Source organism: Paenibacillus ilasis (genome assembly GCF_043195395.1).
Taxonomy (GTDB): Bacteria; Bacillota; Bacilli; order Paenibacillales; family Paenibacillaceae; genus Paenibacillus_AQ; species Paenibacillus_AQ lautus.
The window spans coordinates 3733799-3847914 of record NZ_JBHDJG010000001.1 but is presented as its reverse complement, the minus strand read 5'-3'; the positions used below and the strand labels follow the sequence as shown (position 1 = coordinate 3847914).

Annotated in this window: 130 protein-coding genes, 1 riboswitch and 1 other annotated feature (2 of these 132 running past the window's edge); of the genes, 120 read left to right on the top strand and 10 right to left on the bottom strand. The window is 49.7% G+C overall.

The features are described from left to right. Nucleotides 1–300, bottom strand: partial view of a hypothetical protein gene (locus ACETK5_RS17435; RefSeq protein WP_100536226.1) — the 5' portion only. It extends 33 nt beyond the left edge of the window; the window shows 300 of its 333 coding nt (coding positions 1–300); it begins with the start codon at nt 298–300; the stop codon falls past the left edge of the window. 6 nt (nt 301–306) lie between these two features. After that, on the bottom strand, nt 307–1299 hold the full coding sequence (locus ACETK5_RS17430) for a DUF1385 domain-containing protein (RefSeq protein ID WP_100536227.1): 993 nt from the start codon (nt 1297–1299) through the stop codon (nt 307–309). Nucleotides 1300–1462: 163 nt separating this feature from the next. On the opposite strand from ACETK5_RS17430, the gene ACETK5_RS17425 reads away from it, so the two are divergent. The 31 genes from ACETK5_RS17425 to spo0A all read left to right on the top strand — a co-directional run bounded on the left by ACETK5_RS17425 (nt 1463) and on the right by spo0A (nt 27832). Continuing rightward, a complete protein-coding gene (locus ACETK5_RS17425; RefSeq protein ID WP_326112228.1) occupies nt 1463–1960 on the top strand; it encodes a YqhR family membrane protein in 498 nt (165 codons plus the stop codon). 77 nt (nt 1961–2037) lie between these two features. After that, nucleotides 2038–2484, top strand: a complete 447-nt coding sequence (gene aroQ / locus ACETK5_RS17420; protein WP_394056938.1) for a type II 3-dehydroquinate dehydratase — start codon at nt 2038–2040, stop codon at nt 2482–2484. Between the two features lie 150 nt (nt 2485–2634). Beyond that, entirely contained in the window at nt 2635–3705 is a 1071-nt protein-coding gene (locus tag ACETK5_RS17415; protein WP_394056936.1) for a M24 family metallopeptidase, read from the top strand. Between the two features lie 91 nt (nt 3706–3796). Further along, nucleotides 3797–4354, top strand: a complete 558-nt coding sequence (gene efp / locus ACETK5_RS17410) for an elongation factor P (RefSeq protein ID WP_076320870.1) — start codon at nt 3797–3799, stop codon at nt 4352–4354. A 238-nt stretch (nt 4355–4592) separates the two neighbouring features. Then, nucleotides 4593–5846 carry an aspartate kinase gene (locus tag ACETK5_RS17405; RefSeq protein WP_100536230.1) on the top strand — a complete coding sequence of 418 codons (1254 nt, stop codon included), beginning with the start codon at nt 4593–4595 and terminating at the stop codon, nt 5844–5846. Nucleotides 5847–6049: 203 nt separating this feature from the next. Continuing rightward, nucleotides 6050–6316 (top strand): YqhV family protein, encoded by a 267-nt coding sequence (locus ACETK5_RS17400; protein ID WP_071223843.1) that lies wholly within the window; start codon nt 6050–6052, stop codon nt 6314–6316. Between the two features lie 99 nt (nt 6317–6415). Further along, nucleotides 6416–7414 carry a stage III sporulation protein AA gene (gene spoIIIAA, locus ACETK5_RS17395; RefSeq protein ID WP_100536231.1) on the top strand — a complete coding sequence of 333 codons (999 nt, stop codon included), beginning with the start codon at nt 6416–6418 and terminating at the stop codon, nt 7412–7414. Further along, entirely contained in the window at nt 7407–7925 is a 519-nt protein-coding gene (spoIIIAB, locus tag ACETK5_RS17390; protein ID WP_100536232.1) for a stage III sporulation protein SpoIIIAB, read from the top strand. Before spoIIIAA ends, spoIIIAB begins: the two co-directional genes overlap by 8 nt. A 16-nt stretch (nt 7926–7941) precedes the next feature. Beyond that, nucleotides 7942–8145: a stage III sporulation protein AC gene (gene spoIIIAC / locus ACETK5_RS17385; protein WP_007129715.1), complete on the top strand. Its 204-nt coding sequence runs from the start codon at nt 7942–7944 to the stop codon at nt 8143–8145. A gap of 10 nt (nt 8146–8155) precedes the next feature. Then, nucleotides 8156–8545, top strand: a complete 390-nt coding sequence (gene spoIIIAD / locus ACETK5_RS17380) for a stage III sporulation protein AD (protein ID WP_071223846.1) — start codon at nt 8156–8158, stop codon at nt 8543–8545. Nucleotides 8546–8560: 15 nt separating this feature from the next. Further along, nucleotides 8561–9769, top strand: a complete 1209-nt coding sequence (gene spoIIIAE / locus ACETK5_RS17375; RefSeq protein WP_394056932.1) for a stage III sporulation protein AE — start codon at nt 8561–8563, stop codon at nt 9767–9769. A 42-nt stretch (nt 9770–9811) separates the two neighbouring features. Next, the gene (spoIIIAF, locus tag ACETK5_RS17370) at nt 9812–10534 is read left to right on the top strand and encodes a stage III sporulation protein AF (RefSeq protein ID WP_394056930.1); all 723 of its coding nucleotides are present in this window, start codon (nt 9812–9814) and stop codon (nt 10532–10534) included. Between the two features lie 14 nt (nt 10535–10548). After that, the gene (gene spoIIIAG, locus ACETK5_RS17365) at nt 10549–11193 is read left to right on the top strand and encodes a stage III sporulation protein AG (RefSeq protein ID WP_207797445.1); all 645 of its coding nucleotides are present in this window, start codon (nt 10549–10551) and stop codon (nt 11191–11193) included. 65 nt (nt 11194–11258) lie between these two features. After that, the gene (locus ACETK5_RS17360) at nt 11259–12131 is read left to right on the top strand and encodes a SpoIIIAH-like family protein (protein WP_394056928.1); all 873 of its coding nucleotides are present in this window, start codon (nt 11259–11261) and stop codon (nt 12129–12131) included. A 169-nt stretch (nt 12132–12300) separates the two neighbouring features. Then, nucleotides 12301–12804, top strand: a complete 504-nt coding sequence (gene accB, locus ACETK5_RS17355; protein ID WP_326117859.1) for an acetyl-CoA carboxylase biotin carboxyl carrier protein — start codon at nt 12301–12303, stop codon at nt 12802–12804. Nucleotides 12805–12858: 54 nt separating this feature from the next. After that, on the top strand, nt 12859–14202 hold the full coding sequence (gene accC / locus ACETK5_RS17350; RefSeq protein WP_100536238.1) for an acetyl-CoA carboxylase biotin carboxylase subunit: 1344 nt from the start codon (nt 12859–12861) through the stop codon (nt 14200–14202). 118 nt (nt 14203–14320) lie between these two features. Continuing rightward, a complete protein-coding gene (locus ACETK5_RS17345) occupies nt 14321–14734 on the top strand; it encodes an Asp23/Gls24 family envelope stress response protein (RefSeq protein WP_009591235.1) in 414 nt (137 codons plus the stop codon). A gap of 71 nt (nt 14735–14805) precedes the next feature. Then, a complete protein-coding gene (gene amaP / locus ACETK5_RS17340) occupies nt 14806–15345 on the top strand; it encodes an alkaline shock response membrane anchor protein AmaP (protein ID WP_394056925.1) in 540 nt (179 codons plus the stop codon). A gap of 15 nt (nt 15346–15360) precedes the next feature. Then, nucleotides 15361–15594, top strand: coding sequence for a DUF2273 domain-containing protein (locus ACETK5_RS17335; RefSeq protein WP_006209372.1), 234 nt, complete (start codon nt 15361–15363; stop codon nt 15592–15594). Nucleotides 15595–15770: 176 nt separating this feature from the next. Further along, nucleotides 15771–16229, top strand: a complete 459-nt coding sequence (nusB, locus tag ACETK5_RS17330; RefSeq protein ID WP_100536240.1) for a transcription antitermination factor NusB — start codon at nt 15771–15773, stop codon at nt 16227–16229. A gap of 61 nt (nt 16230–16290) precedes the next feature. Continuing rightward, the gene (gene folD, locus ACETK5_RS17325; RefSeq protein WP_100536241.1) at nt 16291–17151 is read left to right on the top strand and encodes a bifunctional methylenetetrahydrofolate dehydrogenase/methenyltetrahydrofolate cyclohydrolase FolD; all 861 of its coding nucleotides are present in this window, start codon (nt 16291–16293) and stop codon (nt 17149–17151) included. A 1-nt stretch (nt 17152) separates the two neighbouring features. Further along, a complete protein-coding gene (xseA, locus tag ACETK5_RS17320) occupies nt 17153–18523 on the top strand; it encodes an exodeoxyribonuclease VII large subunit (protein WP_394056923.1) in 1371 nt (456 codons plus the stop codon). Continuing rightward, complete coding sequence (gene xseB, locus ACETK5_RS17315; protein WP_394056921.1) at nt 18513–18773, top strand: exodeoxyribonuclease VII small subunit; 261 nt, start codon at nt 18513–18515, stop codon at nt 18771–18773. Before xseA ends, xseB begins: the two co-directional genes overlap by 11 nt. Next, nucleotides 18748–19671: a polyprenyl synthetase family protein gene (locus tag ACETK5_RS17310; protein WP_207797494.1), complete on the top strand. Its 924-nt coding sequence runs from the start codon at nt 18748–18750 to the stop codon at nt 19669–19671. The genes xseB and ACETK5_RS17310 overlap by 26 nt, the downstream gene beginning before the upstream one ends. A gap of 109 nt (nt 19672–19780) precedes the next feature. Continuing rightward, a complete protein-coding gene (gene dxs / locus ACETK5_RS17305; protein ID WP_100536243.1) occupies nt 19781–21688 on the top strand; it encodes a 1-deoxy-D-xylulose-5-phosphate synthase in 1908 nt (635 codons plus the stop codon). A gap of 20 nt (nt 21689–21708) precedes the next feature. After that, nucleotides 21709–22581 carry a TlyA family RNA methyltransferase gene (locus ACETK5_RS17300; protein WP_394056918.1) on the top strand — a complete coding sequence of 291 codons (873 nt, stop codon included), beginning with the start codon at nt 21709–21711 and terminating at the stop codon, nt 22579–22581. Nucleotides 22582–22649: 68 nt separating this feature from the next. Then, nucleotides 22650–23141, top strand: a complete 492-nt coding sequence (locus tag ACETK5_RS17295; protein ID WP_326112222.1) for a hypothetical protein — start codon at nt 22650–22652, stop codon at nt 23139–23141. Between the two features lie 17 nt (nt 23142–23158). After that, nucleotides 23159–23608 (top strand): transcriptional regulator AhrC/ArgR, encoded by a 450-nt coding sequence (ahrC, locus tag ACETK5_RS17290; RefSeq protein ID WP_394056916.1) that lies wholly within the window; start codon nt 23159–23161, stop codon nt 23606–23608. 50 nt (nt 23609–23658) lie between these two features. Further along, complete coding sequence (gene recN, locus ACETK5_RS17285) at nt 23659–25398, top strand: DNA repair protein RecN (protein WP_326112219.1); 1740 nt, start codon at nt 23659–23661, stop codon at nt 25396–25398. A 100-nt stretch (nt 25399–25498) separates the two neighbouring features. Further along, a complete protein-coding gene (gene spoIVB / locus ACETK5_RS17280) occupies nt 25499–26833 on the top strand; it encodes a SpoIVB peptidase (RefSeq protein ID WP_100536248.1) in 1335 nt (444 codons plus the stop codon). A gap of 195 nt (nt 26834–27028) precedes the next feature. Next, nucleotides 27029–27832, top strand: coding sequence for a sporulation transcription factor Spo0A (gene spo0A, locus ACETK5_RS17275; protein WP_100536249.1), 804 nt, complete (start codon nt 27029–27031; stop codon nt 27830–27832). Between the two features lie 240 nt (nt 27833–28072). Here the strand turns inward: spo0A and ACETK5_RS17270 are convergent, their stop codons facing one another. Continuing rightward, nucleotides 28073–28975: an ArsR/SmtB family transcription factor gene (locus tag ACETK5_RS17270; protein ID WP_100536250.1), complete on the bottom strand. Its 903-nt coding sequence runs from the start codon at nt 28973–28975 to the stop codon at nt 28073–28075. 284 nt (nt 28976–29259) lie between these two features. Here ACETK5_RS17270 and ACETK5_RS17265 point away from each other — a divergent pair, with 284 nt between their 5' ends. The 6 genes from ACETK5_RS17265 (at nt 29260) to ACETK5_RS17240 (ending at nt 34890) form a co-directional block, all read left to right on the top strand. Next, the gene (locus ACETK5_RS17265) at nt 29260–30501 is read left to right on the top strand and encodes an extracellular solute-binding protein (RefSeq protein WP_100536251.1); all 1242 of its coding nucleotides are present in this window, start codon (nt 29260–29262) and stop codon (nt 30499–30501) included. 83 nt (nt 30502–30584) lie between these two features. Further along, nucleotides 30585–31460 (top strand): carbohydrate ABC transporter permease, encoded by an 876-nt coding sequence (locus ACETK5_RS17260; RefSeq protein WP_394056914.1) that lies wholly within the window; start codon nt 30585–30587, stop codon nt 31458–31460. A 54-nt stretch (nt 31461–31514) separates the two neighbouring features. Beyond that, complete coding sequence (locus ACETK5_RS17255) at nt 31515–32426, top strand: carbohydrate ABC transporter permease (protein ID WP_394056912.1); 912 nt, start codon at nt 31515–31517, stop codon at nt 32424–32426. Nucleotides 32427–32505: 79 nt separating this feature from the next. Further along, nucleotides 32506–33480 (top strand): glycoside hydrolase family 43 protein, encoded by a 975-nt coding sequence (locus ACETK5_RS17250; RefSeq protein ID WP_100536253.1) that lies wholly within the window; start codon nt 32506–32508, stop codon nt 33478–33480. 245 nt (nt 33481–33725) lie between these two features. After that, nucleotides 33726–34613, top strand: coding sequence for an NAD-dependent epimerase/dehydratase family protein (locus ACETK5_RS17245; protein ID WP_100536254.1), 888 nt, complete (start codon nt 33726–33728; stop codon nt 34611–34613). A gap of 64 nt (nt 34614–34677) precedes the next feature. Then, nucleotides 34678–34890 (top strand): hypothetical protein, encoded by a 213-nt coding sequence (locus tag ACETK5_RS17240; RefSeq protein WP_100536255.1) that lies wholly within the window; start codon nt 34678–34680, stop codon nt 34888–34890. Between the two features lie 112 nt (nt 34891–35002). Here ACETK5_RS17240 and ACETK5_RS17235 read toward each other — a convergent pair whose 3' ends face one another. Continuing rightward, nucleotides 35003–35308: a DUF2627 domain-containing protein gene (locus ACETK5_RS17235; protein ID WP_394056909.1), complete on the bottom strand. Its 306-nt coding sequence runs from the start codon at nt 35306–35308 to the stop codon at nt 35003–35005. A 157-nt stretch (nt 35309–35465) separates the two neighbouring features. Between ACETK5_RS17235 and lpdA the strand changes: the two genes are divergently transcribed. The 5 genes from lpdA (at nt 35466) to lipB (ending at nt 41311) form a co-directional block, all read left to right on the top strand. Continuing rightward, entirely contained in the window at nt 35466–36887 is a 1422-nt protein-coding gene (gene lpdA, locus ACETK5_RS17230) for a dihydrolipoyl dehydrogenase (RefSeq protein ID WP_394056907.1), read from the top strand. 178 nt (nt 36888–37065) lie between these two features. Then, nucleotides 37066–38094: a thiamine pyrophosphate-dependent dehydrogenase E1 component subunit alpha gene (locus ACETK5_RS17225; protein WP_394056905.1), complete on the top strand. Its 1029-nt coding sequence runs from the start codon at nt 37066–37068 to the stop codon at nt 38092–38094. Between the two features lie 3 nt (nt 38095–38097). Beyond that, nucleotides 38098–39084 (top strand): alpha-ketoacid dehydrogenase subunit beta, encoded by a 987-nt coding sequence (locus tag ACETK5_RS17220; RefSeq protein ID WP_394056903.1) that lies wholly within the window; start codon nt 38098–38100, stop codon nt 39082–39084. 17 nt (nt 39085–39101) lie between these two features. After that, nucleotides 39102–40508: a dihydrolipoamide acetyltransferase family protein gene (locus ACETK5_RS17215; protein ID WP_394056902.1), complete on the top strand. Its 1407-nt coding sequence runs from the start codon at nt 39102–39104 to the stop codon at nt 40506–40508. Nucleotides 40509–40630: 122 nt separating this feature from the next. Continuing rightward, a complete protein-coding gene (gene lipB, locus ACETK5_RS17210) occupies nt 40631–41311 on the top strand; it encodes a lipoyl(octanoyl) transferase LipB (protein ID WP_394056900.1) in 681 nt (226 codons plus the stop codon). 26 nt (nt 41312–41337) lie between these two features. Here the strand turns inward: lipB and prli42 are convergent, their stop codons facing one another. Beyond that, nucleotides 41338–41439 (bottom strand): stressosome-associated protein Prli42, encoded by a 102-nt coding sequence (prli42, locus tag ACETK5_RS17205; RefSeq protein WP_015734477.1) that lies wholly within the window; start codon nt 41437–41439, stop codon nt 41338–41340. Nucleotides 41440–41553: 114 nt separating this feature from the next. On the opposite strand from prli42, the gene ACETK5_RS17200 reads away from it, so the two are divergent. Then, complete coding sequence (locus ACETK5_RS17200) at nt 41554–42684, top strand: tripeptidase T (RefSeq protein WP_394056898.1); 1131 nt, start codon at nt 41554–41556, stop codon at nt 42682–42684. 79 nt (nt 42685–42763) lie between these two features. On the opposite strand, the gene ACETK5_RS17195 is transcribed toward ACETK5_RS17200, so the two are convergent. Continuing rightward, complete coding sequence (locus tag ACETK5_RS17195; protein ID WP_394056896.1) at nt 42764–43975, bottom strand: tetratricopeptide repeat protein; 1212 nt, start codon at nt 43973–43975, stop codon at nt 42764–42766. A 93-nt stretch (nt 43976–44068) separates the two neighbouring features. Beyond that, on the bottom strand, nt 44069–44227 hold the full coding sequence (mciZ, locus tag ACETK5_RS17190; RefSeq protein ID WP_127594187.1) for a Z-ring formation inhibitor MciZ: 159 nt from the start codon (nt 44225–44227) through the stop codon (nt 44069–44071). 94 nt (nt 44228–44321) lie between these two features. Between mciZ and ACETK5_RS17185 the strand changes: the two genes are divergently transcribed. From ACETK5_RS17185 to ACETK5_RS17110, 16 genes are all read left to right on the top strand, one after another. Then, nucleotides 44322–44903, top strand: coding sequence for an NUDIX hydrolase (locus ACETK5_RS17185; RefSeq protein ID WP_326112208.1), 582 nt, complete (start codon nt 44322–44324; stop codon nt 44901–44903). Between the two features lies 1 nt (nt 44904). Then, nucleotides 44905–46122: an endonuclease Q family protein gene (locus ACETK5_RS17180; protein ID WP_394056894.1), complete on the top strand. Its 1218-nt coding sequence runs from the start codon at nt 44905–44907 to the stop codon at nt 46120–46122. A gap of 86 nt (nt 46123–46208) precedes the next feature. Beyond that, the gene (spoIIM, locus tag ACETK5_RS17175) at nt 46209–46832 is read left to right on the top strand and encodes a stage II sporulation protein M (protein WP_100536267.1); all 624 of its coding nucleotides are present in this window, start codon (nt 46209–46211) and stop codon (nt 46830–46832) included. Nucleotides 46833–46941: 109 nt separating this feature from the next. Next, nucleotides 46942–47403 (top strand): ferric iron uptake transcriptional regulator, encoded by a 462-nt coding sequence (gene fur, locus ACETK5_RS17170; protein ID WP_394056893.1) that lies wholly within the window; start codon nt 46942–46944, stop codon nt 47401–47403. Nucleotides 47404–47719: 316 nt separating this feature from the next. Next, on the top strand, nt 47720–47983 hold the full coding sequence (locus ACETK5_RS17165) for a YqzK family protein (protein ID WP_243390617.1): 264 nt from the start codon (nt 47720–47722) through the stop codon (nt 47981–47983). A 42-nt stretch (nt 47984–48025) separates the two neighbouring features. After that, nucleotides 48026–48910, top strand: coding sequence for a site-specific tyrosine recombinase (locus ACETK5_RS17160; RefSeq protein WP_394056891.1), 885 nt, complete (start codon nt 48026–48028; stop codon nt 48908–48910). A gap of 55 nt (nt 48911–48965) precedes the next feature. Further along, nucleotides 48966–49790 (top strand): purine-nucleoside phosphorylase, encoded by an 825-nt coding sequence (locus ACETK5_RS17155; RefSeq protein ID WP_394056890.1) that lies wholly within the window; start codon nt 48966–48968, stop codon nt 49788–49790. A gap of 195 nt (nt 49791–49985) precedes the next feature. Continuing rightward, complete coding sequence (locus tag ACETK5_RS17150) at nt 49986–51179, top strand: D-alanyl-D-alanine carboxypeptidase family protein (RefSeq protein WP_100536271.1); 1194 nt, start codon at nt 49986–49988, stop codon at nt 51177–51179. Between the two features lie 88 nt (nt 51180–51267). Beyond that, the gene (spoIIAA, locus tag ACETK5_RS17145) at nt 51268–51621 is read left to right on the top strand and encodes an anti-sigma F factor antagonist (RefSeq protein WP_076320918.1); all 354 of its coding nucleotides are present in this window, start codon (nt 51268–51270) and stop codon (nt 51619–51621) included. Then, on the top strand, nt 51618–52076 hold the full coding sequence (spoIIAB, locus tag ACETK5_RS17140; RefSeq protein ID WP_100536272.1) for an anti-sigma F factor: 459 nt from the start codon (nt 51618–51620) through the stop codon (nt 52074–52076). Before spoIIAA ends, spoIIAB begins: the two co-directional genes overlap by 4 nt. Before the next feature lie 11 nt (nt 52077–52087). Then, the gene (gene sigF / locus ACETK5_RS17135) at nt 52088–52843 is read left to right on the top strand and encodes an RNA polymerase sporulation sigma factor SigF (protein WP_006209412.1); all 756 of its coding nucleotides are present in this window, start codon (nt 52088–52090) and stop codon (nt 52841–52843) included. 182 nt (nt 52844–53025) lie between these two features. After that, on the top strand, nt 53026–53670 hold the full coding sequence (locus ACETK5_RS17130) for a stage V sporulation protein AA (RefSeq protein WP_326112202.1): 645 nt from the start codon (nt 53026–53028) through the stop codon (nt 53668–53670). Further along, on the top strand, nt 53667–54095 hold the full coding sequence (locus ACETK5_RS17125) for a stage V sporulation protein AB (RefSeq protein ID WP_100536274.1): 429 nt from the start codon (nt 53667–53669) through the stop codon (nt 54093–54095). The genes ACETK5_RS17130 and ACETK5_RS17125 overlap by 4 nt, the downstream gene beginning before the upstream one ends. Nucleotides 54096–54118: 23 nt before the next feature. Further along, entirely contained in the window at nt 54119–55753 is a 1635-nt protein-coding gene (locus ACETK5_RS17120) for a spore germination protein (RefSeq protein ID WP_394056886.1), read from the top strand. A gap of 118 nt (nt 55754–55871) precedes the next feature. Beyond that, nucleotides 55872–57203 (top strand): diaminopimelate decarboxylase, encoded by a 1332-nt coding sequence (lysA, locus tag ACETK5_RS17115; RefSeq protein WP_326097506.1) that lies wholly within the window; start codon nt 55872–55874, stop codon nt 57201–57203. Between the two features lie 207 nt (nt 57204–57410). Beyond that, on the top strand, nt 57411–57842 hold the full coding sequence (locus tag ACETK5_RS17110; RefSeq protein ID WP_009595227.1) for a peptidylprolyl isomerase: 432 nt from the start codon (nt 57411–57413) through the stop codon (nt 57840–57842). Nucleotides 57843–57908: 66 nt separating this feature from the next. Here ACETK5_RS17110 and ACETK5_RS17105 read toward each other — a convergent pair whose 3' ends face one another. Continuing rightward, nucleotides 57909–58310, bottom strand: coding sequence for an acyl-CoA thioesterase (locus ACETK5_RS17105; RefSeq protein WP_326112197.1), 402 nt, complete (start codon nt 58308–58310; stop codon nt 57909–57911). A gap of 202 nt (nt 58311–58512) precedes the next feature. After that, nucleotides 58513–58696, top strand: a riboswitch (FMN riboswitch). A 268-nt stretch (nt 58697–58964) separates the two neighbouring features. Here ACETK5_RS17105 and ribD point away from each other — a divergent pair. The 18 genes from ribD (at nt 58965) to ACETK5_RS17015 (ending at nt 75162) form a co-directional block, all read left to right on the top strand. Next, nucleotides 58965–60065, top strand: a complete 1101-nt coding sequence (gene ribD, locus ACETK5_RS17100; protein WP_394056883.1) for a bifunctional diaminohydroxyphosphoribosylaminopyrimidine deaminase/5-amino-6-(5-phosphoribosylamino)uracil reductase RibD — start codon at nt 58965–58967, stop codon at nt 60063–60065. Nucleotides 60066–60088: 23 nt separating this feature from the next. Further along, nucleotides 60089–60757 (top strand): riboflavin synthase, encoded by a 669-nt coding sequence (gene ribE / locus ACETK5_RS17095; RefSeq protein WP_100536279.1) that lies wholly within the window; start codon nt 60089–60091, stop codon nt 60755–60757. Between the two features lie 45 nt (nt 60758–60802). Next, on the top strand, nt 60803–62041 hold the full coding sequence (locus tag ACETK5_RS17090; RefSeq protein WP_326117876.1) for a bifunctional 3,4-dihydroxy-2-butanone-4-phosphate synthase/GTP cyclohydrolase II: 1239 nt from the start codon (nt 60803–60805) through the stop codon (nt 62039–62041). A gap of 260 nt (nt 62042–62301) precedes the next feature. After that, nucleotides 62302–62769 carry a 6,7-dimethyl-8-ribityllumazine synthase gene (ribH, locus tag ACETK5_RS17085; protein ID WP_006209422.1) on the top strand — a complete coding sequence of 156 codons (468 nt, stop codon included), beginning with the start codon at nt 62302–62304 and terminating at the stop codon, nt 62767–62769. Nucleotides 62770–62835: 66 nt separating this feature from the next. Then, on the top strand, nt 62836–63627 hold the full coding sequence (locus tag ACETK5_RS17080; protein ID WP_127594173.1) for a segregation and condensation protein A: 792 nt from the start codon (nt 62836–62838) through the stop codon (nt 63625–63627). Then, nucleotides 63596–64201 (top strand): SMC-Scp complex subunit ScpB, encoded by a 606-nt coding sequence (gene scpB / locus ACETK5_RS17075; protein WP_100536282.1) that lies wholly within the window; start codon nt 63596–63598, stop codon nt 64199–64201. Before ACETK5_RS17080 ends, scpB begins: the two co-directional genes overlap by 32 nt. A 188-nt stretch (nt 64202–64389) precedes the next feature. Then, nucleotides 64390–65073 carry a DUF2953 domain-containing protein gene (locus ACETK5_RS17070; RefSeq protein ID WP_394056881.1) on the top strand — a complete coding sequence of 228 codons (684 nt, stop codon included), beginning with the start codon at nt 64390–64392 and terminating at the stop codon, nt 65071–65073. Further along, nucleotides 65046–65495 (top strand): GerW family sporulation protein, encoded by a 450-nt coding sequence (gene ytfJ / locus ACETK5_RS17065; protein WP_100536284.1) that lies wholly within the window; start codon nt 65046–65048, stop codon nt 65493–65495. The genes ACETK5_RS17070 and ytfJ overlap by 28 nt, the downstream gene beginning before the upstream one ends. Nucleotides 65496–65651: 156 nt before the next feature. Then, nucleotides 65652–66839, top strand: a complete 1188-nt coding sequence (locus ACETK5_RS17060; RefSeq protein WP_100536285.1) for a D-alanyl-D-alanine carboxypeptidase family protein — start codon at nt 65652–65654, stop codon at nt 66837–66839. A 62-nt stretch (nt 66840–66901) separates the two neighbouring features. Continuing rightward, nucleotides 66902–67534 carry a nucleoside recognition domain-containing protein gene (locus ACETK5_RS17055; RefSeq protein ID WP_394056879.1) on the top strand — a complete coding sequence of 211 codons (633 nt, stop codon included), beginning with the start codon at nt 66902–66904 and terminating at the stop codon, nt 67532–67534. 6 nt (nt 67535–67540) lie between these two features. Then, nucleotides 67541–68074 (top strand): spore maturation protein, encoded by a 534-nt coding sequence (locus tag ACETK5_RS17050; RefSeq protein WP_076320934.1) that lies wholly within the window; start codon nt 67541–67543, stop codon nt 68072–68074. 126 nt (nt 68075–68200) lie between these two features. Further along, on the top strand, nt 68201–68539 hold the full coding sequence (locus tag ACETK5_RS17045) for an N-acetylmuramoyl-L-alanine amidase (RefSeq protein ID WP_100536287.1): 339 nt from the start codon (nt 68201–68203) through the stop codon (nt 68537–68539). A 21-nt stretch (nt 68540–68560) separates the two neighbouring features. Next, the gene (locus tag ACETK5_RS17040; protein ID WP_071223906.1) at nt 68561–69316 is read left to right on the top strand and encodes a pseudouridine synthase; all 756 of its coding nucleotides are present in this window, start codon (nt 68561–68563) and stop codon (nt 69314–69316) included. Between the two features lie 125 nt (nt 69317–69441). Continuing rightward, complete coding sequence (locus tag ACETK5_RS17035) at nt 69442–69969, top strand: redoxin domain-containing protein (RefSeq protein ID WP_394056877.1); 528 nt, start codon at nt 69442–69444, stop codon at nt 69967–69969. Further along, entirely contained in the window at nt 69966–71669 is a 1704-nt protein-coding gene (resB, locus tag ACETK5_RS17030; RefSeq protein ID WP_394056875.1) for a cytochrome c biogenesis protein ResB, read from the top strand. The genes ACETK5_RS17035 and resB overlap by 4 nt, the downstream gene beginning before the upstream one ends. After that, nucleotides 71656–72909 carry a c-type cytochrome biogenesis protein CcsB gene (gene ccsB, locus ACETK5_RS17025; RefSeq protein WP_100536290.1) on the top strand — a complete coding sequence of 418 codons (1254 nt, stop codon included), beginning with the start codon at nt 71656–71658 and terminating at the stop codon, nt 72907–72909. The genes resB and ccsB overlap by 14 nt, the downstream gene beginning before the upstream one ends. Before the next feature lie 101 nt (nt 72910–73010). Further along, nucleotides 73011–73727: a response regulator transcription factor gene (locus ACETK5_RS17020; protein ID WP_009595176.1), complete on the top strand. Its 717-nt coding sequence runs from the start codon at nt 73011–73013 to the stop codon at nt 73725–73727. Between the two features lies 1 nt (nt 73728). Then, entirely contained in the window at nt 73729–75162 is a 1434-nt protein-coding gene (locus tag ACETK5_RS17015; protein WP_394056872.1) for an ATP-binding protein, read from the top strand. 125 nt (nt 75163–75287) lie between these two features. On the opposite strand, the gene serA is transcribed toward ACETK5_RS17015, so the two are convergent. Further along, a complete protein-coding gene (gene serA, locus ACETK5_RS17010) occupies nt 75288–76880 on the bottom strand; it encodes a phosphoglycerate dehydrogenase (RefSeq protein ID WP_127594164.1) in 1593 nt (530 codons plus the stop codon). A gap of 191 nt (nt 76881–77071) precedes the next feature. Continuing rightward, nucleotides 77072–77302 (bottom strand) — a binding site (T-box leader). Between the two features lie 226 nt (nt 77303–77528). Between serA and ACETK5_RS17005 the strand changes: the two genes are divergently transcribed. The 3 genes from ACETK5_RS17005 to ACETK5_RS16995 are packed head-to-tail and all read left to right on the top strand — an operon-like array spanning nt 77529 to nt 79340. Next, on the top strand, nt 77529–78128 hold the full coding sequence (locus tag ACETK5_RS17005; RefSeq protein WP_326097495.1) for a CPBP family intramembrane glutamic endopeptidase: 600 nt from the start codon (nt 77529–77531) through the stop codon (nt 78126–78128). Beyond that, nucleotides 78115–78525 (top strand): hypothetical protein, encoded by a 411-nt coding sequence (locus ACETK5_RS17000; RefSeq protein ID WP_100536294.1) that lies wholly within the window; start codon nt 78115–78117, stop codon nt 78523–78525. The genes ACETK5_RS17005 and ACETK5_RS17000 overlap by 14 nt, the downstream gene beginning before the upstream one ends. Continuing rightward, entirely contained in the window at nt 78522–79340 is an 819-nt protein-coding gene (locus tag ACETK5_RS16995; protein ID WP_394056869.1) for a metallophosphoesterase, read from the top strand. The genes ACETK5_RS17000 and ACETK5_RS16995 overlap by 4 nt, the downstream gene beginning before the upstream one ends. Nucleotides 79341–79392: 52 nt before the next feature. Here ACETK5_RS16995 and ACETK5_RS16990 read toward each other — a convergent pair whose 3' ends face one another. Beyond that, the gene (locus ACETK5_RS16990) at nt 79393–80304 is read right to left on the bottom strand and encodes a polysaccharide deacetylase family protein (protein WP_394056867.1); all 912 of its coding nucleotides are present in this window, start codon (nt 80302–80304) and stop codon (nt 79393–79395) included. A 93-nt stretch (nt 80305–80397) separates the two neighbouring features. Here ACETK5_RS16990 and ACETK5_RS16985 point away from each other — a divergent pair, with 93 nt between their 5' ends. The 40 genes from ACETK5_RS16985 to trpA form a co-directional block, all read left to right on the top strand. Beyond that, nucleotides 80398–80772: a hypothetical protein gene (locus tag ACETK5_RS16985; RefSeq protein ID WP_326112186.1), complete on the top strand. Its 375-nt coding sequence runs from the start codon at nt 80398–80400 to the stop codon at nt 80770–80772. A 202-nt stretch (nt 80773–80974) separates the two neighbouring features. After that, nucleotides 80975–81586, top strand: coding sequence for a genetic competence negative regulator (locus tag ACETK5_RS16980; protein ID WP_071223917.1), 612 nt, complete (start codon nt 80975–80977; stop codon nt 81584–81586). 57 nt (nt 81587–81643) lie between these two features. Continuing rightward, nucleotides 81644–82339 (top strand): glutamic-type intramembrane protease PrsW, encoded by a 696-nt coding sequence (gene prsW / locus ACETK5_RS16975; RefSeq protein ID WP_076320947.1) that lies wholly within the window; start codon nt 81644–81646, stop codon nt 82337–82339. A gap of 73 nt (nt 82340–82412) precedes the next feature. Continuing rightward, the gene (locus ACETK5_RS16970; protein ID WP_009595221.1) at nt 82413–82559 is read left to right on the top strand and encodes a hypothetical protein; all 147 of its coding nucleotides are present in this window, start codon (nt 82413–82415) and stop codon (nt 82557–82559) included. An 89-nt stretch (nt 82560–82648) separates the two neighbouring features. Beyond that, nucleotides 82649–83998 carry a germination protein YpeB gene (gene ypeB / locus ACETK5_RS16965; protein WP_100536299.1) on the top strand — a complete coding sequence of 450 codons (1350 nt, stop codon included), beginning with the start codon at nt 82649–82651 and terminating at the stop codon, nt 83996–83998. A 199-nt stretch (nt 83999–84197) separates the two neighbouring features. Beyond that, nucleotides 84198–84860, top strand: coding sequence for a flagellar brake protein (locus tag ACETK5_RS16960; protein WP_100536300.1), 663 nt, complete (start codon nt 84198–84200; stop codon nt 84858–84860). A gap of 64 nt (nt 84861–84924) precedes the next feature. Then, entirely contained in the window at nt 84925–85212 is a 288-nt protein-coding gene (locus tag ACETK5_RS16955; RefSeq protein WP_100536301.1) for a DUF5359 family protein, read from the top strand. Nucleotides 85213–85388: 176 nt separating this feature from the next. Next, nucleotides 85389–86069: a (d)CMP kinase gene (gene cmk, locus ACETK5_RS16950; RefSeq protein ID WP_100536302.1), complete on the top strand. Its 681-nt coding sequence runs from the start codon at nt 85389–85391 to the stop codon at nt 86067–86069. Nucleotides 86070–86090: 21 nt separating this feature from the next. Beyond that, a complete protein-coding gene (locus ACETK5_RS16945) occupies nt 86091–86681 on the top strand; it encodes a lysophospholipid acyltransferase family protein (protein ID WP_127594155.1) in 591 nt (196 codons plus the stop codon). Nucleotides 86682–86801: 120 nt separating this feature from the next. Then, nucleotides 86802–88019: a 30S ribosomal protein S1 gene (gene rpsA / locus ACETK5_RS16940; RefSeq protein ID WP_100536304.1), complete on the top strand. Its 1218-nt coding sequence runs from the start codon at nt 86802–86804 to the stop codon at nt 88017–88019. Between the two features lie 211 nt (nt 88020–88230). Further along, a complete protein-coding gene (gene der / locus ACETK5_RS16935) occupies nt 88231–89553 on the top strand; it encodes a ribosome biogenesis GTPase Der (RefSeq protein ID WP_071223925.1) in 1323 nt (440 codons plus the stop codon). Between the two features lie 11 nt (nt 89554–89564). After that, nucleotides 89565–90191: a glycerol-3-phosphate 1-O-acyltransferase PlsY gene (gene plsY, locus ACETK5_RS16930; RefSeq protein ID WP_394056863.1), complete on the top strand. Its 627-nt coding sequence runs from the start codon at nt 89565–89567 to the stop codon at nt 90189–90191. Next, nucleotides 90184–91224, top strand: coding sequence for an NAD(P)H-dependent glycerol-3-phosphate dehydrogenase (locus ACETK5_RS16925; protein WP_100536306.1), 1041 nt, complete (start codon nt 90184–90186; stop codon nt 91222–91224). Before plsY ends, ACETK5_RS16925 begins: the two co-directional genes overlap by 8 nt. A gap of 63 nt (nt 91225–91287) precedes the next feature. Further along, complete coding sequence (locus ACETK5_RS16920) at nt 91288–91563, top strand: stage VI sporulation protein F (protein WP_006209456.1); 276 nt, start codon at nt 91288–91290, stop codon at nt 91561–91563. A gap of 142 nt (nt 91564–91705) precedes the next feature. Continuing rightward, nucleotides 91706–91885 carry a DUF2768 family protein gene (locus ACETK5_RS16915; protein WP_071223929.1) on the top strand — a complete coding sequence of 60 codons (180 nt, stop codon included), beginning with the start codon at nt 91706–91708 and terminating at the stop codon, nt 91883–91885. Between the two features lie 42 nt (nt 91886–91927). After that, a complete protein-coding gene (locus tag ACETK5_RS16910; RefSeq protein WP_394056861.1) occupies nt 91928–92518 on the top strand; it encodes a hypothetical protein in 591 nt (196 codons plus the stop codon). Between the two features lie 61 nt (nt 92519–92579). After that, on the top strand, nt 92580–92939 hold the full coding sequence (locus ACETK5_RS16905; protein ID WP_100536308.1) for a 2Fe-2S iron-sulfur cluster-binding protein: 360 nt from the start codon (nt 92580–92582) through the stop codon (nt 92937–92939). Between the two features lie 24 nt (nt 92940–92963). Continuing rightward, a complete protein-coding gene (locus tag ACETK5_RS16900; protein ID WP_394057455.1) occupies nt 92964–93716 on the top strand; it encodes a hypothetical protein in 753 nt (250 codons plus the stop codon). 604 nt (nt 93717–94320) lie between these two features. Beyond that, a complete protein-coding gene (gene spoIVA, locus ACETK5_RS16895) occupies nt 94321–95799 on the top strand; it encodes a stage IV sporulation protein A (protein WP_071223935.1) in 1479 nt (492 codons plus the stop codon). A gap of 259 nt (nt 95800–96058) precedes the next feature. Further along, nucleotides 96059–96331, top strand: a complete 273-nt coding sequence (locus ACETK5_RS16890; protein WP_006209463.1) for an HU family DNA-binding protein — start codon at nt 96059–96061, stop codon at nt 96329–96331. Between the two features lie 84 nt (nt 96332–96415). Next, nucleotides 96416–96640 (top strand): trp RNA-binding attenuation protein MtrB, encoded by a 225-nt coding sequence (gene mtrB / locus ACETK5_RS16885; RefSeq protein ID WP_071223937.1) that lies wholly within the window; start codon nt 96416–96418, stop codon nt 96638–96640. Nucleotides 96641–96814: 174 nt separating this feature from the next. Further along, nucleotides 96815–97387 (top strand): DoxX family membrane protein, encoded by a 573-nt coding sequence (locus ACETK5_RS16880; RefSeq protein ID WP_100536310.1) that lies wholly within the window; start codon nt 96815–96817, stop codon nt 97385–97387. A 128-nt stretch (nt 97388–97515) separates the two neighbouring features. After that, nucleotides 97516–98478: a 1,4-dihydroxy-2-naphthoate polyprenyltransferase gene (locus tag ACETK5_RS16875; RefSeq protein ID WP_394056858.1), complete on the top strand. Its 963-nt coding sequence runs from the start codon at nt 97516–97518 to the stop codon at nt 98476–98478. A 113-nt stretch (nt 98479–98591) separates the two neighbouring features. Then, on the top strand, nt 98592–99134 hold the full coding sequence (locus tag ACETK5_RS16870; protein WP_394056856.1) for a hypothetical protein: 543 nt from the start codon (nt 98592–98594) through the stop codon (nt 99132–99134). A gap of 112 nt (nt 99135–99246) precedes the next feature. Beyond that, nucleotides 99247–100107, top strand: coding sequence for a heptaprenyl diphosphate synthase component 1 (locus ACETK5_RS16865; RefSeq protein WP_394056854.1), 861 nt, complete (start codon nt 99247–99249; stop codon nt 100105–100107). Nucleotides 100108–100143: 36 nt separating this feature from the next. Continuing rightward, nucleotides 100144–100875 (top strand): demethylmenaquinone methyltransferase, encoded by a 732-nt coding sequence (locus tag ACETK5_RS16860; protein ID WP_165789699.1) that lies wholly within the window; start codon nt 100144–100146, stop codon nt 100873–100875. Beyond that, on the top strand, nt 100868–101740 hold the full coding sequence (locus tag ACETK5_RS16855; RefSeq protein WP_100536315.1) for a UbiA-like polyprenyltransferase: 873 nt from the start codon (nt 100868–100870) through the stop codon (nt 101738–101740). Before ACETK5_RS16860 ends, ACETK5_RS16855 begins: the two co-directional genes overlap by 8 nt. Continuing rightward, nucleotides 101740–102342, top strand: coding sequence for a UbiX family flavin prenyltransferase (locus ACETK5_RS16850; protein WP_326097476.1), 603 nt, complete (start codon nt 101740–101742; stop codon nt 102340–102342). The genes ACETK5_RS16855 and ACETK5_RS16850 overlap by 1 nt, the downstream gene beginning before the upstream one ends. Before the next feature lie 188 nt (nt 102343–102530). Beyond that, complete coding sequence (locus tag ACETK5_RS16845) at nt 102531–103505, top strand: polyprenyl synthetase family protein (protein WP_326097475.1); 975 nt, start codon at nt 102531–102533, stop codon at nt 103503–103505. A 111-nt stretch (nt 103506–103616) separates the two neighbouring features. Beyond that, complete coding sequence (gene ndk, locus ACETK5_RS16840) at nt 103617–104060, top strand: nucleoside-diphosphate kinase (RefSeq protein WP_098743022.1); 444 nt, start codon at nt 103617–103619, stop codon at nt 104058–104060. Nucleotides 104061–104100: 40 nt separating this feature from the next. Next, on the top strand, nt 104101–104904 hold the full coding sequence (locus tag ACETK5_RS16835; RefSeq protein WP_100536317.1) for a CheR family methyltransferase: 804 nt from the start codon (nt 104101–104103) through the stop codon (nt 104902–104904). A 168-nt stretch (nt 104905–105072) separates the two neighbouring features. Further along, nucleotides 105073–106242, top strand: a complete 1170-nt coding sequence (gene aroC / locus ACETK5_RS16830; protein ID WP_100536318.1) for a chorismate synthase — start codon at nt 105073–105075, stop codon at nt 106240–106242. 1 nt (nt 106243) lies between these two features. Next, nucleotides 106244–107338, top strand: coding sequence for a 3-dehydroquinate synthase (aroB, locus tag ACETK5_RS16825; RefSeq protein WP_100536319.1), 1095 nt, complete (start codon nt 106244–106246; stop codon nt 107336–107338). Nucleotides 107339–107341: 3 nt separating this feature from the next. Continuing rightward, nucleotides 107342–107716: a chorismate mutase gene (gene aroH / locus ACETK5_RS16820; protein WP_009595253.1), complete on the top strand. Its 375-nt coding sequence runs from the start codon at nt 107342–107344 to the stop codon at nt 107714–107716. A gap of 359 nt (nt 107717–108075) precedes the next feature. Next, the gene (gene trpE, locus ACETK5_RS16815; protein ID WP_326117881.1) at nt 108076–109629 is read left to right on the top strand and encodes an anthranilate synthase component I; all 1554 of its coding nucleotides are present in this window, start codon (nt 108076–108078) and stop codon (nt 109627–109629) included. Nucleotides 109630–109648: 19 nt separating this feature from the next. Continuing rightward, nucleotides 109649–110689 (top strand): anthranilate phosphoribosyltransferase, encoded by a 1041-nt coding sequence (trpD, locus tag ACETK5_RS16810; protein WP_394056849.1) that lies wholly within the window; start codon nt 109649–109651, stop codon nt 110687–110689. Beyond that, nucleotides 110679–111488 carry an indole-3-glycerol phosphate synthase TrpC gene (gene trpC, locus ACETK5_RS16805; protein WP_394056847.1) on the top strand — a complete coding sequence of 270 codons (810 nt, stop codon included), beginning with the start codon at nt 110679–110681 and terminating at the stop codon, nt 111486–111488. The genes trpD and trpC overlap by 11 nt, the downstream gene beginning before the upstream one ends. Before the next feature lie 12 nt (nt 111489–111500). Further along, nucleotides 111501–112175, top strand: coding sequence for a phosphoribosylanthranilate isomerase (locus ACETK5_RS16800; protein WP_100536323.1), 675 nt, complete (start codon nt 111501–111503; stop codon nt 112173–112175). Beyond that, a complete protein-coding gene (gene trpB / locus ACETK5_RS16795) occupies nt 112172–113368 on the top strand; it encodes a tryptophan synthase subunit beta (protein ID WP_394056845.1) in 1197 nt (398 codons plus the stop codon). Before ACETK5_RS16800 ends, trpB begins: the two co-directional genes overlap by 4 nt. Continuing rightward, nucleotides 113365–114116, top strand: partial view of a tryptophan synthase subunit alpha gene (gene trpA, locus ACETK5_RS16790; RefSeq protein WP_394056844.1) — the 5' portion only. 55 nt of this gene lie beyond the right edge of the window; only the first 752 of its 807 coding nucleotides appear in the window; it begins with the start codon at nt 113365–113367; its stop codon lies beyond the right edge, outside the window. The genes trpB and trpA overlap by 4 nt, the downstream gene beginning before the upstream one ends.

Below are 114116 nucleotides of genomic sequence, written 5' to 3'. Positions count from 1 at the left end.
GGTTTTTCCTTTTTGCCCATCGATGACTTGAAACGGGTACTGTTTACGTTTTGCAGTTGGACTGCTTTTCCGTACGGTGCTGTTTTTTGCCGCCAGCTTTGCTGCCGTTCGCTTGGAAGGCTTCACTTTGGGCCGCTTGTTAAAGCGGCGGGGCGGGAACTTGTAGAGCACATACACGACAGCAACAATAATTAGAGGAATCACAATATTCATTCTTGATCCAGGGTCTAACAGGAATACCAGTAGCCCTATGGCGGCTAACGTAATCGCCGTCCAAAAAATGATCGCATGCCTTCTCATGGATTATCACCCTTTCGCGGGATCCAGCACACTTCCTGTCACAGATTGGTGAACTGTAACATTCTCGTATTGAGCATCTAACTCACGCATTCTGTTAAAGGATGCGATGGATACTTCAACTTGATCATCAGTAGGTTCCTTCGTCGTTAGAAGCTGCAGCCACAGACCGGGATACCCGAGGAAACGGAGTACCGGCATGTCTCGCATGGCATTGGTAAGTTTCAGGAACTCAAAGGAAACGCCAAGCACGACCGGAAGAAGCGCGATTCTTTGAATGACCCGTTGCGTCATGGTATCCCATGGCACTACCGAGTAGACGACAACGCCGAGAACGATGGTCAGCATCATGAAGCTGCTGCCGCAGCGATAATGCAGTCGTGTATATTTCTGAACGTTCTTCACCGTCAACTCTTCGCCAGCTTCAAATGCGCTGATGACTTTGTGTTCGGCACCGTGGTACTGGAACAGTCTTTTAATGACAGGTGTCTGGGAGATCGCCCATAAATATACGAGGAGCAGTATTAATTTAATTACGCCTTCAATCAGGTTATGCACAATATAGTGATCAAATGTATCGCCAAAAAAGAAATCCTCTACAAAAACAGGAACGAGTGTAAACAGCAGCTTGCCGAATACAAAAGAGAGCACGCTGACGGCGGCCACACCGATGATCATGCTTAAACTCCAGCCTGAGTCTTCTTTCTCCTTCTGTTTCTCACGTTCTTCCGGCTCCAGGGTATCGTCAGCATATGCATCCGCAGAGTAATTCAAATGTTTGGAACCTTTGATTGTGGAATCTATGAGACTGACGATGCCGCGAAGAAGCGGAATCTTTCGCAGCTTCCGAACCCATGTCTTGTCTTCGCGAGGCACCTCGAGAAACTTGATTTCGTTATTTTTACGCCGCACGGCCGTCACATTCACATGCTTTCCGCCGAACATAACGCCTTCGATCACAGCTTGGCCTCCATAGCTGATCGGGGTTGACTTATCGGACAACCAGTTCACCCTCCCTGACATGTTATTCGTTCTATGAACTATTGTATCGAATTTTGAAAGTAATTTCTAGTTGGATTAGGCGCAGGGGAACCGGAGCATACTACTTTGAGAGAAGAACGGAGCAACAGCAGTACTTCGATGACTTAGAGAGGAGAATGATGAGATGCACGAACATCGATTTCGACAGCAGAACCAGATTACTAATCCATTTTCGTTTGCCTTGGAGCTGGGCTATTATGCGGGTCTGATCTGGGGGGGCGTATTCTGGATATTTTACTGGCTAAAATTCACGAAGGTGCTGCCGGGCTTTTTGCTGGAGCCATTCTTCAAGCATGAGTTCCTCCAGACGGCAGCCGGTCAAATTGCCGGTTGGCTGTCCTTCATCGCGTTTTCCGTCATTGCTTCCCTCATTTATGTCGCCTTGTTCAGGAAGCTGAAGGGCCCATGGCCCGGGATTGCTTACGGAATCATATGGTGGGCGGTGCTGTTCGTCGCGCTCAATCCATGGCTTCGGCTGACGGACCCGGTGAAGAAGCTGTCTTGGGATACAAACATCTCTGAGGTTTGTATTTTTATATTATGGGGACTATTTATCGGTTATACGATTGCGCAGGAATTCACTGACGAGAAACTGCGCGAACCGAAGAAGGTGACGGGCTAGGCAAGAAAAACTTCTCAACCCTATGCCGCCTATGGTAAAATAGCTTTTGGTTATTTGACGAAAAGGTGGGAAGCCCTATGAAATCCATATGGGTGATAAACGGACCGAACTTAAACCTGCTCGGCTTCCGTGAACCGGGCATTTATGGTTCACTCAGCCTGCAGGCGATCGAAGATAATTTGCATAAACAGGCGGATCTCGCCGGTATCGGTATTACCTTCTATCAGTCTAATCATGAGGGTGCTATCATCGACCGTATTCATGAAGCTATTGGACAGGCGGACGGCATACTACTTAACCCGGGAGCATTGACCCACTACAGCTACGCTGTACGTGATGCGATCAGTTCTGCCCGAATTCCGACAGTGGAAGTTCATCTATCGAACATTCATGCCAGGGAGGAATTTCGTCATACCTCCGTCATCGCACCTGTTGCTGTCGGACAAATCGCGGGTTTTGGCGCAGCGAGTTACACACTGGGCTTGTCGGCCCTTTTGCAAGTCCTGAACGACCAAGAAGGATAGCTACTTTGATCAGATATTAGAAAGCTTATAACCGAAAGGCTGCTTTTTGCTATCAGAAGAATTACAGCTAACCTTAACTGGCCCCTTAGAAATGCGTCGAAGATGTTTTTCTTGTGCCGGCTTGGGAAATGGGTGAGAGGAGAGGTTAGAATGAGTAACAAACGAGTGGTTAAACTGCGCGAGAAACTTCAGGCCAAAGGCTTAACGGCTATGCTGGTTGCAAGCCCGATCAACCGCAGATATTTGACAGGCTTTACCGGGTCTGCCGGCTATGTGCTGATCACACGGGATAATGCCTATCTGTTGACGGATTTCCGCTATATGACTCAAGCACCGCAGCAAGCCGTCGGCTTCCAAGTGGTTGAGCATGGACCGAAGGTGATGGAGACGGTCAAGGATTTGCTATCTTCCGAGGGAATTACATCGCTTGGATTTGAACAGGACCACGTTACATACGGCGTATTTTCCACCTATTCGGAACAGCTCGCGCCAATGAGCCTGGTGCCGGTTTCAGGTCTTGTAGAGGATCTGCGTATATTCAAGGATGCGGAAGAATTGAGCATTATGCAGCGGGCTGCCGATTTGGCCGATCAAACGTTCAGCCAGGTGCTGACGATTCTGGCTGCCGGCAAAACGGAGCGGGAAATCGACCTGGAGATGGAAATGTTCATGCGCAAGCATGGCGCAACCTCGTCCTCCTTTGACACGATTGTCGCTTCCGGCGAGCGCTCGGCTCTTCCGCACGGCGTTGCCAGCGAGCGTGTCATTCAAGGGAACGAATTCGTTACGTTTGATTTCGGTGCGCTGCTTGACGGATACTGCTCCGATCTCACGAGAACCTGTGCGCTGGGAAGTCCTGATCCTAAACTGAAGGAGATCTATGATATCGTGCTCGAGGCGCAGCTTCATGCACTGGATCATATTAAACCCGGCATGACAGGACGCGAGGCAGACGCCTTAACTCGTGATATAATTACCCGTTATGGATACGGGGAATATTTTGGTCACAGCACGGGGCATGGATTGGGTATGGAGGTTCACGAATCTCCGAGACTGTCCAAACTGAGTGATGATGTGCTGCAGCCGGGTATGGTTGTAACGGTGGAGCCGGGCATTTACTTGCCTGGGCTTGGCGGTGTCCGTATTGAAGATGATATCGTCATCACGGAATCGGGTATTCATATACTAACAAGCTCGTCCAAAGACTACACTGTGCTTTAAGAGGCTGATCAACAAGGCAGCTTTTTGAACTTGTGCTTTAGGAAGATGATGTACTATATTAATTAGACCGCATCCTTAGGAGGGAATCTTAGTGATTTCAGTTAACGATTTTAAAACAGGCTTGACCGTAGAAGTAGATGGCGATATATTCACCGTTTTGGATTTTCAGCACGTAAAGCCCGGTAAAGGCGCAGCTTTCGTACGTTCCAAATTGAAAAACCTTCGCAATGGCAACACTGTTGAGAAGACGTTCCGTGCAGGTGAAACGATTGGCCGCGCGATCATTGACAATCGTGGTGTGCAGTATCTTTACGCCAGCGGTCAAGAGCATGTATTCATGGATAACGAAACTTACGATCAGTTCAGCTTGACCAGCGAGCAGTTGGAATGGGAGCTGAACTTCCTGAGAGAGAACATGAATGTAAATATCATCAGCTACCAAGGGGAAATCCTTGGGATCAACCTGCCTAACAGCGTTGAGCTGAAAGTTGTTGAAACCGAGCCAGGAATCAAAGGCAACACGGCAACGGGCGCAACGAAGAGTGCGAAAGTGGAGACCGGCCTGAATGTACAAGTACCGCTGTTCATTAATGAAGACGATGTGCTTCTGATCGATACGCGAGAAGGTAAATACATCTCCCGTGCATAGTAGGCTTTAACGGGACCCTTCAACGATTGATGGGGTGCCAATATCTTCTAAACAACGAGACTCCTGTACGTATGTACGGGAGTTTTTTTGCGATGGGCCAAAGCCGGGGCGATGATCCCGAGTTCTTTTTGCCTTGAAGCCCTTGACGGAATGACTCACTTTCGTATTATACTGTTTTAAAGTGAGAAACCACCTGAATGCTGTTACATACTGATATTAGTGGGGAGTGAAAGAAGCATTGTCACTGTACGTCATGAAATTCGGAGGCAGCTCTGTAGGGGATACAGAACGTATGAAACGCGTTGCCAGAAGAATTGTAGAGAAACAAGATGAAGGTCATCAATGTGTAGTCGTGGTGTCTGCTATGGGGGATACGACAGACGATCTAATTGACCAGGCGAAGCTCCTGAACGAGAATCCACCGGCACGGGAAATGGATATGCTGATGACCACGGGAGAGCAGATATCCATGTCGCTGCTATCCATGGCCATTCATGGTCTCGGACGCAAGGCAATGTCTCTTACCGGCTGGCAGGCGGGGTTCCGTACGGAAGCGGTCCATGGTAAAGCCCGCATTACGGATATTAGGCCAGAACGCGTGCATAAAGCGCTTGACGAAGGGAATGTCGTCATTGTAGCGGGATTCCAGGGAATGTCCGAAGACGGAGAGATTACGACGCTTGGACGCGGGGGATCTGATACCACTGCGGTTGCTCTTGCGGCTGCCATTCAAGCGGATGTATGTGAAATATATACGGATGTGGACGGGATTTACTCCACAGATCCGCGGGTTGTCAAATGCGCGCGGAAGTTGAAGGAGATTTCCTATGACGAGATGCTGGAGTTAGCCAATCTGGGTGCAGCTGTTCTTCACCCGCGCGCGGTTGAGTATGCGAAGCATAATCAAGTCAAGCTTGTCGTCAGATCCAGCTTTAATCATAATGAGGGTACGGTTGTTAAGGAGGAAACAAGCATGGAGCAAGGTGTGGTTGTCAGCGGTATTGCATTTGACAAGAATGTGGCGAGAATCAGTATTCTGGGCGTTTCCGATACGCCAGGCGTTTTGGCCCAAGTGTTCGGAGAGCTTGCGAAAGAAGCGATTGATGTTGATATTATCGTACAGAGCGGTGTCCAGAACGGCGAAGCAGACTTTTCCTTTACCGTTTCCTTGGCCGACCGGGAGCGTGCGTTGTCGGTTATTGAACAGATCCGCGGCCAAATTCCGTATCGTGACGTTACCTCGGAAGACCATCTTGTGAAGGTATCGATTGTTGGCGCTGGAATGGTCAGCCACCCGGGTGTGGCGGCACAAATGTTTGATGTGATCTCCCGGCAGGGGGTCAGCATCAAAATGGTCAGCACGTCCGAGATCAAAGTATCCTGCGTCATTGAAGGAACCAATCTGGAAGGTGTGGTACAAGCGCTTCATACCGCATACGGACTGGATACGGATCAGCAGGCTTCCGTTGGCGGGCCGCAGGTTCGTCGATAACCTGCCCTGTATGTAATCATTTTCTGCAATCATATCGATATTAAATAGAGTTAATCCCGGTCTATATCGACCGGGATTTTTTGCGTTGTCCGAAAGATTCAACGTTCGCTTCTATGAAATTAAAAAAATAGAGATAAAACGAGAGTGCCTCGCATATTTTTAAACATCACACATGTAAACAAGGAAGAAGGAGGATATATAGCATGCTGGACAAGTTTGTCGCTAGTATGGCCACGCTTCGGTTTTTCTCCGGCAGTCTCGAGATTGTGGCGGCCATCATCATGCTGCGCCTGAATCAAGTCGATAAAGCGCTGGCTGTGAATTCCGCCCTGGCTTTCATGGGCCCGCTGATCTTGATTCTGACAACAACGATCGGGCTTGTGGGTATGGCGGATAAATTGTCGTGGGGGAAGATCGGCTGGATTTTGTGCGGCGTTTCCTGTCTCTTATACGGCGTTCTAAAAAAATGATAGATTCGCTGCATATTTTTCAGGTACAAGCATACACATGGGATATGAAGTTCTCTTATTAGAAAGATGATCAAAAAGGACAACCTGGGGGAAATTGATATGACATTGAATTGGTTAGACCTGTTTCCCGAGACCGTAAAACGAATGCTGCTGAACCTGTCGAATGAGCTTCTCGATCATGTGGAGGAGGTACGTATCCGGGAGGAACGTCCGCTGGAGATTAATTCGGCGGGCAAGCATCATTTTCTGGACCGGCGAGGCGGGCTTACATTGCGGCCTGATGAAGCGTATAAGCCGACGCGTGAAGATACCCATAGGTTGCTGGATCTAATCAGTAACCATTCCCTCTACACCATGGAAGAGGAACTGCGAAAAGGGTTTATCACGATACCTGGGGGCCATCGGGTCGGGCTCACCGGCCGGACGATCCTCAGCGGTGGTAAGGTTGAACACATTCGGGATATTAGCGGATTTAATGTTCGGATTGCCAAGGAAGTTCAGGGAGCGGCGGATGACATCCTCCCGCACTTACTCGACCGGAAACGGAAAAGGGTGATGCACTCGCTGATCTTATCCCCGCCTCAGCAAGGCAAGACAACGCTGCTCAGGGATCTGGCAAGGCAGATCAGTTACGGCAAGTGGGGGAATTCGGCCGTGCATTGGCCGGGAATGAAGGTAGGCATCATCGACGAACGTTCTGAAATCGCCGGTTGTTTGCGCGGAGTGCCTGGATTCGATGTAGGTCCGCGTACGGATGTGCTGGATGGTTGTCCGAAAGCTGAAGGGATGATGATGATGCTCCGTTCGATGTCCCCGGATGTGTTGATTGTGGACGAGATCGGTCGGCCAGAGGATGCGGAAGCCGTCATTGAAGCCTTGCATGCGGGAATCAGCGTGATTGCAACGGCACATGGCTCGTCCATACAAGATATGCGCGGGCGGCCGGCACTCGCCGGTCTTCTGGAGAACCGGATGTTTGAGATGTATGCCGTTCTTAACAGAACGGGCGACCACAGATCATACAAGCTGTATGACGGAGGTCAGCGAACGCTTCAGACGGCTTCCGTCGGTCCGCCGGGCGGTGATGCCTATGCTTAAACTGGTCGGGGCTGTGCTCGTGCTGGGAGCTGGAACTTTAGCCGGATTTTTTCAGGCCCAGCAATTCGCAGCAAGACCCAGGCAGCTGCGAGAACTTATTCTCGCGCTTCAACGGCTGGAAACGGAGATCAGCTACGGTTTGACGCCGTTACCCGATGCGCTGGAGCGAATTGGCGATTCCCTTCGTGAACCGCTCAGATCATTATTTGCCTCAGCCGCGCTTTACATGAGACCCGACTACGGGTTATCCGCACAGGACAGCATCCGCAAGGCACTGGGCGAGTACTGGAAACGAACATCGATGAAAAATGCCGAGCGTGAGGTGTTGGAGCAGCTAAGCGGCGTTCTTGGCACCAGTGACAGGCAGGACCAGATCAAACATATCGCTCTGGCCGTAGGACAGCTCAAGCATGAAGAAGCAGCGGCAAGGGATGACCAGGTCAAATATGAAAAGATGAGCAAAAGTCTGGGACTGCTCATTGGAGCATTGATCGTCATTTTGATCTTTTAGCGAGGTGCCAAGGGAAATGAACATTGAAGTGAACGCCATCTTCCAGATTGCCGGTATTGGGATCATCATTGCCATGATTCATACCGTCCTGAAACAGATGGGGAAAGAGGATATGGCACATTGGGTAACCCTTATCGGGTTTGTGGTTGTGCTGTTTATGGTCGTCAGACTGCTTGACGATTTGCTCAAGGAAATCAAAAGTATTTTTCTATTCCAGTAGGTGGACTTTTATGGAAATTATCCAGGTGGTAGGACTGGGCATCATCGCTACCGTGCTGATCTTGGTTGTCAAGGAACAGAAGCCGCTTTTTGCCTTTCTTCTCGCTGTGGCGACCTCGCTTCTCATCTTCCTGTTCCTGATCGGGAAGATTGGAAATGTCTTATCCATGCTGGAAGATTTGGCGGAGAACTCCGGTGTCCAGATCATTTATCTGAAGACCGTTCTGAAAATAATCGGAATTGCCTATATTGCGGAGATGGGAGCCCAGATCGTACGAGATGCCGGACAGGAATCGATTGCATCCAAAATAGAACTGGCGGGAAAAGTGCTCATATTGGTGCTCGCTGTACCGATTATCGGGATCATCATTGAGACGGTCCTGAAGCTCCTCCCGGCTTGAAAAAGGTGGGGGGACATGGTTACAGGAGCAATACTTCGAAAGGGCTTGACCGTGTTTCGTCTACTGATCCTGATGTTGTTTATGTCCGGATGGTTCTGCGGAACGATAAGCGCGGCTGCCGCGGCAAATCCGGCCGATGAGTGGGTAGAGCAGCAGACGCAGCAGCTGCCGACAGACCAGGTCGAGAAATACTGGGACCGGCTCATGAAGGATTACGGCGGATTCTTCCCGGATGGAAAGACGCCGTCCCTGATGGATATGCTGCTGCCGGGCGGTGACGGTCTTAGCTTCAAAGGGGTTATGTCCGGTATCGGAAAATATTTGTGGCACGAGGTTCTCTATAATGGCAAGCTGCTGGCAACCATTGTGATGCTGAGCATTATGAGTCTGATCCTTGAGAATCTGCAGACGGCTTTTGAAAAAAGCACCGTGAGTCGGGTTGCCTATACCATCTGTTACATGGTTGTCCTGGTCATTGCCGTTAATAGCTTCAGCATCGCAATTGGATATGCCCGGGATGCCATTACCCAAATGATTGATTTCATGATGGCGATGCTTCCCTTACTCTTTGCACTGATGGCTTCGATGGGAAATGTCGTGACCGTCTCGGTGGCTCATCCGCTGGTCATCTTCATGGTACATACGGTAGGCACGCTGATCAGCACGATTGTGTTTCCGCTTCTGTTCTTCTCGGCTCTGCTGCATCTGGTTAGTTCGCTATCCGAAAAGTATAAGCTGACTCAGCTTGGCAACCTGCTGCGAGGTGTCTCGATGGGTGTTCTGGGCGTGCTCCTTACCGTGTTCCTGGGTGTTATCTCGGTCCAAGGACTTACTAGCTCGGTTACGGACGGCGTAACGATCCGGGCAGCCAAATACGTAACCGGCAATTTCGTTCCGGTAGTCGGCAAGATGTTCGCAGATGCAACGGATACCGTGATCTCGGCCTCATTGCTCGTAAAGAATTCAATCGGGCTGGCGGGGGTCATCATTATTTTGTTCCTATGCGCATTCCCTGCGATCAAGATCTTGACGCTTGCCTTGATATATAACGTCGCGGCAGCCGTTATGCAGCCGCTCGGAGACACTCCGATCGGCACCTGCCTGCAGACGATTGGAAAGACGATGCTGTATGTTTTTGCAGCCTTAGCCGCAGTCAGTATGATGTTCTTCCTGGCCATAACGATTCTGCTCACGGCAGGCAACATTACCGTCATGATGAGGTGAGGCAGAACATAGAAGGCGGCTAATGCTTAGGAGGAATGACGAATGGACTGGCTTGGAGGTTGGTTGAAAAGCGTCATCATGGTGGTTCTCTTTGCAGCCTTCGTTGATTTAATACTGCCCGGCAAGGCGCTTGAACGTTACGCCAGATTAGTCCTGAGCCTGTTGATTCTGCTTACGCTGCTTAGCCCGATTATCACATTGATTACGGATCCCCCCGAGAATCAGCTGGCGATGGAGCTGGAGCGACAGGAGAAGGGTCTGCCGGAAGAGGTTCAGCTGGAGCATATTCTGGCACAGGCCGAGAAGCTGAAGGAAACGCAGCAGAGTCAAAGCCTTCAGTGGGCAGGCAACGAATTAGCCCGGGTGATGAAAGAAGAGATTGTGGCAGAAACGGGGGAAGCGGTTCAGGAGGTCAAGGTGGTGCTGGCTGCCGCTGCCGGACCGGACAAGGGATATGCAGGCGCTACGATACGCTCCGTTGACGTAAAGCTGGTTGGAGGTGAATCGGAAAATGCAGAGGTAGAGAATAGCGATGATAAGCAGCCCATCGGTATAGAGCCTGTGGATTCCGTTCAGGTGAATGTTGAATCCATGCAGTCGGAACAAGATGGGAAGGCTGCGGCGAAAGAGAATGCAGAAGCAGTCAGCAAGGCCGAAGAAGCAAGAGCAGAGCCGGTTCGGGATTACATTAGCCGCCGATGGGATTTGGAGCCGGATCTGATCACGATATATATGCCAGGGCAGGACCAGGATAAAAAGCTGTAGCGGAGGTGAGGATGATGGGAAATTGGTTGAAGCGGTTGGAGCAATGGCTTGGTGGAGGAGCTGGCGGAGCAAGAAAAATGCAAACCTTCAGGTGGTTGATCATTCTTGGTCTGATCGGCGTCGCGATCATGCTGTTCAACTCTTTCGTCAATGTGAAGAAGCTGGATCATGAGAATATCGGTCGCGAGCCGCCGCCGGAGACGGCTGCGGTCTCAACGACCCAAGGCGGGACTTCAACCAGCGGCGGCGGTGAGTTTGAAAGTATCGAGCAGGATTTTGAAATGCGCACCAAAACGATGCTGGAACAGATTGTTGGGGTGGGGTCCGTCGATGTCATGGTGACTGTGGAATCGACAGAAGAACTGGTCGTCCAGCGTGACATGAAAGATACCCAGGAACTGACGGAGGAAACCGATGCTAACGGAGGTAAGCGCCATGTAACAAGTTATCAGCGTGATGGCCAGATTGTCACCTATGAATCCTCCGGGGAAGAAACGCCGATCGTCACCAAGAAGATCAAACCTCAAGTCCGGGGGGTGCTCGTCGTAGCCAAGGGAGCCGAGAATGAAGTTGTAAAGAGTTTGATCGTCGATGCGATCCAGCGAGGCCTCAATGTCCCGTCCTATCGTATATCCGTTGTCCCGCGTAAACAGGAATAACCGCAGCCAATCGAATGATCCGATCATTCGTGCCAAGGTTTTCATTTAAAGGAGGAAACGTTCAAATGAATAACAAAAGACAAACCATATGGTTAGTATCCATGCTTAGTTTAATGGTCATCCTGTCAGCTTACTACTTATTCACCGACGATTCGGGAACGAAAGCGCCGCCGGTTGCCGAGAGCACGCAAGTGGACGGTCAGAAGCCAGGCGCCGGACAAGAAGCAAACGGAACCGCAGGTACGGGCGACGAGCTGGTTGTGAACGAAGTGCTTGAAGAAGGTACTGACGGCGATTCCGGAGCCAATGAGCAAGGAACTGGAACGAGCGATACAGGCGCGGCCGGCACAGAAGATCCTGCAGAAGCAACACAGGGTGAGCAAGGGGATCAAGGAAAAGCCAGCGGCGAAGCAGGCAAAACGGAAGAGCCGGAAGTGAAGGAAGCCCCAGAGGGAGCCGAGAATTCCAAAGACGCTAGCAGCACAGGCAAAGAGGGAACCGAGGAGTCCAAAGACACAAGCAGCGCCACGAACGGTAAGAAATCGGATGAAGAAGTGCTGGAGCAAGTGGCTGCCAATGCATCATCTGCAGAAGCCCAGTTGGAATCCTATAAATTGGACCGCTCACAAAAAAACATGAAATTATACGATGAGTTAATGACAAAAATCGACAATCACGAAAATAAGCCGGAGCAAACAGCTCAAGCTACCGAGCAGCTGAAAGCGGCCGAAGCGAAAGAGGAAGTGATTCTCAGCATCGAGGAAGCGCTGCAGCAGCAATACGGCAACGCCGTTGTGAAGGAAGAGAGCGAGAAGTATAATGTGGTCGTTCTGAGTGAGAAACTCGATGCCAAAGGTGCAGCCGGCATTGTGAGTCTTGTAATGAAGGAATTGAAGGTTTCGCCGGATAAAGTTACCGTTCAATATGTTGCGCCATAAGCTTGTCAGCAGATTTCAACATAAATCACGGTTATACTATAAAACCGAAAGAGTCTAAGGATTGCCTTGGGCTCTTTCTATTTCGCTCGATTGTGATATAATACTCTAAGCTATTGACTGACTGTCCTAAGCAAGGGCTTCCAAGAAAGTGAAGGAGTGAACGTCGATAATGTTTAAATTAAACGAGATCAAGGAACTTATTAAGCTGGTGGATCAAACTTCCGTGCATGAGCTGGAAATTGAGAGCGAAGGTACACGCTTATCCATTAAGAAACCCAACGCAGCCGAGGTTGTTAACAACTATCAGGCAGCGCCGCAAGCGTACATTCCGGCACAGCAAGTGATGACACCACAGATCGCACAGCCGAATACGGCGAATCAAGCACCTGCAGCGGCACCACAGCAGGATTCAGTGGAGGATAGCAACAGCTCATTACATAAAATCGTATCACCGATGGTAGGAACCTTCTATCGTTCCCCATCACCTGAGGCTGGGCCGTTTGTCAGTCCCGGGGACAAGGTGACAGAAAAATCGACGGTCTGCATCATTGAGGCCATGAAACTGATGAATGAACTGGAAGCAGAGATCAAAGGCGAAATCGTAGAGGTTCTCGCGCAGAACGGTCAACTTGTAGAATTCGGGCAGCCTCTGTTTCTGGTGAAACCGGAGTAATATGGAGGGACTCGCCAAGAACGAGAGTCGCAAGAGTCCGAAGGAGGTTACTGCATGACATTTCAAAAAGTGCTTATCGCGAACCGGGGAGAGATTGCCGTTCGTATCATCCGGGCTTGCCGGGAACTCGGCATCGCAACCGTTGCCGTATATTCGGAGCCGGACCGGGAATCCCTGCATGTTCGCCTGGCGGATGAGGCCTATTGCATCGGCCCTACGTTATCGAAAGACAGCTATTTGAATTTCACCAATATCATGAGCGTTGCCACACTGACCGAGTGTGACGCCATTCATCCCGGTTACGGCTTTTTGGCCGAGAACGCGGATTTCGCGGAAATTTGTGAATCCTGCAACATTACCTTTATCGGTCCTTCCGCTGACGCGATCAACCGCATGGGAGATAAGGCTGTTGCGAAGCAGACGATGAAGGATGCAGGTGTTCCGGTTATTCCGGGATCCGACGGATTGGTCGAGGATCTGAACGAAGCCGTTATGCTTGCCCGTGATATCGGATATCCCGTCATTATCAAAGCTACTGCAGGTGGCGGAGGTAAGGGAATTCGGATCGCCGAGGATGAAGAATCGCTGGTTAAACAGATTACAAACGCACAGCAGGAAGCCCAGAAGGCCTTCGGCAATGCAGGCGTATATCTGGAGAAATATCTGACCGGCATGAAGCATGTAGAGATTCAAATTATCGCCGACAAACATGGCAACGCCGTGCATCTCGGGGAGCGTGACTGTTCTGTGCAGCGCCGGAGACAAAAGCTTGTTGAGGAAGCTCCTTGTCCGGTGCTAAGTGAAGAGGTACGCAGCCGGATGGGCGAAGCCGCCGTTCGCGCCGCGAAGGCCGTTAATTATTCCGGTGCAGGTACGCTTGAATTTTTGCTCGGCCAGGACGGTCAGTTCTACTTCATGGAGATGAACACGCGGATTCAGGTGGAGCATCCGGTGACCGAGATGGTGACCGGGGTTGATCTGATTCAGGAAATGATCTCCGTTGCGGAGGGCAACACGCTTTCTTTCACTCAAGAGGAAGTCGTTATTAATGGCTGGTCCATTGAGTGTCGGATTAATGCCGAGAATCCGGACAAGGGCTTTATGCCTGCCCCTGGAACCATTCAGTTCTATTTGCCTCCAGGAGGTCCTGGCGTGCGGGTAGACAGTGCGGCGTATCCAGGTTATACCATTTCGCCTTATTATGATTCGATGATTGCCAAGCTGATTGTATGGGCGCCGACCCGCGATGAAGCCATCGCGAAGATGAAGCGCGCTTTGGGTGAATTCGAGATTGAAGGGATCTATTCAACCATCCCGTTCCATCAGAAACTGATGAACCATCCTACCTTCTTGAAGGGTGACTTCGATATTAAATTTTTGGAAGAAAATGAGATTTGAAACCTTTGGCCAAGTTTGTCATAAACTTGGCCAAATGGTATAGTATGAGTAATAAGAGCGCATGCCTTATGCAGTTCGGGTGCATCCGCTAACTTATTCCGAAAGGTGTGTTGAGACAATGGCGGAAACTTTGCCTACAGAATTTGAACGTACAGATATCGGTGAGATTCAGATTGCACCGGAGGTTATTGAAGTCATCGCTGGACTTGCTACGGTAGAAGTACGTGGGGTTGCAGGGATGAGCGGAGGCTTTGCAGGCGGCATTGCCGAATTGCTCGGACGCAAGAATTTATCCAAGGGTGTCAAAGTGGAAGTTGGACAACGGGAAGCTGCTGTTGACGTATCCGTCATCGTGGAGTATGGCCATCGTCTTCCTGAAGTAGCCGGAGAAATCCAGCGCAACGTGAAACGTTCGATTGAGAATATGACAGGGCTTACGGTGATTGAAGTCAATGTACATATTCATGATGTCCATTTCATGAAATCCGTAGAGAAGACGGAAGAATTGGATCTGGCTCAACGCGTGAAATAGAATAGTTTCAGGCTAGCCCTGGGCAGCGATGTCGAGGGTTTAATCTAATTTTAAGGAGGCTGTGCTGAATCGTGGCCAAAATAATGGACAGACTTTTGCTGTTTATCTACAGCTTAAGTATCGGTGTTATATCCGTAGTTGCCATCCTCCTGTTGAGTGGCGCTGTTCCGTATGAATTAACGAGTGTTCAGGAACAACGCCTTTTCTGGGCTGGAATTATCGTAGCTGCGGTTTTGTTTTTGCTGAGCATCCGTTTCTTCTACATCTCCGTAAGGCGCGATCGCTCGAACCTGAATTCCATCGATCAGCGCACGGAATTTGGTGACATCCAAATCTCGGTGGAGACGATCGAGAATCTATGCCTGAAGGCGGCTTCGCGCGTCCGTGGAGTCAAGGATTTGAAATCCCGGATCAAGGTATCCCAATCGGGTCTTGATATTGCGATTCGCACCGTGGTAGATGGTGAGGAATCCATTCCTACGCTGACAACGGAAGTGCAGAAGCAGGTGCACGACTTTGTTGAAGATACAACAGGAATACCCGTGTCATCCGTATCCGTATATATTGCTAACGTGGTTCAGGCACCAAGCTTCAAGAGCCGCGTGGAATAGAGGTGAGCTTCCCCAATGCCTTGGAAAGAAATATGGGAGAGTCACAGAGGAAGAATTGCCGGGGTGACCGGCGGGCTTGTGTGCGGACTGATTTACTTATTATCCGGTTTTTGGGATATGCTGTTCTTTGCATTAGTGGTATTTATCGGCTATATATTTGGCAAGCGCAAGGATCTGAAGCAGGGCTCCATGTTCCACTTTCAGGAATGGGGACGATGGCTTTCCGAGCGCTGGCGGCCGTTTAAATGAACCCTGTGATATGCTTTCTCCGGAAAAAATGCTGAGGACAGGTGTAGTGCGCCTTTTTTGCGGAGAGAGATATTCACAGGTTTTTTTTTGGCGTTTTAATTGTTGTCAAGTCTTGACGGCAAATGGATCATACTAATTAGAAAAATGGATTCAGCAGGGTCCACAGGAGGAACAAAATGAAAAGACGTGTAGCAAGAGAGATTGTCGTTCAAAGCCTTTACCAGATGGAGATGAACGAAGTCGACAGTGTGGAAGCCGTGTCGATGCTGCTCTCGGAAGCGGCCGAAGAAAATGAGACCGAGCGGGTCATCGGCGACGAAGTTCAAATGAAGGAGTATGTGCTGCAATTGGTCAATGGAACATGGGAATCCAAGGATTCGATTGATGAACTGCTCGCTCATTATTTAAAAGGCTGGCAGGTAAGTCGTCTTTCCCGTGTGGATCGTCAAATCCTGCGTCTGGCTGTATATGAACTGACCTCCCGTGAAGATGTGCCTGGCAAGGTAGCTGTTAATGAAGCGATTGAGTTGTCCAAGCATTTCGGAACCGAGGAGTCAGGGAAATTCGTCAACGGCGTACTGGGCCGGATGATTCAGGAGCTGGATCAAGTCAAGGTGAAGCTGCGTCAGTCTTAATCTGTACGCTAAAGCTTAGCCTGAAACGATATCATTCAATCATAATGGAGGAGAGATTAGGATGACAGCAGCAACGATAATTAGCGGAAAACAGATTTCTGAAGAAATTCGCAAGGGGATTGCGTTAGAAGTAGAACAATTGTCCAAGCAGAATGTCCGTCCTGGTTTGGCTGTTGTACTTGTAGGTGATGATCCGGCTTCGCATGTTTACGTTCGCAACAAGGAGAAAGCATGTCAGGATCTGGGCTTTTATTCCGAGGTGCACCGTCTTTCCGCGGAATCCAGCCAGGAAGAAGTGCTGGCGCTCGTGGACAAGCTCAACGCTCAGGAATCTATTCACGGAATCCTGGTCCAGCTGCCTTTGCCAAAGCACATCCATGAGAAGGCCGTCATTGACGCGATCGCCGTGGAAAAGGACGTGGACGGTTTCCATCCGGTTAATGTGGGTAACCTCGTAATAGGCGATGACAGTCTGCTGCCGTGCACACCTGCCGGCGTGATTGAAATGATCAAGCGGACGGGCATTGAGATTGCAGGCAAGCATGCTGTTGTAATCGGAAGATCCAATATCGTCGGCAAACCGGTATCACTTCTTCTCCAGCGCGAGAACGCCACCGTTACGATGTGTCACTCCAGAACGGGGAATATGGCTGAAATCGCTCGTCAAGCAGACATCCTGGTCGTTGCGATCGGCAGAGCGAATATGATTGATGCCAGTTACGTGAAGCCCGGCGCCGTCGTGATTGATGTCGGCATGAACCGTTTGGAGAACGGGAAGCTTGCCGGCGACGTTGACTTTGAGAGTGTGAAGGAAGTGTCCGGTCCGATTACTCCGGTTCCCGGTGGGGTGGGACCCATGACCATTACCATGCTCATGCAGAATACCTTGATAGCCGCCAAAAGGCTGAATGGGTTGAGCTGATATGAAGTCGGCAGATCCAGGACGAGTATTATCCGTTAAGGATTTAAACCGTTATATCCGCATGAAAATGGAAGGCGACTCCAGGCTCTCCGACGTATGGATCCGCGGTGAAATTTCGAATTTCACCCATCATTCCAGCGGACATATGTACTTTACCTTAAAGGATGAAGGCAGCCGGATTCGTGCGATCATGTTTGCGACTCATAACCAGAGGCTCCCTTTTATACCGAAGGAAGGCTCTCGCGTCATTGCCCGGGGCAATGTGTCAGTGTATGAACGGGATGGTCAGTATCAGTTTTATGCGGTCCAAATGCAGCCTGATGGGATCGGCAGTTTGTACCTTGCTTATGAACAGCTGAAGTCGAAGCTGGAGGAAGAGGGCTTGTTTGCAGCCGAGCGCAAGCGGCCTTTGCCTCGTTATCCCAAGACGATTGGTGTTATAACCTCGCCGACGGGTGCCGCTGTTCGGGATATTATGATCACGATCCGGAGACGGTACCCTCAGGCGAGATCGATACTATATCCTGTGCTGGTTCAAGGCAAAGGGGCTGCTCCTTCGATCGTGAAGGCTATTCGAACGATGAATGACATGGCTGAAGCTGACGTGCTCATCGTTGGGCGCGGCGGCGGATCACTGGAAGAGCTGTGGGCGTTTAACGAGGAGATCGTTGCAAGAGCTATTTATCAATCCGATATTCCCGTCATTTCCGCCGTTGGACACGAAACGGATTTTACGATCGCCGATTTTGTTGCGGATTTACGAGCCGCTACGCCAACGGCAGCCGCGGAACTCGCGGTACCGAGCAGTGCGGAACTAAGGGGGCAGCTTGTTCAAAGACAGCGCCAGCTGAACCAGGGACTACAACAGCGTCTTAAGCGGAGTCGTGAACGTTTACTTTCGCTCCAGCGTTCCCCGGTTCTGGTTCATCCTCGCCGGTATATGCTTCAACATGCCGAACGATTGGACATGCTGTCCCAGCGGCTGCAGGGCAACCTGAAATCCCGGTTATCCCTGGTCCGCCAGCGGCAAAAATCACTGCATCAGGGATTAATCCGGTATAATCCGCGAACCCAAGCGGAGTTCGCCGCGAGAAGAAAAGATCAGGTGAGCCGGCAGTTAATGAATGCGATGCAGTCGATTATGAAATCCAAGATGTCGCAGCTGCAAACCGAAATGAGGCATCTCGATGCGCTCAGCCCGCTGAAAATTATGTCCAGAGGATATAGTCTCGTGTATGACGAGAAAGAGCAAAAGCTTGTCAAATCCATCGAAGATGTCCAGTTAGGCGATTTGGTTAACGTGAGGGTCAGTGATGGACAGCTGCAGTGTCAAGTGTGGGGAATGAAGGAGGATGAAGAAAATGGCGAATGAAACATTAGAGATCAGTTTTGAAGAAGCGATGGCTCAGCTCGAGACGATTGTAGAGCAGTTGGAAGATGGAGACGTGCCGCTGGAAAAAGCGATCGACTTATTTCAACAGGGCATGAAGCTGTCGCAGATGTGCAGCAAAAAGCTGGAGCAGGTTGAGCAAAAAATCGAAATGATCGTGGAAGAAAGCGGAGAACTGAAGCGTAAGCCTTTTGGTGGAACGCTTGATGAGACAGGTGAACTGGGTGAATAACAGACTTCCGATTAAACAATATATGAATGAAATTTGGGACAGACTGGATAGCGAATTAACCAATCTTTTTCCGCCAAGTTGGAAAGTTCCTGAAACCCTTCGCCAGTCCATGTCGTATTCTTTAATGGCAGGCGGCAAGCGAATGCGTCCGCTGCTTGTCATTGCGGCTTGCGAGGCCGGAGGCGGAAATCGTGATGCAGCTCTTCCGGTCGCTTGCGCCGTTGAGATGGTCCATACATATTCCCTTATACACGATGATCTGCCAGCGATGGATGATGATGATTATCGTCGCGGCAAGCCAACGAATCATAAGGTTTTTGGCGAAGCGAGCGCTATTTTGGCCGGTGATGCCTTGCTGACGCATGCCTTTTACAGCGTAATCCAGGCTTCCAGAAAGCATGGGGTTCCGGCTGAACGTGTGCTGTCGATTGTCGAGGATCTTGCGGAGTATGCAGGTCCGCGGGGGATGGTAGGCGGTCAGGTTGCCGATATGGAGGGCGAACAAGGGATAACGACGCTAGAGCAGCTTGAGTATATCCACCTGCACAAGACGAGTGATCTGATCATGTTCTCGCTGATGGCAGGCGGGCATATTGCCGGATGTTCGGAATCCCAAATCGAATCCTTGCGAACCTTCGGGCATCATATCGGCCTTGCTTTTCAGATTCAAGATGATATTCTGGATCTGGTCGGGGATGAGTCCAAGCTTGGGAAGCCGGTACAAAGCGATGTGAAACAGGAAAAAGTAACGTATCCGTTCTTCATCGGTTTGGACGCATCAAGGCGTGAAGTTGAGCGCCTGACAGCAGAAGCCAAGCGGGCCATTTCAGAAGGGAATTTCAATGACCCCTCAAGATTGCTGGAGATCGCAGATTTCTTGATGGCGCGGGATCACTAACCACGCTTTACATGCAAACGGTTTTTTTGTGATATAATGTCTGTTAATGGCTGAATTCATATCAGCTAAAGAAACGTAAACTTAATCAAGGAAAGCGGGGAGATTCTTCGTGCTTCTTCCAAATATCAAACATCCCGAACAACTTAAACATCTATCGGTAGACGAACTCGAGGATTTAGCAGGACAAATCCGTCATTTTCTAATCGAAAAGCTGTCCGTTACCGGTGGCCATCTTGCACCGAATCTGGGAGTGGTTGAACTCACGCTGGCCTTGCACTATTGCTTTGACAGCCCTCGTGACAAGATGATTTTTGACGTGGGCCATCAAGCCTATGTACACAAGATCTTGACCGGACGGATGGATAAATTTGATACGCTCCGTAAATACAAAGGCTTGTGCGGCTTCGTAAAGCGTTCCGAAAGCGAGCATGATGTCTGGGAAGCAGGACACAGCAGCACCTCGCTGTCTGCTGCAATGGGCATGGCGATGGCGCGTGATCTGAAAGGTGACAACAACCGGGTTATCGCCATGATTGGTGACGGTGCCCTTACCGGCGGCATGGCCTTTGAAGCGCTCAACCATATTGGCCACGAGCAGAAAAAGCTGATGGTCATCCTGAATGACAACGAAATGTCAATTGCACCGAATGTGGGTGCCATGCACAATTACTTAAGCAAGATCCGTTCTGATCGTTATTATCTTCGTGCCAAGGACGAAGTGGAAATGCTACTGAAGAAAATTCCTGCCATCGGCGGCAAACTCGCCAAGACGGCAGAGAAGATGAAGGACAGCCTTAAATATATGATGGTTCCCGGCGTTTTATTCGAGGAGCTCGGATTTACCTATCTGGGGCCTGTAGACGGACATGATCTGAACAAACTGATCGATACGTTAAAGCAGGCCGACAATGTGGACGGACCCGTTCTGATTCATGCCGTCACAACCAAAGGCAAGGGATACCGGCCGGCCGAATCCGATTCTCATAAATGGCATGGGATCACGCCGTATAAGATTGAATCCGGTCAAGTGCTTAAAGCGGTAGGAAATCCGATGTACACGGAAGTGTTCGGACAGACTCTGGTTGAGCTGGGGGAACAGGACAAACGGATCGTTGCCGTCACGCCGGCGATGCCGGGAGGCTCCGGTTTGATCCCGTTCAGCAAGAAATTCCCTGACCGTATGATCGATGTGGGGATTGCCGAGCAGCATGCCGCGACCTTATGCGCAGCATTGGCAATGGAAGGCATGAAGCCTGTGTTTGCGGTGTATTCCACGTTTATGCAGCGTGCGTACGACCAAATCGTGCATGATATTTGCCGCCATAACGCCAACGTGATGTTTGCGATTGACCGTGCCGGCTTTGTCGGTGCAGATGGCGAAACCCATCAAGGGGTATATGACGTAGCCTTCATGCGTCATATACCTAATATCGTCATTATGATGCCGAAAGACGAGAACGAGCTTCGTCATATGATGAAAACAGCGCTCGATTATAATGAGGGACCTATTGCTTACCGTTACCCTCGGAACAATGTGCGCGGCGTTCCCATGGACACCGAGCTGGTACCGATTCCTATCGGGACTTGGGAAGTCGTTCGTCCTGGCGAAGGATACGCCATTCTGGCATCGGGTCCTATGGTTCAATTGGCTGAAGAAGCGGCCGAACAGCTCAAGCGGGAAGGCATTACGGTAGAAGTCGTAAATGCCCGTTTCCTTAAACCGCTTGATGGAGGCATGCTGCGGAATCTGGCGGAGACGGGGACGTCGATGCTGGTTCTGGAGGAAGCTTCGCAAGCGGGTAGTCTGGGCAGCGCGGTTCTGGAGTTCTTTGCGGAGCAGGGAATCCATGATGCGGTCGTATCTTTAATGGGGATCGAAGACCGGTTTATCGAGCATGGAAGCATACCGCAGCAGCGTGAAGAAGTAGGGCTGACATTGGAATCGGTTTGTCAGGAGATCCGGAGCCTGAAGAATGCCCGGACAGCCGTACTCGGCAAGAGAAGTTTTATGTCTTAGTAAACCATCAGGAGTATAATATGGATTCATCTCAGAAAGAACGAATTGACATCCTGCTTGTAGAGCAGGGATATTATGAGAGTCGCGAAAAAGCCAAAGCCGCGATTATGGCGGGCCTGGTCTATGCCGGAACCGAGCGAATCGAGAAAGCTGGTATGAAAATTCCAAGGACGTCCGAACTGAAAGTCAAAGGCTCGGTTCATCCCTATGTCAGCCGTGGTGGATTAAAGCTTGAAAAAGCGATTCGTTCATTCGACATCGATATGAAGGGGCGCACGATGCTGGATATCGGCTCTTCAACTGGCGGCTTTACGGATTGCGCGCTCCAGCACGGAGCCAGTTATGTGTATGCGATTGACGTCGGTTATAACCAGCTGGATTGGTCGCTTCGTAACGATGAACGCGTGTGTGTCATGGAGCGGACGAATTTCCGCTATATGACGCCGGACGACTTGAGTGGCCCTCGGCCTGATTTTGCCAGCATTGACGTTTCGTTTATATCCCTTCGCATTATTTTACCGCCTTTGAAGATGCTCCTGGATAAACCGGGCGATGTAGCTGCTCTGATCAAACCTCAATTTGAGGCAGGGCGGGAGAAGGTTGGTAAATCCGGTGTGGTTCGAGATCCAAAGGTGCACAGGGAAGTCTTAACGCAGGTGCTGACGTTTGCGGATGAAATTGGGTTTAAATTAAAAAATCTTACGTTCTCTCCGATTACGGGAGGGGAAGGCAATATCGAATTCCTGGCCCACTGGCGATTAGAGCCAGAGGTTACTGAAAGCTCGGAAGAACCGGCTCAGGAAGATGGACAAGATTCTGTCCATCTGAGTCAATGGATTGATACCGTCGTAACGCAAGCGGCTCATACATTCACAGGAAACTCATCGAAATGATGGGTTTCTTTTGTTGAAAAAGAGGAATTCATGTTCTCATCCGCGAATACAAAATTCGAGGTGAGAGGATGAATGAGCGTTATGATTGGTTATTAATGATATTGCTTGGTGTCGTCATTGCCTTGCTTATCGGTTATAGGCTGAATCGTTGGCTGATGTCGCCATCACCGGATCGACTGCCGGGCATCCCGATAAATGAACACATTCCAGATCACCCAGCCATTGGGATGCTCGAACGAGAAGGATATGACGTGGTTGGGGGCAAAGTAAAAATAAACTTGTCATTTGAAACGGGACAGAGACCCATCTTGAGTCGGTTGTTTATAGATTACGTTGCATCCGATGACAGTGGCGAGCTGTACATGGTGAAGCTGGCACGGGAACGGATGCCGGTCGACTGGACGGGCTCTGGCATTCGCGATCGGTTGATGCCGTTTTTGCTGCTGTATCCCGAATGTGCCGGTCTGCTCTATATCGACGTGAATGAGAAGTCGATTCACCGTTTAAGCATGGATTGGTCGGACGAAGAATGGATTGGTCAAGATGATTACAACAGTTAATACTCAGGAGGCTCTTTATGAAGGGACAACGCCATATTAAAATCAGGGATATTATTACCCACCAGGATATTGAGACACAGGATGAGCTTGTAGACGCATTGCGTTCGGAAGGTTTTCAGGTCACTCAAGCTACGATTTCACGTGATATAAAAGAACTGCTGCTCATTAAGGTGCCTACAGATGATGGGCGATATAAATACTCCATGCCGACGGATCAGCGTTATAACCCTGTGCAGAAGCTCAAAAGAGCGCTTGTCGATAATTTTGTTTACATTGACCGTACCGGTAATCTTGTAGTCATGAAATGCTTGCCCGGGACAGCTAATTCGGTTGCCGTGCTGCTCGATAATATGGAATGGTCCCAGATCATGGGCACCATTTGCGGCGATGACACGATATTGCTGATTTGCCGAACGGAAGATGACGGGGAACATGTCGTTGCCCAAATTAAAAATTTCATTTCGTAATAAACATTGTGATTCATTGGCAGTTTTAAGCAGTAGCGGAGGTGGGAAACATGTTAAACACGCTATCCATTCGGAATCTGGCTGTTGTAGAAAGCGTGGATGTGCATTTTTATCCGGGATTTCACGTACTGACGGGGGAAACCGGAGCAGGTAAGTCCATCATTATTGATGCGCTCGGATTAATTGCTGGCGGCCGCGGTTCGGCTGATCTGATTCGCTACGGATGCGACAAAGCGGAGATTGAAGCTCTGTTTGAGCTGCCTGTGGAGCATCCCGTATGGGAAACACTGAAGAAGCTGGGGGTTGAAGCGGATCCGGAAGAGCATTTATTAATTCGGAGAGAACTGACATCTCAAGGAAAAAGCACGTCGCGTATTAACGGACAACTGCTAAACTTAAGCATGCTGCGTGAAGTTGGAGAAAAGCTCATCAATATCCATGGTCAGCATGAACATCAAAGCTTGCTGCGTTCAGAGCAGCATATGGGTCTTCTGGACACGTACGGGGATAAGGTCATAGGGCCTGCCAAGCAGAAGTATCAAGCGTTGTACGGAGAATTCAGTAAAGTCGAGAGAGAGCTCAAGGACCTGCAGGAGACCAGCCAGAAGGCGTATCAAATGCTGGATATGTATCGGTTTCAGCTGGAGGAGATCGCGGCTGCGGAGTTGAAAACCGGTGAGGACGAGGAATTGTCCGAAGAAAGAACCAAGCTGTCCCACAGCGAGAAGATGATGGATTCCGTTGCCGGAGCATACGACCTATTGTACGGGTCCTCGGGACTGGAATCCGTCAGCCGTGCCCTCTCCCGATTGGAGGATGTGTCCGGGTACGATGAGAAGGGGCTAAAGCCGCTTGTTGAGCAGCTGCAATCCGCTTATTATCAGCTGGAGGATGCGGTATTCCAGCTTAGGGATTATCGCGACAGCATTGAATTCAATCCGGAACGGCTGAATGAAATTGAGCTTCGTTTAGATATGATCTCCGGATTGCGCCGAAAATATGGGGATAATGTAGAGCAAATTCTGGAATACTACGTGAGAATTCAGCAGGAAACCGATATGCTGGAGAATAAGGACGAATTTATTCAAGCGTTGGAACAGCGTCGTGACGAGCTGTTAAGTGTGCTGTTGGTTAGCGCTAAAGAGCTTAGTATTGCCCGCAAGCAGTGTGCGCAAGATTTAGCACGGCAAGTGGAGGGGGAACTGAAGGATCTTCAAATGGAACGCACCTCGCTTGAGGTTCGGATGGAACTGCAGCTGGATCCTAACGGTTACGAATATGAAGGACATAAAGTAAGGTTGACCAGACAAGGTATGGATACGGCCGAATTCCTGATATCCGCCAATCCGGGTGAGCCTCTGCGTCCGCTTGCCAAAATTGCTTCGGGTGGAGAAATGTCCAGAATTATGCTGGCGATGAAGAGTATTTTTGCCCGTCATGATCAAATACCGGTCTTAATCTTTGATGAAGTCGACACAGGTGTCAGTGGAAGGGCTGCCCAATCGATTGCGGAGAAGCTGTTTTTGCTGGCCAAAACCTGTCAGGTGTTCTCCATTACGCACTTGCCGCAGGTCGCTTGCATGGCGGATCATCAGTATTTAATCGAGAAGAAGCTGGAAGCCTCCAGAACGATGACGCAAGTAGAAAACCTGAATGAAGAGGGGCGTGTAAAGGAGCTTGCTCGGATGCTTGGCGGAGTCGAGATCACCGAAAAGACACTTCATCATGCCCAAGAAATGCTCAATCTGGCGGCAGCGCAAAAGGCTTCCAGAAAGGCTTTGGGTCAATGATTGACAGTTATAAATCCTTAAGGGCAGGGTAACTTAAAGGTACGCAATTGGCGACCACCTTTTCGTCAAGCGAAAGAAGAAAAAGGGAGCGTGACAGCCATTGAAGCCCAACCTCAGGAGAAAACTGCTCGGTTTCGTTCTTGCTTTCCTTCTTTGTTTCATTGGAACTGCTGATCCTGTCCAGTCTTTTGCTTCATTGCCTAATGAGCTGAGATTGATTTCCGGTCAGCAGTCCCGTCTTGATGTTGCCATGCCTGTTCAAGCCCTCGCTTCAGTTGATCGCCCGGATGTCCTGCAGCTCAACGGCTCCCGCGAGTCAAAACTTCAAGTATCGCTAAAGCATCCACTGCAGCTGAATCCCCAGCAAAGCGGAAATGCCGAAGTTACCCTGAAATTATTTGGTAAAATTCCTCTGAAGACAGTTCATGTGAAGGTGATCCCCGAACTCAAGGTCATTCCAGGAGGTCAAACCATCGGCGTCAAAGTGAAATCCTCCGGTATACTGGTTGTTGGGCATCATCTGGTACGCGTTCAAAACGGTGCTAAAGTGTCTCCTGGAGAAGCAGCTGGCCTGAGGGTTGGCGATCTGCTTACCAAGATGGATGGAAAGCCGCTTAATGATGTAACAAAGGTCGCTGACATCGTCAAGAAGGCCGGTGAAGCCAACCGGCCCTTGGATATCTCCTTTAAGCGGGGCGGCAAAGAAATGACAACAAAGCTCAGTCCGGCATATGATCAAGAAGATCAAAGCTGGCGCCTTGGTCTGTATATCCGTGATTCTGCAGCAGGTGTAGGAACTTTAACATTCTATGCGCCTCACCAAAAAGTCTACGGAGCTCTGGGCCATGTCATTACCGATATGAATACTCAAACCCCCATTGATGTTGGAAGCGGCCAGATCGTTCAGTCCAACGTTACATCCATTAGCCGAAGTGAAGAAGGCGAGCCGGGAGAAAAACGGGCAACCTTCACAAAAGACGGCAAGATATTGGGCAATGTTGAGCGTAATACTCATTTCGGAATCTTCGGTAAAATGAATAATCTTCCTGAACACGGTTTGTATCAGGAGCCAATACCCGTAGCTTTATCCCATGAGGTTAAGGAAGGTCCCGCAGAAATTTTAACTGTCGTAGAAGGCCAAGAGGTTGAACGTTTTACAGTGGAGATCGTACACGTCTCCAAACAGGATACTCCCGCAACGAAAGGACTTGTACTTCGTATTACCGATCCGAGACTGCTTAAGAAGACAGGCGGAATCGTACAAGGCATGAGCGGCAGTCCAATCGTTCAGGATGGCAAGCTGATAGGAGCAGTAACCCACGTTTTTGTAAATGATCCGAAATCGGGGTATGGATGCTTTATCGAATGGATGCTTCAGGACTCCGGCGTACTACAATCTACAGAATCAACTCCTCAAAATCTTAAGGCAGGTTAATGCCTTGAGATTTTTTGTCGTAAAATAACGAATTAGAGATTAATTTGAAACAAAATATTTAATTATAAATCAACTTCAAAAAAAAATAAAGAAAAATAATTTTCGACAGAAGGAATTTAAATGAGTATGTCGAAAACTTTATACACAAGAAAATGTTCTAAAATAACAACTGATCTGATAAAGGAGGAGCACGAATTGCAAAAGATCGAGGTATTATTGGCAGACGACAACCGTGAGTTTACAAACCTGCTTGGTGAATACATTTCGGATCAACAAGATATGGTGGTATCCGGAATCGCTTATAATGGCGAAGAAGTACTGAGCATGATTGAGGAATCGGGAAAAGTACCGGATGTGCTGATCCTTGACATTATTATGCCTCACTTGGACGGCCTTGGCGTACTTGAACGATTACGCGATATGAATTTGTCTCCGCAGCCGAAAGTGATCATGCTTACGGCATTTGGTCAGGAAAATATTACGCAGCGAGCTGTACAATTGGGCGCTTCCTATTATATTTTGAAGCCGTTTGATATGGAGGTGCTCGCCAGCCGCATTCGTCAACTCGTTGGCTCGTCCGGCAGCATTTCGTCAGGCGCGCCATTTACAAGTATGAAATCCAATGTTGTTCCCATGGGCAAAGGCAAAAATCTGGACGCGAATATCACTTCGATTATCCATGAGATTGGTGTTCCCGCTCATATCAAGGGCTACCAATATTTGCGTGAAGCCATTACCATGGTATACAACAATATCGAAATTCTTGGTGCGATCACGAAAACGTTGTATCCTGCCATCGCTGAGAAATTTAAGACAACGCCTTCCCGAGTGGAACGTGCGATCCGTCACGCTATCGAAGTAGCCTGGACTCGCGGGAATATCGATTCGATCAGCCATCTGTTCGGCTACACCATCAACATCAGCAAATCCAAGCCAACCAACAGCGAGTTCATCGCGATGGTCGCGGATAAGCTGAGAATTGAGCATAAGGTTTCTTGAAAGGGTAAGGACTAAGGAAGGGATTTAGGGGAATGAAAGTTGTGGCACCTAAATGTCTACTTGCGCGGAACATTGAAATCACTCCTTTATTGGTTGCGTCGTCGTAACCAGTGAAGGAGTGATTTTATGTTTGTCATGGACTTTCAACAAAACAAACCAGCCGTTAATGCGGCTGGTTTGTTTTCATTTAGGTTACTAACCCGGTAAATATCCTTCGGTGTTACGTTCCTTCGATTGCCCTCACAAGTAATACATTTTGAACTGGATATCCTGCTCGTGGTTCCCGAACTTCTTGCCGAATAATGTGGCGCCTCCAACGTGCCTTGCATCTTCCTTCACTTCAATTCGAAAGGTCCAGCGATCACAGGTTGCATCCAAATCATCTACGGAGACAGCGGAGAGCGGGTCGCCATCAATATAAGTACCGTGGCTCGTAATTCGTATCGTTTTTAACAGTCCGTATTGGTTGATATTGTGTGGCCACCAAGCAGGCGTATATTTCCCCCTTGTATCCGCAAAATCCCCCGGACTTGTCCACGTGCCGAGTTCAATGCCGTTTAAGGAGAAGGTGATGTCGGAGGGCCAGACATCATTGGAAAAAGGAAACTCCGAGGAAATCTCCAAACTGATTTCGAACTGCTGCAGCTTTTCATCCTTTTGAAGGAAGTTAGCGATGTTGTATTGGATAAAGCCCTCGGTAAACCACAGAATTTCTGCATCCACACGCTTGGGATCCATGAAGTATTTGGGCTCGTCAACCCGCCCGATAAATTCCTTCTCGGTCGCAAGGCCGCAGGTAGGCTTCAGGTCATAATCGGTGTAATGTCCGATCGGCACCGAAGCCTCATACGAAGCAAAGGAATGAAAGATTTTTTTCGGGAAGTTGATTTCGATATGATCCACCTTCAGGATCGAGATTTTCTGCTGTCCCGATTTTCCCGGCACTTTCTCAGTCCGGATAATGCCTGCATCTTCGAGCTTTTTAATATGTTTTGTCACAATCGGACTGCTGATTTGAAGTTCTTGGGCCAAATCTTTGATATTCATTTTGTTTTTCGAGAGCAGCTGAATAATCTTGATTCGAACTTCGCTGGCCAAAGCCTCGTAAACCACAAGCGATGACTTGTCTATTTCCAATTGCATATGACCACTTCTTTCAACAAGTTTTTCATAAACAGTGTTCATTAACTAATATGCATCATAACATATGCTTTATTAACCTGTATATAAATCTTATCATTTAATACAACAATTTTTCAAACTTATAATTAATATAAATGTTAATTAAACTCTAAATTAACAATAAAGATTTATATATATGTTATTGACACCGTTTTCATTACGAGTGTATACTGAACCAAAGTTAATCGTTTTCATGATCCAGGCCAGTGAATGATTAACCAAATGATTAGTAATAGGAGGAGAGTTTGTTGAAGAAAAAAATGGGGGTTTCACTGATACTTGTAATGTTAGCGGTAGCGGTACTAGGGGGATGTGGCAACGGGGACAAGAACACCATCACCTTTTGGACGCCTTTGACGGGTGATGACGGGGCTTACATGGATCAACTTGTGAAGGATTACAACGCCACCAATCCCGAGTATAAAGTGAAGCATGTGATTACCTCGGACATGTATACAAAAATATCTACAGTTCTTAATTCAGGCAAAGGCGTTCCTGATCTGTCCATTATTCACGCGGACCGCGTTCCAAGCTTTGTTAAGCAAGGCGTGTTGGAGCCGATGACGGCAGTCATGCAAGCTCAACCAGAATTGAAAGCGGATAATTATTTGCCGCAGGCCTGGGCAACGGGAAACGTAGAGGGTACCCAATATACGGTACCGCTTGATATACACAGCAATGCGATGTACTACAATAAAAACTTGCTCAAAAAATACAATGTAGAAAGCTTCTTGGATGATGATGTGGTTACCATTGATGAAATTTTGTCGCTGCAAGGCAAGCTGGATGAAGGCGATTACGTTATTAATGACGCTCTATTGGGCTGGGTCGTGTTAGCGCAAATCCAGAACCTGGGCGGCGACATTCAACAAGACGGCAAACCTGCCGTGAATACAGAAGCCATGAAACAAGCGTTTACGGAGATTAAGAAAATATCGGATGCGGGCTTGATGACCCCTTTTGGTGAGGACGGATACCTGATGTTCCAAGCTGGAAACGTTTTATTCTCAACAGACGGCACATGGAGCTCGACGGCACACGCAACAGTGGATGGATTGGACTTTGGCGTAACGAACATTTATTCGACGAGTGCGGACAAGTATACAAACCGAGCCTCTTCGCACTTATTCTCCATGCTGAAGAACGACAAGAGAACGGATGAAAAAGAGCAAGCCATCGGCCAGTTCCTGGAATTCATTCGCCAAAACTCGATTGAGTGGGCAAAAGCGGGACAGATCGTAGCGAGTAAACAAGTCATTGAGAGCCCCGACTACAAAAACTATATACAGTCATTCTTTACCTCCAACGAAAAAGAAGTTGAATCCTTGTACATTTACACTTACGAATACTATCCATACGTAGCGGAGGCTGTAGATACATATGCAGCGGATATCGTACGGGGCAATGTCGATATCGACGAAACCCTGGCGACGATGCAAAAATTTGTAGAGGATAAAATCGCGGAAGGCAACAGTGCCGCAAAGTAAATGACAGCAGAGCATGATTGAAAAAAAGCAAAGTGTCCTTGCTTTCATGACACTTTGCTTTTCCAAAGGAGAAATGAAAGGGTATGAATAAGAAGTCGTTGACGCCTTATTTCTTTGTAGGTCCCCATTTGATACTTTTTATCGTATTTATTCTATTGCCGACCCTATACGGGATTTATGCTTCCTTTACGCAGTGGAATCTGATCAATGACCCTGTATGGGTTGGCTTGGACAACTATAAAACGATTCTGTTTGACACGGAGTCCACCTTTTATACCCAATTTATGAATGGATTAAAAAATACACTGATTTTTGTTGTTCTAAGTGTACCTATATTAATCATCATCCCGTTAATGATTGCCGTATCGCTCGAGCACAAAAAAGTGAAAATGAAAAATGTCATTCAGTCCATTCTCTATATTCCCGGACTCATTTCGATCTCTGCAGCGGCACTGATTTGGTCTTTAATATTCAATAAGCAGCTTGGGATCACGAATAATATCTTCGGCTCCGAAACGGTCTGGGCGGCCAACCAGCCCTATGCCTGGCTGATCATTATTGTCATTACGGTGTGGGGCGGAGTCGGCGGGAACATGATTATCTACCGGGCTTCCATAAGCGGAGTGTCCAAGGATTTGTATGAATCGGCCGAGATGGATGGAGCGGGGCCTGTCCGCAGATTTTCAAGCATTACGCTGCCTTCCATTCGTTTCCCGCTGATCTATACCTTTGTTATGACGACAGCCGGAGCCTTTAACGTATTCGGTCAGCCATTGATGATGACGGACGGAGGACCTAGACAGAGCACAACCGTATTGATGATGTATATCCGGCAGCTGGCCTTTGGTCACGGAGAATCGATTGCGGGCATGGCTTCCGCGATGGCCGTTTTGCTCGGACTGGTCATTCTCGTCATTTCAGCTCTTCAGTATTATGTGATGAACCGAAACGCGTCCTAGCAGCATGTTCAGCTTGCAAACGACGGAAACGATAAAAGGTAGGTGTACTGTGCAATGTCGAACCCGGTAGTACATGAAGTGAACGCGGATTCCAAGCTTGGTCGCTCTGGTCCGAAGAAGGCTTCAACCAACATTAGCGTGTCAAAATATATTGCGTATACATTTCTCATCCTGCTGTGTGTGATATGGGCGATTCCGGTCATATTTGGCATTACCACATCTTTTCGGTCCCAGGCCGAGGTGGTATCCAGCGGGTTCAGTCTGCTGCCTGATAGCTGGATTTTCGATAATTATGTCGCGATCCTGCAAAATACATCGACAGCGCCCATTCTGCGCTGGTTGATGAACTCCGTTTTTATTGCCACGATGCATACGCTGCTCGTGATCGTCGTTATTTCCATTACCGGTTATGGATACTCGCGCATGAACTTTAAAGGAAGGGACACCTTGTTCTTTACCTTGCTTGGGATTTCCTTTTTTCCTGGGGTAGTGAATCTGATCCCGTCTTATAAAATCATTGATGCGCTGGGATGGGTGAATACCTCTTGGGCGATGATCATTCCTGGCTTGGCCGGGATGGGGAACATTTTTTTGGTCCGACAATTCATGATGGGCGTTCCCAAGGATTTGGATGAATCGGCGCGCGTGGATGGAGCGGGAGATTTTAGAATCTATTACTCTATTATTTTACCGCTCATGAAACCTGTATTGATTGTATGCGGCCTGTTTTCATTCACGGGTTCCTGGAATGATTTCCTTTGGCCCGTCATCGTGTATACGGATGTGGAGAAGATGCCGGTCACAGCAGGACTGCTGTTGTTGCAGGACATTTACGGCAATTACCGCATGATCGGACAATTGATGGGTTCTGCGATCCTGGCCATCATTCCGACGCTGCTGTTGTTCCTGTTTGCCCAGAAATATTTTGTGCAGTCGATCAACTTAAACGCAGGCATCAAAGGATAGCAAGAAGATTGGATTCATAGAAGTTAGTAAAAATAGAAAGCTAGCGGAAGTCAAACTATAAGGTATAGGAGTCGTCACCATGACTGAATTATATATAAAAAATCCCCTGATCGAACAGCGGGCAGATCCCTGGATCTATAAACATACCGATGGTTATTATTACTTTACCGGTTCCGTGCCGGAGTACGACCGAATTGAGCTTAGACGCTCGCAAACGATCCAAGGGCTTGCGGATGCCGAAGGAATTACGATCTGGCGCAAGCATGAGTCAGGCCTGATGAGTGCCAACATATGGGCACCCGAGATTCATTATATGGATGGCAAATGGTATGTGTATTACGCCGCTGCCCATACTTCAGAAACGAGGGACGGATTGTTCGATCACCGCATGTTCGTATTGGAGAACGCTTCGGCGAACCCGCTCGAAGGGGAATGGGTGGAGAAGGGGCAAGTGATCACGAAGTGGGAATCTTTCGCCTTGGACGCAACGACGTTCGAGCATAAAGGCAAACGGTACTATGTATGGGCTCAGAAAGATCCGGGCATTCCAGGCAATTCCAATCTGTATATCTCATTGATGGAAAACCCCTGGACCCTGACAGGGGAACAGGTATGCATATCGGTTCCCGAGTACGATTGGGAGAAGATCGGGTATCTTGTGAATGAAGGGGCCGCCGTTCTTAAGCGAAACGGGCGAATATTCATGACCTATTCCGCGAGCGCCACGGACCACAACTATGCGATGGGGCTGCTGACAGCCGATGAAGACAGTGATTTGCTGAATCCGAGCTCCTGGGTCAAGTCGCCTGTACCTGTATTTACGACATCTGAAGCCAATGGCCAATATGGTCCCGGGCACAACAGCTTCACGATTTCCGAGGACGGCTTGCAGGACATTTTGGTATACCATGCAAGAAGTTACAAGGAGATCGTCGGGGATCCACTATATGATCCGAACCGTCATACGCGTGTACAGGTCATCCGATGGAACGAAGACGGAACGCCGAATTTCGGGGTGCCAAGAGCGGATCATGAACCGGTCTCCAAGCCATGATGCCGACTTTGTCATTGGGGTTGTGACCGGAAGGATTAACAAACATCAGACCGACTGAGCTTAACAGCTTGGTCGGTTTTTTACATTCTATGAGGTAAGCAGCAGAATATAAAATAGGAAAAAAGAAGGAGTCTTCGATATGGATGGAGAAAAAGGGACAGATGGTTTTATGAAATGGTTAAGGATGTATAAAGCACAAATCGATTAGCGATATATTCTTATTTCCTGGTAAGGAGGAATTATAAATGGCAAAGATATTAGTATTGGGCGGGACCCGCTTTTTCGGTAAAAGGCTGGTTAACCGGCTGCTGGCTAAAGGCGATGCCGTTACGATTTTGACGCGTGGACATCACCAGGATTCATTCGGGGGTGCCGTTTCGCGGCTTGCCGTGGATCGGAAGGATCCGGAAAGTTTAAAACAGGCAGTGGGAAGCCAGGACTTTGATATCGTGTATGATAATATATGTTATACTCCGGAAGAAGCGGGACAAGCTGCAGACATCTTTGCCGGACGAATTGGACAATACGTGCTGACCTCCACGTTATCGGTATATGATTTTGCGGATCACCCGTTGAGGGAAGAGGACTTTGATCCGTACAGATACCCTGTCATGATGAACGAAAGCAGGGACTACAGCTATAAGGAAGGCAAGCGCCAGGCGGAGGCGGTATTATTCGGTCGCCATAACCTGAACGTTACCGCAGTCCGGTTGCCGATTGTGCTGGGACCGGATGATTACACGCGCAGACTGCATTTTCATATTGAGCATGCAGCGAGCGGCGAAGCTATTGGTTTGCCTGATCCTGACGCACAGATCTCGTTTGTGCATGCCGAGGAAGCGGCAGAGTTTCTGGAATGGGCAGGTCAAGTCCAATGGGAAGGCCCGGTAAATGCTTGCTCCAGCGGAACGATTTCGGTCCGGGAAATGATGAGCCTGATCCAGCAGGAAATTGGTAGGTCGGCACCGCTGCAGTCTTCGGCACCACCTGATCACATGTCCCCGTTCGGAATTCCTGGAGATTGGACGATGGATCATGCCAGAGCGGCAGCTGCCGGCTTTAAATTCTGGGATCTGCACGATTGGATGCCGAAATTGATTGCTGAATTGTCCGCCGATTTGCAGGTTCGCTAGCGGAGTGATTGGATACATCATTTGAAGAAAGACAAGAGGGAAGTGCCCTGAAAGGAAGATCAGCATGAGCGACAAGATGGAAGCATGGAAAGAGCGTATTCGAGAGGTAGAATCCAAAGGAGGCTTATCTCCGGAAGCCCTAACGCTAATCCATGCGATGTATGAAGAGCTGGAAGTTTTGACGAAACAAAATTTTAATCTGAGGAAAACCGCGCTGAAAGCGACGTCCAGAGAAACGAGGATGTCGAGTAAACTGAAGGACGCACTAATGGAATAAACGGCGGAGTCCAGAACATATGATAAACACCGGGGATGGCTCCCCGGTGTTTTTTTTGGAAATATCATAAAGCGGTAAACATACGAAGCATGGGCTTCCTGATATCGCATGATTAGCTTTTAGATGGCGTTCCTGACTTCGGCGCCTGGCGCTTCTTTTTGAATCGGGGTCCAACGTAATTTCGCTTGCGGTCCCGGAACAGAATCCAGCCGCCCAAGAATCCGATACCGATGACAAACAGGGCCAGCCCGCCTAGAAAAGGTAGCCATTCGAAAGCGGGGTTTGCCACGCTGTCATCTCCATGAACGGAAATATATAGAAAAACCGCATCTTTCATCATTAAGAAACCCTTCATTGCCATAAAACCCGGGATAACTAAAATCAAGATGGCAATAAAGCGGGAAATTAACATTTTCATAGAAGATTCCTTCCTGCGACTGATGTAATGAACTACCGTTTATCATACCTTTTTCATAGGGGTATGTCTATTTCGATTATGGATGATGATTTTGTAATCCGAAAAAAAGAGAGTACAATGAAAGTGTATAACTGGACTTATTATGGAGGTGCCGTTTGTGGCTATAACATGTGATGTAGCAATTCTTGGCGGGGGAACCGGTGGATATGTTGCGGCCATCCGTGCAGCCCAGCTTGGTAAAAATGTGGTCATCATCGAGCAGGACAAATTGGGGGGAACCTGCTTGCACCGCGGCTGTATTCCGAGCAAATCTTTGCTTCGGAGTGCCGAATTGTATGCGGAAATGAAGGATAGCGAGAGCTATGGAATCGAGACAGATGGGGTCCGGCTATCGTTTGACAAAGTGCAAAAGCGCAAAGACGGTATCGTCGATAAGCTGCACCAGGGCGTTCAATATTTGATGCGCAAAAATAAAATTACCGTCGTGCAAGGCAAAGGGAGAGTCATCGGCCCGTCCATCTTCTCTCCGCGCAGCGGCGCAGTGGCGGTTGAGCTTCCGGATGGCGAGATGGAAACCGTGGTTCCCACTCATCTGATCATCGCGACCGGCTCGCGTCCGCGTCACTTACCGGGACTTGAGCCTGACGGCATACATATACTGACAAGCGACCATGCGCTTCAGCTGGATGAGCTTCCTGCATCCATCATCATCGTAGGAGGCGGCGTAATCGGCGTGGAATGGGCTTCGATGCTGAATGATTTTGGCGTTCAGGTCACGATTGTGGAAGCTTCGCCACATCTGCTGCCAGCCGAAGACGAGGAGATTGGACGTGAGCTGACAAAGATGCTTACCGCCAGAGGCGTAGAGGTGATCACCAACGTTTCACTTCAAACCGACAGCTGTGAGGTTCGGAATCAAAGCGTGTCCATCACGATCGAGCAAAAGGACGATACAAGAACATTGTCAGCGGACAAGCTGCTCCTTTCTGTCGGCAGAATCGGCAATACTGAAAATATCGGACTTGAAAATACGGACGTTCGGGTTGCGAACGGCGTCATTGTGGTGAATGCCAATATGCAAACAACGGAACCCCATATTTACGCGATCGGCGATTGCATCGGGGGTCTTCAGCTTGCCCATGCGGCAAGCCACGAAGGGATTGCAGCCGTGAACCATCTGGCAGGCGAGAAGGCGGAAGCCTACCGCAGTGAATGGATCCCTCGCTGCATCTATACCCGTCATGAGGTAGCCAGCGTCGGACTGACGGAGAAGCAGGCCAAAGATCGCGGACATGAGATCCGGATCGGAAAATTTCCGTTCTCGGCGATTGGCAAATCGTTGATCCACGGAACGAAAGAGGGGTTCGTGAAGGTCATTGCCGATCAGAAGACGCAAGATATTCTGGGCGTGCATATGATTGGCCCGCATGTAACCGAGCTGATCGGCGAAGCGGCTCTGGCACAAGTACTGGATGCGACTCCATGGGAAGTGGGAGCGGCGGTGCATGCCCATCCATCATTATCCGAAATCATCGGCGAAGCGATGCTTGCGGTGGATGGACGAGCCATCGGTTTGTAGGGATGAGAACATCCTTTTGTGGAATCCCTCATTTCTTTTTGCCGAGAAAGGGATTATAATAACATTAAGCCAAGTCTTAGTACCAGGTTTTAATACTTGATCAAATATGCCTTTAAACTCATGTTACGAGGCCGGTGATCAAGCCTGAAGTCATGGCTCACATAAAGGAGGGATCTCCATGAAAGAACATGAAACGGTTACGGCAAACAACAATAGGCATGAGCAGCTTGGACTGACCGACGGACAAGTGCTAGACATGTACAAATATATGGTGCTGGCACGAAGATTCGACGAGCGCAACCTGCTGCTGCAGCGGGCGGGCAAAATTAACTTTCACGTATCCGGGATCGGGCAGGAGACATGTCAGGTTGCTGCTGCGTTTGCCCTTGACCGGGAGAAGGATTATTTTTTACCCTATTACCGCGACTACGGATTTGTATTGGCAGTGGGCATGACGCCTCGCGAACTGATGCTGTCGGCTTTTGCCAAGGCCGAGGATCCGAACAGCGGCGGACGGCAGATGCCGGGACACTTCGGTAGTAAACGTCTGCGAATTGTGACGGGCTCCAGCCCTGTAACCACACAGCTTCCGCATGCCGTTGGTATCGCGCTGGCGGCCAAGATGCAGAAGAAGGATTTTGTATCGTTTGTTACGTTTGGCGAAGGCTCTAGCAATCAGGGGGATTTTCATGAGGGCTGCAACTTTGCGGGCGTTCACAAGCTCCCTGTTATTATCATGTGCGAGAATAATCAGTATGCCATTTCGGTGCCGCTTCATAAACAGATTAGCGGGAAGGTAAGCGACCGCGCTCTCGGGTATGGATTCCCAGGCATTCGAGTGGACGGCAACGATGCGCTTGAGGTATATGCAGCCGTGAAGGAAGCGCGTGAGCGTGCGATTCGCGGAGAAGGCCCAACACTGATCGAATCCATGATGTACCGTTTGTCTCCGCACTCCACATCGGATAACGATTTGGCGTACCGGACAAAAGAAGAGGTCGAAGAGAACTGGAAGAATGACGGCGTCGCCCGCTTTAAGAATTATTTGGTCGACTGCGGGCTCTGGGACGAAGCACGCGATCAGGATTTGATCGCTCAATTAAACCTGGAGATCAAAGAAGCGACGGAATCTGCAGACTTGGCTCCATTTCCGAAGCCTGAAGATACGCTTCTTCACGTATATGCCGATGATGAAGGGGGCGTGTAAAGAATGGCGGTAATGGAATATATCGATGCAATTCGTCTGGCCATGAAGGAAGAGATGGAGCGTGACGAGTCCGTATTTGTGTTAGGCGAGGACGTAGGCGTCAAAGGCGGCGTGTTTACAACAACCAAGGGGTTGATGGATCAGTTCGGCGAAATGAGGGTGCTTGATACCCCGCTCGCAGAGTCCGCGATTGCCGGTGTGGCAATCGGTGCAGCCATGTATGGCATGAAGCCGATTGCCGAGATGCAATATTCGGACTTTATGTTTCCGGCAACCAATCAGATCATTAGCGAAGCAGCGAAAATCCGGTATCGTTCAAATAACGATTGGAGCTGTCCCGTCGTCATTCGTGCGCCGATCGGCGGCGGCATATTCGGGGGCTTGTATCATTCCCAGTGCCCGGAATCGGTGTTCTTCGGAACGCCGGGATTGAAAATCGTTGCGCCGTACTCGGCCTATGATGCGAAGGGGCTGCTGAAAGCAGCGATACGCGATCCGGATCCGGTCCTGTTTTTTGAGAACAAAAAATGCTACAAGCTGATTACTGGCGATGTGCCGGAAGATGATTACGTTGTACCGATCGGCAAAGCGAATCTGCTGCGCGAAGGATCGGATATTACGGTCATCAGCTACAGCCTGCCGCTGCACTTTGCCATGCAGGCTGCCGAAGAGCTTGAGCAGGAAGAGGGCATCAGCGCGCATGTTCTGGATCTGCGTACCATACAGCCGCTTGATCGGGAAGCGATTATTGAAGCGGCCCGTGCAACGGGTAAAGTGCTGATCGTACATGAGGATAATAAGACCGGCGGCGTCGGCGGGGAAGTATCCGCGATTATTGCGGAGCACTGCCTCTATGATCTGGATGCCCCGATCATGCGCTTGTGCGGTCCGGATGTACCGGCTATGCCAATCAGTCCGCCAATGGAGAAATTCTTCATGCTTAACAAGGACAAAGTCAAAGAATCCATGCGTCAATTGGCGCTTTATTAAGAACAGGGAGTGTGAGCATGTCCGAAAATCAGAAATTGACCGATGTTACGATGCCTCAGCTGGCGGAATCCCTTGTTTCGGCGACCATTGCCAAGTGGCTGAAGAAGCCGGGGGATGTCATCGAGCAGTACGAACCGATCTGTGAAGTCATTACCGACAAAGTCAATGCCGAGATTCCATCCACCTTGGACGGCGTCATGGGAGAGATTCTTGCCCAGGAGGGCCAGACCGTCAATGTTGGCGAGATCATTTGCCGGATCTCTGTGGCTTCAGGACAAGGTACAGATCTTTCGCCACAGCCGGCTGCAAGTGCTCCCGTGAGTCAGCATCAGGGAAGCGGCAGTGAAGAGGGTTCGATGCGTTTCCGGTATTCGCCTGCTGTGCAGACGCTGGCAGCCGAGCATCAGATTGACCTTTCGCGAGTCCAGGGGTCAGGCATAGGGGGCAGAATCACCCGTAAGGACGTACTGGCTTATATTGAAAAGGGAGGAGCAGCCCAAGGCCAAGGCGCTCCTGCCGGAGCAGCGCCGGTCCAAAGCGCCCAAGCGCCGAAAGAAACGGTTCAGCCGAGCGGGGCATCGCCGTTTCAGGGGCTGCAGCATCAGACGCCTGCGGAACCGTCGCCTCCTCTGGGCACAGCGATTCCGAATGTGCGACATTCCGGGCTGCATTTGACGGAATCGCCAAAAATTCCGACCATCGAAGTGGAAGGAATGGAAGGCGGAAGATCGGAATACTTTATTGATGTTACGCCGATGCGTAATGCCATCGCCAGAAACATGCGTCAAAGCGTTACGGAAATTCCGCATGCATGGACGATGATTGAAGTCGACGTGACTAACATTGTGCTGCTGCGTAATCAGCTGAAGGATGAGTTCAAGCGTAAGGAAGGGGTTAATCTGACCTACCTGGCCTTTTTGCTGAAAGCCGTTGTGAACGCAATTAAAGATTATCCGATCATGAATTCGTTCTGGGCCGTGGATAAAATCGTGGTGAAGCGCGATATCAATCTTTCCTTGGCCGTCGGAACAGAGGATTCCGTGCTGACGCCGGTCATCCACCGTGCCGACCAGAAGAATATTGCCGGCTTGGCTAGAGAGATCGAGGAGCTTGCACGCAAGACCCGTGAAGGCAAGCTGAAGTTAGACGACATGCAGGGCGGTACCTTTACGGTTAACAATACGGGATCCTTCGGTTCGATTCTGTCCTATCCGATCATCAACTATCCGCAGGCTGCGATACTGACGTTTGAATCGATTGTTAAAAAGCCTGTGGTCATCAATGACATGATCGCGGTCCGTTCGATGGCAAATCTGTGTTTATCCCTTGATCATCGGATTTTGGACGGGGTAATCTGCGGAAGATTCCTGCAGCGGGTTAAAGATAACCTGGAAGGTTACACCCTGGATACGAAGCTTTATTAATTTTCGTACATGATCTGCGGACTGATTCTTCGGAAGAAGGTTCGCAGACGTTATTCATACCGAAGTCAATCGCAGGAGCATTCATTGGTTAGTGGGAACCCTATGAAAGAAGGCGTTAGCACATGAACAAACCGTTAGATGTATCGTACACGCCGATTGTAGATTATGGCATGGCTTGGGAGCTTCAGAAACAACATGTTTCCGCCATCGATCAGGGAGAGCAGCACGAGCGCTTGATGTTACTTCAACATCCTCCGACCTATACCATGGGGTCACAGCGTCATCCGGAGCACTTGCTCCTGAGCAAAGAGGAATTGGAAAAACAGGGCATCGGCCTGTTTGAAATAGATCGAGGCGGAGACATTACATATCATGGTCCTGGACAGCTTGTCGGGTATCCGTTGTTACTGCTGGATGGCGGCAAGAATTTGAATCTGCACGGTTTTCTGCGCGACGTGGAGCAGGTCATCATCGATTACTTGGCATCATACAACATCGAAGCCGGCCGGAAACCCGAGTACACCGGAGTATGGGTAGGGGATATGAAAATTTGCGCCATCGGCGTGAAATTCAATAAAGGCCGCCATCATCGCGGATTTGTGACGAGCCATGGTTTTGCGTTTAATATTAAATCCGGAATTGCAGACGCGGGATTCTCGGGAATCATTCCTTGCGGCATACAGGAATACGGTGTAACTTCATTGGAGGACTGTACGGGGCGGGTTTTTGAAGTGGAGGAAGTAGCCCGGGAGATCGTGCCTTTCTTCACCCGGGTATTTCCATATGAGGCTCGTTGGTTGTAACTTTATGCGCTCGTAAATGCAGGGTGTCAGCGAAGGAACAATGGCTCAAGGATAACCAGCAGCGTTGATCCGACCATGGCAATCAGCATGAGATAGATAACAATTCGAAACCACTTTTTACGTTGCATTGTGTAACTCCTTTGAAATAGGTTTAATGATGAACATACATGGAAGCAGCATCATTTCAATGAGAAATAGATATAAAGACATTGTATCGTATCTGCGAAAGAGAGGGAAGTCCAGTGATCTCAGAAGAGCGTATCATCCAAGAATTTATGGAATTGGTTCAGGTCGATAGCGAAACCAAGCATGAAGAAGAGATCTCCAACGTTCTCAAACATAAATTTTCCAGTCTTGGCTTTGACGTCATCGAAGATGATGCCAAGGAAAAGACAGGACACGGAGCAGGGAATCTGATTATTACCTGGAAAGCGGACGAGGGGGCCCAGCAAGCGCCTAAGCTGCTATTTACCTGCCATATGGATACCGTAACGCCCGGTCAAGGCATCAAACCGACACTGGGTGATGACGGCTGGATTCGAAGTGACGGAACGACCATTCTCGGGGCGGACGACAAAGCGGGAATCGCGGCATTGCTTGAAGGTATTCGGGTCATCCAGGAAAATAACATTCCTCACGGACAAGTTCAATTTGTCATTACGGTAGGTGAGGAATCGGGTCTGGTCGGAGCTCGGGCGCTTGACCCTGATGTTTTGGATGCGGATCTCGGTTTTGCCCTGGATTCCAACGGTGAGTTAGGCTCAATCGCAGTTGCTGCACCGACCCAAGCGAAAATCCAAATGATCATCAAGGGCAAGTCTGCTCACGCCGGAGTGAATCCGGAGGATGGCATCAGTGCCATTCAAGTCGCTTCAAAAGCGATAGCCAAAATGAAGCTGGGACGGATCGACAAAGAAACCACCGCAAATATCGGCAAGTTCCAGGGCGGAGGCGCAACAAACATCGTCTGTGACCATGTTCAGATTGATGCTGAAGCACGCAGTATCGTTCAAGAGAAAGTGGATAAGCAAGTGAACGATATGCGCGAGGCGCTCGAAACCACCGTTCGTGAGTACAATGCCAATTGTGAGTTCATTAGCGAGATCGTATACCCGGCCTTCAGTTTTAATGAACATGATGAGGTTGTTCAGCTTGCGCAGCGGGCTATCGGCGGTTTGGGCTTAGCAACCCGCACGTTCCGCTCCGGAGGCGGCAGTGACGCCAACATTTTTAACGGCCTTGGAATTCCAACCGTCAATTTGGCGATTGGATATCAAGACATTCACACCACGCAAGAGCGCATTCAGGCTTCTGATTTGGTCAAGGCTGCGCAGATTGTCGTTGGGATAATCCAGGAAACGGCTAAAGCCTAGTCAACCATTAGACCCATTATGAAAGTATAAAGCCCGCGACGGACGCTTCAAGTCCGCTGCGGGCTTTTAGATTTGTCTATTAATTCAAGGATGACATGGGCGAGTAATTCTCCCGTCTTTTTTGGGCAGGCGACCAGGTGGTATGCCAGTTCGTGTTCTCGACCACATGCAATGCGGCATTGATGTTGTCCAGGTACTGTTCAATCTCTTTCCTCGCCGTTGCAGATGAGTATTGCTCCTCAAGGCGGGCAGAGAGGGAGATTAGGGCTGACTGCAAATAACAAGCAGCCTCGCCGAATCGTATCTCTGTACGCCCGGGGTGAGCCAGTCTAAGCTGCTCGAGCAGGGATGCAGCCTCATCATATCTTCCTTGATCATATAAATGCTCAGCGGCAATAACGCATACTTTTATACTGTTGCTGTCTTGTTCTAGGAGCGGCAGCGCTTCCAATTGATTCAATTTTGAAATCGCGAGCCCTCTGTAGCCTTCATCATAAAGAAAACAGATCAGAGCATAATAAGCATGGTCGCCGCTATGGGTAAGCAGGTGTTCGGCTATGGAGATCATATTAAACGATACGGCAGCGCGTGCTAATTCTAAAGTTTCCGACATGGCGATAAATCGGTCAGGGATCGAATGGCTTATGTTCCACTCGCACACCTGCCTGATTCTGGCCAGCTGAGCCACTCCAGATGTTCTTGGACGAGGCAGTTCGCGCGGGTGGTGAGCCAAATCGCGAAGGTAGCTGTCGATGAACTGCATGGCTTCAGATACTTGACCCGTCATGATCAGGCAAGTCACATACTGGATACAGGTATCTGGGTATAAGCTCCCCTGTTCAGCAAAACAATGGGCAGCATACGGATAAGCTCCGATGTAGAAAAGTGACCTGCCAACCATCATGTTGGAAGATGGAAAGCTCCTCGTTTCGTTCAGGAGTCGTTCACAAATCGTTTGGTCCGAAATCCCCTGCATGTGGAGGAGTGCAGCCCACTGATTCAGAGCCTCTTGAACGTAAGTACCGGAATGCTGTACGACGGTTCGGAAAGCTTCCTCCGATTTGTCGAAGGAACGCATCCGCATGCTCAACAACCCGTATTCGAGCCAGCTTAGATCAACTTCCTTCCATCCCGAGCTCGTTTTATCGGTTGGAGCGGATTGCGCAGCTTCCCTGAAGCTCCTTAACGCCTTCTCAAGATACCCGCGTCTTTTGTACCATTTTCCGCGCTCATATTCAGTTGAAGGTGGATTAGTAATTGGTTCGGTTTCAATAATAGGTATATGTCGCATGTCGAAGCCTCCCAATGATATAACACCATTATAGGTGTAAAGGTCATGGTCCATATTCGAAAAAAGTCGAAAAACAGGTCTTAAGACCTGATTTCACGTCCTGTTTTCGTAAATATTTTTAGAAGACTTAGAAATAATATCCATAATCTTCGCTTCCGAACCCCATTGCTGTTGCCACTGTTTCAGCATGATCCGTATCTGCCAGGCTTGTCCTACCATATGTACTGAATGGTCCCCTTTGTAGCTTTTCATGGGCAGCTTCCTTCTTTCTTGGAAATTTTGATATAATACACCTTATGCAATAGCATGGTCAGACATGCCGTTTTTAAACAAAGGAGGTCATTTTGTGAGCGATATCGGCAGTAAGAACCGAGAAGCCTCGGATAAATTGCTGGAAGAAACCACGCTGTCTACCCAATCGATTTTTGAAGGGAAAATCATTTCACTGCAGGTCGATACGGTGAAACTGCCAAATGGGGAGACCGCGAAACGTGAAGTTGTCAGACACCCCGGTGCAGTAGCGGTGCTCGCATTAAGAGGCGATAAAATGTTGGCCGTTAATCAATTTCGACAGCCGCTAGGGCGCTGTGAGGTTGAAATCCCTGCAGGCAAGCTGGAGCGGGGAGAGGATCCGCTGGAAGCCGCGAAGCGCGAACTACAGGAAGAAACGGGTTATACGTGCGGTTCCATTCGCAAGCTGCATTCCTTCTATACATCCCCGGGATTTGCCGATGAAATCATTCACTTATATCTGGCAGAGGATCTGGTCAGCGGCGAGATGAACCCGGATGAGGATGAATTTATAGAGATGATGGAAATCTCCCTGGAAGAGGCATATTCACTCATCCAAGAAGAGAGAATCAGCGATGCGAAGACCATTCTCGCCGTGTATGCTTGGAATATGTATAGCCTGACAGGAAAAATCTGATATGCTGCAGCCTGAAAAGAACATGTCAACCGGGGAGAAGCTTCAGTCCTATTACTGCGACATGCACATTCACATAGGGCGCACAAGCAGCGGACAAGCTGTGAAAATAAGCGCAAGTAACAATTTGACCTTTGAAAATATAGCCGTGGAGGCATCGGAGCGGAAAGGCATCCAAATGATTGGCATCATCGATTGCCACTCTCCTTCGGTACAGCACGATATTCTCCAGTGTTTGGACAGCGGGGTCATGCAGGAGATCGATGGAGGCGGAATTGCGTATCAGGATACGGTGATCTTGCTTGGAAGCGAGATTGAAATACGTGAAAGCGGCCGTGGCGCAGCCCATGTGCTGGCCTATTTCCCTGATCTGAACACCATCCAGGAATTCACTGGCTGGATGGCAAAATACATGAAGAACGTGCAGCTTAGTTCGCAGCGTATCTATGTGAGCCCCCGTGAGCTGCAGCAGGAGATTCTAGACCGCGGCGGGCTGCTGATACCTGCACACGTTTTTACGCCTCATAAGGGACTGTACGGCAGCATGGCAGACCGTATGAGCGAGGTGCTGGACTTGGACGGGATTGCAGGAATAGAGCTTGGGCTCAGTGCCGACTCCTCGATGGCAGGGCGGATAAGCGAACTGGACGCCTATTCCTTCCTGACCAATTCGGATGCGCATTCGCTTGGGAAAATCGGCAGGGAATACAACCGGATCGACATGGCGAAGCCTTCATTTTCTGAATTTCGCCAGGCCCTTGGAACAAGTAACGGTAGAAGAATCAGTGCGAACTACGGGCTGAATCCCAGACTCGGAAAATACCATCGTTCTTACTGCAGCGGCTGCGACAGCATACTGGAGGAGGGCAGCGATATACATGAATTGGTGCGATGTCCATTCTGCGGCAGTACCAAGCTGGTACAGGGCGTGTTTGATCGGATTCTGAACATCGCTGACCGCAAAGAGCCCATGGTACCGCAAAGCCGGCCGGCTTATCACTATCAGGTTCCGCTAGAGTTCATCCCGGGCCTTGGCAAATCGTCGATGTCGAAGCTGCTGGGGGCTTTCGGGACCGAAATGAAAATCCTTCATCAGGCTACGGAAGCGGAGCTTGCCGCTGTTGCCGGAGAGGGGCTCGCTGCCAGCATTGTGATGGCCCGGAACGGGACATTGTCCTTATCGGATGGCGGCGGGGGCTCATACGGGAAGGTTCTCCGGTAAATCGATCAACTCTTTCAATCACAGGTCATACAAGGAGGGTGATGGTCATAGAGTAGAGTAGAGACACAGAAAGGAGACTCTATTCTATGCAATCATTCCGCCAAGCCTTCAAGGATCAGACCATGCTCTATGTGTTCGTGGGCGTCTTGTTTTTAGTTGGCGTGCTGTTTGGAGCGTTGATGGTCAATGCACTTTCATTGGAGCAGCAGCAGGAAATGGCCCGATATTTAAACCACTTTTTTGTAAACGTGCAGGACGGTGGAGAAACCATGAGTCAGTCTTCTTACTGGAGCATCGCAGCCCTTCATCTGAAATGGATCGGTTTGATATGGATTCTGGGATTGTCCGTCATCGGGCTTCCGGGAATATTGATATTGGACTTCTTAAAAGGAGTGCTTATTGGGTTTACGGTCGGTTACTTGGTCGGACAGTATTCCTGGAAAGGCCTGCTGTTCGCCTTGGTGTCGATTGCGCCGCAAAATTTGTTCATCATCCCCGTGCTCATGATGTGCAGCGTAGCCGCCATAACCTTCTCACTATACATTATCAGGGACCGATTTATTATGAATCGCGGCGGGAGCATGGTAAAGCCCTTTGCTTCGTATGCGATGCTGACCTTTTTCATGGTCCTGTTAACGCTCGGAGTCGCTTCATTTGAAACCTGGGTAACCCCGGCCATGATGCGCTGGGTCACGCCAATGTTGCTATAATCCGCGAATTTTTCCATAAAGCAAAACCGTTTGACTTTGTTTGTCAAATCCCCCTATAATGAAGGAAGTGAACAATAACGTGCAGTGATTTCCAAGGGGGAGGGAAACGATGGAAGCGCGGATCGACAAAATTAAGCAGCAGCTACAATCCCAAGGATACAAATTAACGCCCCAACGGGAAGCCACGGTAAGCGTATTGTTGGAAAATGAAGACGACCACCTTAGCGCAGAGGATGTATTTATGCTCGTGAAAGAGAAGGCTCCGGAGATCGGTCTGGCAACCGTGTACCGTACCCTAGAGCTGCTCAGTGAGCTTCATGTTGTCGAGAAGATAAATTTTGGCGATGGTGTCGCCCGTTATGACTTGCGGACGGATACTTCGAAGCATCACCATCATCATTTGATATGTACTCAATGTGGAAGCATGGATGAGATACGCGAGGATTGGCTCGGTCCATTGGAAGAGCGGTTAGAGCGAGAGTTCAACTTTACCGTTCATGACCATCGGCTTGATTTCCATGGCATATGCTACCGTTGCAAAGAGAAGGGCAAGGACCAGGACAAATCATAATTTCATACCATTCAACAAACCGCAGTGATGACCATCACGGCAAGCCCTCTACGGCGGTAAGCCGGGAGGGTTTTTTAGATGGTAACCAAAATATAAATGGAACATGCACGAATCCGTATCGTTCACGCAAGAACAATCTATCATTCTACACCATCAACGTACGTCGAGAAGACGTTTTTTTTATTCTATCCCAATAACCGCCAAGTCCAATGACTAAAGAACGGATCAGAGGAAAGCCGCCGTCATAATCCTGCAGCTTGTATCATAGGCTTTACGTGAAGTGATACCTGTAATACCCACTTTCACTTGGTGATCAATGCAAAGAGATGAAAGAGAGGCGCTGCCAGTGATTATATCGATCCGAAAAATAGGCTCACTAATCCGATTTATTACGATGTTTGCCGTTCTGACGATGTTTTTTTACTTCGTGCTGGGATGGGTGGGAGATTGGCTGACCCCAGTGGATCCTTACCGTGCGCCTTCCGGTCAAGCGGTTAAGGCTTTTCAGCCTGAAAGCACCATGGACTCCCGATATTCGCCGGCGGAACGTCTGCGATTGTACTACTGGTATGGGGAGTGATCGTGCTGGTAAAGGGCACATGGGAATAGGAGCAAAAAGATCATGAAACAATATTTGGACGAATATGTAACCTATCTGGAAGATGTGAAGGGACTGTCCCGAAGTACGATGGAATCGTACCGGGCCGACCTACAAGGATTCATTGCTTTTGCAGCGGAAAGAGACGTTATCCATCCGCAGGAAGTTACACGAACCATGCTTGGCTTATACATGGGAAGACTGCGGCAGCAGGGCAAGGCGGCATCGAGCCTGCTTCGCTGCACGGCTTCCTTGCGTTCCTTTTTTCAATATTTGGTGCGTCAGGCCGTTATAGCTCAAGATCCGACCCAACTGCTGGATAATCCGAAGCCGGAACGGAAGCCGCCCAAGTCGCTGACCATTGAGCAGGTGGACAAGCTGCTGTCGGCTCCGGATTCCGGCACCCCTCAGGGGGCCCGGGACAAAGCGATGCTGGAGCTGCTGTATGCTTCAGGCATCAAGGTGTCGGAACTGGTGAACTTGAGCACTCATGACATCAATATGGAGATGCGCTTCCTGCGCTGTGCCGTTTCCGGAGGGAAGGAGCGAATTCTTCCGATTACCCAGATCGCAGCCGAGAACGTGGCATTTTATATGCAAGAGATGCGGGACAAGCTGATTCGAGATGCTGATGAGGATGCATTATTCCTGAATTCGCTCGGTACGCGCTTGACACGGCAGGGATTTTGGAAAATTATTAAAAAGTATGGCAAGCTGGCCGAAATCGATGAGGAAATCACGCCGCATACCCTTCGCCATTCGTTTGCCATTCATATGCTGCAGAACGGCGCCGACTTACGTTCGGTCCAGGAGATGCTGGGTCACTCGGCATTATCCACCACCGGCATGTATCAATCCACCAAGAAAAGCATGAAGGAAGTATATGATCATTATCACCCGAGATCTTAGTGGGGCCTACTCTACTAGGATCTACAACTTATTCTCAGTTAGGAGAGGTATGAACATGAGTTCAATTAATCAGCAGAGCATTAAGGAAGCAGCGGCATACATACGCGGGCAGAAGGGCGTCGAGCCCCAGGTCGGCCTGATATTGGGTTCAGGACTCGGCGTGCTGGCCGAATTGATTGAGAATCCGATGTCCATCCCGTACACGGACATTCCTCATTTTCCCGTATCGACTGTAGAAGGCCATGAAGGAGAACTGCTGCTGGGTACGATTCACAATAGACCTGTCGTTCTGATGAAGGGGCGATTCCATATGTATGAAGGTTATGGTCCGGAAGTGACTGCTTTCCCGGTGCGCGTCATGAAAGAGCTGGGTGTGAAGAGTCTGCTGGTTACCAATGCGGCGGGCGGTATCAACACGTCCTTCGAGCCAGGTGATCTCATGCTGATCTCCGATCATCTGAACATGACAGGCACCAACCCGTTAATCGGGCCTAATGATCCGGATCTTGGCGTCCGGTTCCCGGACATGTCCCAGGCATACAGCCGTCAGCTTCGCCAATTGGCAAAAGAAGTGGCCGTGGGTCAAGGCGTTGCGCTGAGAGAAGGGGTCTACGCAGGTTTGCTCGGACCAACCTATGAAACACCCGCCGAGATCGTCATGCTGCGTACGCTCGGTGCGGATGCGGTAGGCATGTCCACGGTGTCTGAGGTCATTGTGGCCAGACATGCCGGTCTTGAAGTGCTGGGCATTTCTTGCATCAGCAACATGGCAGCCGGAATATTGGATCAACCGCTGTCCCATGACGAGGTTATGGAGACAGCCGAGAAGGTTCGGGAGAAATTCCTTGCGCTTGTCATGGCCATTATTCCAAAAATGTAATAACCTATTTTAGCAAAGGGCTGGGCTCCGGCGGATTTACATCCGTCGAGCCCAGCCCTTTTTGCTGTGTTCACTTCCGATCAGGCGATAATATTTCCGTAAAATACTGGAATAATTTGTTTTCATCCTGACGACAATGAATAACAGACCCGTTGTTTTTCGGGATGCCATTACGAATGTCAGGAGGGGATGGAAGTGAAAAAAGCGTTAATCGCTGGATTTCTGGTTCTATGTGTAGGGTTGTCCAGCGCAGCTGTACCAAGTTATGCAGAAGAAAGTAGCAAACCCGGGGAAGGATCATCACAAGAGGAACTGGCACCAGGTGCTCGTTCTGCTATATTGCTGGATGCGGATACCGGAACCATTATTTACGAGAAAAACAGCCATGATAAGCTGCCTCCGGCGAGCATCACCAAGATCATGACGATGCTGCTTACGATGGAGGCCATCGATGAAGGACAATTGCAGTGGACGGATAAGGTGCGTACCAGCGAATATGCGGCCTCTATGGGCGGATCCCAGATCTTTCTTGAGCCCGGTGAAGAAATGACGGTGGATGAGATGCTCAAAGGCATTGCCATGGCATCAGGCAATGATGCTTCCGTCGCGGTGGCGGAGAAAATTGCCGGCTCAGAGGAAGCCTTTGTCAAGCTGATGAATGAGAAAGCAGCCGAGCTGGGAATGAAGGATACGCATTTTGTGAACTGCAACGGACTACCCGCAGAGAATCATTACACTTCGGCCCACGACATTGCGGTCATGAGCCGGGAGCTGCTGAAATATGACCAGATCACCAAATATACGGGGGCCTATCAGGATTATTTGCGTAAAGATTCAGAAAAACCGTTCTGGCTGGTCAATACGAACAAACTGGTTCGATTCTACACTGGTGCTGACGGATTGAAAACCGGATACACGTCAGAGGCCAAATTCTGTTTATCGGCAACGGCCAAACGGGACGGACTGCGCGCTGTTGCTGTTGTGATGGGAGCTCCGGATACGAAGACGCGGAATAATGAAGTATCTCGCATGTTTGACTATGCCTTTTCCCAGTATTCGATGCATTCCATCTATAAACCGGGTGAAGTGTTAGGTATCGTGAAGGTCCAGAAGGGAACCGTGCCCGAGATCTCGATTCAAGCGGATAAAGATTACAGCGTGCTGGTTAAGAAGGGCGTAAAGAGTCCGGATATCCGTCATGAAATTCAGATGGACCCGAATTTGAAGGCGCCGGTAGCCGCAGGACAAGTTGTCGGCAAGCTAACGGTCTATCAAGGTGATCGCGTGGTCAAGGAGTTCGAGCTGACCTCTCCTGTCGAGGTGAAGAAGGCCGGGTTCTGGAAGCTGTTCAAACGGACAACCGGCAAGTTGTTTCATGTAGATTCATAGGAGTTTTCTTCTAGTTTTGTCGGGATGCAGGAATGTCTTTTTCAAATGTAGAAATCTTTGTTCATGTCAGGGAGGAGAGTGAGCAAACATGAATCTGCATGTTGATATGGAGCATCACAGGCATGTACTGATCGTCCGTCTGTCCGGGGAACTGGATCATCATACGGCCGATCATGTCCGGATGCAACTGGATGAAGCTATTCAGAGACGTCAAACAGAGCACTTGGTGCTGAGCTTAAAGGACTTGGACTTTATGGACAGCTCAGGACTTGGGGTCATCCTGGGACGCTATAAATTCATCAAGCAAAAGGGCGGAAAGATGGCGGTATGCGATGTCAAGCCGCAGGTTTACCGCTTGCTTGAAATGTCGGGGCTGTTCAAGATCATGCCGATATATGAGAACGAGGGCACGGCACTCTCGGGTTTGGAGGTAGTGTCATGAGTGAAGGGAAAGCACAGCATAATTTTATGACTCTGCAGTTTGCCGCAAGGTCGGAAAACGAATCCTTTGCCCGTGTCGCCGTGGCTGCGTTCATCTCCCAGATGGATCCCAACATGGATGAGCTGAGTGACCTGAAAACGGTAGTCTCCGAAGCAGTTACAAACAGCATTATCCACGGTTACGATAGTGATCCGGAAGGGGTTGTCAAGATTGAAGCCCTAATAGACGGGGATATGATCACGCTGTGCATTGAAGATTCCGGCCATGGGATCGAAGATTTGGAAATGGCCAAACAGCCGCTTTATACATCCAAGCCAGAGCTGGAGCGATCCGGCATGGGATTCACCATCATGGAAAATTTCATGGACGAATTTGAAGTGGTCAGCGAACCAGGCAGCGGTACGTCGATCAAAATGAAAAAGAGGATCGAATCTAAGAAAGCTTTATATAATTAGGGGTTGGACAAATGGATGCCGATGTGAAGAAAACTTCGCAGACTTATTTGGACGACGCGGAGGTCAAACGACTCATTGCACTTAGCCAAAGCGGGGATAATGTCGCCCGGGACACGCTCGTCAACTGTAATATTCGTCTTGTCTGGTCTGTCGTTCAGCGGTTTATGAACCGGGGGTATGAGCCTGATGATCTGTTTCAGATCGGCTGTATCGGTCTCCTCAAATCCGTGGACAAGTTCGATCTCAGTTATGACGTAAAGTTCTCGACCTATGCCGTACCGATGATCATTGGAGAAATTCAGCGCTTCTTAAGGGACGACGGGACCCTGAAGGTCAGCCGATCGCTTAAGGAAATGGCCAACAAAGTCAGGAAGAAGCGGGACGAGCTGTCCAAGCAGCTTGATCGTCTTCCAACGGTGAAAGAGGTTGCCGAAGAGCTTGGGGTAACCCCCGAAGAAGTGGTGTTTGCCCAGGAGGCGAACAAACCGCCAACCTCGATTCATGAGACCGTATTTGAAAATGACGGGGATCCCATAACGCTTATGGATCAGATAGCTGATGAGTCGCAGGAACGATGGTTCGACAAGCTGGCCTTGAATGAAGCGATAGGAGGCTTGACCGAACGGGAGCGGCTCATTGTTTATCTGCGGTATTACCGGGATCAGACGCAGTCGGAAGTTGCCAGCCGGCTGGGCATATCCCAGGTACAGGTATCGCGACTTGAGAAAAAAATATTGCAGAGCATACGGAACGAGATCGCGCAGTAGCGGGCCTCAGCCGTTATTCTAAAGCCTGATCAAACTGACGCCGCCCTTAGGGGACGGCGTTTTTTTCATTTTTCAGCAAACCCCTTGGTGGTTTGGCGGATAAAGAAAGTATGGTAAATCCGAGTAGAAAGGAGAGAGATTTCCCATACTAACGGTAATTTAGCAGTAAAGGAGTGTTTCGGATGAAGGTTAATCCCACTCCGACGGTGTTTCTGCAGCTAAGGAGCCGCATACGGTTACCAAAGAACCAAACCGTCAAACTAGGTGATGTTGCCTTCATTGTCTGCGAACCCGAATGGGAGAAACGGCTTAGAGCCCTGCCGCTTACGCAGCCGAAGGATATCGATGGCAATCGCCTTGTCATGGATCTGATTCAAATCATCCCGAAGATTCAAGTCTTGATTCCTGGCGTCCATATTGAACCAATGGGAAACCATCATACCCTGGTGGAGCTTGTCGGTCCGGAAAGCAAGCGGTCAAAATTGTGGTTCCCGCTCATTTGGCTGCTCTTGTTTTTCGGTTCGGCACTGACCATTATGAACTTCCATGCCGACGTCAACATGCTCGAGGTACAGATCCGAATCGTCGAAATGGTGACGGGGAAGAGGGACGAGCATCCCTATTTGTTCCAGATTGCTTACTCGCTGGGGCTCGGATTCGGAATGACGGTGTTCTTCAATCATTTGTTCAAGAAAAAATGGAATGAAGAACCGACCCCGCTTGAGGTGGAAATGTACCTCTATCAGGAAAATCTGGATCAGTTCGTGGTCGCCGAAGAATATCGGAAAATGAACGCCGGAGCCGATACGGCAGGTAAGGAACCATGATGCTGTCCATTCTGCAAGGGATATTCACCTGTGTTCTTGGTGTTGCCGGGGGCATCGCCGTCGGCGGCGGAGTCATCGCACTCATCATCGTGCTGGACATCATCCCGAGATTGTCCCAACTGACGGCAACTTACAGCCGGGTCCATTGGTATGAAGGGGCTTTAATAGCGGGATCTTTCATCGGCACGGTGGCCGATTTCTGGAGATGGTCGGTTCCATTGGGACCGGTTGTGAGTACCGTGATTGGATTGATGTGCGGGATTTTCATCGGCATGCTGGCAGCCGCATTGACGGAAGTGTTGAATGTATTGCCGATTCTGGCCAAGCGGCTCCGGTTGACGGGGTATTTGTTTGGTCTTCTAATGGCCATGGTGGCAGGCAAGGTAGCGGGCTCTCTGTTCGACTGGTTTGTTTACAGCAAGTGATAGTTATGGCTAGGAGGTAGGTTATGGACGAGAAAACAACACATAGCGGCGAACTGGAAACCGATATTCCGATCATTCCCCCGTCGGAGATCAAAGCGTTGGAGGAACAAGAGCTGAAGGGGAAGAGGGAGGCCGAAACCTCCAACAGCACTGAGGAATCCGTCATCTACTGGCAGCAAACGGACCATGTTCCCGCGAAGCTGAGTGATCTGAAAAAAGTGCTTAAGGAAGTTATCGGTCTTGGGGTTTCTTTTGATGTGGTATTCCGTGAAATGAACTTTGCCGGCAGAAATGCGGGGCTTCTCTTCTTAAACGGCTTCACGAATGATGCCATCGTGACGGATATATTGACAAGGCTGACGTACCTGACACCGCAGGATGTGAGCAACCAGGCACTTACCGAGATGATGACCCGCTATATTCCCCATGTCCAAGTGGAGCGGGATACAAGACTCAGCAAAGTGATTAACGAAGTGCTCTCCGGGATATGTGCGCTGTTTATTGAGGATGCACATTCCGCCATCTTGTTGGATACCCGTAAATATCCTGTGCGCGGGCTCGAAGAGCCTGCGGTGGAACGCGTCGTTCGCGGCGCAAGGGATGGTTTTACGGAGACACTCGTTACCAACGTGAACCTGGTGCGAAGACGGGTTCGTGATCCGGGACTGCACGTCGAGGTCATGAAGGTCGGAAGGCGGACGAGAACGGATGTGTGCCTGCTTTTCATTGATGACATCGTGGACCGAACTCAGGTTGAGGCGATTCGCAGGAAAATACAGGAAGTGGATTTAGAGGGGCTTCCTATCGGAGATAAGCAGCTCGAAGAAGCGATTGTGAACAAAGGTTGGCACCCTTTTCCACTGGTCAGATATTCGGAACGGCCGGATGTAGTATCCTCGCATCTGCTCGAAGGCCGAATTGTTGTCATGGTAGATACTTCACCGAGCGTAATGATTATGCCAACCACGTTTTTGGATCTCTGTATGCATGCCGAGGAGAATCGCCAGACCCCGTTTATGGGGACTTATCTCCGCTGGATACGTTTTATAGGCATTTTTGCATCCATGTTCCTGCTCCCGCTGTGGATGCTGCTGGTTGTTCATCCTGAGCTGAAGCCGCCGGGTCTCGATATCATCGGTCCGCAGGAGAACGCTAAAATTCCGATTATCCTGCAGTTTATGATCGTTGAATTCGGTGTGGATTTGCTCCGTTTGGCTGCCGTGCATACGCCGACACCGCTAGCGTCGGCGATGGGGTTGATCGCTGCGATCTTGATCGGCGACATCGCGGTTAAGACCGGATTGTTTGTCAACGAGGTTGTCCTGTATATGGCGGTTGCGTCCATCGGGATGTACGCTACTCCGAGTTATGAGCTGGGACTTGCAAACCGGATGGTCAGGCTGCTCCTTCTGCTTGCAACAGCCCTGTTCGCGGTGAAGGGCTTTGTCATCGGGACGACGCTTCTGATTCTGCTCCTGACGACCCATCGTTCCTATAACTCGTCTTATTTGTGGCCGTTTATACCATTTAGTGCAAAAGCGATGGGTGAAATTTTATTCCGTAAACCGCTGCTCATGTCAAGAAGACGCCCGTCTATCAACAAAACGCGCGACAACACCAAAATGGGTCCTGAAATGAATCCGAGAGGCGAGCATTAACAATAACACAAATGTTGTGTTGAAAAATCCATTTTGATTACCTTCCGTTGTCTGCTATACTGTGAACAATTATTCGATTACCCTATTTTTGAATCAATGGATCGGAGGAATTGTAAGCATGTTTTTACACGGTACAAGCAAGATTAACGATCAGGGGCATTTGGAAATCGGCGGGTGTGACACATCCGATTTGAAAGCTCAATATGGAACACCTCTATATATTGTAGACGAGCAGTCGGTTCGTAATCGCTGCCGGGAATACATCGAGGCCTTCAAGGCATCAGGCTTGAAGTTCCAAGTCGCGTATGCAAGTAAAGCGTTTTGCGTGATGGCCATGTGCCAATTGGCTGACCAGGAAGGGATGTCGCTTGACGTCGTTTCCGACGGAGAGCTGTACACCGCACTTGAGGCCGGATTCCCGGCAGAACGGATTCATTTCCACGGAAATAATAAAACGCCGGAAGAGATTGAGATGGCGCTGGATGCGGAAATCGGCTGTTTTGTTGTCGATAACGTAGTTGAACTTCATATGCTGCAAGCGATTGCTGCCGAGAAGAACCGGAAGGTCAACATTTTGCTTCGCGTGACACCGGGTGTTGAGGCTCATACGCATGAGTATATCTCAACAGGCCAAACGGATTCGAAATTTGGCTTCGATATCGGCAACGGCTCAGCTTATGAAGCGGTGAAGCTTGCCGAAGCTCAAGCGAATATTCATCTGATGGGCATTCATTCCCATATCGGCTCCCAGATTTTTGAGGTGGAAGGCTTTCAGATGGCCGTTCAGCGCGTAGCTGAATTCGCGGCTTCCGTTAAAGAAGGCTTGGGGGTTGTATTCAAGGTTGTGAACCTGGGCGGTGGTTTCGGTATCCGTTACGTGGATGGAGATACGCCGCTTCAAGTATCCCAGTATGTAAAAGCGATCACGGATGCCGTGAAGACCCACTTTGCGGGCCTTGGTTCCGAACTTCCTGAAATATGGGTGGAACCGGGCCGGAGCATTGTTGGTGACGCAGGCACCACCCTTTACACGGTAGGCACAAGCAAGGATATTCCCGGAGTACGTAAATACGTTGCCGTAGACGGCGGAATGACGGATAACCCGCGTCCGGCGCTGTACGAGTCGAAATATGAAGCGTTGCTCGCAAACCGGGCTAATGAGAAGCCGGAAGAAACGGTATCCATTGCCGGCAAGTGCTGTGAGAGCGGAGATATGCTGATCTGGGACCTGGAGCTTCCGAAGGTAGCAACAGGCGATTTGCTGGCTGTATCCTGCACAGGCGCATACAACTATTCCATGGCTAGCAACTACAACCGGATCCGTAAACCTGCGGTCGTATTCGTGAAGGACGGACAGAGCAATCTGGTCGTACGCCGTGAGTCCCTTGCGGACATCGTCAGCCATGATGTCGTGCCGGCAAGTGTAACGAAAGAAACTGTAACGAGCTAAACGGATGTTTTACGCCTCTAATATCCAAGAGGGCCCGCCACTGCCTCCGGCAGCGGTCAGGGCTCTTTGGCTTGCCCAGGACTTGATATGGAATGTGTGAACGGGGGACAAGATCGCTTTGCTTCGGGGCTCAATTCATAGTAAACTATACAATGCATTGTAAAAAAATCGAGTGAAGCGTTCTAATAACGGAAGGAGATAACACATATGGCTAAAAAGGCGAAGATCACATTGGAGAACGGCAAAGAGGTTGTGCTTGACCTGTTTGAGAATGATGCACCGAACACGGTAGCTAATTTTGAGAAATTGGCAAACTCCGGTTTTTATAACGGTCTTGTGTTCCACCGCGTAATCCCTGGGTTCGTGGCGCAAGGCGGTTGCCCACAGGGAACGGGAACCGGCGGTCCTGGCTATACAATTAACTGCGAGATCAACCCTAACAAGCATGAGCGTGGAAGCTTGGCCATGGCGCATGCCGGCCGCAACACGGGCGGAAGCCAGTTCTATGTTTGCTACGAGCCGCAGCCGCATTTGGACGGACAGCATACGGTGTTCGGTAAAGTTGTAGAGGGCATGGAGTACGTGGATGCATTCAAAGGCCGCGACAAAATGGAAAAAGTAGAAGTATACGAAGCATAACAATCAGCTTCTGTTCAGGACAGGCTCACCCTTAAGGGTGAGCCTGTTTGATTATTCGGGGAGGGATTACGCAGGGGCAGGGAATAATTGGCGGAGCTCTTCCGGAACAGGCCTGCTCCTACGAGTAAGTACATCCATCGCCACACTGGTAACGGCAGCATCCGCGCAAAGCTCTCCCTCTTCGTTGTAAATCGTCTGAATCAGCACATAACTCGTACGACCGATAGATTTCGGTTCGGTCACGACGGTTAGCCTTTCGCCTTGGCCGCACTCCTTGCGGTAATTGATATTGATATTGACGGTAACGGTCTGGATCCCGAGCCGTTTCAACATATCATATTGAAGGTCTCCTGCTTCGTACCATTCCTCACGGCCCCACTCCAGATATTCCAGGTATTTGGCGTTATTTACATGTCCGTTGACGTCGATTTCCGTAGGACGGACGACAATGTCCAGCGAAGTTTTCATCGTTACGCGCTCCTTTTTTAACTTTATCTTGCTCCCGTGTTTGCCCAACTTAAACTGTTCTCCCTTGGAGGAGAATTCTCCTTCTACTTCCAATACACATATTGGTATTAAGTTATAAACTTTAAAAAAGTTAGTTGTTTTTTCTTGCAATTTTCAAAAGGTGGTGATAAGATTCTTCATAAGATCAAACAATTTCATATGTTTAATCCTTCGGGGCAGGGTGAAATTCCCTACCGGCGGTGATGAACGCAGTGATTGAGCTTTAGAAAGCAGATGGCTGCGTCTTAGTCCGTGACCCGGATATGCGTGTGCTGTTGCACACCGTATGCGGTGGACCTGGTGAAATTCCGGGACCGACAGTATAGTCTGGATGGGAGAAGGAGTGAAAGACACATAAGCAACATGTGCTATTTGTGTCTATGCGCACAACGTGATATGCGTTATGTGCAGGTTTTCACATGCGGTTCAAGCCTGTACTTGCGATGATTTGATGTCGCCGGTAACGGATTTGAGTTGTTTGTTATAAGCAAAACCTGCATTCATGACGGTTATTTAGCGTGTCGATTATTAACTTCCATCAAGCTCTGTTAAGGATTCCCCCGAATCTTTGGCAGGGCTTTTTTATGTGAACGTTGGGAAAGGAGCATGTTTAGCATGGATATCGTCAACGATGAATTCTATATGTCACTTGCGCTGGACCTTGCTGAACGTGCTCAGGGTCAAACCGGGATTAATCCGGTTGTCGGCTGTGTGATAGTTAAGGATGGCGCGCTTGCAGGGGTAGGAACGCATTTGGAGCGTGGAACACCGCATGCTGAGGTTCATGCCCTGAATATGGCTGGCAGCAAAGCGGCGGGCAGTACGGTGTACGTGACACTGGAACCCTGCAGTCACTACGGTACAACGCCGCCTTGCAGCGAGAGGCTGATTGCCGAGGGTGTTCAGCGAGTGGTTGTTGCTTGCGAGGACCCCAATCCTCTGGTTGCGGGCAAAGGGATTCAAATGCTGCGTGCAGCGGGAATCCGGGTTGAGACCGGTGTCCTTAAGGAGCGTGCTCTTCGCTTGAACGAAACCTTCATTAAGTTCATTACGACAGGTCAGCCCTTCGTAACGTTAAAAACAGCCAGCACGCTGGACGGCAAAATCGCTTCGAAAACCGGCGATAGCAAGTGGATATCCAATGAAGAATCAAGAGCACTTGTGCATACGCTGCGTCATCGCCATCAAGGCATCATGGTAGGCGTGTCTACAGTTATCGCCGATAATCCGAGTCTGACGACGAGACTTGGCGTGGACGGGCTGGATCCGGTTAGGATCATTGTGGACTCCAGCTTGCGAATCCCGCTCGACAGCCATGTCGTGACAGACGGATTGGCGCCGACGTGGATCTTGACGACGGAGCAGGCGGATGAGACGAAGCGGACCGGGCTGGAAGAGCTGGGAGCCCAGGTTATCCCCTGCGGGCCAGGACCGCGTGTGGATCTGAAGGCTGCGATGGCGAAGCTGGGACAGATGGGGATTGCCTCCATTTTGCTGGAAGGTGGCGGCACGCTGAATGGCTCGATGCTGGAACAGAAGCTGGTGGATCGGCTCATCCAGTTTATCGCCCCTAAGATTATCGGAGGGTATGATGCGCCTGGAAATTACATGTTCAGCGGATACGAACAGATGGGTCAAGCGATTATGCTGACAGGACTTGAGACGGAAAGACTGGGCGACAATATTTACGTCACCGGGATTCCGGTCTGGAAATAAGGCGAAAGAAAGGAGGGAAGCCTGTGTTTACTGGATTGGTTGAGGAGATCGGCGAGATGAGGCGTATCGGACGGAAAGGCGAAGCCATGCTGCTCAGTATTTCCGCTAGCCGGATCATGGATGATTTAAAGCTGGGGGACAGCGTATCCGTTAACGGCGTCTGTTTGACAGCTACATCCATTGACAAAGGTATATTTACGGTAGACGTGATGCCGGAAACCTATAGAAATACCAATCTTAAGGAGCTGCAGCCAGGCGGAAAGGTAAATCTGGAACGGGCGATGGCGGCCGGAGGTAGATTTGGAGGCCATATCGTTCAGGGGCATGTGGATGGCGTCGGCGTCATACGGAGCGTACAGGCAGATCAGAATGCCGTGGTATACGAGATCGCACCTGCGAATGGGGACGTATTCAAATATATCATTCCGAAAGGCTCCGTCACACTGGATGGAATCAGCTTGACCGTTGTCAAAACAACAGATTCCTCCTTTACGGTATCCATCATCCCCCACACGCTGGCGGAGACGGTGCTGGCTTATAAAAAAGCAGGCGATACGATTAATATCGAATGCGACATTTTAGGGAAATATGTAGATCACCTGCTGCATTACGGCTCACAAGGAGCAGGGAATCAAGGCGGGACAAAACCGGGAATCAGCAGGGATTATCTTGCGGAGCATGGATTTGCCTAAACCAGGTGCTTTATATGGTCTCCATGAGAAGAAGGAGGAGTAGCGATGGATGAGCGCTTTTCATTTCATACAATCGAAGAGGCGTTAACCGATTTGAAGGAAGGCAAGGTCGTCATTGTCGTAGATGATGAAGACCGTGAGAATGAGGGCGATTTTATCGCATTAGCAGACAAGGCAACCCCGGAGGTCATTAATTTTATGATCACGGAAGGCCGAGGTTTGGTATGTTTGCCCATGACGCAGACCAGAGCTCAGGAGCTCGACCTCAAACCGATGGTTGCCCAAAATACGGATTATCATGGAACGGCCTTTACGGTTTCCATTGATCATAAGGACACCACAACAGGCATATCTGCCTATGAACGGTCCATAACCGTCAAAGGTATACTGGATTCGAGTGCATCTGGCTCAGATTTCCGAAGACCCGGTCATATGTTCCCGCTGATCGCAAAAGATGGAGGCGTCCTGCGCCGGGCAGGACATACGGAAGCGGCTGTCGATCTTGCTAGATTGAGCGGCTCCTATCCGGCCGGCGTCATCTGTGAAGTGATCAAGGAAGACGGCACAATGGCCAGGCTGCCGGATCTCGTGGAGATTGCGAAGAAGCATGATCTGAAGCTGATTAGCATCAAGGATCTGATTCATTACCGCAATGACAAAGAAAAGCTTGTCCAGCGAGAGGTGGCTGTGCGGATGCCGACCGACTTTGGCGTGTTTCAGGCCGTTGCCTACACCAACGACGTGGACAATAAAGAGCATGTAGCCCTGGTAAAAGGGGAGATCGATGGAAATGAGCCTGTGCTCGTGCGCGTGCATTCCGAGTGCCTGACAGGAGACGTGTTTCACTCCCATCGCTGCGATTGCGGTCCCCAATTCGAGGCGGCACTCCGCCAAATCGATGAAGCGGGTAGAGGCGTTCTTCTTTACATGCGCCAGGAGGGGCGGGGCATCGGCTTAATCAACAAACTGAAAGCCTACAAGCTCCAGGAAGAGGGACTCGACACCGTGGACGCCAATCTAAAGCTCGGTTTTGCGGCGGATCTGCGTGATTACGGCATTGGAGCCCAGATCTTGAAGGATCTGGGGATCAGAAAGATCCGATTGCTGACAAACAATCCGCGCAAAATCAAAGGCCTCGAAGGTTATGGCCTGGAGGTTGTCGAGCGCGTTCCGATCCAGATGCCGGAGAACGAGGATAACACGGGCTACCTGCATACCAAGCAAGCCAAGCTCGGTCATATGCTGAAATTCAGCGATATCGAGCAAAACGAGAGCACCAACTAATCACCCAATAATAAAAGGTCAATCATGTGGTGAGGTTTGCCTCATGGAATGACCCAGCAAAGAGGACGGAATGCTGCTGGAGAAGCGGTAGCGGTCGCCTTTAACTCCTGATTTCTTTCCTCCAGAAAATAGATCATGAAATCAGGAGTAACAGCGATCGGAAGAACGGTTTGATTCGGCAGCGACTGAAATGCACAGCAATTACTATGATCACTGCAAGACCTTATATAAACTCCAAACCGAAAGGAAGTCATCCAACAATGGCAACAATATTTGAAGGTAAATTAGTATCCGAGGGTCTAAAGTACGGTATCGTCGTAGGTCGGTTCAACGAATTCATCACGAGCAAGCTGCTGAGCGGGGCACTGGACGCATTGAAGCGTCACGGCGCACAGGAGAACGAAGTCGATGTCGCATGGGTGCCGGGTGCGTTTGAAATCCCGCTCATTGCCCAAAAAATGGCGGAAAGCGGCAAATACGATGCCATCATCACCTTGGGAACCGTCATTCGCGGCTCCACCACGCATTATGATTATGTGTGCAACGAAGTGGCCAAGGGGGTATCCGCAATTAACCTGAAGACCGGTGTACCAACGATTTTCGGTGTCGTTACGACGGAGAATATCGAACAAGCCGTGGAACGTGCAGGAACGAAGGCCGGCAATAAAGGCTGGGATTCCGCCATGGCAGCCATCGAAATGGCGAACTTGACGAAAAGCCTAAAATAGTGCTTATTTAATGTAGTGCTCTTTTTTTGGAGCACTGCATTTTATTTTTTGGCGGGAGGATTCACCGTGACCGTATTATACAAGCTGGAAACGTTTGAAGGACCGCTCGATCTGCTGCTGCATTTGATTGATAAAGCGGAAATCGACATCCAGGATATTCCCGTCAGCGAGATTACCGAACAATACATGGCCTATTTGCACAACATGCAGGAGCTTGAGCTGGAAATTACGAGCGAATTTCTGGTCATGGCTGCAACGCTGCTGTCTATAAAGAGCAAGTTATTGCTTCCGAAGCCTCCGGTTATCGAGATGGACGAGTTTGATTTTTATGAAGAGGATGACATGGATCCGAGAGCAGAGCTCATTGCCAAGCTGATCGAATACCGCAAGTACAAAGGCATCGCCCGCCATTTGCATGAGAAGGAATGGGAACGCAGTCTGATGTATTCCAAGGAAGCCGAAGATCTCACGCCTTACATGCCGGAAGTGGAAGAGAACCCGGTGCAGGGATTACATATTTCGGATTTGATCGCTGCTTTTCAAAAAGCGTTAAACAAAGCAGTCAAACGCACATCGTATGCCCGCATTCAGCGGGATGAAATATCGGTAAAGGACCGGATCCGTCAGGTCATGGATGCCCTGGAGGAGGTTGGGCCGGGAGGCAGGATCCTGTTTTCCAAGCTGCTTCACGAAGAGATGGTACGGCATGAAATCGTAGTCACCTTCCTGGCCATTTTGGAGCTGATGAAAATGAAGCAAATTTTGTGCTACCAAGAGAAGTTGTTTGAAGATATCGTCATGGAGTGGAGAGGGGAAGGACGCATTGATGGATTATCCGAAGCTGAAATCGATTATTGAGGGGCTTCTGTTCCTGTCGGGAGAAGAGGGCTTGTCGGTTAGGCAAATTGCTGAGATTACCGAGCAGTCGGATGGCCTGGTTGGCGAAGCGCTTGAAGATATGAAGGAAGAATGGGAGCGCCATGAGCGGGGGATTCAGATCGTACAGATTGCGGGGAGTTACAAAATCGCGACGCTGGCCGAGCACGCTCCGTATTTCGAGCGCCTGGCGTATTCGCCTTCTCGCTCCTCCTTGTCGCAAGCCGCACTCGAAACACTCTCCATCGTTGCCTATCGGCAACCGATTACGCGCGTAGAGATTGAAGACATCCGCGGCGTCAAGTCCGAACGGGCTATTCATACGCTGGTAAGCAAAGGATTGATCGAGGAAGTCGGACGCGCCGAGGCGATTGGCAGACCGATTTTGTATGGAACGACCAAGTCCTTCCTGGAATATTTCGGGCTTGCCAACATCAAGGATTTGCCGGAGCCGTCGCAATTTGAGGATAACGATAATTTAGAAGAGGAAACGCAGCTGTTGTTTGATAAGCTTGACGGTCGTCAGCTTACGTTCGATGATGTAGAGGAAAGTTAGCCATTATACACACGAAAGATTGGAATAGAATCCTGGGCGTGGAGGAATCCACCGTCCGGGATTTTTTTATGCCGCTTGCGAAAGTTTGAAATCAAGGACTTGGAACAGTTTCGCATCATTTGGAGGTGCTTTTGCCATACTAAGCCAAGCGGATAACATTTTACTAAGTACGTCTTGGGGGTTACTTCGTGAGGGTATGGATCTTTCTGGCGGTCGGTTTGGTCGTTCTCCTCATCATATTGCTGGTCGTTGTGTTGTGCTCCAAGGTAACGATTAAGCTGGATGTGGTTCTAAAAAAAGATGAATATAAAGCATTAGTGGAAATCAAAATGATCTTCGGCTTGATTAAGCGCAAATATGCAGTCCCTTTTCACCTGGCGAACGGTGGGATCGAGTTTAAGAAGGAAACCGTTCCTGGAGACGGAGAACAGGGAAATACACACGATTCAAAAGAGGAAAAGGCTTCGAGCAGAACGATCAAATTTAAGGATTACGGGCGAGCTGTGCTTTCAACAAAAGGTTTCAAAAAATGGGTGAGGCAGACGATGGCGGCCGTTCATCTCATGGATGTGCGCTGGTCCACCCGAATTGCTTTGGAGCATGCGGCTGATACGGCGGTAGCGACCGGGCTGCTGCATGGCATAAAGCATACGCTTCTTGGATGGATGTCGTATCGCCTGATCATGGAAGAGCTGCCTCGAATCGATGTAGTGCCGATCTTTAACGGTCCGCCGCAAATTTCCACAGAGCTTAACTGCATAGCGAAAATCTCCTGCGGAAAAGCTATGTATGCTGGACTGGTACTTATAGTTCGCGTGTTAAAGGTGAAAGGAGGAATTAGATCATGGCAGAACACCCTATTCAAGGCTTGATGCAAACGGCTATGGAAAACATCAAGGGAATGGTGGACGTTAATACGATTGTAGGCGACCCGGTGAATACGCCTGACGGCAGCGTTATCCTGCCAATCAGTAAAGTGGCTTTTGGTTTTGCAGCCGGCGGTAGCGACTACAACGTAGAGGCTGGAGCCACACACCAAGCGACCACTAACGGGACGCACAACGATCATAGTGCCCTTCCTTTTGGTGGCGGCAGCGGCGGTGGCGTGTCCATTCGACCGATTGCTTTCCTGGTCGTGGGTAAAGAAGGCGTGCACATCGTGCCGCTGGACAATCAAACCCATCTGTTTGAACGGATTATTGATGCGACCCCGTATTTACTCGATCAAATCCAGTCGATGTTTCAATCAGGCAGCAATGACGCGAACAGCACCACGCCTCCGCCTGCGTACTGATTGGAGCAAGCAAATCCCTTTCGTTCACGACGGAAGGGATTTTTGCTGTTAGGATTATTGAAATTATGGGCTTTCAGCGTTTCTCTTACGAAATGGACATACCTTTAGCGCGGACGACATATACTTGTACAAGATTTCTGAACACCGGAGGATAAGATGATGAAAATGAAATGGTCGAACTGCAAGTTCAAGTCTTTGTTATCCATGTTGATTGCCATAAGCTGCTTGCTGGTTACGGCTGTCCCCGTGCATGCAGATCATGAGAATGGCCCCACCAATCATGCGCAGGCAGCTGCACTGATTGACGTCACTTCCGGTAGGGTGCTGTACAGCAAAAACGGGGACGAGCGTTTAAGAATCGCAAGCCTGACCAAGATCATGACAGCTATCGTGGCCATTGAACACGGCAAGCTGGACGATCGCGTCAAGATCTCCAAAAATGCCTTTGCCAAGGAAGGCTCCTCGCTCTTCCTGAAGCTTGGCGAGGAGATGACGCTTGAGAATCTGCTGTACGGTTTAATGCTGCGATCCGGCAACGACGCCGCGACGGCCATTGCTGAACATGTCGGGGGGACGGAAGAAGGCTTTGTGTTGCTGATGAACGAGAAGGCGGCCGGGCTCGGCTTGACGAACTCGCATTTTATGAATCCCCATGGTCTGGATCATGATGAACATTACTCTTCCGCTAATGATGTAGCCAAACTGACGGCATATGCCCTCAAGAACCCTGTCTTTAGCGAGATTGTTAAAACCCCGACCAAGAAAGCGCCCAATCCGAATGAAGCGTGGGACTACAAATGGGATAACAAAAACAAGATGCTTCGTTTCTATGAGGGGGCGGACGGCGTCAAAACCGGTTACACCAAAAAAGCATTCCGCTGTCTGGTGAGCTCCGCCACCCGAAACGGTCAGCAGATTGCGGCGGTCACGCTGAATGACGGCAACGATTGGAATGATCATTCCAAGATGCTGGATTACGGATTTGCCCAATTTCCACTGAAAAAGGTAATGGAGAAAGGGCAGAAGATCCAGGGCTATCCACTGGTCACGGGCGGTTCTTTTACGTATGCGTTTGCGCATGATGAGGAAGCACGCCTGGTGAAGAGACTGGTCCTGCATAAAGCGACTACACCCGACTTGTCTTTCGGACTGCGGGGTCATATTGAACTTCTGCTCGATAATGTCAGCATCGGCAAAGTTCCGGTCTATGCGGAAGGAAGCAAGCTTCCTGAAGCCCCTGAGATCTTGCAGAAGTCCAGAAGCACATCCGGACCCATCGGTTCGTTGTCGCTGTGGCAGTCTGCAGGAGAAGTGCTTAGGCATCTGTTCAGGGCCAAATCATAACTAGCCTTCGCTTAAGAGATCGTGGATTCTCACGCAGCGGGGCAGCAAACGGGGGCGAAGAGATGATCAATTTGATTTGGATGGGGATGATACTGATCGGTGTTTGCTTTGCGGCAGTGAACGGGAACATCGAAAGTGTTACAAAAGCCGCATTTGACGGAGCTCAGACGGGAGTGACTGTCTCCTTCGGTCTCATCAGTATACTGGTGTTCTGGCTTGGCATGATGCGCCTGGCAGAGGATGCGGGCCTGCTGAAGAAGGTTGCCAAGCTGCTGGGCCCGGTTGTCCGCTTCCTGTTCCCGGATGTACCGAAGAATCATCCTGCTATGGGGTATATATTGTCCAACATGAGCGCCAATTTGTTCGGTTTGGGCAATGCGGCGACTCCGATGGGAATCAAAGCGATGCAGGAGCTTCAGAAGTTAAACCCGGACAAGGAAATAGCTTCTCCGGCGATGTGTACGCTGCTTGCACTCAACACGGCCAGCATTACGCTAATACCGACAACGCTAATTGCAATCAGGCTGAATTATGAGTCCGCCAATCCTTCGGAAATCGTCGGGCCCACGCTGTTGGCTACTGCGATTGCAACGGCGGCCGCCATCATGGCTGACCGATGGTATCGAAGACGGACGATACGCCGCCAGAAGCCGCCGGGAATCGGTACAAGCCTGAACCCGGATGTGAAGGGGTGATGAGGGTTGCTATCATGGATTAATCTCGTATCCGCTTGGTCTATTCCCATTATTATCGCATTCATTCCGCTTTATGCTTATACGCGCAAAGTACCCGTATACGAATCGTTTGTGGATGGAGCCAAGGACGGCTTCTCCACAGCGATTGGGATTATCCCGCACTTGGTCGGCATGATGGTTGCCATTAGCGTATTCAGGTCTTCCGGCGCGCTGGAATTTTTTGTGGGTTGGACGGGCCCCTTTCTGCAATCGCTAGGGGTACCGAGCGAGATTTTGCCATTGGGAATTCTTAGGCCGCTGACGGGTACCGGCTCGCTCGCTTACACAACGGAGCTGATCCGCGCATACGGTCCGGATTCCATGATTGGCCGAATCGCTTCGACCATACAGGGAAGCACGGACACGACCTTATATGTACTGACCGTCTATTTTGGCGCCGTGGGTATCCGCAATGGCCGCTATGCGCTGAAGGTCGGGCTGTTCTCCGATTTGATCGGTTTTATTGCGGCGATTGCCGTCTGCCTGCTGGTGTTCGGTTAATTGTGATCGTGTGAACGGTCTGAGTAAGACGGAGCGTTTTTTCTATGTAACAGGACGTATGCCCATACCCTTGATTCCACCTTGTCATATACTGCTGCAATTACAAATTGTAGTAGGGGTGATGAAATGGAAATCGAGGGTTTTGTTATTCATCATACCGTGTGCGAGCGGGAACCGCGGAACTGGGATTTTAAAATCCATTCGGACGGCTCGGTCTCTTCTTCATCCGTGCTGGTTCAGCCGGGACAGATTCACATCTGTCTGGAGGGCGACTTCAACATCGGCTACGAGTCCATGTCGCTGGATCAGAAAACACAGCTGTTTACCGCCAGCAAAATCATTTTGGAGCTATCCAGACTCCATGATATTTCCCCGTTATACTTGTTTCCTCACTCCGACTCCTGCCCTGGGGCACATTTTCCATGGAACGCGCTTGTGATTTATCCTGTCGATGGTTATCATTAGGAATGAGGTGACCTAACGAACATGGAGAGATTACAGAAAATTATGGCACAGGCCGGAGTCGCTTCCCGCCGCAAGTGCGAGGAATTGATTCTTGAAGGCAAGGTGCAGGTAAACGGAGAGACCGTTACCGAACTCGGCACGAAGGCCGATCCAGCCCAGGATATCATTACGGTTTCAGGCAAACCGATTAAGAATGAGAAAAAGGTATACATTATGCTGAATAAGCCGAAGGGTGTCATTACAAGCGCTTCTGATCCCGAAGGCCGAAAAATTGTATCGGATTATCTCAAGGGCATTAAAGAGCGGGTATATCCGATTGGACGTTTGGACTACGATACGGAAGGACTCCTTCTGCTGACCAATGACGGCGAGTTTGCCAATCTGCTCAGCCACCCTAAATATCATGTGCCCAAAACGTATTTGGCTACCGTGAAAGGGGTGCCCCATGGCACCGAACTGGACAAGCTTCGTCAAGGGATTATGCTGGAAGACGGAATGACGTCTCCTGCCGAGGTGGAGTATAAGGATGTGGATCCGGATAATAAACAATCCGTCATATCGATTACCATTCATGAGGGACGCAACCGTCAAGTCAGAAGGATGTTCGAAGCGATTTCCCATCCGGTAACGCGATTGAAGAGGATATCCTATGGGGATCTGCTGCTGCAAAATTTAAAACGGGGCTTGTACCGCCATTTGACAGCAGATGAAATCAACCAGCTTTTGCAGATGGCGAAAGCCGCTAAGCCGGGCGGGAAACCGAAGAGAAAACGTTAAACCCGACACATAATATTCAAAATGGCGAGCGGCGTTTATGACAAATTTCGTTATAATTGTTCATAGGATGTTCACACCCGTAGTATACGATATGATGAATGTCATAGAAAGGAAGCTGCTGCTTTATGGGCAAATCAAAGAAAAGCGTACAGATTGTGATTCTGCTTGCCATTATCCTGGTCGGAGTGTACGCCGTTGCAACCGTTGTATTCGGCTCTGATGAGGTTCCCAAAGTGGGTCAAAAGGCAGCGGATTTTGAACTTCTAGGCATGGATGGCGGCGTACATACCATGAATGAATACGAGGGTAAGGCCAGGGTTATTAATTTCTGGGGCACCTACTGTCCGCCATGCGTGCGGGAAATGCCGGCTCTTCAAGCTCAGTGGGAGAAATGGAACAGTCAAGGCGTTGAGATCATCGGAATTAATGTGGGAGAGAACAAAATGACCGTTGAGAATTTTGTTGCTCAAACCGGCGTGAAGTTCCCCATACTGATGGATCCTAAACGGAATGCTGTTGCCAGCTTCGGGGTTGGCCCCATGCCAACCACCTTTTTTGTTACGGCCTCTGGCAAGATTGACCATATTCGTATAGGCGAACTGGATTTGAACACCCTTGATAAACAAATTGAACAGTTGGTGAATGCGAAATGAGTCAAGGTTCCAAGCCTTTGATCCAGAACACGAAGTGTGATTGTGGACACCAGAATCCAACGGGGACGGTCCTCTGCGAGGCTTGCGGCAAGCCGCTGACCGAAGAAGCGGAGGCCCAACCGATTCTGGAAATGCGGTATGACGGCGTTGCTCGCCGATCACAGAAAGAAAATCCCGGTATTATCGATCGGGTATGGAATTTCTTTTCTTCGGTTAAGGTAGCAATATATCTGATAGTGCTTACGCTGATCGGCTCCTCGCTAGGCACCATCTTTCCGCAGGAAAGCACATTCCTTAACATTGACCCCTCAGTCTATTACAAAGAGGAGTACGGACAGCTGGGGCATATCTATTATTTGCTCGGGCTGTCTCATACATACACGTCATGGTGGTTCGTACTACTGCTTGTCATGATCGGCGCATCTCTTGTCATTTGCAGTCTTGACCGGGTCCTGCCGCTGTACAAAGCGCTCAGCAGGCAGCGGGTTCCGAAGCACATGTCCTTCCTTACCCGCCAGAAGGTGGTATACCAAGGGCATGTTGAGGAGGACGGTGCCGACTGGGTTGAACGGGTGAAGCCGATTATTAAGAAGAAGGGCTACCGCGTACGAACGGATGGCGGAACCCTACTGGCAGAGAAGCAGCGGTTCAGCCGCTGGGGCCCCTATGTTCTGCATATCGGCCTGATTATTTTCCTGCTTGCTGTTCTTGGACGGAATCTTCCTGGACTGCATATGGACGAGCACATGGCTTTCCCTCAGGATGAGCCTGTGCATATCAAGAACACGAGTTATTATTTATTGAACGACGGCTTTAAGGTGGAGTTTTATACCGAGGACGATATGCCTGAGGAATTTAAAGGCAAGAATAAAGTACTGCCGAAGGAATTCCAAACCCAGGCGATTCTGTATATGTGCGAGGCCAATTGTGACGATCTCGATAAAGAGCCTCAGCTCGTGGAATTGACACGCCATAACATTGAGGTGAATCATCCACTCAATTACAAAGGGTTAAAAGCTTATCAATTCGATTATGATCTGACCCCGATTCTCCGTACGGTTTCGCCGGTGCTGATAGACAGTAAGAGCGGGAAGGAATACGGCAAAATCACATTGTCGATCGACGATCCTCAAAGAGAGTATCAGGCGGGAGAATATACGTTAACGCTTACACAATCCTTTACCGATTTTGGACTTGGCGATAACGGCAAACCGGTAAACCTGTCACCTAACCCGAATGCGCCTGCATTCTTATTTCTGATTAAGGGACCTGAATTGCCGAAGGAAGGCATTCAATACTTCTACTTCCCTAAACAGATTGATAAGGAACGCTTTAATCAGGAAGCGATCAATGCACAGCTGGCGGGTGGGGAAGCGCTCGTACAACTGGATGTGCTGAGCATGGACGATGTGGACTTTTCGGAATCTACGACTTATCTGAATATTCGTGTGGATAAAGCCATGCCGTTCATTTGGATTGGTTGTTTTATCGGTATGATCGGCCTGGTCATGGGCTTTTATTTCACCCATCGCCGGATTTGGCTGCGTATTGATAACGGAACGCTGACACTTGGCGCGCATACGAACAAGAACTGGTTTGGACTTCGCAAGGAGATCTCCGCGATCCTCAAGCAAATGAATATCGAAGTCGATGAAAAGTCATTGGAGAATAACAGGGGGACTAAGCATGAATCTAATTGATTTTAGCGGCGACGCATTTATCGTGGCCTTTACCTTATACTGCGTGGCATTTATCATGTATGCACTAGCCGTCATGGGACGCCGGTTCCGCAAACGCGACCCGGAAGCCCATTTGGCGAAGTGGGGCAAAATCGCATTTGTTACGACAACGATCGGTTTGATCGGACACTTGCTGTACTTCTTTACAAGATGGGCGGGCTCGGGACACGTGCCGGTCAGCAACATGTATGAGTTTATGTCCTTCTTGTCGATGGCAATCATGATTGCCTTCCTCGTACTTTATTTTATCTACAAAAAATCGCTGCTCGGATTGTTTGCGCTGCCGCTGGCAGTCCTGATCATGGCCTATGCCGCCGTGTTCCCGCAGCAGGTGCAGCCGCTGATTCCTTCGCTCCAGTCCTATTGGCTGGGTATCCACGTTACGATGGCGGCGCTTGGTGATGCGTTTTTTGCGGTCGGTTTTATTGCCGGCCTGATGCACCTGCTCCGTACCGTTAACTTTAGCGGAACGGACAAGGGCTCACGCAAGGAACAGCGCTGGCTTGAGCTCGTCATGTTTGCCATCGTGGTGCTGATCGGATTTATATTGTCGGTATACAGCTTCCGTGCAGGTGGATATCAAGCTGAATTTAACCAGACTTTGGTTGACCCGAAGACAGAAAATAGTACAATAGTAAAAGTGGAATATAACATGCCACCGCTTGTCGCACCATATAAGAGCGAGACGGAGAGCATGCAATCCTTCTTGGGCATGAAATCTCCACTCATGGAAGCCCCGTCCTGGATGCACGGCGTGAATGCGGGACGTAAGCTGAATACGGTGATATGGTCGCTGATCACGGGGTTGATCCTGTACGGTTTGCTCCGCCTGATCCTGCGCAAACCGCTGGCAAAATTCATTCAGCCTGCACTTAATAGATTGGATCCGGACGATCTGGATGAAATCAGTTATCGAGCGATTGCGATTGGATTCCCGGTATTTACACTGGGAGGTCTCATATTCGCCATGATTTGGGCAGAAATTGCATGGGGCCGATTCTGGGGCTGGGATCCAAAGGAAGTATGGGCGCTTATTACATGGTTGTTCTACAGCGTGTACCTTCATCTCCGGCTGTCGCGCGGCTGGCAGGGTAAATACTCATCCTGGCTGTCCGTTATCGGCTTTATCGTGGTCATGTTTACGCTGGTCGGCGTCAACTTGATTATCGCGGGCCTGCATTCCTATGCGGGAACCGATTAATTGTCAATAGAATAGCAGTGAATGATCAATCAGAAGGGCCCTTTCTTATTCAAGAGGGCCGCTTCTGATTTTCCCTATAAAAATGAAGGAGTTGGCCGCCAATGTCAGAGCACGGAAATCGTATTCTTGTTGTTGATGATGAAGAACGGATTCGCCGATTGTTAAAAATGTATTTGGAGAAGGAAGGGTATGAAATCGAAGAGGCGGAGGATGGTGAAACCGCTCTTCGCAAAGCAAGCTCGGAAGATTACGGGCTCGTTATTTTGGATGTGATGCTGCCCGGGATGGATGGAGTCGAAGTATGCACGCGTCTCCGTCAGGTGAAGTCGACGCCTATTCTCATGCTGACGGCCAAGGGTGAGGAGATCAATCGCGTACAGGGATTTGAAGTGGGCGCCGACGATTATGTGGTGAAGCCGTTCAGTCCGCGCGAGGTGATTTATCGCGTGAAGGCGATTTTGCGCCGATCATCCGCTACGGCCTATTTGAGCAAGGAACCGAACCCAAGCAACAGCATTGTTTTCCCGCATTTGATCATTGAACATGATGCTCACCGCGTGACGGCCGGAGGGCATGAAATCAGCTTGACACCGAAGGAGTATGAGCTTCTGCACTACCTGGCTTCGTCCCCGGACAAAGTATTCTCCCGCGAAGAACTGCTTAAGGACGTATGGAATTATGAGTTTTTCGGCGATCTTCGCACAGTCGATACCCATGTAAAGCGGCTGCGCGAGAAGTTAAATAAGGTATCTGCTGAATCCGCAGCGATGATTACGACAGTATGGGGAGTAGGCTACAAGCTGGAGGTACCAAAGTAACGTGAGTTTCTGGAGATCACTCGTCGGCAAGCTGTGGATTACGATAACCTGTTTAGTCGCGTGCGTGCTGCTGACGCTCGGATTATTTTTGCTCCCCTATATCGATACCACGTTTGCGAATTCGGATGCCATCAAACGTTTATTTACTTATGTGGCCATTATCGGTTTTTCGATGACCACCTTTTTCGGGTTGTTTCTGTTAACGAAGATTACCCAGCCCATGCAGCAGCTCATTGAGGCAGCCAACGATATTCGTAAAGGGAAGTATGGTACCCGTTTAAATCTTGTGACCAGTGATGAGATTGGCGAGCTGGCCAATACGTTCAACCATATGGCAGCAGAGCTGGAAACGAATATCCGCAATTTGAACCATGAGAAGGAGCATCTGTCCAGTGTGCTGAGAAGTATGAGCGACGCGGTGATTACGTTTGATAATCATGGTCAGGTCATTCTGGTGAACCCGCCAGGGCAGGAAATCATGAAAACCTGGAAAGGTCTGCAGTGGGATGATGAGCTGCAGGGCGGAGGCTGGGCGGCCGATGTCATGCCGAAACCGCTCAGCGAGCTTTATTATGCCACCGTGAACGAAGGAAAGGACCAAAGCGCTGACCTGCATGTGAAGCAGGGGATATGGTCCGCCCATATGGCTCCCTTATATTCGGATGATGTGATCCGCGGCGCCGTTGTTGTGTTAAGAGATATTACCGAGCAAGTTACGCTGGAGAAGATGCGTACGGATTTCATCGCCAACGTGTCGCACGAAATCCGTACACCGCTGTCCATGATGCAGGGCTACAGTGAAGCGCTGCTTGACGGGATGGCGGCTTCACCGGAAGAGAGCAGGGAGCTGATACAGGTGATTCATGAGGAATCCCTCCGTATGGGCCGGCTGGTGAAGGATCTGCTTGATTTAACCCGTATGGAGGCGGGGCATGCCGAGATGTCCCTGCGGGAGATGGATGCAGGCGAATTGTGTGAAAGGGTATTCCGGAAGTTCGCCGTACGCGCCAAGGAGAGAGATATTGATCTTCAGCTCAACAAACTTCACTCGAATCTTCTGCTCGAAGCGGCGGATGAAGACAAGCTTGAACAGGTGCTGACCAATCTGCTGGACAACGCTTTTCGTCATACGCCTTCAGGCAAGCAGATCCGAATCATTGCAGATCGGATTACCGTATCGAACACAGAGGCTCTCCAGGTAAAGATTAGCGACCAAGGCGTCGGTATTCCGCCTGAAGATCTGCCATTTGTTTTTGAGCGATTCTACAAAGCCGATAAAGCGCGTGTGCGGGGGGAGACGGTGGGAACCGGCATAGGCCTTGCCATCGTGAAAAATATCGTGACAGCGCATCATGGCACGATTAACGCAACAAGTGAAGTAGGCGAAGGAACGGTGTTTACGATGATCATTCCAACTAAATCGGCAGAATCTTAGGGAATGTCTCCACAAAAGACAAAACACGCTCGCAAGGAGCGTGTTTTTTTGTTGAAATTAAGGGGTTAATCTTGTTCTACGTGGAACAATGATTAACCCCTTATACCTTGATTTCTCGCCTGAATTTAGCCCAGCGCGATTTGCTGCGCGGTGTTCAGTTCTGACAGCCCGGTAAGCTTGATCAGAACGTCTTTAGGAACGTCTTTGTCCACCGTCAGAAGCATGATGGCTTCACCGCCGATGACTTTACGTCCAACCTGCATGGAGGCGATGTTGACATCGTTCTCGCCGAGCAGGGTTCCGACACGACCGATAATGCCCGGTTTGTCGTTATGGGAGATCAGAATCAGGTGACCTTCCGGAGAGATATCGACCGGGAATTTATCCAGACGGACAATTCGTTCGCCGTAACCCAGCAGCAGTGTACCTGCGACAATTCGCTCCAAACCGTTTTGCGTCTTAAGTGTAACGGTAACGAGGTTGGTGAAGTCTTTGGTTTTTGGTGTCTGGGAAACAACGACGTGCAGATCACGGCTCTTCGCCAAATGCATGGAGTTTACAATATTCACTTCGCTTCCGAGGTGGCGCTCCAGCACACCCTTCACGATGTATCGGGTCAGGGCTTGCGTATCGACTTCAGCCAGCTCGCCTGCATAGTCGACGTGAATCTCCTTCACCGCATGTGCGGTGATCTGAGCGGCCACACTGCCCAATTTCTCGCCGAGCGAGAAGTATGGCTGCAGTTTGTTCATCACGCTAGCCGCTACAAGCGGGAAGTTGACCGCATTCTTAAACGGCTCGTTGCGCAGGATATGAAGCACTTGTTCCGACACGTCGATTGCAACGTTCTCCTGAGCCTCAACGGTAGATGCGCCCAAATGCGGGGTCACGATAACCTTGGGATGGTTCAGGAATGGATGATCGCTTTCGGGCGGCTCATGTTCGAATACGTCAAATGCAGCTCCGGCAACAATGCCTTCATCGATCGCTTCCACGAGGGCGCGTTCGTCAATAATGCCGCCACGGGCGCAGTTCACGATGCGCATGCCGCGCTTCATTACTTCGAATTGCGGTCTTGCGATCATATGGCGCGTTTCCGGCGTAAGCGGAGTATGGACCGTAATGAAGTCTGCATTGCGGATAATGTTATCCACCGAGGAAAGCGTTACGCCCAGTTTGTCCGCACGCTCTTCCGTCAGGAACGGATCGAAGGCAAGAATGTTCATGCCGAAAGCCTTGGCGCGTTTAGCCACCTCGCTGCCGATTCGTCCCATTCCCATAACGCCCAGCGTTTTGTTGCGCAGCTCAACGCCGAGGAAGGATTTGCGGTCCCAGGATCCGCCCACAGTTTTGGCATAGGCCTGAGGGATGTGTCGGGCGAGGGCAATCATCATGGCAAACGTATGCTCTGCTGTTGTAATCGTGTTACCGTCAGGCGCATTAATAACAACGATCCCGCGCTTCGTAGCAGCTTCAAGATCAATGTTGTCAACGCCAACGCCTGCACGGCCAACAACCTTGAGATTGGTTCCTGCATTCATAATGCGTTCTGTCACACGTGTCTGACTCCGTACGAGGAGTCCGTCGTATTCACCGATGATGGCAGTGAGCTCATCTTCATTAAGCCCGGTTTTTTTGTCTACCTGCACGTCGGCGGCATCCATTAACTGCTGGATCCCCAAATCACTGATCGGATCCGATACCAATACTTTAAACATGGTTTCTCTTCCTCCTTAAAATCCTCTATAAAATGCGGTACTGCAATATTGAATAAGGATTACGCTGGGGCGTATTCCGTTATACACCAAAGATTCCAATAAAGCTGCAAGAGGTCTATACAGGTTTGACGCGGTGTCGTGGCAAAGGGACAGGAACATAAAAAACTCCCAATCCGCATACTACCTCCGTAGTAAGGGACGAGAGTTATTCGTGGTGCCACCCTTATTCGCTGCCAACTTGCGGCAGCCTCAAGCGGTCTGTTCAGACCATGATTGGTAACGGATATCATCCGATTTGCGCCTACTTCAAGTTTCAGCGAAATATCTCAGGAACGCTCAAGAATACTTTTACGCCACCGATTTACACCACCCATCGGCTCTCTGAGGACGTTACAGCTTCTCTTTTCCATCATCGGTTTTCACAGATTAATTTTTTCATAATGTATCATGGCTCTAACATTGTGTCAATAGGTGTTTATTCTGTCCATAGGCCTTATAGTAGGGGAAGAAACAAGGGTTAGCCTTGAATGTCATGCCGTTAATTTGCTATGATGCATATGCCCGCCTATGATTGAATCATTCTGATATTACTGTGGTTGTACACGAAGATAATCTTAAAAATCAAGATGAAAGACAGGCCCATCTTCTATGAAAAAATTTAAAATACGCGTAAAAAGAATCGAAGCCCATCAATTAAACGATCGGCTGCTGCTTATTAATCTGTATCTTACCCAAGGATTGACACTCATTGCAGGTTTGATCTGGATCCTGTTTCAGCAGAGGAATCCGTTTGGGCTCTTTGTCATTCCGAAGAATATCGAGTTTGTTTATTGGGGGCTCGGACTTGCTGCAGCAATGCTGGTCGTGGATTTTGTATTATCCCGGTTTGTGTCAGAGGATAGTATGGACGATGGCGGAATCAATGAAATGTTGTTCCGGAAAAGGCCGGTTTGGCATATTTTTGTTATAGCTCTGATCGTATCCATCTGCGAGGAGTTATTGTTTCGAGGAGCCATCCAGCATGCGTTCGGACCATATTGGACAAGTATCTTGTTCGCACTTATTCATGTCAGATATTTAAAACATTGGCTTCCAACTGGGTGGGTTTTCTTAAGCAGTTACGGTCTTGGCTACGTCTATATTCAAACGGGTACCATTTGGGCGCCCATCCTGTGTCATTTTCTGATTGATTTCATATCAGGAATGTTGATTCGGTTTCGGAGGAAAGAGGAACATGAACGAACTTAGCAGAATGCAGCGACATCAGAGCCGAAATAAAAGCCGCAAGAACAAGTCAACGGCTCAATCAGAAAAAAGAACGGCAGCGAAGTCGCAACAAGCAGATGAAACGAGGAATCGATCTAAATCGCCGCCCTCCATAAGCTCCGTGGAGCAAAAGCACCAGAGCAGCAGTACAGCGGATGGATTGAGCCGTTCCAGATCGACCCGGTCCCGCCAGCGTCAAGCAGAGGAGGAAGTGTCCGCTCCTAAACGAACGAATACATATTCCTCTTATCGCGTAAGAATGAGCAAATGGTTTGTGAACTCATTGATCGTTATTTTCATATTGTTAATGATAGGTCTCCTGTGGTGGGGACTTATCGGGGCGCCTCCATTAAAGGAATTGTTAAAGGAGTTATTATGAGTGTGTTGATGTGGATAGCAGGTGCTGCGGCACTCGGTGCAGGCGCTATCGGCTGGATGAGGGCTGAAGCCAAGGGTTATCGAGTGCGTGAAGAAGAAGTGGTATCCGAACGTATCCCTCACTCGTTTGACGGCTTTCGGATATTGTTCATCACCGATATACATCGCAGACAATTGTCAGAAGTGAAGCTATTATCCAATCTATCATCGGTGGACTGCGTACTGCTTGGTGGAGATATTACGGAAAGAGGGGTACCCCTTCAGCGAATGAGGCATAACATGTCGGTGCTGGTCCGTATCGCACCCGTGTATGCCGTCTTGGGAAATCATGATCTGCATGCAGGCAAGGACGCTGTCCGTAAAGTATTGCGGGAGAGCGGCGTCATTCTGCTGAATGACAAAACCGTTACGTTAAAGCGGAGTAACGAGCTTATTGCTCTCAGCGGAGTAAGGCAGCCGGCCAGCCGGAAGCACCCGTACACAAGATTTCGGGGACATGCAGCCGAAGACCAGTATCACATCATCCTGGTGCATGATCCGATATGGGTCAAAGGCAAGGAAGCAGTGCATGGGGATCTTGTGCTGGCAGGACATACCCATGGGGGACAGATTGTGCTGCCCATTGCCGGAGCCGTTCGTCTGGCGCGCTTTTACAAGAAGTTTAAATCCGGATGGTATACGCTGCCGAGAAAGAAGGGCGAAACCAAACCTTCTTCCAGGATGCTGATCAGCCGGGGATTCGGTACCTCCCATATCCCGCTGCGCTTGCAATGTCCCGCAGAATATCATGTGCTTACATTACGCAAAAAACCTTAATTCGATCGTCAGCTGGCGACGGCAGAATTAAGGTTTTTTGTGTTTTTTCGGATTATCTTATCTTAGGTTCGATTAATTGCGGATCCACGAAGCCATACCCTTTGGCTTCAAGCTTGGTCAGCAAGGTATCAAGGGCCTCAACGGTCCAGGGAAGCTCATGCATCAGAATGTTGCTGCCAGGGTGAAGCTGTTCCAGCACATTGCTGACTACGGCATCGGGTTTGTTTTTGTTTTTGCTTTCCCAATCCAGCGAGCCGTTGGACCAGGTCATGAACAGCAGGTCATGATCAAGGGCAACTTCCTTGACGGTATCTCCGCCTGAGCCAAATGGAGGACGAAAAAACTTCGGTTCCGATCCGGTCGCTTCTTTGACGATTTGCTGTACATCCCCGATCTGTTCCTTCACCTTCTGTTTGCTTTCTTTTTTCAGGTCGATATGATCCCAGGAATGATTCCCAATGATTTGACCGCGGTCATGGATCAGTTTTAACAGCTCTGGATGCTCCTTCGCACGGTATCCATTGACGAAGAAAATCGCTTTGGCATCATGTTTGTCCAGCTTATCGATCATTTGGTTGATCATGGTTTTATCCTTGGGGCCGTCATCAAACGTGAGCAGCACGACTTTTTCGGGTACGGAATCATCATTGGGAACGATGCGATACACCTTATTCATGTGATATTTCGGTTCAGATGGTGCCTCGTTGTCAGGACTCTTGACAGCTTTATCTGATGGGTCCGCGGATTTATCCACGTCAGGCTCAGCTTCAGGCTTGTCCGTTTCGGCTGCCTTGTCGGTGCCTTCTTTCGGAGTGGACACCTGACCGGAGGTTTCATTTTGCTGTGCTGCCCTGTCATTACCGACTTCCGTGGCCGTGCTTTGCTTCTGAGCCGCGCCGTTGCTGCCACATGCGCTGAGCATAAGGCAGAAAGCCAGCAGAAGTACTGTTCGTGTTCTAACCATGATTCCATCTCACTTTCCTGTATTTATGTAGCATGAGTTCTTGGCGGTGCGAGAACAATAATCTCGAGTTTATCATAGAAGGAGGTATCATTTGTGAAGACTTCGTCATTTCTATATGGTGTCATTATCGGCGCCGTTGCATGCCGGATGATTTCCCGTAATAACAGCAAGTTCTTCTCCTCAATGATGAAAGATGCGAATCTAGGCCGATTCGCGGATACCGCGATGAGTAAAATTCAGGGCACCAAGAGCCAGCAATATTCTGGCTTCAGCCAAGAAAGCGTGTCTCCCAGTTCAGGCCGACATGATTCCACTCATTCCAATGGAACTGCAGGGGTACAGACATCGACTCATTCGAAGGCTGCCAACCTGAAACAAGTCAAGGATTTCATCCGAAACAACCCTGATGTTAAAAACGAAGTCGAACAGATTTTGAAAGAGACCCATACCGTCATACCGGGTTTGTAAACGGCATGAACCATTTTGAATCATTCTCGGGGAGCGGCCACACGATTCCCTGTGAATGATTCTTTTTTCTTTAGCTACATATTTACGTGCATTTGTGGTTATTAAATGATAAAATCAATTATATAAAACCATTTTTATCACGTCATAATCCAGACATCATAATTTGTTATAAACTTTTGTTTTACGTAAGGAGGATCCTGTCATGAAAATAGAGCGTTTGAGTCAAGATAAGATACGGATTTTCCTCACGTTTGACGATCTGAGTGAGCGTGGGATCCAGAAGGAAGAGATGTGGCAGGAAATACCGAAAGTTTATGACCTGTTTACGGAGATGATGGATCAGGCATACAGTGAACTCGGATTTGATGCCACCGGACCGCTTGCCGTTGAGGTGTTTGCACTGCCTGCCCAGGGCATGGTGGTTATTGTGACGAGAGGGAAATACGATCATCATTTCGGCGGCTTATCCGAAGAAGATATGCCGGACGAGATTTATGAAATGGAAGTAACGCTGGATCAAAGTGATACGATCGTCTATGTTTTTCAGGATTTTGAAGTGCTCATTGAAGCATCGCATATGTTGAAGGACCTTGTAGGCGGAGCGGGTAAGCTCTATCACTATATGGATAAATGGTTTTTGTACTTCGATCCTGAGGAATTGGATAGCGAGAAGCTGCCGGCGGTTATTGCGATGCTGGCTGAATTCGGTGAATCCTCCTCAGTAACGGAGGCGATGCTGGAGGAATACGGGAAGAAAGTCATGCCTCAGCAAGCAGTTGAGGTTATCTGTACACACTTCCAGCGTCAGCATTAATGAAGGTGGGCGTGCGTGCCGGACTTCAGGCCCGCAACTAACGGAAGGGGAATTTTAGTGCTGGTGTTCTCGGTAATTGCGTCAGCTTTGGCGCCGGGACTCGCATTGCTCACGTATTTTTACCTGAAAGATAGGTATGATCAAGAGCCCCTGCACATGGTGATCAAGGTGTTCATGTTAGGGGTTCTGATCGTTTTCCCGGTTATGATTTTGCAGCGGGGAATGATACTATGGCTTGGCGACAATCCGGTAGTCAACTCATTGTTCGTTTCGGCGGGCGTTGAGGAATTTCTGAAATGGTTCGTAATGTATCATATCATTTTTAACCATACGGAATTTGACGAGCCTTATGACGGCATCCTTTATGCAGTGGCGATATCGCTGGGATTTGCTACGGTAGAGAATTTGCTTTACGCCTGGTACAGCCAGGCAGCCTTTGGTCCGATGTTCTTACGAGCACTGCTGCCCGTTTCGGGACACGCGATGTTTGGCGTGATCATGGGATATTACATGGGACATGCGAGGTTCACGGAAGGGAAACGAAGAAGATTCTTCCTCGTTCTATCCTTGTTCCTGCCTTGGATGTGGCATGGTCTGTACGACCTGATTCTGAACCTGCTGACCCACACATGGGTATGGTTCATCGTACCGCTTATGGTGCTGCTGTGGTATGGCGGCATGGGCAAAATCTCTAGAGCTAACAACCGTTCTCCTTTTCGTTTCATTAAGCGGGAGGAAGAGGTTAACACTTAACAAATCAGGGCACACTTCATTCTATAGACCTCGGCTGACAGCCAGGGAATCATAGAAAGGGAGGTGTCTTTTTTTGCGTGTAAAAGTGAAAATTCTTTGCAAAGATTGCGGTGAACGTTTTGTGCTGCGGGGAAAAAAGGAGCAGGGCCGGATTGAAACCGGATTTAAGCAGTGTCTGTGCAACAACCGCGATCACTTCGACATTGAGGAAGATTTCTAAGGGATGAAGGAATTATACAGAGATGCATAAGACTTCTTTCTTCTAGTCAAACTAACGGCAGTGAGTAGAAGAAAGGAGACTATCGCATCATGTACAAACGATTAAGCGCTATTCTGTTTCCTGTGGCCACAATTTTATTGATCGGGGCTCTGGTATGGGGTTATCAAGAGAATAAAGAGAAAAACGCCATATTGATTAATGCCGAGAACCAATACCAACGGGCATTCCATGACTTGTCATACAATATGGACAGGATTCATGCCGAGCTCGGCAACACACTTGCGGTAAGCTCTACCTCCCAAGGGATGCACCGGAAGGGCTTGATGAATGTATGGCGCCTAACCAGCGAGGCTCAAAATGAGATCAGCCAGCTGCCGCTTACGCTCCTTCCCTTCAACAAGACCGAAGAGTTCCTTTCCCGAATTTCTAATTTTGCCTACAAAACAGGTGTGCGTGATTTAACGAAGGAGCCGCTCAGTGAGGGTGAAGTCAAAACGTTGAAATCCCTGTACGCCAACTCCGGCGAAATTACAAAGGACTTGCAGCATGTGCAGAACAAGGTTATCGCAAACAGCTTGCGCTGGATGGATGTAGAGACGGCCCTGGCAACGAATAAAGTCGAAGACAATTCCATTATTGACGGCTTCAAGACGGTGGACAAAAAGGTGGAGTCCTACCCTGAGCTTGATTGGGGACCATCGGTAAGCAGCATTTATGACCGCCGTTCCGTGAAGCAATTGGCAGGCATGCCGATATCGGAAGAGGATGTAAAACGCAAAGCACTGAAGTTCTCGGATGTGGGCAACAATGCCAAAGTACAAGTGACGAAGAACGGAAGCGGCACCGAGTGGGTATCTTATACAGCGAAGGTACAACATCCGAATGGGCATATGCTCAGCATGGACTTTACCGAAAAAGGCGGCCAGCTGATTTCCTATACGGATGAGCGGAATGTTGGCGCCAAGCAAGCGTCCGTTCAGGCTGCAATCGACAAAGCCCAGCAATTCCTGACGAAAAAAGGCTACTCCGATATGACGGTTGTTTCAGCTGACCAATATGACAACCTGGCCAACTTTTCCTTTGTCCGTGAAGAGGACGGTGTGCTGATTTATCCTGAGAAAATCACCGTTCGTTCGGCTATGGACAATGGGGATGTCATTGGATTCCAGGCCAGCGACTTTGTGTATGAGCATCAGATCAAGCGAGAAATCCCGCAGCCCAAAATTAGTCTTGCCGAAGCGGAAAAGGTCTTGAATCCTGAGTTCAAGGTGCTCTATCACCGTAAAGCCTTAATCAAAAACGACCGTTCCGAGGATGTCCTGTGTTATGAGTTTGGCGGGCGAATCAACGGGGCTCAGTATCGGATTTACATTAATTCGGATACCGGCCTTGAGGAAACGGTTGAGGTTGTAAAGGATGCGCAGGCAGGAATCAAATAATCGAAGATTGCGTGATTCAAGCCGGTTCAGGAGCTTTCCTGAATCGGCTTTTTGCATGGGTTGAAGGAGCTGAAGCAACCGGGACCATTCCATGTTTCCCAAGAATAGGACATGAATCGACCATGATTTGAAGATTTTGTCCTATGGGCCGTGGCATCCCATGATATAATGGGAAATAATGATTATGATGAATTAGTGGGTGAGCGCATTGTATCCAAAGATTAACGATGTCCTCTATATCCAATTGGATACGGGGGATGAGAAGGAAGCCAATATTGTATATAAATCCCGCATTTCCGACATGGATGACGAATCGATGTATATGGAGGTTCCGCTGCAGGAAGGGACGGGCAGGCTGAAAAAGCTGTACATCGGGGACGAGCTGTCCGCTTACTTTTTGACGGAAGGCGGAGTCAAGAATTTCTTCAATTCCTACGTCCTGAGTCACCATGAGGATATTATCCGTCTGGTTCGCATCAAGAAGCCGGAGCAGGATCAAATTACGAAGGTGCAGAGAAGAAGCTTTCTCAGGGTGCAAGCCGAGCTCGAGGTAGCAGTCATGACCAATGACGGCACCCAGTTTTTAGCCAAAACCGATGATGTCGGCGGCGGCGGCGTATCCTTTCATCTGCAGCCGGATCAAACGATTGCGGAAGGAAGTATATTGACTTGCTGGATACTCATCCCGTTTAAGAACGGATCCGTGGAGCACGTCCCGTTTGAAGGCGAGGTTGTAAGGGTGAAGCAGCTGCCTACCAATCGAAGCATCGTTATGCTGAAGTTTAATCAGATCGCAGATATGGAACGGCAAAAGCTGATTCGTTTTTGTTTTGAGAGACAGTTTGATTTTCGCAATCGTTAATGCATAAAAAGGACAGGCCTGTGGCACACTATCCGAAAATTTTGTCCCGGAGGGACTGCCTGCCATGTCAGAAATAGTAAACGATCAAGATCAGCTGCTCGAAAAAACAAGACTGGAAGTTAAGCATGAGGAGAAGGGACAAGCCCTGCATGATCGCTATGGAAAAGTGCTCCTTAAGCTGCTGATCTGGCTTGTGCTTGCCCTGGTGATTTTCCAGCTGCTATTGCATTATGAGCCCAGCCGGCCCTATATTTCGCCCATTCAGCAGATGGAGGGTGTTCCCGTTAACGAGCCAAATGTAAACGATTGGATGGGGGAAAACACCCCTTCTCTTTTGCATCACTCTAGCTAGTGTGGTATAATTTTCACGTCGCAGGCGGGCGCCTGCTTTTTTCTTGAAATATAAGATTGTGCCATTGTTTCATTCGCGCTGTCTTGTATATTTTCACTAGAGAGACGGTGATTCCGTCCGTAAGGGATGGTAAGCCCTTTCGATTTCGAGGTATATGTTTGAGGAGGAATGCCCCGTTGGTTACGCAGGGGACAGGTTATCGCGACAGAATTAATATTGCCATCGACGGTCCGGCAGGCGCGGGAAAAAGCACCGTAGCGCGTATGGTAGCCAGCAGGCTGCAGTACATCTACGTGGATACCGGAGCCATGTACAGGGCAGTCACCTGGTTCATGCTGAACCAAGGGATTTCTCCAGAAAATCCCGAAAAAGTGCTTCAACATGCACAAAACATGGTGATTGAATTAAAACCGCATGAAAATGGTCAAATGGTCTGGCTGAACGGGGAAGATGTTACACCCTATATTCGTTCACATCAGGTTAGTGCAGTGGTATCCCAATATGCACGAATCGAGGGTTTGCGGATAAAGCTTGTCCGTTTACAGCAGCAAATGGCACAGGACAAGGGCGTTGTCATGGATGGACGTGACATCGGCACGACGGTGTTGCCGGATGCTGAGGTGAAGATTTTCATGACGGCCAGTGTCAAGGAACGTGCTCTCCGCCGCTTCAATGAGTTGAGTGATGAAGGCATATCGCTGGAACAACTGGAAAGAGATATCGCAGAACGTGACAGGCTTGACCAGGAACGTGAAGTGTCGCCGCTCCGATGCGCAGAGGATGCCATCATACTGGATACGACACATATGGATATCAACCAGGTTGTGGAAGCAATTCTTTCATATTGCGAAACTTAAGTGGGATGGGGAGAAATGGGCATGATTTATGTTTTTTGCAGAGCGGTGGTCCGCGGTTTGTTCGCTATTCTCTACAGATTCGAATCTGTCGGCGTACATAACATACCTTCAGAAGGCGGCGTGCTAATCTGTAGCAATCATATTAGCATTCGAGATCCGATATCTGTGGGCATTCACGTCAAGCGCCAGGTTAAGTTCATGGCCAAAGCGGAACTGTTCAACATTCCGGTGTTCGGATGGCTGGTTCGTCAGCTTGGAGCATTTCCGGTCAAGCGCGGCGGAGTAAGTAAAGATTCGATCAAAACCGCCCTCACGATATTGCGTACCGGTGAGATCATGGGTATCTTTCCTGAGGGCACGCGCAATTCTGATTCAACCGCGGCAAAACGGGGTGCGGCAAGCTTCGCTCTCCGCAGCGGGGCGACGGTCATACCGGCTGCCATCATTGGAGATTACAAGCTTTTTCGCAAAGTGAAGATCATCTATGGTGCACCTGTGGACCTATCCCGGTTTGAAGGTGACAAGTCACCGGAAGCTCTGGATGCGGCAACCGAATTGATCATGGCAAAAATTCACGAAATGCGCGCAAGCGGCAAGCCAACCGTGAACTGATTTATTCGCTCCATGCATAAAAAGCATGGGAAGATTGGAAAGATACTACAGCAATTATGTTTTGAACTTCGCCAATGCGAGTTTAAATAAATGGGGTTTGAATTGAGGAGGTTATTTGACATGTCGGAAGAAACAAGAAATCAAGAGGCTGCTGAAAACCAAGAGCAGATGGACCAAATCGTATCCTTGAAAAAAGGGGACACCGTGAAAGGGACGATCGTCAAACTGGAGGACAACCAAGCTTACGTAAGCATTGGATATAAATATGACGGCGTAATTCCTGTTCGCGAACTGTCTTCTGTACAACTTGATAATGCATCTGATGCGGTTCAGGTTGGCCAAGAGGTAGAATGCAAAGTCGTTAGCATTAACGACGACAAGGAAAGCCTGGTTCTTTCCAAGCGCGCGATCGACACTGAGAATTCATGGGAAGAGCTTGAGAAGCATTTTGCGGATCAAGACGTATTCGAAGTAACGGTGGCTGACGTGGTGAAAGGCGGACTCGTAGCCGATGTTGGTGCACGCGGATTTATTCCTGCATCCATGGTAGAGCGTCATTTCGTTGAAGACTTCAGCGACTATAAAGGCCGCACGCTTCGCGTGAAAGTAAAGGAACTGGACCGCGAGAACAACAAAGTAATTCTTTCCCAGAAGGATGTTCTGGAAGAAGAGTTCGAAGCAAACAAACTTAAAGTGATGTCCGAGCTTCAAGACGGCCAAGTGCTGGAAGGTACAGTACAACGCCTTACGCAATTCGGAGCATTTGTTGATGTTGGCGGCGTAGACGGATTGGTTCACGTATCCGAGATCGCTTGGAGCCACGTCGACAAGCCTGCCGATGTATTGTCCGAAGGCGATCAAGTGCGTGTGAAGGTACTGAAAGTGGATCCTGAAAAGGGCAAAATCAGCCTCAGTATCAAAGCAGCCGCTCCGGGTCCTTGGGAAACAGCTGGCGAGCAATTCAACACTGGCGACATCGTAACAGGCGTTGTTAAACGTTTGGTTACGTTCGGGGCATTTGTTGAACTGGCACCAGGTGTTGAAGGTTTGGTTCATATCTCCCAAATCTCCCACAAGCATATCGGTACACCGCAAGAAGTATTGAAAGAAGGCCAAGAAGTTCAGGTTAAAGTGCTTGATATCAACACTTCCGAGCAACGTATCAGCCTGAGCATCAAAGAAACGGAAGAAGCGCCAGCTCAAGCTCCGCGAGCTGAAAAACCGTCCAAAGGTCCTAAAATCGACCTGAAAGACAACCCGAACGTTTCTTTGAACAATCAAGGCATGAGCGTTACGCTTGGAGAGCGTTTCGGCGATAAGCTGAGCAAATTCAAGTAAGCCCGGGAACAGTTTTGTTCGGTCTATTGACCTATCATAACGAAGTCGGCGAACCCAGAAATCTGGGTTCGCCATTTGTTTTTTTAGGGGACGAACGTTTACGGATGTTGTAACATGGGGTAGAGCATAATAGAAATGCAGATGAAAGGTTAGCCAATTGTAACGTTTTTTGCTATGATGATAATCGTAAGAATTGACAGGAGGAGTGACTATGGCAAGACCCGTAGTGGCTATCGTCGGACGGCCAAACGTCGGTAAATCCACCATATTTAACCGATTGATTGGCGACAGATTAGCCATCGTTGAAGATAAACCGGGTATTACCCGTGACCGGATTTACGGTAGTGCCGAATGGAACGGTAAAGCGTTCAGTGTCATCGATACCGGAGGTATCGAAATCGATGGCGATGACATGATATTGAAATCGATACGCATGCAAGCCGAGCTTGCAATTGAAGAAGCGGATGTCATCGTATTTATGTGCGATGCGAAGACAGGGGTTACCCAATCGGACGAGGAAGTTGCACAGATTCTGTTCCGATCAGGTAAACCAGTCATACTCAGCGTAAACAAAGTGGATAATTTGAAGCGCGTGGATGATATCTATGAGTTCTATTCCCTCGGATTTGGCGATCCTGTCGGGATATCGGGAAGTCACGGCACAGGGATCGGCGACCTGCTGGACGTTGTGGTCGAGAACCTGCCGGAACTGGAAGACGACGGATATGACGAGGATGTTATTCGAGTTGCCCTGATTGGCAGACCGAATGTGGGCAAGTCCTCTCTCGTTAATGCCATTTTGGGAGAAGAGCGCGTCATTGTCAGTGACGTTGCCGGTACTACGCGCGATGCTATTGACACGCCGTTCGAGAAGGATGGGCAGCGGTATGTGCTCATCGATACGGCGGGCATGCGCAAACGTGGGAAAGTCTATGAGACCACGGAGAAATACAGCGTTATGCGGGCCATGCGTGCCATCGAGCGCGCGGATGTCGTTCTCGTACTGATCAACGGGGAAGAAGGCATCATCGAGCAGGACAAGCATATTGCCGGTTATGCCTATGAGGCCGGGAAAGCGTCTTTGTTCGTCGTGAACAAATGGGATATGGTCGAGAAGGATGACAAAACGATGCAGCAGTTCGAGAAAAAGATCCGCGATCATTTCTTGTTCATGACCTATGCGCCGGTTGTTTTCCTGTCGGCCAAAACAAAGCAGCGTTTGCAGAAGCTGCTCCCTGTCGTTAAGCATGTGGCTGATCAGCATTCACTGCGCGTGCAGACGCATCTCCTTAACGATGTCATATCCGATGCGATTGCCATCAATCCGCCTCCAACGGATAAGGGAAGAAGATTGCGTATTAACTACTCAACACAGGTTGCGGTTAAGCCGCCGACCATGGTCGTATTTGTCAACGATCCGGAATTGATGCACTTCTCATATGAGCGTTACCTTGAGAACAAGATTCGGGCCGCGTTTGACTTTGAAGGTACACCCATCAGGATATTTACTCGAAGAAAGTCTGATGAGAGTTAGGGGAGAATAGCTTGATTTTGGAGATCGTAGCGATAGTTGTGTGTTATTTACTCGGTTCGGTAAGCTTCAGCGTGCTGCTTGCCAAAATCCTAAAAGGGATTGATATTCGTCAGCATGGCAGCGGCAACGCCGGGGCAACCAATACCCTTCGCGTCCTGGGAAAGGGACCTGCCATACTTGTATTGGCTTTGGATGTAATTAAGGGCATCGCTGCGGTTTGGATCGGACGATGGCTCGGGGGAGACAATGCGTGGCTGCCGGGATTGTGCGGTATTGCGGCCATTATCGGTCATAATTGGCCTCTTTACTTCCGCTTTCGAGGCGGCAAAGGGATTGCAACAGCCATTGGGGTGCTTGCTACGCTTTGCTTTATACCAGCGTTTATAGCAGGCATTATTGCCATTCTATCCATTGTTTTTACCCGTTATGTATCTTTGGGTTCCCTTATTTTTGTAGTGCTTACCCCTGTTTTTCTATTGATCGCTGATTATTCGCGGCCAATCTTTTGGACGAGCTTGATCATATGCATATTCGCCTTCTGGCGGCATCGCTCGAACATCGTGAAGCTTGTGCAGGGGCGTGAAAACAAGCTGGGTTCTGGAAAAGGAAAGGACAAAGGAGGGAAGCGCGTTGTCTGACAAAGTCGCTGTTCTGGTGGCAGGCAGTTGGGGAACCGCTTTGGCAAGTGTTCTCGCTTCAAATGACCTGGAGGTTGTCGTCTGGACAAGAACGGAGGAACAGACTCGTGAAATCAACGAGTCGCATACCAATAACCGTTATTTACCCGGGGTGGAGTTATCACCGAATATTCGCGCTACAACCGATATGAAAGAGGCCGTCTCATCGGCTGTTGCTGTAGTTATCGTTGCACCTTCGTCCGCGATGCGGGAAGTGACGGGGCAGCTGAAGCAGTTTTGGACCGAGGACATGCTGGTGATTCATGCGACCAAAGGATTCGAGACTGAATCCTTGAAGCGGATGTCCACCGTCATATCCGAGGAGCTTGGCTGTGAGGAAGGCCGCGTGGTGGTATTATCAGGACCAAGCCATGCGGAGGAAGTGGTCAGACGCTGCCCTACAACGGTCGTAGTGGCGTCTTTGAATGCCGAGGCGGTTGTAGCCGCTCAAGATTTGTTCATGAACACGTATTTCAGAGTGTACACGAATCGGGATATGATCGGTGTTGAGCTGGCCGGGGCTCTGAAGAATATAATCGCTTTGGGCGCCGGGATGTCCGACGGGCTGGGCTTCGGTGACAACGCCAAGGCAGCGCTTATCACGAGAGGTTTGGCAGAAATTTTGCGAATCGGCATGGAAATGGGCGCGAATCCAATGACGTTTGCCGGGCTTGCAGGGATCGGTGACCTCGTGGTTACCGCCACCAGCCAGCACAGCCGAAACTGGCGGGCTGGTTCGATGCTTGGTCAGGGTAAGAAGTTAGATGAGGTTCTTGGTTCCATGGGTATGGTTGTGGAAGGAATACGCACGACCCAAGCCGCACATGCCATCTCCGAGAAATACGGCGTACAGATGCCGATTGCCGACCAGCTGTATCACGTGTTGTTTAAAGACCGGAATCCCCGCATCGCCGTGGAAGCCTTGATGGGTCGGGATCCCAAGACCGAGATGGAAATGATGCCGCTTGAAACATGGGAGCAATGGCACACCTAGCTTATTCACCATTCCGATGATTGACTCATATATTGATGTGAGGATGTCGGAGGAGGGGTGGAAATGAGCAAAAGCTTTCACAAGGATGTACTGAATGCGATTAACAAGAAAAGCGGCAAGAAAATTTCTTCAGGGGCTGTCAATAAGCTGGCTAGCACGGTTAAGCCGTCTACAATGCAAAATGAAGCCCAGCTCCGCCAGCTGATCAAGCAGGTATCTTCGATGGCGAACATACCTGTTAGTGAGGACACGATCCAAGAGATTGTCGGCGCGGTGAAGAAGAGTGGCATGAATCCAAGCAATATGGAAGCCTTGATGAAAATGATGATGAACAAATAAGATACGATGATGATGTTGAACAAAAGACGCTCCGGATTGGATAGCGGCTTTTGTTCTTTTTTTCGACATACCTGGGGTGAGGCGCTATCATTTTCGTGATATAATAGGTTGAAATTGATGAGAGAATGGAGAGTTTCGTGACATGGATCCGATGCAAAAGATGTGGCTGTCCTTAGTCGCATTATTGATTATGGCACTGTCCGTCATAGTGGTTACGCTTGCGCGAAGCAAGACCAAGGGTTTTCTGCGCGGCGCGCTGTCGTTCGTGGCCTTTATGATGATGATTTTCGGTTTTATTATTGGACTGGCCTCCATCATATAACGTAGGAAGTCAATCCGGGACGATACGGTAAAGGGGTGCAGCATGACGCTGAATGATCTGCCGGAATTGGAGAGTGTGTTAGCTACCGCCATTCATAAGCTGAATCAGGTACCTATTGCTTGGCTGCTGGGTGGAAGCTGCAGCTTGCTTCTGCAGGAAGTAACATTGGACAAGCCGCCGAGAGATATCGATATATATACCGATGCAGGGGGCGTACAGCCATTGCATGAGTCGCTGGCTTTTATGGCCGTGGATGCTCCCCGATTAGACCAAGAGGGGATATATTCTTCGATTCTGAGCCACTATGAAATAGAGAAAGTTCCGATTGAACTGGTAGGCGGATTTGAAGTGAATTCAAACGGGTCCTCCTACTGTGTTGAGATCGATCCATTGCTGTATCCTGCAGCACCAGAGAGTCATATACAGGGCGTCACGGTACGACTGATGCCGTTATCCCATGAACTGGTGTTTAATGTGCTTCGGGATCGACCCGATCGGTACAATGCCATTGCAGAGGCGATCCTGAGGGACATGGACCAACATATGCCGCTGCTTCAGCAGCTGTTAAGCCGGAACCGTTTGAGCGTGGAACATCGGACGGTGTTGAACCGATTAATCGGACTACAGCCATAACTGGCGAATAGGGCCGGCAGCATGGAAGAATGTGTACATAAGAAAAGGAGCGCGTTTACCGTTGGACTACGAGGTGTTATTTCTGCCGGATCAGAAGAAGGTCAAGGTTCGTCCGAACACGAATGTACTGGATGCCTCCCGCCGGGCCGGCGTGCGTATTCCTACCCGTTGCGGAGGCAAAGCCGGTTGTTTGATGTGCAAAATCATAGTTCCGAGCGAGGAACGAGATCATTGCTCTGCTCCGGAGCCCAAGGAAATCAGGAAGCTGGGGACATCGATGATGGAACAAGGCTACCGGCTATCCTGCCAGACGAGAATCACGAATCATATCAAGGTAATGATTCCCGAGGACCCGCTCAAAGCTGCGATACGCAAACAGCTCGAAGCAGCGAGAAACCGGGAGTCCGATGACTTTATTTAAAGCGAAGGATGATGTTAGTTGAGTATGATCACTTGGATGACCCAAGCGGCAGGCCGTTCGAAGCGGATGTCTACCGTCTTAATCCTGGTGCTGTTTCCGATGTTGCTGACAGGTTGTCTTTATCCTGACGAGAAATTGCAGGAGAACAAGGTTTCATATAGGGAAAGTGTCAAACGGATACAATCGGCTGTAGATGATTTTTATAAAGAACAGGGAATCTTGCCGATGATTACGGCAGGTCCGGAAATTCCGCGGTATGAGAAATACCGGGTCGATTTGGATCAGCTGAAGAACCGGGGATACATCGACCAAATTCCGGATACGGCATTTGAGAAGGGCGGTAGTGGCTATTTTCTCATTATTAATGAGGAAACCGAGCCAACCGTGAAGGTTATGGACTTGACCACGGCCCAGAAGGTGAATGACGTTCAGAGAGCCGTGAATTTGTACAAAATGGCGCATGACAACGCTCTTCCTGCAGGGGAAGACCTGTACCCGGGATATACGGCAGTGGACCTGTCCAAGACCGATGCCAAATCCCTTTCATTACTGAGTGTATACTCGGGTCAGGAGATGACCTTTATGATGGATGAAGAGGGAACGGTATACGCCGATTATGCGTTCGATATTATGCAGGCTATCCAGAAGAACGGTTCCGATCCTCAAGAAGGTGAGGATTTACGGGTGTTCCTGGAGAAGGAATCCTATTATGTCCCCGTAAAATCCGTACCTTATATATGGAAGGATGGGCAGCCCGTTGCTCAGCCGCTATCCTAAACCTATACCCGCCGTGATCGGCGGGTATTTTTGTTGAACCTACATGGTTACCGATAACTGGTGAGGATAGGGGATTCGGAAGCCATGAAGCGGACCTGTATTTTTTTCTTGAGACCCTTCTTCGATAGATTTTTTGAAAATGGTTGAATCTATTTGGAATATCTATTAAAGTGCGCGCATATTCATAATCTGAAAGAGTAGTGCGGGCAAGAGCCGGTTGCCCACATCATGAGGCATACGAAAACGTCTGAAGGCGCACAGCATGAAGTCAAACCGCGCCCTTAGCGGTAGTTGTTTTTAACGGTATTCGAGGGCAGTGTCTAGTTGGTAGGCCTATTCGATATCCTTAAAAAAAACTGGACGGACTTTAAGGGGCAACCGTCATATTTTTGAACCCGGTACATATGATGTTACTAGTCCAAATGCATGTACGAGTTACGCCGCTTTGCCGTTTCCATCAAAACTCATGGAATACCGGCGGCGGGATGCTGGCGACATTGTAAAGGCTGCTCATCTGTTGCAATGGCTTTGGCTATGAGTGGAACACGAAGCGGATGCTCTTAAAGCATTTTTCCTTCGGAGTAATTTGAGGAGGGGATCTCTTTTGGAAAAAGTGGACATTTTTAAGGACATTGCCGAACGGACCGGAGGGGACATTTACTTAGGTGTTGTCGGTGCCGTCCGTACGGGAAAATCAACCTTCATCAAGCGGTTTATGGAGACGGTTGTTCTCCCGAACATTACGAACGAGGCGGATCGAGTAAGAGCTGTCGATGAGCTGCCTCAAAGTGCTGCAGGGAAAACAATCATGACAACCGAGCCGAAATTCGTGCCGAACAACGCGGTACAGATCAAAGTTACGGAAGGTCTTGAGGTCAACGTCAGATTGGTGGATTGTGTAGGTTATGCCGTTGAAGGCGCTAAGGGCTACGAGGATGAGAATGGCCCGAGAATGATCTCGACGCCATGGTTCGAAGAACCGATTCCGTTCCAGGAAGCGGCTGAAATCGGAACGCGCAAAGTTATTCAGGAGCACTCCACGCTTGGCGTCGTCGTCACGACAGACGGAAGCATTGCGGAAATTCCGCGGAGCTCTTATGTTGAGGCTGAGGAGCGCGTTATCGAGGAACTGAAGGAAGTCGGCAAGCCATTCGTGGTGGTCATTAACTCGACGCGTCCACGCAGTGAAGAAGCGCTTCAGCTGCGCAATGAGCTGGCAGAGAAATACGACATTCCGGTGATGACACTGAGTGCGGCCACGATGACCGAAGATGATGTAACCGGTGTTCTTCGTGAAGTATTGTATGAGTTCCCCGTGCATGAAGTGAACGTTAATCTTCCTAGCTGGGTTATGGTGCTTAACGAGAACCACTGGCTGCGCAGCAACTATGAGAACTCGGTCAGAGATACCGTGAAAGATATCCGCCGTCTGCGTGACGTGGACCGGGTGGTCAGCCAGTTCATGGAGTATGACTTCATCAACCATGCCGGACTTAGCGGCATGAATATGGGGCAGGGCGTTGCCGAGATCGATCTCTTTGCACCTGACGAACTGTATGACCGGATCCTGATGGAGGTTGTGGGTGTCGAGATTCGCGGTAAAGATCATTTGCTGCAGCTAATGCAGGAGTTCTCTCATGCCAAACGGGAATACGACCGCTTCGCTGAAGCGCTTGAAATGGTTAAAACGACAGGTTACGGTATTGCTGCTCCTTCCCTGGCTGAGATGGCGTTGGATGAGCCTGAGCTTATCCGTCAAGGCACCCGCTTCGGGGTAAGATTGAAAGCGACCGCGCCTTCCATCCATATGATTCGGGTCGACGTGGAATCCGAGTTCTCGCCGATTATCGGCACAGAGAAGCAAAGCGAAGAGCTTGTGCGCTACCTGATGCAGGATTTCGAGAACGATCCGATCAAGATTTGGGAATCCGATATATTCGGACGCTCGCTGCACTCGATCGTCCGTGAAGGAATTCAAGGCAAAATCGCAATGATGCCTGACAATGCGAGATATAAATTGCAAGAAACTTTGGGTCGGATCATCAACGAAGGTTCCGGCGGTTTGATCGCGATCATTCTTTAAGTGAGTATCGCTAAGGTGTTGAATACGCAGTCGCTAACGGGTCTAAAGTCCCGATTAGCGGCTGTTTTTCGTGTTTTCTTTGGTAGTGCAGAGCAAAACGCTTGAAATTATGAGATGGCTGTATTACTATAAATTTGTTCCGCGTCATGCATTCTAAACGCGAGATAGGGGTAAAATACCCGATTGCACGTATAATTTGCGGTAAAACGGAAACAGTGAATAGCAAGTGGAGCACATTCCTTGTTAGGGAGGTGAAAGAATGAATAAATCGGATCTGATTACACAAGTAGCTGAATCTACTGAGCTTTCCAAGAAGGATGCAACTAAAGCGGTTGATGCCGTTTTCGATGCAATCTCCGAAGCGTTGCAAAGTGGAGACAAAGTACAGCTGGTCGGCTTTGGCAACTTCGAGGTTCGCGAGCGTTCCGCACGGAAAGGCCGCAACCCGCAAACAGGTGAAGAAATCGAAATCCCTGCGAGCAAAATTCCTGCATTTAAACCTGGTAAAGCGCTCAAAGACGGAATCAAATAAAGATTTCTACATATTACCTAAGAGCACAGGTCGTGAATTCGTTCACGGCCTTTTCTTTTAGCTTACGGTGAGGAGGTCTGAACAATGGAGAACGTTCAAAACGGGGATTATTTTATCGTCAAGGCGCTGGACCATGGCGTGCAGGTGATCGGCCTTACCCGCGGTCAGGACACCCGGTTTCATCATACCGAGAAGCTGGATAAAGGCGAGGTCATCATCGCCCAATTCACGGATCATACGTCTGCGGTTAAAATACGCGGCAAAGCTGAGGTCATGACCAAGCATGGGAAGATTGAATCCGGCATTTGAATAGGATTACCATCTTGGCAAAGCCCCACCAAATTGGTGGGGCTTTTTTATGTTTGATGTTTCTTTACATGGATTATGTGTTAACCCATTGTTAAAGGTACCCTTGTTGGATTCGCGAACGTTGTATATACTAGCGGGAATGAATAAAAATACGAGAGGATGTTTGAAAAAATCATGGCAAAACAACTCAGAGAGGGACAATATGTGGTAGTCCCTGAAAATCCGGTATCCATGTTTCTGTTCAGCAGTACCCGCTCCGGCTGGATTTGGCTGCTTGTGAGGCTGTATCTCGGTTATGCCTGGTTAACGTCGGGGCTGAAAAAGCTGACGGCGGAAGCCTGGACGGGAAGCGAAGCCGGAGCGGCCATTCAGGGCTTCGTCGGGGGAGCGCTGGCTAAGGCGGAAGAGGGGAAGGACGTCACAGGATGGTATGCTTCTTTTCTCGAAGGGTTTGTGCTTCCCAACGCCAAGCTGTTTTCGTATATGGTGGCCTTCGGCGAGGTCTTGGTCGGACTCGGGCTGATTTTGGGTCTGCTGACGGGGATTGCCGCGTTTTTCGGCGGATTAATGAATGCCAGCTTTTTATTCGCAGGCACGGTAAGCTCCAATCCATTATTGTTTATATTGGCCACATGGCTGGTCATGGCCTGGAAAGTGGCGGGCTGGTATGGTCTGGACCGCTGGGCGCTGCCGCTGCTCGGTACGCCTTGGAGTCGCAGGCGCAAGGATCAGAACATCCCAGAATAAATTGGTTCTCGCTCCAGAAGTAACATTCGTCACTTTTGCAAACGCGTTTGTCAAGTACAATTCCAACAGACCGCGGCCATGAAATCCTTTAATCTGAAATCAGATCAATTGGATAAAGGATGATGGTCATGGGAATCCGAGCTTTTTTTAAACTGGTGGAAATTCAGACGAAGGTAGCCAGCATGATTCCGTTCCTGTTCGGAACTTTGTATGCATTGTTTCGTTTTCAGCAGTTCGACGGGTATCATTTTGCCCTGATGCTCGCGTCGTTGCTCTCGTTTGATATGGCAACAACGGCGATCAATAACTATTACGATTACAAAAAAGCGATTAAAAAGAACGGGTTCGGTTACGAGCAGCACAATGCCATTGTACGTTATAACCTTAAGGAGCCTGCGGTTGTGTCCGTCATCATCGTGCTGCTCTTGACAGCCGTTGGTGCAGGGATCGCGCTTTTCCTGGCTACGGGCTGGTTGATCCTGCTGCTGGGCGGATTGTCTTTTGCCGTAGGGATATTATATTCGTTCGGACCGATTCCGATCTCGCGGATGCCGCTGGGCGAGCTGTTCTCCGGATTGTTTATGGGATTTGTCATTATATTTATTTCGGCTTGGATCCACGCGGAGGACAGCCATCTGGCGGTTCTGGACCTGCACGGCAGTGTTCTGTCCCTTCAGGTGAACCTTCCTGAGGTACTGCTGCTGCTGGTGGTATCGCTGCCGGCCATACTTGGGATTGCCAACATCATGCTGGCCAATAACATCTGCGACATGGATGAGGATATGGAGAACAAGCGGTATACGCTGCCCGTATATATAGGATTCAGGCCTTCTCTAAAGCTGTTCCGAATTCTGTATTGCCTTGCTTATCTGGACCTAGCGGCCCTTCTCCTGATGAAGGTGCACCCCGTGTTAGTTCTTCTGGTGTTCGTCACGCTTGCTCCGGTTTATAAAAAAAGCGCCGTATTCACCGCCCATCCTTCCAAAGAGAAAACATTTGCGATCGCGGTGCAAAATTTCGTGTTCATGAATCTGGCGAGGATCGCCGCGCTGGGGGTGGCAGTAGCGTGGACTTCTCAATCGTTCTTCTAAACCGAATAAGGCTCGTTTTACCTGAAGCAGGCATAGCCTGCTTTTTTTCTTTATACAATGAGGTATGGACTAATGAGGTGCGGAAGAAACTAGGAATAGAGGAGGTTTAGGACATGAAGCACTGGCGATCCGTACGAGCCGTACTCCTGCCCGCGGCGATTGCATGTATCATGCTCGCACTGTTATTGGGGCTTCAATCGCAAGCCCGTTTTAAGGTCGGCGCTGTGACAGCGGCGATACCCTATCACAGCCGGGAATTAAGCGATGCCGGATTAGTGGACTCCCTAATGAATCTTCCTCTTCACTTGAAAATAAGCCGGGCAGATTATGATGAAGGCGCGCTGACGCTGGATATCAAATTGAGCGATCCCTCGGAGACGGCCGCCGAGGTTTATGAGGATATCGCCAGCATTATGTCCTTTACGTTCGAAGGAACGGATAATGTGCAGCAGCTGTATCTAAGAGTGGTAGCCATCGATCGTTGGGGAGGGAAGCGGTATATGCTGCTGGCTTCGAATATGAACAAGGATGCCTGGGACTCACGCTATGCAGAAGCTCTGACCCAGCTCGAGAACGGCGATGTTCCGCCATCCATTGCAGCCGCTCTTAACCTAACATTTACGAATCTTTGGCTTAAGCAGTTCAGCAGCCCCTGAAAGGGGTAAAATAGTAGATGACAGGGCATGTACGCGCCTTGAACATGTGTTATAATAGATTGGATTGTGGGCTCAATTGGACAAAAGAACATCAAGTGCACGGAGGCTGAGAATGAAACCGTATCGCGTACCAGAACTGGCAGAGAAATATTTAAATTATGATATGATTCAGAACCACACGGAACTTCCGAATTTTCCGGATGCCCGTGTTCATTTGCTATACATATTTTTAAAGGATTCGGGCCGAAATCTTGCCGGACATGAAGAATTGTACGCACTGGTTACCTCACTGGTTCAGGTGGGACTCGATACGCATGAGAGCATCGACGTTACGGAGGGCAATCAAGGAGAGGCGATGATGCGATCCCGGCAGTTAAAAGTGCTCGCAGGGGATTATTTCAGCAGCCGTTTTTATCAACTCCTTGCCTTAAAGGGCGAAATTGCTGTCATCTCGCTTCTTAGCAAGGCTGTTAGCGAAGTTAACGTGATGAAGATGAGATTATACGGCAGAATGAAACAAACGCTGCTGCCTTCTGAAGAATATCTACGGCTAACGGTACAGCTGAATATGCAGCTGTTTCTTTCTTTTACTCCGCTGCTTGAGAAGTCCGTACAAGAAACATGGGAGAAGCTGCTCAAGGAAATTACGGAATGTGAGACGCTTGTTCAGGAGATGGAACGCTGTGCTACGCCTGAAATGGGCAGATGCGGTTACGTGTACTGGCATCTGATCGAGTCGGGGAGCGACGAGGAACGGAAAATGCTGGTTGGCAAGAAGACGGATATGAAGGACTGGAGGAAGCTGATCCTGAAGCACAAGGTTTCGGAGAAGCTGCTGGACAAGCTGCGCGAGTCCGTTCATGCCGTACAGCTGCTGCTGGCAAGCCGTGTAGGAGAAAGCCCGTACGCTTGTATGCTGGACCCGTTCCTGAAACGGCTAAGCACGTACCGGTCCGTCGTAAGTGAAGGGTAGGGGGATGCTGTGGATAATCAAACAACCAAGTTAGACATGAGCAAGCATGACGGCAAAAATCCGAAAGAGCAATACGTACATTCCGTCTTTGAAAGCATTTCGGGAAAATATGATATTATGAATGACATTCTCAGCTTTCGAAGACATAAAGCCTGGCGCAAGTTTACGATGAAGAAGATGAACATGCGTCGCGGCGATACGGCCATCGATCTGTGCTGCGGTACTTGCGACTGGACGATCAGTATGGCACAGGCAAGTGAATCCGGACACATAGTTGGACTCGATTTCAGTGAGGGGATGCTGAATGTCGGCCGGGGGAAGGTTGCCAAACAGGGGCTGGACCAACAGATAGATCTGGTTCAGGGGAATGCCATGAGCCTGCCGTTCGAAGACAATCAGTTCGATTACGCGACGATCGGTTTCGGTCTTCGCAATGTGCCGGATTACATGCAGGTTCTGCATGAGATGAAACGCGTGGTTAAGCCTGGCGGGATGGTTGTATGTTTGGAACTGTCCAAGCCGACTTGGCAGCCGTTCAAAGGCATTTATTATTTCTACTTTCAACAAGTGCTGCCTCGGATGGGGAAACTGGTAGCCAAGCGTTACGAGCAGTATAAGTGGCTGCCGGAATCGCTGGCTTTGTTCCCAGGACGAGAGGAGCTTGCCGAAGCTTTCCGTCAGACCGGACTTAAACAGGTTCAGGCCTATCCCTTGACTGGTGGCATAGCAGCCTTACATATTGGGATCAAGGAGAATCTGGATGTTTAAGAAAATAGGAACTTATCTTGAAATGATTAAAGTGGAGCATACACTGTTTGCTCTACCTTTCGCTTTTATGGGGGCGATTCTAGGATCGGCCGTTGTGTTTGACCGTTTACCATCCTGGGGAGATATCGGCTGGATCTTTCTTGCCATGTTCGGTGCACGCAGCGCTGCCTTCGGATTGAATCGGCTCACGGACCAGCATATCGATGCCAAGAACCCCCGCACCGCAAATCGGGCCATTCCGGCAGGACTGCTGAAACCGCTGGAAGTTATCTTATTCATTATTCTGTCTTTCGCGGTATTTTTCTGGGCCACTTACATGCTGGATCCGTTTGCTTTCCGTTTGCTGCCTATCGCTATTTTTATGCTTATTATTTATTCATATACCAAACGGTTTACTTGGCTTTGTCATCTGGTGCTCGGGCTTACAACAGCATTGGCTCCGCTTGGCGGATGGGTTGCGGTAACCGGTCAAATCGACTGGAAGGCCATTGTGTTCTATATCGCGCTTGCGTTTTGGACAGCCGGATTTGATATTGTTTACGCTTGCCAGGATGAGAAGTTTGATGCCAAAGAAAGGCTGTACTCGATTCCATCCCGGTTCGGTTTGCATAAAGCGTTGTGGTTCGCCCGCGGCTTTCACGTAGTAACAGCCATCGGTTTTATCGTTCTTTTCTTTGTCACACCGGTTGGCTGGTGGTATCTGATCGGCATGATCATCGCCTGCGGAATTTTGTTCTATCAGCATTACATCTTGTCGCCGAACGATATGAGCCGTCTGCAAACCGCCTTTTTTACGATGAACAGCACACTGAGCATCATCCTGTTTGTATTCACTCTGATTGATTTGGTGGTGCGGTATATCTGATGAAATCCATGCGCAGAAAAAGCTGGGTTGTCGGTATTACGGGAGCCAGCGGCAGCATATACGGTGTTCGCCTCACCGAGAGCCTGCTCTCGCTGGGCTATGATGTGCATTTGATCATTTCCAATGCGGGCTGGCGTGTCCTGAAGGAGGAAATGGGCTTTCAGGCGGGCAACCGCGAAGAAGTGCTGGCCGAGAAATTCGGCGGATACGAGGGGAGTGTGATGTACCATCCGATCTCTGACATCGGGGCTACGATAGCCAGTGGATCTTTCCTGGTGGAGGGCATGATCATTATGCCATGCTCCATGGGGACATTATCCTCGGTGGCACACGGCTCTTCCGACAATCTGATGGGACGCGCCGCGGATGTGATGCTGAAAGAAGGCCGTCCTCTGGTGCTTGTCCCGAGAGAAACGCCTCTGCATGCGATTCACCTGGAGAACATGCTGGCGCTGGCCAAGCTTGGCGTGAAAATCATTCCCGCGATGCCTGCGTTCTATTACGGACCGAAGACCATTGATGATATCGTGAATTTTCTGGTCGGCAAGGTATTGGACAGCTTACGCATTGAACATCAATTGTATACAAGATGGGGTGACTAGCAGGCCGGAGTGTATCGGGGAGTTAGCGGCTGCTGCAATTCTGCTTGACGAACCTGTGCTACGATTTTGGCGAACGACAACAGGAAGGGGTACGCTTATATTTCAAGTTCGTGGATGAACTTGGCCTGCTAAGATTGCAAGGTAGTGCCGGAGTTATGGAAAGAGAATCTAAGCATACGGGTGAAAAGATGAAACGATTTGACATATTCGGAACATTAAAAAAAGATATGGACGTTATCGAGAAGGAACTCTATCTCAGTGTCGAAGGCGACAGCCCCGAGCTGACAGAGACTTCTTTGCATCTGCTCCGAGCAGGGGGCAAGCGACTCCGTCCTGTTTTTGTGCTGATGGGCGGTAAGTTCGGCGACTATGACATTGACAAGCTGAAGCATGTGGCCGTGCCGCTCGAGATGATTCACAGCGCATCGCTCGTTCACGATGACGTGATCGATGATGCGGACACGCGGCGCGGTAAGCCAACGGTAAAGGCGAAATGGGACAACCGGATTGCCATGTATACCGGCGACTATATTTACGGCAAGGCGCTGGAGTTGACGACCCACCTGAAGCAGCCAGAGATTCATCAAATTCTCGCCAAGGCCATGGTCGAGATGTCCATCGGCGAAATGGAGCAGATTCGTGATTTCTTTAATACCGATCAGGACGTCAGAAGGTACCTTCTTCGCATTCGCCGCAAGACGTCACTCTTGATCGCCGTCAGCTGCCAGCTCGGAGCACTGGCTGCGGATGCGGACCGCAAGGTCGCAAACGGACTGTATCGATTCGGATATAACGTCGGCATGGCCTTTCAGATTCAGGACGATCTTCTGGATCTGTGCGGGACGGAGAAGCAGATTGGCAAGCCGCCGGGGAGTGATATGAGGCAGGGGAATATTACGCTGCCCGTTATATTTGCTCTCGAAGATAGCAAACGGAGGGAGCCGCTGCTGCAAGCGCTGGATCGGATTCATGCACTGAATGGCCAGTGTGATGTGACGGACGCCGTGGAACTTGTAACCTCAAGCGATGGTATATCGAGATCTGAGGCGTTGGCTGATCGGTATATCCGTAAAGCATTGGCCGCATTGGATACTTTGCCTGACATCAAGACCAAAAAACAGCTTAGAGATATCGCAAATTTTATTACGAAGCGGTCATATTAGCCTTAACCATGAGGTTGCTTTCTGTTAAAATACGGGTACAAACATGTAACATCACCTGAGCATGGAATGATTGTTCAATATCCTAGAATGAGGGGAAGCGTGATGAGGCCAATGGAACGTACTTTTTTAATGATTAAACCCGATGGTGTACAGCGTGGGCTGATCGGCCGAATCGTCGGCCGTTTGGAGGATAAAGGATTCAAGCTGGTTGCAGGCAAGTTCCTGCAGATTTCAGACGAGCAGGCCAAGCGCCATTATGCGGAACATGAAGGCAAAGATTTTTTTGAGAACCTGGTTGGGTTTATCACGTCCGGACCGGTGTTTGCGATGGTTTGGGAAGGGGACGACATCATTGCTTTGTCCCGCCAGGTGATCGGCAAAACGAATGTGAAGGATGCGCTGCCCGGGACGATCCGGGGGGATTTTTCAGCCCATACGCCGCACAATCTGATTCATGGATCGGATTCACCGGAGAGCGCCCAACGCGAAATTGCCAATTTTTTTGAAGAGAAGGAATTAGTTGAATATAACAAGACGCTGTCCCCTTGGCTGTAAGCTAGGGACGCGGAATAATCTGATTAAACAGGATGATACGATGACGGAACATGAACCTGTGCTGGATGATCCGGATTATATCGGCTTTGTTCGCAGTATCGAACGAAGCACGGGGATCAATCTGGCAGATTATAAAGAGGCCCAGATGAAGCGAAGGCTGACAACGCTGCGTATGAAGAAGGGGTTTGAAACCTTCTCGGCCTTCTATGACGCCATGATGAAGGACAAGCCATTATTTCATGAGTTTTTGGACCGGATGACAATTAACGTCTCGGAGTTTTGGCGCAATCCCAACCGGTGGGAAGTTCTCCGTGACAAAATATTGCCAGAGATATCCCGGCAGAATCCCGGGGTATTGAAAATATGGAGCGCCGCCTGCTCCACGGGTGAGGAGCCATATACGCTTGCCATGATACTGTCCGAACAGAAGATGCTGGGCCGTGCGCGAATCGCGGCGACGGATATTGATGATGGGGCACTACATAAAGCGAAGGAAGGCCTATATGTCGAGAGGTCATTAAAGGATGTGCCTCCGGATGTAGCCGCCCGCTATTTTAAGGAAGAAGGCTCGGTGTATCGCTTCAGTGAGCATTTGAAGAAGGAAGTCACCTTTCATAAGCAGAATCTGCTGACGGACCGGTTTGAGACTGGATATGATCTGATTGTTTGCCGAAACGTGATGATTTATTTCACGGAAGGGGCCAAGCATAAGCTGTACCAGAAGTTTGCGTCAAGCTTGAAGCCAGGCGGATTTTTGTTTGTGGGCAGCACGGAACAAATCTTTAATCCGGGACAATATGGCCTGGAGAGCAACGAAACCTTTTTCTACCGTAAAATTCAATAGAGACAGCTGTCAATCACGCAAAAGCGCTTTTCAATCCGTAGGATGAGAGGCGCTTTTGCTTGTCTTGCGACATTCTTGTCAAAGCGTTGGACCTATACTATAATGAGCAGAAGATATTTACGGAGTTTAGCGGTTTAACGCTTAAAAGTTTAAAGGGGGAAAAGCATCATGAGCTTACGCTTTTTAACTGCTGGGGAAACACACGGTCCTCAGTTGACAACCATAATCGAAGGACTTCCAAGTAATTTGGAGCTTGATTTCGAAGCATTGAACTTTCAGCTTCATCGGAGACAGAAGGGGTATGGCCGGGGGCGCCGCATGCAGATCGAGAAGGATACCGCGCAAATCCTTGGGGGCGTGCGTCACGGATATACAACCGGTGCGCCAATCGCCTTGGTCGTGCAGAATAACGACTGGAAGCATTGGCAGAACATTATGAACGTGGAGCCGATTGAAGGTAGCGACGAGGTGAAAAGACGGGTGCACCGCCCAAGACCGGGGCATGCCGACTTGAACGGCGGTTTGAAGTACAACCTGAAGGATCTGCGTAATGTGCTGGAACGCTCCAGTGCCCGTGAAACCACGGTTCGTGTAGCGGTTGGCGCTATCGCGAGACAATTCCTGGCACAATTCGGCGTTAAAGTGGCTGGCCAGGTCATCCGGATCGGCGAGATCGAAGCTCCCCCGCACAATCTTTCGATGGATGAGCTGATCGAGCGTACGGAAGCCTCCTCGGTTCGCGTGGTGGACGAAGAGACCGAGAAGAAAATGGAAGCCTACATAGACCAGATTAAAAAAGAAGGCGACTCCATCGGCGGCATCGTGGAATGCATCATCGAAGGAGTGCCGGTCGGACTGGGCAGCCATGTCCAATATGACCGCAAGCTGGATGGCCGCATCGCACAGGGCGTGATGTCGATTAATGCCTTTAAGGGTGTTGAGGTCGGAATCGGATTTGAAGCAGGCCAATTGCCCGGTTCCCAGGTGCATGACGAGATTATGTACAGTGCAGAGCGCGGATATCACCGCGCAACCAATCGCCTGGGCGGATTTGAAGGCGGGATGACCAATGGCATGCCGATCGTCGTTCGCGGCGTCATGAAGCCGATTCCAACGCTGTACAAGCCGCTTCAAAGCGTGGATATCGATACGAAGGAAGCTTTCACGGCTCAGGTTGAACGCTCGGATGCCTGTGCGGTTCCGGCAGCCAGCGTTGTCATGGAGCATGTTGTTACCTGGGAGGTAGCAAAGGCGTTTCTTGAGAAGTTTGGCGGTGATTCGATGGAAGAGATTCATGCGAATTACCAGAGCTACCTGAAGCAGCTGGAGAACTACTAATATGAGAACACTTCAGGTGGAACTGGGAGAGCGTTCATATCCGATTTATATCGGAGCTGGGATTTTGGATACCATCGGTGAGCTGATCGCGAAGCATGGGATTACAAGGAAGAGCCCACATTTGATCGTTACGGATGATAAAGTGGCACCTCATTATTTGTCGCAAGTGGAGGAGTTGTTAAAATCGGAAGGATACACGGTTATTTCCCATATTGTCCCTTCCGGTGAATCCTCCAAGTCGCTTCAAGTCTATGAAGAGGTAATGACTACAGCTATTAACGGCAAGCTGGACCGCAGCTCGGCAGTATTCGCGCTGGGTGGAGGCGTTGTAGGTGATCTGGCCGGATTCGTCGCGGCAACGTACATGCGCGGCGTGACGTTTGTTCAGATCCCGACCACCATTCTGGCCCATGATAGCAGCGTCGGCGGCAAAGTGGCGGTCAACCATCCGTTAGCCAAAAATATGATCGGTGCGTTCCATCAACCCGTTATGGTCGTTTATGATGTGAATACGCTGATGTCACTGCCTCCGCGTGAGGTATCCTCAGGTCTTGCGGAAATGGTGAAGCATGGTTTGATCATGGACCGTGATTTTGCTTATTGGTGCCGGGAGAATGGTCAGAAGCTGCTGAGCCTGGATCCCGATACGTTGATATATGGCCTGGAGCGCGGCTGCGCGATCAAAGCGGACGTGGTTTCCCAGGACGAGCGGGAAGGCGGTTTGCGTGCCATCCTTAATCTGGGTCATACCATCGGTCATGCCATTGAAGCCGTTGGCGGCTACGGACGCTTTTTGCACGGTGAGGCGATTGCAATCGGAATGGCCGGTTCGGCCCGCCTTGCCGAAAAGCTCGGCAGACCATCGGATCTGCACGACGAGACAGTGAGCATGTTGAAGGCGGTCAATCTGCCGGTAACCTTGCCGGGTGACGTCTCGGTTGAGCGAATTATGGACGCTATGCAGCACGATAAAAAGTTCGCCGAGGGGAATATGGTATTTATCGTACCGGAATCCATCGGCACCGTCAGCATCGTTAAGGATGTACCGGTAGAAGCTGTTCGATCCGTGGTTGAACAGTTGAAGGGAGAGGGATAGTTCATGATGAATCGGGGAATCCGGGGGGCGACAACCGTCACCCGCAACGATGAGCAGGAGATTGTACAGGAAACGCTGCGGCTGCTTGAAGAGATGGTGAGACGAAACGAGCTTCAGCCGGAGTATATCAGCAACATATGGATTACGATGACACAGGATCTGGATGCGACATTTCCGGCGAAAGCGATACGTCAGCTGGAGGGCTGGGATCTCGTCCCTTTAATGTGTTCGGTTGAAATACCGGTTCAAGGCAGTCTGCCGCGCTGCATCCGGTTTATGGTGCAGGTCAATACGGATAAAAGCCAGAGCGAGATTAAGCATGTGTATTTGAACGAAGCCAAGCGGCTGCGTCCGGATTTATCAGGCTCCAACGCTTGATGTAGAAATTTAGGGTTGCAGTAACACGGCATCATCCTGTATAGTGATATCAGAATAGCTGAGTAGAGTTAGGTTTTACAGATGAGTTGAGTTGAGAAGAGCTGAGGCATTTTAGGTAATAACATAATCGGGATTAAGGATGAACTTGATTTCATGATGAATAGTACAGCATGTTCGTACGGCTGGTTACAAGCCTATTTCTTGTATCCGTCTTTGGAACAATAGCCGCTGTAGTTCGTCGTTGAATGGGCTCTGAATTCCTTGACCGCGCTCTTTTTTTCATAGACTTTTTCTGAACATTAACCTCTACTTCGGTAGAGGTTTTTTTGTTGTATATCATCAATTAAGGAGGGATTGACATGGCGAATCCATCAATGGAGCAAGTGGTGGCTATGGCAGGTGAATATAACCTGATTCCGGTAGCGATCAGACTGTTAGCCGACATGGAAACCCCGATTCGCATTTTTCAGCGGTATGCGGAGCGGAAACGGGCATTTTTACTTGAAAGCGTTGAGGGTGGCGTACAGTGGGCGCGGTATTCGTTTATCGGAACAGACCCCTTCTTAATGATCACGGGCAAAAAAGGCAAGATCGAAATTGAAAGGAACGGAGAGCGTTCCCTGCTGGAAGGAAAACCTGTCGAGGAGTTAAAGGCGCTGCTGCGGACGTACCGCAGCCCGCAGCTGAAGGAGATGCCTCCTTTTACCGGAGGGGCTATCGGATTTTTCGGATATGACCTGCTCCAATATTATGAGAAGCTTCCGCCACATGCGATGGACGATCTCGGAATGGATGATATCCGGTTCATGTTTTGCGATCAAGTCATTGTCTTCGACCATGTGAAGCAGCAGATCATGCTGGTGGGCAACGTGCACGTGAAACCTGGAGATTCGGACGATACCATCCGTCAGACCTACATGGAGGTATGCCGTGCCCTGGAAGCGGCGGCCGAGCAGCTGCAAGAACAGGGACCGCGGGAGAACGTGAACTCCAGAGGCATTCCGGCTGATGTTGATATGGGTGACATTAAATCCAATATGACAAAAGAGAAGTACCTTTCCAACGTGGATCAAGCGAAGGAATACATTCGCGCAGGTGACATTTTTCAGGTGGTATTGTCCCAGCGCTTTCATATTGAGACCGAAGTATCGCCGCTTCACGTCTACCGGGTGCTGAGAACGCTGAATCCTTCGCCGTATATGTATTATCTCAAAATGGACGACGACATTATCGTAGGAACCTCGCCGGAAGCTCTGGTGAAGGTAGATGGACGAAGATTGGAAACAAGACCGATTGCAGGCACCAGACCTAGGGGCCGTGATGAGGCCGAAGACCAGGCGCTGGCTGATGATCTGCTGCAGGACGAGAAGGAACGCGCCGAGCATTTGATGCTGGTGGATCTGGGCCGCAATGACCTAGGCCGTGTGTCAGAGTTCGGCACGGTGAAGTGCGACACGTTCATGGAGATTGAAAAATACTCCCACGTGATGCATATGGTATCCAGCGTTTCCGGTCAGCTGAGCAAGGATAAGGATTTCTTCGATGCTTTTCTGTCCTGCTTGCCGGCAGGAACGGTATCCGGTGCTCCGAAACTAAGGGCAATGGAGATCATTGCCGAGTTGGAGCGGGAGGCCAGAGGCGCGTATGCGGGGGCCATCGGTTATCTGGGCTTTGGCGGCAACATGGATTCCTGCATTACGATCCGTACGATCATTTTTCGTCATGGCAAAGCTTACGTCCAGGCGGGGGCAGGCATCGTGTGGGACTCGGTACCGGAGAAGGAATATGAAGAAACCGTCAACAAAGCCAGAGGGATGCTGAAGGCAATCCGCGTCGCGGAAGCGATGTTCCCGTCCAGCACGAACGCTAACGATTTAATTAATCAGGATTACCTGTACCAATACACACCTTAAACCGAAGGAGGAGAACGTAATGAACGTCATGGAAACGATGCAATCCAGTCTTACGAAGCTGATTCAAGGTCAAGATCTGAGCCGGGAGGAAGCGCGCGGGGTCATGCAGTCCATTATGGAAGGCCAGGCAACCCATTCTCAAATCGGGGCGCTGCTTACGGCCTTGAGAATGAAGGGGGAGACGGTCGAAGAGATCACCGGCTTTGCCGAGGCGATGCGTGGTGCGGGCGGGCGCGTCGTTACCGAGCGAAACCAGCTGCTGGATACATGCGGCACCGGTGGATCCGGCATTCATAAATTTAACATTTCTACCGTATCCGCCATTATCTCCTCCTCGGTTTCGGTCAGAGTGGCCAAACACGGCAACCGCTCGGCATCGGGACGGGCGGGCAGTGCCGATGTGCTGGAGGCTCTGGGCGTCAATATTCACTTGACGGCAGAGCAAGCGACAGCCTGTCTGAACGATATCGGCATCTGTTTCCTATTTGCCCAAATCTATCATCCATCGATGAAATATGCGGCTGCTCCTCGCAAAGAGCTCGGGGTTCGAACCGTATTTAACATGCTGGGGCCTTTGACAAACCCGGCGGGGGCAGATCGGCAGATGCTCGGGATCTACGATATGAACAAAACGGAAACCATCGCGCAGGTGCTCAAAGAGCTTGGCTTGAAGCGGGCCATGGTGGTAACCAGCCATGACGGTTTGGATGAAATCAGCATCTCTGCGCCTACTCGAGTATCCGAGCTCCGCGGTGGAGAAGTCCGAACGTATGATATTCATCCGCATGATCTGGGGCTGGCGGTTCATCCGATGAGCGATATTCTGGGTGGCGATGCAAAAGAGAACGCGGCCATCATCGGATCGGTGCTGCGTGGTGAGCGCAGTGCTTATCGGGATATCGTGCTTGCCAATGCTGGTGCCTGCATCTATGTGTCCGGGCTTGCGGATAGTTTGGCCGAAGGTGTGCAGCGCGCAGCGGGAGCCATCGATTCAGGGCTGGCTCAGTCCAAGCTGGAGCAGTTGATCTCAAGAACGGGGGAAATGAGTTATGTATCTTGATCGAATAGTAGAAACGAAGCGCAGAGAGGTTGCTCAGCTGCGAGATACATTCAGCATCTCGGAGGCGGAGAGGCAAATAGCGGATTTACCGACGACTCTCGGTTTTGAGAAGGCGTTGTCCACGGGGCGTAAACGCAGCATGGGGTTAATCGCCGAGGTGAAGAAGGCTTCGCCGTCCAAAGGGTTAATTCGTCCGGACTTTGACCCGGTTATGATCGCCAAAGCTTATGAGGCAGCCGATGCCGATTGCCTATCCGTACTGACCGACAAGGACTATTTTCAGGGTAGCGGAGAGTATTTGAAGGCGGTAAGGGCAGCCGTCAACATTCCTTTGCTGCGCAAGGATTTTATTATTGACGAGACTCAGATTTACGAAGCGCGCCTGTTAGGTGCGGACGCGATTCTCTTGATAGCGAGCATACTGGATCCGCAGCGGATCGCGAATTTTATAGACATCGCTGGTTCCATTGGCATGGATTGCCTGATTGAGGTCCATGATGGGCAAGAGCTTGAATCGGTTCTTGGGCTGGGAACGGCGCAGCTTATCGGGATTAACAACCGCAATCTGCGGACATTTGAAACCTCGCTGCAGACAACGGCCGATATCGCGGCACAAGTCCCGGAGGGAGTTACGTTGATCAGCGAGAGCGGAATATCAGGCCCCGCCGATATTTCCTACTTGCATTATGTTGGGGCACATGGTGTTCTGGTAGGGGAGCATTTCATGCGCCAGCAGGACGTGTTCCGCGCGGTAAACGATCTGATGGGACCCTTGCCGATCGCTGCAGACATCGAATAAAGGGGATATTGGATGATGAGTACGACGCTAAAAATATGTGGACTTCAAAGCGTTGAAGTGCTAAAATCTATGATAAACTTACCTGTGGATTATATCGGATTCGTATTGGCCAAGAGTCGGCGTAAGGTAACGCCGCAGCAGGCTTCGCAGCTGATGCAAGTATTGCGGGAATGGGATCATGACAAGATTCCCGCCGCTGTCGGCGTCTTGGTTAACCCTGATGTGAATGAGCTGGAAGAGCTTCTACGAGAAGCAGCGCTCGACGTCGTGCAGCTGCATGGTCAGGAATCGCCGCAATTTTGCCGGGAAGTGAAGGAGCGCTTCCCGGTTTCCGTTTTTAAGGCGGTATCGATCGAGAGTGACCGTCCGGAAGCGGAACGTCTGTCAGCATTGGATGCGTATGCGGGCGCCATCGACGGATTGCTGATCGACACGTACGATCCGGTGTATGGCGGAGGGTCTGGCAAGACATTTGCCTGGGAGCTCATTCCGCCTTACCAGAAGTGGGCGAAAAAGCAAGGGATCCCCTTGTTTGTAGCCGGCGGATTGGATTCGGATAATGTATCGCATTTAATAGGTCAGTACGCTCCGTACGGCGTGGATGTATCCAGCGGCGTTGAGAGCGAACCTGGCGTAAAGGATATAAACAAAGTGATTGCATTCGTAGAAAGGGTGAAGGGGAAATGACACAACTTCCTGACCGTAATGGACGTTTCGGAGTGTTTGGTGGCCGGTTCGTACCGGAAACACTCATGAACGCTTTAATAGAGCTTGAACAAGAGTATAACCGCTTTTCGGAGGATCCTGCCTTCAAAGAGGAGATTGCTTATTTGCTTAAACAGTATTCCGGACGGGAAACGCCGTTATATTATGCCGAACGACTCAGCAATCACCTCGGCAAGGCGAAAATTTATCTGAAGCGTGAGGATTTGAACCATACAGGCGCACACAAAATCAACAACGCCATTGCTCAAGGCGTGTTAGCCAAGCGCATGGGCAAAGGCAAGGTCATTGCCGAAACGGGTGCCGGGCAGCATGGCGTTGCCACTGCAACCGTAGCCGCTCTGCACGGTCTCGAATGCAAGGTGTTCATGGGCGAAGAGGACACCAAACGGCAGCAGTTGAATGTATTCCGCATGAAAATGCTCGGTGCCGAAGTGATTCCGGTGACGTCGGGAAGCCGAACGCTTAAAGATGCCGGCAACGAGGCGCTTCGCTACTGGGTCAGCAACGTAGAGGATACCTTCTACGTGCTTGGATCCGCAGTAGGTCCGCATCCGTATCCGATGATGGTGCGGAACTTTCAGCGGATCATCGGTGACGAGACCCGCAAACAGATTCTGGAAACGGAAGGAAGACTTCCAAACGTGATTCTTGCACCAATCGGGGGAGGAAGCAATGCGATCGGCATGTTCTACCCGTTTCTGGAAGATAAGGAAGTCGGTTTGATCGGTGTCGAAGCGGCCGGCAAAGGGGTAGATACCGATTTTCATGCGGCTACCATGTCCAAGGGGACCCAGGGCGTATTCCAGGGATCGATGAGTTATTTGCTTCAGGATGAGTATGGACAGGTTCAGGAGGCGCATTCCATTTCTGCCGGCCTTGATTATCCCGGCGTTGGGCCTGAGCATTCCTACTTAAAAGATATTGAGCGTGTGCAGTATGTGCCTATAACCGACCAAGAGGCATTGGATGCCTTGCAGCTGCTTTGCCGCACGGAAGGCATTATACCCGCGCTGGAATCCGCGCATGCCGTAGCGCAAGCAGTAAAAATGGCGTCCGCGTGGACCGAAGACGATATCGTCGTCATTAATTTGTCCGGTCGCGGTGACAAGGACGTGGAGTCCATCATGGCTTACACGGGAGGGAAAACCGAATGAACCGAATCGACCAGACCTTTGCGTCGTTGAAACAGCAAAACAAGACGGCCCTGATTCCTTATTTGACCGTTGGGGATCCGGACGTAAAGTCGACGCTGGATATTATTGATGAGCTTGAAATTGCAGGGGCCGATATGATCGAACTCGGCGTTCCTTATTCTGACCCACTCGCCGATGGCCCGGTCATTCAGCGTGCTTCCGAGCGCGCCCTGAAGAGCAAGGTGACCATTCGCACTTGCATGGAGACCGCACGCTTGGCGAGAGAACGGGGCAGCAAGCTGCCGTTCATTCTGTTCACCTATTACAATCCGGTTCTGCAGACCGGACTGGATGTCTTCTTCGAAGAAGTGGTAAGGCATGATATCAGCGGACTGATCATTCCGGATCTGCCGGTGGAAGAATCCGAAGAGGTTCGGAAACGGGCTCATGCCGCGGACGTTCACCTAATTCCGCTGGTGGCACCTACTTCCCATGAACGGATTGCGAGCATCGCTTCGGAAGCGACCGGCTTTGTATATTGCGTATCCTCGCTTGGTGTGACAGGCGAGCGCACCGATTTTTATACGGGAGTGGAAACATTCCTTGAAACGGTGAAGCAGTACAGTAACGTGCCAATCGCGATTGGCTTTGGTATTTCGTCGGGCGAACAAGTTGCCAGATTCTCGAAAATCTGCGACGGCGTCGTTGTTGGCAGTGCTATTGTGCGTCAGATCGAATCAACCATTCCTCTGCTTGAGAAGGAAGTGAC

Coding starts and splice junctions, on each gene's coding strand:
- ACETK5_RS17425 (WP_326112228.1), top strand. CDS start 1,463: ATGCACGAACATCGATTTCGACAGCAGAACCAGATTACTAATCCATTT.
- aroQ (WP_394056938.1), top strand. CDS start 2,038: ATGAAATCCATATGGGTGATAAACGGACCGAACTTAAACCTGCTCGGC.
- ACETK5_RS17415 (WP_394056936.1), top strand. CDS start 2,635: ATGAGTAACAAACGAGTGGTTAAACTGCGCGAGAAACTTCAGGCCAAA.
- ACETK5_RS17400 (WP_071223843.1), top strand. CDS start 6,050: ATGCTGGACAAGTTTGTCGCTAGTATGGCCACGCTTCGGTTTTTCTCC.
- spoIIIAA (WP_100536231.1), top strand. CDS start 6,416: ATGACATTGAATTGGTTAGACCTGTTTCCCGAGACCGTAAAACGAATG.
- spoIIIAB (WP_100536232.1), top strand. CDS start 7,407: ATGCTTAAACTGGTCGGGGCTGTGCTCGTGCTGGGAGCTGGAACTTTA.
- spoIIIAC (WP_007129715.1), top strand. CDS start 7,942: ATGAACATTGAAGTGAACGCCATCTTCCAGATTGCCGGTATTGGGATC.
- spoIIIAD (WP_071223846.1), top strand. CDS start 8,156: ATGGAAATTATCCAGGTGGTAGGACTGGGCATCATCGCTACCGTGCTG.
- spoIIIAE (WP_394056932.1), top strand. CDS start 8,561: ATGGTTACAGGAGCAATACTTCGAAAGGGCTTGACCGTGTTTCGTCTA.
- spoIIIAF (WP_394056930.1), top strand. CDS start 9,812: ATGGACTGGCTTGGAGGTTGGTTGAAAAGCGTCATCATGGTGGTTCTC.
- spoIIIAG (WP_207797445.1), top strand. CDS start 10,549: ATGGGAAATTGGTTGAAGCGGTTGGAGCAATGGCTTGGTGGAGGAGCT.
- ACETK5_RS17360 (WP_394056928.1), top strand. CDS start 11,259: ATGAATAACAAAAGACAAACCATATGGTTAGTATCCATGCTTAGTTTA.
- accB (WP_326117859.1), top strand. CDS start 12,301: ATGTTTAAATTAAACGAGATCAAGGAACTTATTAAGCTGGTGGATCAA.
- accC (WP_100536238.1), top strand. CDS start 12,859: ATGACATTTCAAAAAGTGCTTATCGCGAACCGGGGAGAGATTGCCGTT.
- ACETK5_RS17345 (WP_009591235.1), top strand. CDS start 14,321: ATGGCGGAAACTTTGCCTACAGAATTTGAACGTACAGATATCGGTGAG.
- ACETK5_RS17335 (WP_006209372.1), top strand. CDS start 15,361: ATGCCTTGGAAAGAAATATGGGAGAGTCACAGAGGAAGAATTGCCGGG.
- nusB (WP_100536240.1), top strand. CDS start 15,771: ATGAAAAGACGTGTAGCAAGAGAGATTGTCGTTCAAAGCCTTTACCAG.
- folD (WP_100536241.1), top strand. CDS start 16,291: ATGACAGCAGCAACGATAATTAGCGGAAAACAGATTTCTGAAGAAATT.
- xseA (WP_394056923.1), top strand. CDS start 17,153: ATGAAGTCGGCAGATCCAGGACGAGTATTATCCGTTAAGGATTTAAAC.
- xseB (WP_394056921.1), top strand. CDS start 18,513: ATGGCGAATGAAACATTAGAGATCAGTTTTGAAGAAGCGATGGCTCAG.
- ACETK5_RS17310 (WP_207797494.1), top strand. CDS start 18,748: ATGAGACAGGTGAACTGGGTGAATAACAGACTTCCGATTAAACAATAT.
- ACETK5_RS17300 (WP_394056918.1), top strand. CDS start 21,709: ATGGATTCATCTCAGAAAGAACGAATTGACATCCTGCTTGTAGAGCAG.
- ACETK5_RS17295 (WP_326112222.1), top strand. CDS start 22,650: ATGAATGAGCGTTATGATTGGTTATTAATGATATTGCTTGGTGTCGTC.
- ahrC (WP_394056916.1), top strand. CDS start 23,159: ATGAAGGGACAACGCCATATTAAAATCAGGGATATTATTACCCACCAG.
- recN (WP_326112219.1), top strand. CDS start 23,659: ATGTTAAACACGCTATCCATTCGGAATCTGGCTGTTGTAGAAAGCGTG.
- ACETK5_RS17270 (WP_100536250.1), bottom strand. CDS start 28,975: ATGCAATTGGAAATAGACAAGTCATCGCTTGTGGTTTACGAGGCTTTG.
- ACETK5_RS17260 (WP_394056914.1), top strand. CDS start 30,585: ATGAATAAGAAGTCGTTGACGCCTTATTTCTTTGTAGGTCCCCATTTG.
- ACETK5_RS17255 (WP_394056912.1), top strand. CDS start 31,515: ATGTCGAACCCGGTAGTACATGAAGTGAACGCGGATTCCAAGCTTGGT.
- ACETK5_RS17250 (WP_100536253.1), top strand. CDS start 32,506: ATGACTGAATTATATATAAAAAATCCCCTGATCGAACAGCGGGCAGAT.
- ACETK5_RS17245 (WP_100536254.1), top strand. CDS start 33,726: ATGGCAAAGATATTAGTATTGGGCGGGACCCGCTTTTTCGGTAAAAGG.
- ACETK5_RS17240 (WP_100536255.1), top strand. CDS start 34,678: ATGAGCGACAAGATGGAAGCATGGAAAGAGCGTATTCGAGAGGTAGAA.
- ACETK5_RS17235 (WP_394056909.1), bottom strand. CDS start 35,308: ATGAAAATGTTAATTTCCCGCTTTATTGCCATCTTGATTTTAGTTATC.
- ACETK5_RS17225 (WP_394056905.1), top strand. CDS start 37,066: ATGAAAGAACATGAAACGGTTACGGCAAACAACAATAGGCATGAGCAG.
- ACETK5_RS17220 (WP_394056903.1), top strand. CDS start 38,098: ATGGCGGTAATGGAATATATCGATGCAATTCGTCTGGCCATGAAGGAA.
- ACETK5_RS17215 (WP_394056902.1), top strand. CDS start 39,102: ATGTCCGAAAATCAGAAATTGACCGATGTTACGATGCCTCAGCTGGCG.
- lipB (WP_394056900.1), top strand. CDS start 40,631: ATGAACAAACCGTTAGATGTATCGTACACGCCGATTGTAGATTATGGC.
- prli42 (WP_015734477.1), bottom strand. CDS start 41,439: ATGCAACGTAAAAAGTGGTTTCGAATTGTTATCTATCTCATGCTGATT.
- ACETK5_RS17195 (WP_394056896.1), bottom strand. CDS start 43,975: ATGCGACATATACCTATTATTGAAACCGAACCAATTACTAATCCACCT.
- mciZ (WP_127594187.1), bottom strand. CDS start 44,227: ATGAAAAGCTACAAAGGGGACCATTCAGTACATATGGTAGGACAAGCC.
- ACETK5_RS17180 (WP_394056894.1), top strand. CDS start 44,905: ATGCTGCAGCCTGAAAAGAACATGTCAACCGGGGAGAAGCTTCAGTCC.
- spoIIM (WP_100536267.1), top strand. CDS start 46,209: ATGCAATCATTCCGCCAAGCCTTCAAGGATCAGACCATGCTCTATGTG.
- fur (WP_394056893.1), top strand. CDS start 46,942: ATGGAAGCGCGGATCGACAAAATTAAGCAGCAGCTACAATCCCAAGGA.
- ACETK5_RS17165 (WP_243390617.1), top strand. CDS start 47,720: ATGCAAAGAGATGAAAGAGAGGCGCTGCCAGTGATTATATCGATCCGA.
- ACETK5_RS17160 (WP_394056891.1), top strand. CDS start 48,026: ATGAAACAATATTTGGACGAATATGTAACCTATCTGGAAGATGTGAAG.
- ACETK5_RS17155 (WP_394056890.1), top strand. CDS start 48,966: ATGAGTTCAATTAATCAGCAGAGCATTAAGGAAGCAGCGGCATACATA.
- spoIIAA (WP_076320918.1), top strand. CDS start 51,268: ATGAATCTGCATGTTGATATGGAGCATCACAGGCATGTACTGATCGTC.
- spoIIAB (WP_100536272.1), top strand. CDS start 51,618: ATGAGTGAAGGGAAAGCACAGCATAATTTTATGACTCTGCAGTTTGCC.
- sigF (WP_006209412.1), top strand. CDS start 52,088: ATGGATGCCGATGTGAAGAAAACTTCGCAGACTTATTTGGACGACGCG.
- ACETK5_RS17130 (WP_326112202.1), top strand. CDS start 53,026: ATGAAGGTTAATCCCACTCCGACGGTGTTTCTGCAGCTAAGGAGCCGC.
- ACETK5_RS17125 (WP_100536274.1), top strand. CDS start 53,667: ATGATGCTGTCCATTCTGCAAGGGATATTCACCTGTGTTCTTGGTGTT.
- ACETK5_RS17120 (WP_394056886.1), top strand. CDS start 54,119: ATGGACGAGAAAACAACACATAGCGGCGAACTGGAAACCGATATTCCG.
- lysA (WP_326097506.1), top strand. CDS start 55,872: ATGTTTTTACACGGTACAAGCAAGATTAACGATCAGGGGCATTTGGAA.
- ACETK5_RS17110 (WP_009595227.1), top strand. CDS start 57,411: ATGGCTAAAAAGGCGAAGATCACATTGGAGAACGGCAAAGAGGTTGTG.
- ACETK5_RS17105 (WP_326112197.1), bottom strand. CDS start 58,310: ATGAAAACTTCGCTGGACATTGTCGTCCGTCCTACGGAAATCGACGTC.
- ribD (WP_394056883.1), top strand. CDS start 58,965: ATGGATATCGTCAACGATGAATTCTATATGTCACTTGCGCTGGACCTT.
- ACETK5_RS17090 (WP_326117876.1), top strand. CDS start 60,803: ATGGATGAGCGCTTTTCATTTCATACAATCGAAGAGGCGTTAACCGAT.
- ribH (WP_006209422.1), top strand. CDS start 62,302: ATGGCAACAATATTTGAAGGTAAATTAGTATCCGAGGGTCTAAAGTAC.
- scpB (WP_100536282.1), top strand. CDS start 63,596: ATGGATTATCCGAAGCTGAAATCGATTATTGAGGGGCTTCTGTTCCTG.
- ytfJ (WP_100536284.1), top strand. CDS start 65,046: ATGGCAGAACACCCTATTCAAGGCTTGATGCAAACGGCTATGGAAAAC.
- ACETK5_RS17060 (WP_100536285.1), top strand. CDS start 65,652: ATGATGAAAATGAAATGGTCGAACTGCAAGTTCAAGTCTTTGTTATCC.
- ACETK5_RS17055 (WP_394056879.1), top strand. CDS start 66,902: ATGATCAATTTGATTTGGATGGGGATGATACTGATCGGTGTTTGCTTT.
- ACETK5_RS17045 (WP_100536287.1), top strand. CDS start 68,201: ATGGAAATCGAGGGTTTTGTTATTCATCATACCGTGTGCGAGCGGGAA.
- ACETK5_RS17040 (WP_071223906.1), top strand. CDS start 68,561: ATGGAGAGATTACAGAAAATTATGGCACAGGCCGGAGTCGCTTCCCGC.
- ACETK5_RS17035 (WP_394056877.1), top strand. CDS start 69,442: ATGGGCAAATCAAAGAAAAGCGTACAGATTGTGATTCTGCTTGCCATT.
- resB (WP_394056875.1), top strand. CDS start 69,966: ATGAGTCAAGGTTCCAAGCCTTTGATCCAGAACACGAAGTGTGATTGT.
- ccsB (WP_100536290.1), top strand. CDS start 71,656: ATGAATCTAATTGATTTTAGCGGCGACGCATTTATCGTGGCCTTTACC.
- ACETK5_RS17020 (WP_009595176.1), top strand. CDS start 73,011: ATGTCAGAGCACGGAAATCGTATTCTTGTTGTTGATGATGAAGAACGG.
- serA (WP_127594164.1), bottom strand. CDS start 76,880: ATGTTTAAAGTATTGGTATCGGATCCGATCAGTGATTTGGGGATCCAG.
- ACETK5_RS17005 (WP_326097495.1), top strand. CDS start 77,529: ATGAAAAAATTTAAAATACGCGTAAAAAGAATCGAAGCCCATCAATTA.
- ACETK5_RS17000 (WP_100536294.1), top strand. CDS start 78,115: ATGAACGAACTTAGCAGAATGCAGCGACATCAGAGCCGAAATAAAAGC.
- ACETK5_RS16995 (WP_394056869.1), top strand. CDS start 78,522: ATGAGTGTGTTGATGTGGATAGCAGGTGCTGCGGCACTCGGTGCAGGC.
- ACETK5_RS16990 (WP_394056867.1), bottom strand. CDS start 80,304: ATGGTTAGAACACGAACAGTACTTCTGCTGGCTTTCTGCCTTATGCTC.
- ACETK5_RS16980 (WP_071223917.1), top strand. CDS start 80,975: ATGAAAATAGAGCGTTTGAGTCAAGATAAGATACGGATTTTCCTCACG.
- ypeB (WP_100536299.1), top strand. CDS start 82,649: ATGTACAAACGATTAAGCGCTATTCTGTTTCCTGTGGCCACAATTTTA.
- ACETK5_RS16955 (WP_100536301.1), top strand. CDS start 84,925: ATGTCAGAAATAGTAAACGATCAAGATCAGCTGCTCGAAAAAACAAGA.
- ACETK5_RS16945 (WP_127594155.1), top strand. CDS start 86,091: ATGATTTATGTTTTTTGCAGAGCGGTGGTCCGCGGTTTGTTCGCTATT.
- rpsA (WP_100536304.1), top strand. CDS start 86,802: ATGTCGGAAGAAACAAGAAATCAAGAGGCTGCTGAAAACCAAGAGCAG.
- der (WP_071223925.1), top strand. CDS start 88,231: ATGGCAAGACCCGTAGTGGCTATCGTCGGACGGCCAAACGTCGGTAAA.
- ACETK5_RS16920 (WP_006209456.1), top strand. CDS start 91,288: ATGAGCAAAAGCTTTCACAAGGATGTACTGAATGCGATTAACAAGAAA.
- ACETK5_RS16915 (WP_071223929.1), top strand. CDS start 91,706: ATGGATCCGATGCAAAAGATGTGGCTGTCCTTAGTCGCATTATTGATT.
- ACETK5_RS16910 (WP_394056861.1), top strand. CDS start 91,928: ATGACGCTGAATGATCTGCCGGAATTGGAGAGTGTGTTAGCTACCGCC.
- ACETK5_RS16900 (WP_394057455.1), top strand. CDS start 92,964: ATGATCACTTGGATGACCCAAGCGGCAGGCCGTTCGAAGCGGATGTCT.
- ACETK5_RS16890 (WP_006209463.1), top strand. CDS start 96,059: ATGAATAAATCGGATCTGATTACACAAGTAGCTGAATCTACTGAGCTT.
- mtrB (WP_071223937.1), top strand. CDS start 96,416: ATGGAGAACGTTCAAAACGGGGATTATTTTATCGTCAAGGCGCTGGAC.
- ACETK5_RS16880 (WP_100536310.1), top strand. CDS start 96,815: ATGGCAAAACAACTCAGAGAGGGACAATATGTGGTAGTCCCTGAAAAT.
- ACETK5_RS16875 (WP_394056858.1), top strand. CDS start 97,516: ATGGGAATCCGAGCTTTTTTTAAACTGGTGGAAATTCAGACGAAGGTA.
- ACETK5_RS16870 (WP_394056856.1), top strand. CDS start 98,592: ATGAAGCACTGGCGATCCGTACGAGCCGTACTCCTGCCCGCGGCGATT.
- ACETK5_RS16865 (WP_394056854.1), top strand. CDS start 99,247: ATGAAACCGTATCGCGTACCAGAACTGGCAGAGAAATATTTAAATTAT.
- ACETK5_RS16860 (WP_165789699.1), top strand. CDS start 100,144: ATGAGCAAGCATGACGGCAAAAATCCGAAAGAGCAATACGTACATTCC.
- ACETK5_RS16855 (WP_100536315.1), top strand. CDS start 100,868: ATGTTTAAGAAAATAGGAACTTATCTTGAAATGATTAAAGTGGAGCAT.
- ACETK5_RS16850 (WP_326097476.1), top strand. CDS start 101,740: ATGAAATCCATGCGCAGAAAAAGCTGGGTTGTCGGTATTACGGGAGCC.
- ACETK5_RS16845 (WP_326097475.1), top strand. CDS start 102,531: ATGAAACGATTTGACATATTCGGAACATTAAAAAAAGATATGGACGTT.
- ndk (WP_098743022.1), top strand. CDS start 103,617: ATGGAACGTACTTTTTTAATGATTAAACCCGATGGTGTACAGCGTGGG.
- ACETK5_RS16835 (WP_100536317.1), top strand. CDS start 104,101: ATGACGGAACATGAACCTGTGCTGGATGATCCGGATTATATCGGCTTT.
- aroC (WP_100536318.1), top strand. CDS start 105,073: ATGAGCTTACGCTTTTTAACTGCTGGGGAAACACACGGTCCTCAGTTG.
- aroB (WP_100536319.1), top strand. CDS start 106,244: ATGAGAACACTTCAGGTGGAACTGGGAGAGCGTTCATATCCGATTTAT.
- aroH (WP_009595253.1), top strand. CDS start 107,342: ATGATGAATCGGGGAATCCGGGGGGCGACAACCGTCACCCGCAACGAT.
- trpE (WP_326117881.1), top strand. CDS start 108,076: ATGGCGAATCCATCAATGGAGCAAGTGGTGGCTATGGCAGGTGAATAT.
- trpD (WP_394056849.1), top strand. CDS start 109,649: ATGAACGTCATGGAAACGATGCAATCCAGTCTTACGAAGCTGATTCAA.
- trpC (WP_394056847.1), top strand. CDS start 110,679: ATGTATCTTGATCGAATAGTAGAAACGAAGCGCAGAGAGGTTGCTCAG.
- ACETK5_RS16800 (WP_100536323.1), top strand. CDS start 111,501: ATGATGAGTACGACGCTAAAAATATGTGGACTTCAAAGCGTTGAAGTG.
- trpB (WP_394056845.1), top strand. CDS start 112,172: ATGACACAACTTCCTGACCGTAATGGACGTTTCGGAGTGTTTGGTGGC.